Origin of the sequence: Endozoicomonas sp. NE40, assembly GCF_040549045.1 — a bacterium.
Taxonomy (GTDB): domain Bacteria; phylum Pseudomonadota; class Gammaproteobacteria; order Pseudomonadales; family Endozoicomonadaceae; genus Endozoicomonas_A; species Endozoicomonas_A lisbonensis.
Genome location: NZ_JBEWTB010000002.1, coordinates 4,382,521 through 4,497,863 on the forward strand (window position 1 = coordinate 4,382,521; position 115,343 = coordinate 4,497,863).

The 115,343-nt window shown below is 46.8% G+C and carries 90 protein-coding genes and 2 pseudogenes (1 of these 92 running past the window's edge); 68 read left to right on the forward strand and 24 right to left on the reverse strand.

What is annotated here, in order from left to right; genetic code table 11:
• A pseudogene (gene sthA, locus V5J35_RS20865) lies at positions 1–1,327 on the forward strand (Si-specific NAD(P)(+) transhydrogenase) (it extends 69 nt beyond the left edge of the window).
• A 96-nt stretch (positions 1,328–1,423) separates the two neighbouring features.
• Here the strand turns inward: sthA and V5J35_RS20870 are convergent.
• The 3 genes from V5J35_RS20870 to V5J35_RS20880 form a co-directional block, all read right to left on the reverse strand.
• Positions 1,424–2,209 carry a siderophore-interacting protein gene (locus V5J35_RS20870; RefSeq protein WP_354008986.1) on the reverse strand — a complete coding sequence of 262 codons (786 nt, stop codon included), beginning with the start codon at positions 2,207–2,209 and terminating at the stop codon, positions 1,424–1,426.
• A gap of 390 nt (positions 2,210–2,599) precedes the next feature.
• Entirely contained in the window at positions 2,600–4,576 is a 1,977-nt protein-coding gene (locus V5J35_RS20875) for a BCCT family transporter (RefSeq protein WP_354008987.1), read from the reverse strand.
• 3 nt (positions 4,577–4,579) lie between these two features.
• A complete protein-coding gene (locus tag V5J35_RS20880; protein ID WP_354008988.1) occupies positions 4,580–4,840 on the reverse strand; it encodes a hypothetical protein in 261 nt (86 codons plus the stop codon).
• Position 4,841: 1 nt separating this feature from the next.
• Between V5J35_RS20880 and V5J35_RS20885 the strand changes: the two genes are divergently transcribed.
• Genes V5J35_RS20885 through V5J35_RS20895 form a run of 3 tightly spaced genes read left to right on the forward strand, consistent with a single transcriptional unit; the run spans position 4,842 to position 7,983 of the window.
• Positions 4,842–5,855, forward strand: coding sequence for an ABC transporter substrate-binding protein (locus V5J35_RS20885; RefSeq protein WP_354008989.1), 1,014 nt, complete (start codon positions 4,842–4,844; stop codon positions 5,853–5,855).
• A gap of 18 nt (positions 5,856–5,873) precedes the next feature.
• The gene (locus tag V5J35_RS20890; protein WP_354008990.1) at positions 5,874–6,773 is read left to right on the forward strand and encodes an ABC transporter permease; all 900 of its coding nucleotides are present in this window, start codon (positions 5,874–5,876) and stop codon (positions 6,771–6,773) included.
• Positions 6,763–7,983 carry a quaternary amine ABC transporter ATP-binding protein gene (locus tag V5J35_RS20895; protein WP_419095768.1) on the forward strand — a complete coding sequence of 407 codons (1,221 nt, stop codon included), beginning with the start codon at positions 6,763–6,765 and terminating at the stop codon, positions 7,981–7,983. Before V5J35_RS20890 ends, V5J35_RS20895 begins: the two co-directional genes overlap by 11 nt.
• On the opposite strand, the gene V5J35_RS20900 is transcribed toward V5J35_RS20895, so the two are convergent.
• The 6 genes from V5J35_RS20900 to codB form a co-directional block, all read right to left on the reverse strand.
• Positions 7,978–8,253, reverse strand: coding sequence for an ion transporter (locus V5J35_RS20900; RefSeq protein WP_354008992.1), 276 nt, complete (start codon positions 8,251–8,253; stop codon positions 7,978–7,980). The two genes, V5J35_RS20895 and V5J35_RS20900, sit on opposite strands and share 6 nt — an antisense overlap.
• A 4-nt stretch (positions 8,254–8,257) precedes the next feature.
• Positions 8,258–9,655 (reverse strand): homeobox domain-containing protein, encoded by a 1,398-nt coding sequence (locus V5J35_RS20905; RefSeq protein WP_354008993.1) that lies wholly within the window; start codon positions 9,653–9,655, stop codon positions 8,258–8,260.
• Positions 9,656–9,933: 278 nt separating this feature from the next.
• Entirely contained in the window at positions 9,934–10,395 is a 462-nt protein-coding gene (locus tag V5J35_RS20910) for a hypothetical protein (RefSeq protein ID WP_354008994.1), read from the reverse strand.
• An 895-nt stretch (positions 10,396–11,290) separates the two neighbouring features.
• Positions 11,291–12,214: an SGNH/GDSL hydrolase family protein gene (locus V5J35_RS20915; RefSeq protein WP_354008995.1), complete on the reverse strand. Its 924-nt coding sequence runs from the start codon at positions 12,212–12,214 to the stop codon at positions 11,291–11,293.
• A 143-nt stretch (positions 12,215–12,357) separates the two neighbouring features.
• A complete protein-coding gene (gene codA, locus V5J35_RS20920) occupies positions 12,358–13,635 on the reverse strand; it encodes a cytosine deaminase (protein WP_354008996.1) in 1,278 nt (425 codons plus the stop codon).
• Positions 13,625–14,872 carry a cytosine permease gene (gene codB, locus V5J35_RS20925; RefSeq protein WP_354008997.1) on the reverse strand — a complete coding sequence of 416 codons (1,248 nt, stop codon included), beginning with the start codon at positions 14,870–14,872 and terminating at the stop codon, positions 13,625–13,627. Before codB ends, codA begins: the two co-directional genes overlap by 11 nt.
• 193 nt (positions 14,873–15,065) lie before the next feature.
• On the opposite strand from codB, the gene V5J35_RS20930 reads away from it, so the two are divergent.
• Together V5J35_RS20930 and V5J35_RS20935 are read left to right on the forward strand one after the other, a co-directional pair.
• Positions 15,066–15,473: a hypothetical protein gene (locus V5J35_RS20930; protein WP_354008998.1), complete on the forward strand. Its 408-nt coding sequence runs from the start codon at positions 15,066–15,068 to the stop codon at positions 15,471–15,473.
• A gap of 57 nt (positions 15,474–15,530) precedes the next feature.
• On the forward strand, positions 15,531–15,758 hold the full coding sequence (locus tag V5J35_RS20935) for a hypothetical protein (RefSeq protein WP_354008999.1): 228 nt from the start codon (positions 15,531–15,533) through the stop codon (positions 15,756–15,758).
• Between the two features lie 90 nt (positions 15,759–15,848).
• On the opposite strand, the gene V5J35_RS20940 is transcribed toward V5J35_RS20935, so the two are convergent.
• Complete coding sequence (locus tag V5J35_RS20940; protein ID WP_354009000.1) at positions 15,849–17,342, reverse strand: hypothetical protein; 1,494 nt, start codon at positions 17,340–17,342, stop codon at positions 15,849–15,851.
• A gap of 289 nt (positions 17,343–17,631) precedes the next feature.
• On the opposite strand from V5J35_RS20940, the gene V5J35_RS20945 reads away from it, so the two are divergent.
• On the forward strand, positions 17,632–18,543 hold the full coding sequence (locus tag V5J35_RS20945; RefSeq protein WP_354009001.1) for a patatin-like phospholipase family protein: 912 nt from the start codon (positions 17,632–17,634) through the stop codon (positions 18,541–18,543).
• 10 nt (positions 18,544–18,553) lie between these two features.
• Here V5J35_RS20945 and V5J35_RS20950 read toward each other — a convergent pair whose 3' ends face one another.
• Entirely contained in the window at positions 18,554–19,114 is a 561-nt protein-coding gene (locus V5J35_RS20950) for a Smr/MutS family protein (RefSeq protein ID WP_354009002.1), read from the reverse strand.
• A gap of 268 nt (positions 19,115–19,382) precedes the next feature.
• Between V5J35_RS20950 and prmB the strand changes: the two genes are divergently transcribed.
• Both prmB and aroC read left to right on the forward strand, forming a co-directional pair.
• Entirely contained in the window at positions 19,383–20,417 is a 1,035-nt protein-coding gene (gene prmB / locus V5J35_RS20955; RefSeq protein ID WP_354009003.1) for a 50S ribosomal protein L3 N(5)-glutamine methyltransferase, read from the forward strand.
• A 68-nt stretch (positions 20,418–20,485) separates the two neighbouring features.
• Entirely contained in the window at positions 20,486–21,586 is a 1,101-nt protein-coding gene (gene aroC, locus V5J35_RS20960) for a chorismate synthase (protein ID WP_354009004.1), read from the forward strand.
• Between the two features lie 38 nt (positions 21,587–21,624).
• Here the strand turns inward: aroC and V5J35_RS20965 are convergent, their stop codons facing one another.
• Positions 21,625–22,140, reverse strand: a complete 516-nt coding sequence (locus V5J35_RS20965; RefSeq protein ID WP_354009005.1) for a phosphoribosyltransferase — start codon at positions 22,138–22,140, stop codon at positions 21,625–21,627.
• Positions 22,141–22,304: 164 nt separating this feature from the next.
• Complete coding sequence (locus V5J35_RS20970; protein WP_354009006.1) at positions 22,305–24,113, reverse strand: AMP-dependent synthetase/ligase; 1,809 nt, start codon at positions 24,111–24,113, stop codon at positions 22,305–22,307.
• A gap of 239 nt (positions 24,114–24,352) precedes the next feature.
• Between V5J35_RS20970 and V5J35_RS20975 the strand changes: the two genes are divergently transcribed.
• Positions 24,353–25,003 (forward strand): hypothetical protein, encoded by a 651-nt coding sequence (locus V5J35_RS20975; RefSeq protein ID WP_354009007.1) that lies wholly within the window; start codon positions 24,353–24,355, stop codon positions 25,001–25,003.
• Positions 25,004–25,011: 8 nt separating this feature from the next.
• On the opposite strand, the gene V5J35_RS20980 is transcribed toward V5J35_RS20975, so the two are convergent.
• Together V5J35_RS20980 and acuI are read right to left on the reverse strand one after the other, a co-directional pair.
• Positions 25,012–26,454, reverse strand: a complete 1,443-nt coding sequence (locus tag V5J35_RS20980) for a TrkH family potassium uptake protein (protein WP_354009008.1) — start codon at positions 26,452–26,454, stop codon at positions 25,012–25,014.
• A 161-nt stretch (positions 26,455–26,615) separates the two neighbouring features.
• Complete coding sequence (gene acuI, locus V5J35_RS20985) at positions 26,616–27,596, reverse strand: acrylyl-CoA reductase (NADPH) (protein ID WP_354009009.1); 981 nt, start codon at positions 27,594–27,596, stop codon at positions 26,616–26,618.
• A 283-nt stretch (positions 27,597–27,879) separates the two neighbouring features.
• Here acuI and V5J35_RS20990 point away from each other — a divergent pair, with 283 nt between their 5' ends.
• Positions 27,880–29,514: a PP2C family serine/threonine-protein phosphatase gene (locus tag V5J35_RS20990; RefSeq protein ID WP_354009010.1), complete on the forward strand. Its 1,635-nt coding sequence runs from the start codon at positions 27,880–27,882 to the stop codon at positions 29,512–29,514.
• On the opposite strand, the gene V5J35_RS20995 is transcribed toward V5J35_RS20990, so the two are convergent.
• On the reverse strand, positions 29,511–30,404 hold the full coding sequence (locus V5J35_RS20995) for a LysR family transcriptional regulator (protein WP_354009011.1): 894 nt from the start codon (positions 30,402–30,404) through the stop codon (positions 29,511–29,513). The two genes, V5J35_RS20990 and V5J35_RS20995, sit on opposite strands and share 4 nt — an antisense overlap.
• Before the next feature lie 139 nt (positions 30,405–30,543).
• Between V5J35_RS20995 and leuC the strand changes: the two genes are divergently transcribed.
• The 50 genes and pseudogenes from leuC to V5J35_RS21245 all read left to right on the forward strand — a co-directional run bounded on the left by leuC (position 30,544) and on the right by V5J35_RS21245 (position 90,137).
• The gene (leuC, locus tag V5J35_RS21000; protein WP_354009012.1) at positions 30,544–31,953 is read left to right on the forward strand and encodes a 3-isopropylmalate dehydratase large subunit; all 1,410 of its coding nucleotides are present in this window, start codon (positions 30,544–30,546) and stop codon (positions 31,951–31,953) included.
• Positions 31,954–31,984: 31 nt separating this feature from the next.
• Positions 31,985–32,623: a 3-isopropylmalate dehydratase small subunit gene (gene leuD, locus V5J35_RS21005; protein WP_354009013.1), complete on the forward strand. Its 639-nt coding sequence runs from the start codon at positions 31,985–31,987 to the stop codon at positions 32,621–32,623.
• A gap of 54 nt (positions 32,624–32,677) precedes the next feature.
• A complete protein-coding gene (gene leuB / locus V5J35_RS21010; RefSeq protein WP_354009014.1) occupies positions 32,678–33,754 on the forward strand; it encodes a 3-isopropylmalate dehydrogenase in 1,077 nt (358 codons plus the stop codon).
• Between the two features lie 54 nt (positions 33,755–33,808).
• Entirely contained in the window at positions 33,809–34,918 is a 1,110-nt protein-coding gene (gene asd, locus V5J35_RS21015) for an aspartate-semialdehyde dehydrogenase (RefSeq protein WP_354009015.1), read from the forward strand.
• A gap of 198 nt (positions 34,919–35,116) precedes the next feature.
• Positions 35,117–35,977 carry a hypothetical protein gene (locus V5J35_RS21020; protein WP_354009016.1) on the forward strand — a complete coding sequence of 287 codons (861 nt, stop codon included), beginning with the start codon at positions 35,117–35,119 and terminating at the stop codon, positions 35,975–35,977.
• A 113-nt stretch (positions 35,978–36,090) separates the two neighbouring features.
• On the forward strand, positions 36,091–36,534 hold the full coding sequence (locus tag V5J35_RS21025) for a PaaI family thioesterase (protein ID WP_354009017.1): 444 nt from the start codon (positions 36,091–36,093) through the stop codon (positions 36,532–36,534).
• A 2-nt stretch (positions 36,535–36,536) separates the two neighbouring features.
• The gene (locus V5J35_RS21030; RefSeq protein WP_354009018.1) at positions 36,537–36,986 is read left to right on the forward strand and encodes a PaaI family thioesterase; all 450 of its coding nucleotides are present in this window, start codon (positions 36,537–36,539) and stop codon (positions 36,984–36,986) included.
• 101 nt (positions 36,987–37,087) lie between these two features.
• Positions 37,088–38,077 carry an Asd/ArgC dimerization domain-containing protein gene (locus V5J35_RS21035; protein WP_354009019.1) on the forward strand — a complete coding sequence of 330 codons (990 nt, stop codon included), beginning with the start codon at positions 37,088–37,090 and terminating at the stop codon, positions 38,075–38,077.
• A 282-nt stretch (positions 38,078–38,359) separates the two neighbouring features.
• Entirely contained in the window at positions 38,360–40,702 is a 2,343-nt protein-coding gene (locus V5J35_RS21040) for a motility hub landmark protein FimV (protein WP_354009020.1), read from the forward strand.
• A gap of 80 nt (positions 40,703–40,782) precedes the next feature.
• The gene (truA, locus tag V5J35_RS21045) at positions 40,783–41,589 is read left to right on the forward strand and encodes a tRNA pseudouridine(38-40) synthase TruA (RefSeq protein WP_354009021.1); all 807 of its coding nucleotides are present in this window, start codon (positions 40,783–40,785) and stop codon (positions 41,587–41,589) included.
• Between the two features lie 119 nt (positions 41,590–41,708).
• Positions 41,709–42,455 (forward strand): phosphoribosylanthranilate isomerase, encoded by a 747-nt coding sequence (locus tag V5J35_RS21050; protein ID WP_354009022.1) that lies wholly within the window; start codon positions 41,709–41,711, stop codon positions 42,453–42,455.
• Positions 42,456–42,487: 32 nt separating this feature from the next.
• The gene (trpB, locus tag V5J35_RS21055) at positions 42,488–43,735 is read left to right on the forward strand and encodes a tryptophan synthase subunit beta (RefSeq protein WP_354009023.1); all 1,248 of its coding nucleotides are present in this window, start codon (positions 42,488–42,490) and stop codon (positions 43,733–43,735) included.
• Positions 43,736–43,744: 9 nt separating this feature from the next.
• Entirely contained in the window at positions 43,745–44,548 is an 804-nt protein-coding gene (gene trpA, locus V5J35_RS21060; RefSeq protein WP_419095783.1) for a tryptophan synthase subunit alpha, read from the forward strand.
• 96 nt (positions 44,549–44,644) lie between these two features.
• Positions 44,645–45,563, forward strand: a pseudogene (gene accD, locus V5J35_RS21065) (acetyl-CoA carboxylase, carboxyltransferase subunit beta).
• A 257-nt stretch (positions 45,564–45,820) separates the two neighbouring features.
• Complete coding sequence (folC, locus tag V5J35_RS21070; protein WP_354009026.1) at positions 45,821–47,122, forward strand: bifunctional tetrahydrofolate synthase/dihydrofolate synthase; 1,302 nt, start codon at positions 45,821–45,823, stop codon at positions 47,120–47,122.
• Positions 47,123–48,637: a mannose-1-phosphate guanylyltransferase/mannose-6-phosphate isomerase gene (locus tag V5J35_RS21075; protein ID WP_354009027.1), complete on the forward strand. Its 1,515-nt coding sequence runs from the start codon at positions 47,123–47,125 to the stop codon at positions 48,635–48,637.
• Entirely contained in the window at positions 48,634–50,019 is a 1,386-nt protein-coding gene (locus V5J35_RS21080; RefSeq protein ID WP_354009028.1) for a phosphohexomutase domain-containing protein, read from the forward strand. The genes V5J35_RS21075 and V5J35_RS21080 overlap by 4 nt, the downstream gene beginning before the upstream one ends.
• Positions 50,020–50,082: 63 nt before the next feature.
• On the forward strand, positions 50,083–51,252 hold the full coding sequence (locus V5J35_RS21085; RefSeq protein ID WP_354009029.1) for a nucleotide sugar dehydrogenase: 1,170 nt from the start codon (positions 50,083–50,085) through the stop codon (positions 51,250–51,252).
• A gap of 124 nt (positions 51,253–51,376) precedes the next feature.
• Positions 51,377–52,195 carry an ABC transporter permease gene (locus V5J35_RS21090; RefSeq protein WP_354009030.1) on the forward strand — a complete coding sequence of 273 codons (819 nt, stop codon included), beginning with the start codon at positions 51,377–51,379 and terminating at the stop codon, positions 52,193–52,195.
• Positions 52,192–52,971, forward strand: coding sequence for an ABC transporter ATP-binding protein (locus tag V5J35_RS21095; RefSeq protein WP_354009031.1), 780 nt, complete (start codon positions 52,192–52,194; stop codon positions 52,969–52,971). Before V5J35_RS21090 ends, V5J35_RS21095 begins: the two co-directional genes overlap by 4 nt.
• 148 nt (positions 52,972–53,119) lie before the next feature.
• Positions 53,120–53,356, forward strand: a complete 237-nt coding sequence (locus tag V5J35_RS21100) for a hypothetical protein (protein ID WP_354009032.1) — start codon at positions 53,120–53,122, stop codon at positions 53,354–53,356.
• A gap of 161 nt (positions 53,357–53,517) precedes the next feature.
• The gene (locus V5J35_RS21105) at positions 53,518–56,520 is read left to right on the forward strand and encodes a PEP-utilizing enzyme (RefSeq protein ID WP_354009033.1); all 3,003 of its coding nucleotides are present in this window, start codon (positions 53,518–53,520) and stop codon (positions 56,518–56,520) included.
• A complete protein-coding gene (locus V5J35_RS21110; RefSeq protein WP_354009034.1) occupies positions 56,513–57,169 on the forward strand; it encodes a gamma-glutamyl-gamma-aminobutyrate hydrolase family protein in 657 nt (218 codons plus the stop codon). Before V5J35_RS21105 ends, V5J35_RS21110 begins: the two co-directional genes overlap by 8 nt.
• Positions 57,166–57,951 carry a phosphocholine cytidylyltransferase family protein gene (locus tag V5J35_RS21115; protein WP_354009035.1) on the forward strand — a complete coding sequence of 262 codons (786 nt, stop codon included), beginning with the start codon at positions 57,166–57,168 and terminating at the stop codon, positions 57,949–57,951. Before V5J35_RS21110 ends, V5J35_RS21115 begins: the two co-directional genes overlap by 4 nt.
• Positions 57,944–59,089: a CDP-glycerol glycerophosphotransferase family protein gene (locus V5J35_RS21120; RefSeq protein WP_354009036.1), complete on the forward strand. Its 1,146-nt coding sequence runs from the start codon at positions 57,944–57,946 to the stop codon at positions 59,087–59,089. The genes V5J35_RS21115 and V5J35_RS21120 overlap by 8 nt, the downstream gene beginning before the upstream one ends.
• Positions 59,076–61,205, forward strand: a complete 2,130-nt coding sequence (locus V5J35_RS21125) for a DUF7024 domain-containing protein (protein ID WP_354009037.1) — start codon at positions 59,076–59,078, stop codon at positions 61,203–61,205. Before V5J35_RS21120 ends, V5J35_RS21125 begins: the two co-directional genes overlap by 14 nt.
• A gap of 6 nt (positions 61,206–61,211) precedes the next feature.
• Complete coding sequence (locus V5J35_RS21130; protein ID WP_354009038.1) at positions 61,212–62,342, forward strand: YidC/Oxa1 family membrane protein insertase; 1,131 nt, start codon at positions 61,212–61,214, stop codon at positions 62,340–62,342.
• Positions 62,343–62,913: 571 nt separating this feature from the next.
• Positions 62,914–64,353, forward strand: coding sequence for a phenylacetate--CoA ligase family protein (locus tag V5J35_RS21135; protein WP_354009039.1), 1,440 nt, complete (start codon positions 62,914–62,916; stop codon positions 64,351–64,353).
• Entirely contained in the window at positions 64,350–65,912 is a 1,563-nt protein-coding gene (locus V5J35_RS21140; RefSeq protein WP_354009040.1) for a polysaccharide deacetylase family protein, read from the forward strand. The genes V5J35_RS21135 and V5J35_RS21140 overlap by 4 nt, the downstream gene beginning before the upstream one ends.
• Positions 65,913–66,005: 93 nt before the next feature.
• Positions 66,006–67,208 (forward strand): glycosyltransferase, encoded by a 1,203-nt coding sequence (locus V5J35_RS21145; protein WP_354009041.1) that lies wholly within the window; start codon positions 66,006–66,008, stop codon positions 67,206–67,208.
• Positions 67,209–68,396 carry a glycosyltransferase family 4 protein gene (locus V5J35_RS21150; RefSeq protein WP_354009042.1) on the forward strand — a complete coding sequence of 396 codons (1,188 nt, stop codon included), beginning with the start codon at positions 67,209–67,211 and terminating at the stop codon, positions 68,394–68,396.
• A gap of 1 nt (position 68,397) precedes the next feature.
• The gene (locus tag V5J35_RS21155; RefSeq protein WP_354009043.1) at positions 68,398–68,991 is read left to right on the forward strand and encodes a histidine phosphatase family protein; all 594 of its coding nucleotides are present in this window, start codon (positions 68,398–68,400) and stop codon (positions 68,989–68,991) included.
• A 4-nt stretch (positions 68,992–68,995) separates the two neighbouring features.
• The gene (locus V5J35_RS21160) at positions 68,996–69,970 is read left to right on the forward strand and encodes a glycosyltransferase (RefSeq protein WP_354009044.1); all 975 of its coding nucleotides are present in this window, start codon (positions 68,996–68,998) and stop codon (positions 69,968–69,970) included.
• A 152-nt stretch (positions 69,971–70,122) separates the two neighbouring features.
• Positions 70,123–71,100 (forward strand): glycosyltransferase, encoded by a 978-nt coding sequence (locus V5J35_RS21165; RefSeq protein WP_354009045.1) that lies wholly within the window; start codon positions 70,123–70,125, stop codon positions 71,098–71,100.
• A gap of 322 nt (positions 71,101–71,422) precedes the next feature.
• On the forward strand, positions 71,423–72,388 hold the full coding sequence (locus V5J35_RS21170) for a glycosyltransferase (protein ID WP_354009046.1): 966 nt from the start codon (positions 71,423–71,425) through the stop codon (positions 72,386–72,388).
• A 165-nt stretch (positions 72,389–72,553) separates the two neighbouring features.
• On the forward strand, positions 72,554–73,483 hold the full coding sequence (locus V5J35_RS21175; protein WP_354016491.1) for a hypothetical protein: 930 nt from the start codon (positions 72,554–72,556) through the stop codon (positions 73,481–73,483).
• 79 nt (positions 73,484–73,562) lie between these two features.
• Entirely contained in the window at positions 73,563–73,739 is a 177-nt protein-coding gene (locus V5J35_RS21180) for a hypothetical protein (protein WP_354016492.1), read from the forward strand.
• Positions 73,740–73,947: 208 nt separating this feature from the next.
• On the forward strand, positions 73,948–74,646 hold the full coding sequence (locus V5J35_RS21185; protein WP_354009048.1) for a class I SAM-dependent methyltransferase: 699 nt from the start codon (positions 73,948–73,950) through the stop codon (positions 74,644–74,646).
• A gap of 130 nt (positions 74,647–74,776) precedes the next feature.
• Positions 74,777–75,898 (forward strand): glycosyltransferase family 4 protein, encoded by a 1,122-nt coding sequence (locus V5J35_RS21190; protein WP_354009049.1) that lies wholly within the window; start codon positions 74,777–74,779, stop codon positions 75,896–75,898.
• The gene (locus V5J35_RS21195) at positions 75,823–77,016 is read left to right on the forward strand and encodes a glycosyltransferase family 4 protein (protein WP_354016493.1); all 1,194 of its coding nucleotides are present in this window, start codon (positions 75,823–75,825) and stop codon (positions 77,014–77,016) included. Before V5J35_RS21190 ends, V5J35_RS21195 begins: the two co-directional genes overlap by 76 nt.
• Positions 77,009–78,043, forward strand: a complete 1,035-nt coding sequence (gene gmd / locus V5J35_RS21200) for a GDP-mannose 4,6-dehydratase (RefSeq protein ID WP_354011332.1) — start codon at positions 77,009–77,011, stop codon at positions 78,041–78,043. The genes V5J35_RS21195 and gmd overlap by 8 nt, the downstream gene beginning before the upstream one ends.
• 2 nt (positions 78,044–78,045) lie before the next feature.
• Positions 78,046–78,891 (forward strand): GDP-mannose 4,6-dehydratase, encoded by an 846-nt coding sequence (locus V5J35_RS21205; protein WP_354009051.1) that lies wholly within the window; start codon positions 78,046–78,048, stop codon positions 78,889–78,891.
• Between the two features lie 120 nt (positions 78,892–79,011).
• Positions 79,012–80,136, forward strand: coding sequence for a non-hydrolyzing UDP-N-acetylglucosamine 2-epimerase (gene wecB, locus V5J35_RS21210; protein ID WP_354009052.1), 1,125 nt, complete (start codon positions 79,012–79,014; stop codon positions 80,134–80,136).
• A gap of 105 nt (positions 80,137–80,241) precedes the next feature.
• Complete coding sequence (locus V5J35_RS21215) at positions 80,242–81,369, forward strand: glycosyltransferase (RefSeq protein WP_354009053.1); 1,128 nt, start codon at positions 80,242–80,244, stop codon at positions 81,367–81,369.
• Between the two features lie 33 nt (positions 81,370–81,402).
• Positions 81,403–82,779, forward strand: coding sequence for an undecaprenyl-phosphate glucose phosphotransferase (locus V5J35_RS21220; protein WP_354009054.1), 1,377 nt, complete (start codon positions 81,403–81,405; stop codon positions 82,777–82,779).
• A 24-nt stretch (positions 82,780–82,803) separates the two neighbouring features.
• On the forward strand, positions 82,804–84,009 hold the full coding sequence (locus tag V5J35_RS21225; protein ID WP_354009055.1) for an O-antigen ligase family protein: 1,206 nt from the start codon (positions 82,804–82,806) through the stop codon (positions 84,007–84,009).
• Between the two features lie 143 nt (positions 84,010–84,152).
• Positions 84,153–84,665 carry a CvpA family protein gene (locus V5J35_RS21230; protein WP_354009056.1) on the forward strand — a complete coding sequence of 171 codons (513 nt, stop codon included), beginning with the start codon at positions 84,153–84,155 and terminating at the stop codon, positions 84,663–84,665.
• A gap of 281 nt (positions 84,666–84,946) precedes the next feature.
• Positions 84,947–86,458 carry an amidophosphoribosyltransferase gene (gene purF / locus V5J35_RS21235; RefSeq protein ID WP_354009057.1) on the forward strand — a complete coding sequence of 504 codons (1,512 nt, stop codon included), beginning with the start codon at positions 84,947–84,949 and terminating at the stop codon, positions 86,456–86,458.
• A gap of 208 nt (positions 86,459–86,666) precedes the next feature.
• Positions 86,667–88,136 (forward strand): amino acid permease, encoded by a 1,470-nt coding sequence (locus V5J35_RS21240; protein ID WP_354009058.1) that lies wholly within the window; start codon positions 86,667–86,669, stop codon positions 88,134–88,136.
• Positions 88,137–88,253: 117 nt separating this feature from the next.
• Positions 88,254–90,137 carry an extracellular solute-binding protein gene (locus tag V5J35_RS21245; protein WP_354009059.1) on the forward strand — a complete coding sequence of 628 codons (1,884 nt, stop codon included), beginning with the start codon at positions 88,254–88,256 and terminating at the stop codon, positions 90,135–90,137.
• On the opposite strand, the gene V5J35_RS21250 is transcribed toward V5J35_RS21245, so the two are convergent.
• On the reverse strand, positions 90,134–90,895 hold the full coding sequence (locus tag V5J35_RS21250) for a 5'-3' exonuclease H3TH domain-containing protein (protein ID WP_354009060.1): 762 nt from the start codon (positions 90,893–90,895) through the stop codon (positions 90,134–90,136). The genes V5J35_RS21245 and V5J35_RS21250 overlap by 4 nt on opposite strands.
• Before the next feature lie 235 nt (positions 90,896–91,130).
• On the opposite strand from V5J35_RS21250, the gene V5J35_RS21255 reads away from it, so the two are divergent.
• The 4 genes from V5J35_RS21255 (at position 91,131) to V5J35_RS21270 (ending at position 96,336) form a co-directional block, all read left to right on the forward strand.
• The gene (locus tag V5J35_RS21255) at positions 91,131–92,324 is read left to right on the forward strand and encodes an O-succinylhomoserine sulfhydrylase (protein WP_354009061.1); all 1,194 of its coding nucleotides are present in this window, start codon (positions 91,131–91,133) and stop codon (positions 92,322–92,324) included.
• Between the two features lie 88 nt (positions 92,325–92,412).
• A complete protein-coding gene (locus tag V5J35_RS21260) occupies positions 92,413–93,312 on the forward strand; it encodes an AAA family ATPase (RefSeq protein ID WP_354009062.1) in 900 nt (299 codons plus the stop codon).
• Positions 93,313–93,323: 11 nt separating this feature from the next.
• Positions 93,324–94,319, forward strand: coding sequence for a DUF58 domain-containing protein (locus V5J35_RS21265; protein WP_354009063.1), 996 nt, complete (start codon positions 93,324–93,326; stop codon positions 94,317–94,319).
• Positions 94,312–96,336: a transglutaminase TgpA family protein gene (locus tag V5J35_RS21270; protein ID WP_354009064.1), complete on the forward strand. Its 2,025-nt coding sequence runs from the start codon at positions 94,312–94,314 to the stop codon at positions 96,334–96,336. The genes V5J35_RS21265 and V5J35_RS21270 overlap by 8 nt, the downstream gene beginning before the upstream one ends.
• On the opposite strand, the gene V5J35_RS21275 is transcribed toward V5J35_RS21270, so the two are convergent.
• From V5J35_RS21275 to ppnN, 4 genes are all read right to left on the reverse strand, one after another.
• Complete coding sequence (locus V5J35_RS21275; RefSeq protein ID WP_354009065.1) at positions 96,314–97,840, reverse strand: macro domain-containing protein; 1,527 nt, start codon at positions 97,838–97,840, stop codon at positions 96,314–96,316. The two genes, V5J35_RS21270 and V5J35_RS21275, sit on opposite strands and share 23 nt — an antisense overlap.
• Positions 97,841–97,901: 61 nt before the next feature.
• A complete protein-coding gene (locus V5J35_RS21280) occupies positions 97,902–98,366 on the reverse strand; it encodes a YiiD C-terminal domain-containing protein (protein ID WP_354009066.1) in 465 nt (154 codons plus the stop codon).
• Between the two features lie 75 nt (positions 98,367–98,441).
• A complete protein-coding gene (gene acnB, locus V5J35_RS21285; protein WP_354009067.1) occupies positions 98,442–101,033 on the reverse strand; it encodes a bifunctional aconitate hydratase 2/2-methylisocitrate dehydratase in 2,592 nt (863 codons plus the stop codon).
• A 409-nt stretch (positions 101,034–101,442) separates the two neighbouring features.
• Positions 101,443–102,828 (reverse strand): nucleotide 5'-monophosphate nucleosidase PpnN, encoded by a 1,386-nt coding sequence (gene ppnN, locus V5J35_RS21290; protein ID WP_354009068.1) that lies wholly within the window; start codon positions 102,826–102,828, stop codon positions 101,443–101,445.
• A 270-nt stretch (positions 102,829–103,098) separates the two neighbouring features.
• Between ppnN and V5J35_RS21295 the strand changes: the two genes are divergently transcribed.
• The 3 genes from V5J35_RS21295 to V5J35_RS21305 all read left to right on the forward strand — a co-directional run bounded on the left by V5J35_RS21295 (position 103,099) and on the right by V5J35_RS21305 (position 104,896).
• On the forward strand, positions 103,099–103,575 hold the full coding sequence (locus tag V5J35_RS21295) for an aminoacyl-tRNA deacylase (protein ID WP_354009069.1): 477 nt from the start codon (positions 103,099–103,101) through the stop codon (positions 103,573–103,575).
• A 91-nt stretch (positions 103,576–103,666) separates the two neighbouring features.
• The gene (gene yfcD / locus V5J35_RS21300; protein ID WP_354009070.1) at positions 103,667–104,227 is read left to right on the forward strand and encodes an NUDIX hydrolase YfcD; all 561 of its coding nucleotides are present in this window, start codon (positions 103,667–103,669) and stop codon (positions 104,225–104,227) included.
• Positions 104,228–104,284: 57 nt separating this feature from the next.
• A complete protein-coding gene (locus V5J35_RS21305; protein ID WP_354009071.1) occupies positions 104,285–104,896 on the forward strand; it encodes a riboflavin synthase subunit alpha in 612 nt (203 codons plus the stop codon).
• A gap of 38 nt (positions 104,897–104,934) precedes the next feature.
• Here V5J35_RS21305 and V5J35_RS21310 read toward each other — a convergent pair whose 3' ends face one another.
• The 3 genes from V5J35_RS21310 to lon all read right to left on the reverse strand — a co-directional run bounded on the left by V5J35_RS21310 (position 104,935) and on the right by lon (position 115,261).
• Complete coding sequence (locus V5J35_RS21310) at positions 104,935–109,362, reverse strand: hypothetical protein (RefSeq protein ID WP_354009072.1); 4,428 nt, start codon at positions 109,360–109,362, stop codon at positions 104,935–104,937.
• Positions 109,363–109,402: 40 nt separating this feature from the next.
• Positions 109,403–112,564 carry a hypothetical protein gene (locus V5J35_RS21315; RefSeq protein WP_354009073.1) on the reverse strand — a complete coding sequence of 1,054 codons (3,162 nt, stop codon included), beginning with the start codon at positions 112,562–112,564 and terminating at the stop codon, positions 109,403–109,405.
• Positions 112,565–112,816: 252 nt separating this feature from the next.
• On the reverse strand, positions 112,817–115,261 hold the full coding sequence (lon, locus tag V5J35_RS21320) for an endopeptidase La (RefSeq protein ID WP_354009074.1): 2,445 nt from the start codon (positions 115,259–115,261) through the stop codon (positions 112,817–112,819).
• Positions 115,262–115,343: the final 82 nt, after the last annotated feature.

Genomic DNA, 115,343 nt, shown 5'->3' on the forward strand with positions numbered 1-115,343 from the left:
GCGGTCAAGTTGGGAAAGAAGGTTGCAGTTGTGGAGCAGAGTCCGTTTGTCGGTGGCAGCTGTACCCATCTTGGGACCATTCCATCCAAGGCTTTGCGTCACGCGGTCAAGCAGATTATGGACTTTAACACCAATCCATTGTTTCGTGAGATCGGTGATCCCCGCTGGTTCAGTTTTCCCAAGGTGCTGAAAAGTGCTGAAAAAGTTATACAGAAGCAGGTTCAGTCCCGCACCATGTACTATTCCCGCAATCGTATTGACCTGTACTTTGGCCGGGGAACCTTTGTGGATGAACACACCATTGAAGTGATTGAAAAGGGGGGCAATATTGAAAAGCTGCATGCAGCCAACATTATTATTGCCACCGGTTCCCGCCCTTATCGTCCTGCCGATGTTGATTTCAGCCATTCCCGAATCTTTGACAGTGACACCATTCTGGAACTGACAAACACCACCTCGTCGTATGATTATTTACGGTGCCGGAGTCATTGGTTCTGAATACGCGTCTATTTTTTCAGGGCTTGGAGTGCTGGTTGATCTGGTGGATACCCGTGACCGGCTGTTGTCTTTCCTTGATACTGAAATCTCTGATGCCCTGGGTTATCAGCTACGCAAGATGAACGTTATCATCCGCCACAATGAAGAATACCTGAAGGTGGAACCGCTGGACGACGGTGTAGTGATGCATCTGAAGAGTGGCAAGAAGCTTAAGGCCGACCTGCTGCTCTGGGCCAATGGCAGAACCGGTAATACCCAGAATATGGGGCTGGAACTGATAGGCTTGAAGTCTGATAGTCGCGGGCAGCTTGAGGTTGATCAGGAGTACCGAACCAATATATCGCATATTTCTGCTGCCGGTGACGTAATTGGCTGGCCCAGTCTGGCCAGTGCCGCTTATGATCAGGGGCGTTCTGCTGCCGGTAATGCTGGCAGTTCCCGGAAATGGCGTTATGTGAATGAAGTACCCACTGGCATTTATACGATTCCGGAAATCAGTTCGCTGGGTGCAACGGAAGAAGAGCTGACGGCTGCTGCGATTCCCTATGAAGTAGGTAAGGCGCTGTTTTCCCGCCTTGCCCGGGCGCAGATTACCGGAGAAAAAGTAGGTATGCTGAAAATTCTCTTTCACCGGGAAACAGAGGAGGTGTTAGGTATCCACTGTTTTGGTGACCAGGCGTCGGAGATCGTTCATATCGGTCAGGCTGTGATGGCACAGAAAGGTAAAGCCAACTCCATTCGTTACTTCCTGAATACGACCTTTAACTATCCGACTATGGCAGAAGCTTACCGGGTAGCGGCACTGGATGGTATTAACCGGCTGTTTTGATGACAGGATTTCAGTGACGGACTGGAGAAGCAGAGGATTGATTGTTGTGGCAACACGTTTTTCATCACCGGGGTGACGAAAAACGTATGTTTTTGTTTATGCTTGTCTGGTATCTTCGCGTTTTGCCACTTTATGCTGGTCTTCCGTGTTGCCGGATTTCCAGTAGCTGCTGATATACATATTCTGACTTTCAATCTTGCGGTCGTTTTTAAAATACATTCTCAGCGCGCGCATGGCATTAAATTCACAGGCACACCAGATATAAGGTTTGCCAGCCAGCCATTGTGCTTCATAAACAGCCTTCAGCAACCGTTCAGGGTACTTAAGGCCTTGATTGATAATCCAGCTGATGCTGACACCGGCCGGTGCCTTGAGATCCTGGATATCAAGCTCGCTCATGACCTCAATAAATGCATAGCCTTTCGCACTGTCCGGCAGTTGCTCAAGATTGCAGCTCAGGGCGGGCAAGGCAGTCATATCACCCACAATAAAGAACCAGTCTGCCTCATTGTTCACTAGCTTTACCGGCCCGGGGCCGCCGATGACAAGGCTGTCGCCAGACTTAGAGGATTGCGCCCATTTTGAAGCGGGGCCATCACTGTCTTTGTGCAGGACAAAATCCACTGTCATTGCCTGCTGTTCAGGATGGAAGGCTCGAATGCTGTACGTTCGCATCAACGGTCTGGCGGGTGATAATGCTTCAACCTGGGTTTTCTCAGTCAGGGCTTTACCATCGGGAGAAAAAAGAATCTTGATATAACCACTGGCACAATCATGAGGAAAGTCCCCCAGATCATCACCATTAAATACGACTCTTTGCATATTTTCGGTGATTTGTTCAGATGAGATAACGTTAATCTTTCGGTAATTGCTTTTTGCCATATTGCACCTGTTGTCTAATGAGGACGACTTTAGCATGCATTTGCGCTAATGAGAATCATTCTCTCTTGTTTTACTAAAGGGCAGTGTTCAAAATATTCTCGCCAGATTGAAGTGAGATATATAAAATTCTAATATCTTGAATGTCTGAACCGGAAGTGTCTATGGCTATCCCAGCTATTGATTTAAACCGGTTGACGGTTTTTTGTTCTGTTATGGAAGCAGGCAGCATGACGGGGGCAGCAAAGAGGAGTGAAACCCACAGCCCGGGCGAATGCCCTGTATCAGCAGGTTTCGGTTAATCTGCGTGAAATTACCAGTGGTTACGAGACAGAGCCAAGCGAATCTATATGAACTCGCAGGAATGACCCTGTCTCACAACAAGAAGTGGTTTTATCGCACCATATGCAGGAAGTGCAGGTGTTTTTCATACTGGCTGACGATATCAGCAATAACCTGCTCTTTACTCCAGCCCATAATGTCATAATCCTGCCCGCCTTCCCTGAGGAACACTTCTGCACGGAAATACTTGCGTTCTTCCTCGTCTTCTTCATCCAGAACAAAGCTGGGTTGCAGGTAAGCTCTTGGTAATACCTGATAACTGAAATCAGTTTCCTCACCATGCAGGATATTCAGTGTCGGGGCGCTGGTTTCCTGAGCCAGTTCAACGGATGTGTTGATGCCCTGGCTGGTCAGCTCTCCGGCAACGGCTTCCATGGCAGGAATAACAACATTTTCATTGAAGCGGTTAACGTGAGCCCGGCGTGGGAAATGCACCAGGTTGTTAATGCGAGTCTGCCACGATACAGATTTCTGTGACATAACAGGAGCCAGGTTGGTCTGGCTCAGACTCTCTTTTTTCGCTGCATCAATCGCCAGAGCCCTGAGCAGTCCGTAGGTAGCCATCATCAGAATCATGGAGAATGGCAGAGCGCTGGCAATGGTTGCTGCCTGCAGAGCCTGGAGTCCGCCGGCCAGCATCAGTGCCATCGCCACGGCACCGATCAGGACAGACCAGAAAACCCTTTGCCACATGGGGGGATGGTCGTTACCGTTGGACGCCAGAATATCAATCACCATGGCGCTGGAGTCGGACGAAGTGACAAAGAAAATGACCACCATCAGAATACCGATAAACGACAGTACTTCAGAGAATGGGAACATTTCCAGAAAAGTAAACAGTGCCAGGGAGGCATCTTCCTGAACGACGGTGGCCAGCTGTCCGGCGGTATCATTCATAATGGCGTGGATAGCGGTATTACCGAAAACTGTCATCCACAAAAAGGTCAGCCCGGTTGGGACAAACAGGACACCGGTCACAAATTCACGAATGGTCCGGCCTTTGGAAATACGCGCAATAAACATACCGACAAAAGGGGACCAGGACAGCCAGAATGCCCAGTAGAACAGCGTCCAGCCACCAATCCAGTCATTGCCTTCATAAGCGTAGAGGTTAAAGGTTTTATCGACGATACCGGACAGGTAACCACCGGTGTTCTGCACAAACATTTGCAGTAGCAGTACCGTTGGCCCCAGGGTGATAATCAGAACAACCAGAGTCAGTGCCAGCAGCAGGTTAGCCTCTGAAAGGAGACGAATGCCTTTTTCAAGGCCAGTGGCTACAGAGAGAGTGGCGAGCGCAGTAATGGAGATGATGAGGACGACCTGCACTGTCGGGCTGACGGGCAGGTCAAACAGGTAATTCAGACCGGAGTTTACCTGCATAACACCCAGTCCCAGCGAGGTGGCAACGCCGAATACTGTACCCAGAATGGCAAAAATATCGATGGCATCACCGATTGGCCCATAAATTTTGTCGCCAATGATCGGATAAAGCGCGGAACGCATGGTCAGAGGCAGTTCGTGGCGGTAGCCAAAAAATGCCAGTATCAGGGCAACAATGGCATAAATGGCCCAGGCGTGCAGACCCCAGTGAAAGAACGTCAGGTTCATTGCCTGCTTGGCGGTTTCCAGTGAACCCGCATCGCCGACCGGTGGGTTGATGAAATGAATAACGGGTTCGGATACCCCGAAGAACATCAGGCCAATACCCATGCCGGCAGAAAACAGCATGGCAAACCAGGAACCAAAACTGAAATCGGGTTCAGCATGGTCCGGTCCCAGTTTGATTTCGCCATAACGGGAAATACCGAGGAAGGTGACACAAAGCAGGATCAGGGCAACCACCAGAACATAGAACCAGCTGACGTTATTGCTGATACTGGCTTGTATCTGGGAAAACAGTTCGCCGGCATGGGTGGGAAAAGTGACTGCGTAAACAACCAGCACAAATATCAATGCGGCTGAGCCAAAAAAGACGGGCGGATTTAATGTGTGTTGTATGGGTTTTGATGATGAGGCGTTTTGCATAATTCAGGATTTGCCTGATGAAGGGAGTAAGTAGCCAATGGACAGAGTGGTGTAGGTATTATTATCTATCCGCAGTGGAGGGGCCGAAATGTTATAGGTCAAATCATTAAAGGTCAAACTATATATTTCCTTGCGCTCTTTTTTCTGACAAAAAATGTCTGTTGTTTTTACAGTGGGAGTAGCAATTGTTTGAATAAAATCTATTTGATGGGTAAATTGGTAGCCAGATTGTCTAAAAAAATAAAAAAGCACATCTGGTTCCATTATGAAATTTGCCTACCTTGCCGGCCTCTCCCTTTCCCTGTCTGTATTTGCCCAACTCTCAGCTGCTTCCGATAAAGACCGGTGCGGTAAGGTGACGCTGGCGGATATGAACTGGAATTCCGCAACGTTGATTGCCCATATCGATCAGTTTGTGCTGAATCATGCTTTTAACTGCAAAGCGGAGCTGGTTCCCGGCGACACCATGCCCACCGGGGCATCCATGATTGAAAAAGGTGAGCCGGATATTGCGCCTGAATTCTGGAGCAACTCCATGAAAGAGGCGATTGACAAGGGCATCAGGGAGCAGCGCCTGATGGTGGCGGGGAAAACGTTGTCTGAAGGCGGTGAAGAAGGTTTCTGGGTACCTGAATATCTGGTCAGGCAATACCCGGAGTTGAACAGCATTGAGGGAGTCCTTAAACACACGGAACTGTTCAGCCATCCCGAATATTCCGACAAGTCTGCTTTTTATGGTTGCCCGGCAGGTTGGAACTGCCAGATTTCTGCGGGCAACCTGTTTAAAGCCCTGAAGCTGGAACAGGCGGGTTTTGATCTGGTTGACCCCGGTTCCGGTGCTGCACTGTCCGGCTCTATTGCCCGTGCCTATGAACGACAGGAGCCCTGGTTTGGTTACTACTGGGCGCCGACCGCCGTGCTGGGTAAATATAAAATGGTTAAAGTCGATTTTGGGGTGAAGCCTGATGTTGAAGAATTTCTGAACTGTACGACGCAGGCTGACTGCCTGAGCCCGAAAGTGACCATGTACCCACCATCACCGGTCAATACGCTGGTGACTGCCTCGTTTGCAGAACAGTCCCCCGAAGCGATGGCTTACCTTGGCAGGCGCTCCTTTACCAACCAGCAGATGAACCAGCTGCTGGCCTGGATGGAAGACAGTCAGGCTGATGGTGAAATGGCCATGGAATACTTTCTCAGGGAACATCAGGACGTGTGGCAGGCCTGGCTGACGGATGCCCGGGCTGAGCAGGTCGTTCAGGCTCTAAAACGTTTATAAACTGCGGAGAAGCGTACGATGGCTGACTATTCCTGGTGGAGTCGCTTCCCGCAGATGGATCGTGAACAGTTGTTGTCTATTCGTAAGACACTGGACGGGTTGTACCGTGATTTTTCCAGAGAGTACGGAGACTCGATAGAAGCCCTGTTTGACCCATTGCTGGATTTTCTCGTCTGGTTTGAACAGTTACTCACGGGGTCGCCCTGGTGGCTGGTGCTGGGTGTTATTGCCGGAATTGTTTATCTCGCCAGCCGGTCAGTCAAACTCACGACGGCGGTGACTGCTGTTCTGCTGCTGATTGGCTATTTTGGCATGTGGCAGGACACCATGCGCACGTTAAGCATGATAACGGTGTGTACCCTGCTGGCGATTGTGCTGGGAATACCGGTGGGTATTGCCATGGCGCTGTCGGACAGAATGCAGAAAATCGTGACGCCGCTGCTGGATGTTATGCAGACGATGCCAGCCTTTGTTTACCTGATTCCTGTGGTGATGTTGCTGGGTATCGGCAAGATCCCCGGACTGATCGCCGTCATCATTTATGCTATTCCGCCTGTGATTCGACTGACAAACCTTGGCATTCGTCTGGTTGACCGCGAAGTGCTGGAAGCGTCCCGGTCTTTTGGCGCAACCGCCTGGCAGCGTCTGGTGGGGGTGCAGTTACCCCTGTCCATGCCAACCATTATGGCAGGCATAAACCAGACCATTATGATGGCACTGGCCATGGTGGTTATTGCTTCCATGATCGGTGTCAAAGGTCTGGGGCAGCCGGTACTGAAAGCGATTACTAACCAGTACTTTACCCTTGGTTTATTAAACGGGCTGGCGATTGTCGCCCTGGCTATTATTTTTGACCGGGTTTCCCAGTCCTGGGCAAAGCGCTCGCAGCAGTATGGAGGACAGCAGCTTGATCAATAAGGCTGAGCCACTGATTCAAATCAGGGATCTGTACAAGGTGTTTGGCAAGAATCCGGAACAGGCGCTTAAGCAGGTCAAATCGGGTGTTGATAAAGAACACCTGTTGCAGGATTCCGGACATACCCTGGCGCTGCAGGCCATTAATCTGGAGATTTTTGCCGGTGAAGTGTTTGTCATTATGGGGTTGTCCGGCTCTGGCAAGTCGACCCTGATCCGGCATTTCAACCGGTTGATTGAGCCAACCAGTGGTCAGCTGTGTATAGAGGGGAAAGATGTCATACAGCTGTCTGATAAAGAACTGGTTCAGTTTCGCCGTCATCGTTTATCCATGGTGTTTCAGCGCTTTGGCCTGATGCCACATCTTACGACGCTGGAAAACGTTGCCTATGGTCTGAAAGTACAGGGTGTCAGCAGAGGGCAACGGCAGAAACAGGCGCAGCAATGGCTGGAAACCGTTGGCCTGACTGGCTATGAGCAACACTATCCGGCGCAGCTGTCGGGTGGTCAGCAGCAGCGGGTAGGGCTGGCAAGAGCCCTGTGTAACGATGCCGATATTCTGCTGATGGATGAAGCTTTTTCGGCGCTTGACCCTTTGATTCGCAGTGAAATGCAGGACCTGCTGATTGAGCTTCAGGACCGGTTGCATAAAACCATTGTCTTTATCACCCACGATCTCGATGAAGCCCTGAGGCTTGGCGACCGTATCGCCATTCTTAAGGATGGGGCTATCCAGCAGGTTGGTAAGCCGGAAACCATATTGCTTGAGCCTGCAACGGAATATGTGGAAGCCTTTGTTCGGGACGTGAACCGGGCGCGCGCCCTGACGGTTGAAACCGTGATGAACCCACCCATTGCCCGTATTACCGCCCGAACCATTGGTGAAGCCCTTGAGCAGATGAAAAAGCTGCCCGAGGATTATGGGTATTATGTGACGGAAGAAGGCTATCAGGGAGGGCTGTTGCAGGAAACCCTGGAGCAGGCTGCCAGAAAAAATGCAGACGGCAAGCTGATGCCAGACTTGTTTGAGGACTGGCCAACCATTGCGCCTGATATGCTGATTGAAGAAGCGCTGCCAGACACGCTGGAAGCAGACCATCACCTGCCGGTTGTCGACAAACATGGTGATCTGCAGGGGCAGTTAGGCCGGGAGTCTCTGGTTGAGGTGTTCAGTGAAACTAATCAAGAGACAGACCAAAAAACTGATTCATAGCTGACCATCGTTTTTTTGTTTATGCAGCAGCTGTTTGATTTCGACCAGTTGCTTCTGTAACTCCATTAAGGTGGGTTCGCCCCTCTCTTCCCGGGCTTTTTTGCGGTCTTTCTGGCGTTCTTCTTCCAGTACATTGACCACTATGCCTATGATCATATTCAGGAAGGCAAAGGCCGTAAAAAATATGAAACTCAGGAAGTATGCCCAGCTGAGGGGGTAGACTTTCATGGTTTCATACATCACATCGATCTTATTAAAAAGTGATAGCATTGCTCTATTGTTGTTCGGTGTACTCCACAATCTCGTCGACCTTTTGTTGTATCCCGGGTAGTTGATACAGGAGGTACTTTTTTTCTAGCTCACTCGCTAACTTGTTACGTTCCATAAACCAGAGTTTAATCTTTTCCTGGTCCAAACCTGTTGCCAGACTTAATAATTGAATAGTGTCTTCAGAGGGCTCAGCATTTGCCAGAAACTCTCTTTCGAGTATGTCGTGCTGGACGGGAGTAACGCCTGTTAAAGTCATCAATCCCTGTAATGCCACGTCCACACGGCGATCCTGATTATCTCTCACATCACTTGACGTCAGCCTGTTTCTCCTTCGTCCCATCAGTTCTTGCTGGCTATTTGATATCCTCAGTAGTTCCCCGAACCCATCCTCCCCCAGCGCAACAGCCCCTACTGCAAGAGACAGCACACCCGGTGGAATGTTATCAGGAGAGAATGGTTCTGGATTCGCAGAAGGAACGTTTTGTGGATCAACCTCGGTATAAACAGCGAATGGATTTCCGGGATTCGCCTGATCTTGACCAGAGTCTCTATTGTGACCAGAACCACTATCGTGACGAAACATCCATACTTGGACTATTCTCACCGGTTGAATCCGGTAAAAAGAGCATAAGTGATACATGTCCATCGGCAGTTGACCCATTCCGTATAAATCGTAATAAGGGGCGCTACTCTTAATGCTACTTTTGCGACTACCGGAAAAAATAAAGTTAATTCGGTCAGGTTTATCAGACAGGGAACATTGAAATTTACCGACCTGTTTCAGAGAGAAAAACGTAATAGCCCTACTTTTGTGTAGATTCTCGTCTGGCGCACCTTCAACCAGTTCAGATTCAGGCTCGTTCTCTGAAGGCACTTCAATCGAAGGCTGGCAGTTTTTGTACCCACAGGGTTTGCTGGAATGGAGCCACCACGAATTCAAGAATACTTCCTTTTCTTTCTGAACCATTTTCAAAGAAGAGTTTTCCCAGAGTGGGCTGTCATTTAATCGGATAGTACCAATACCAACCCCCTGGGGTTTGGTAAACGGTTTGTAGATCAGGATCAATAAATCCAAAAAACTGAAGGTATACATACCACCCATGGTGACAGGGTATTCTGTTTGCCCCCAGCACCTGAGCGTTAACAGAAGAAATAACGTCAGGGCAAATATTCGAGCCATAGCCAACTCCTGAATTGTGACTGCACCGCACACATGTACATCAAAAGGACGCTTAGCCGTTTCATATGGTTGAGTACTTAATGGTCGATTCTCCTTTTTCGGACTACTGACGGGCTTAAATGCTTTAAACCTTTTGGTGAGGAATACATCTGCCTGAAAGGAGTCCTTATCATCGGCTGCGAAGACAGTTCCCGTTCGTAACCAGCCTGTAAGAAATAACAAAAATAGTATAGATCGACTCTTTTTGAGTTTTTATCTGGTACAAAAGAAATAATCTGACCGACCATATAATTTCTACTCACGCAGACAAAGGCATTATCCATATTCAGGCACCTTGATATTGCAGATTTCAAGGTGGGGTAAGATGTTTGTCGCATTGATTTTGCCAAAGGCAAGAAATTATGGTTCGTCCATCATTGTCAATAATCCTGCTTTGGCTATAGCCACAAAAATATGACAGCATTTTTAAACGACAGTATTTTGGGCAGGCCGGGGTGCCTTTACTGAATAAGTCCTGAGCGTTCATCAGGAGTGGTGAGAGGATTTCTAAGATGTTTCAGCAGTACTCCCGGAAAAGAACAACCGCAGCATGAAGGCTCTTTCCTGCTATCGTTATCGTCATCGTCATCGTCGCGTGAAGGGGGGGCTTTGTAGTGAGGTCTGCAGGTTGCGGAGTTCATTGGGTATTTTTTTTTGCTTGCATGCGGAGGTGCGTAGGTTGCCAGTTTCACGAAATAGTTTTTTCCAAATTTTTTCCCCCCTTTTTTAGCATTATAAACAGCCACTGAAGCCGCGTTTCTGCCACTGCCGAGTTGAATGTCAACCTGAAAATCAAAGGACAAGGCTCTTGATGTGAAGTTAAACATTGCTCCGGTGTCGACTAAGCCGGATCGTATGGCGAAGGTATTTGGCTCGACGCGGAAAAATCGGGCGTAATAAACCAGCAGTAGCAAGGCAGCCATTCTGTAACTGTTTTCAGAATCACCGTAATAGTTTCTATAACTGTCAGGCAAGTTGGGAAATGAATCTGCGAGCGACTCGGGCAAGTCAAAACTCTCTTGCCCTCTTTGATTGTATGCCGTGACACGCTGAGGCCCACCGGGAATATAGTTATCCAGTATAAAGGTTAACCTCCGGTCCAGTTCATGAACCCTGGCATCGCCCCTGGGTTGAGTGTAAAAATTAAATTGATCAACCGTTGTACCCAAAATGGAATCCACAGCAAAAAGGCCGGGAAACGGGACGAAGCAACACATAAAAATAAACGCACTGCATATTTTATTACGCACCATGTTTTCATACCCCATGAATCTGTGGCAATAGCGTCTGACAGCATAGGTCATCACCTGTTGTCTCGTTTTAACCAATAGGGTCGAAACGGGGATTTTTCAGTGTTCTGAGACCCAAAAGTCGTGAGGATATGGACCGATGATGTCAGCCCTAAGACACGAGACATCCTCCTGAATCTCGTAGGTTTTTGCACCGGTCACCAGAGCGGAAAAGATGATGATGGAAATGACCAGAAGCTCAAACACCTTGTTGGAGCGTATGGTATAGAAGCGGGATTGCCAGCTGTTTTGTTGCATGAGTAAACGATTGTTGTTGTGGTTGGTCATCGTATTTTTAAAATAGCCATTTTAGTGACTATTACACAGCTGACTAATACCAATCAAAATAATTAGCTTCGTTATGAGCATGACTTTCTGGGCGGTTAGGCAAGGCGGTGTGAGGAGTCATAGCCGTAGCTATGGCGACGATCACCAACGCAGAATAACCGCCCAGAAAATCAGCGCAATAGAATAGCTAATTATTGCGATTGGTATAAGGTATGTTACAGATAGACTTTCCCTGTAGTTTTTAATGTTCATCATGCTGCGTGTGTAGAAACTTTTTTGCTATGTTTTTCGTTATAGCCAATATGTCTTTCAGGTCGAGCTGTGAAGGTTTACTTTGGGATGGCTCCTCTGGCAAGTCGAGAAGTTTCGTGCTATTGAAATGGGAGGCTATCAAGTTGAATTGTGAAAGTTTACTTTGGGATAGCTCTTCCAGCAGCCTTCCAGTAAGGCATAGATGCCCGAATTTCGTTGGGTGTATCTGACCTTCAGGCATAACCTCTTTTCTGGTTTTTTTGCCCAGTGTTCTGCCACAGTTAACACCTGGCTCCTTTCCAAAGTAGCTGGTCAGGTCCAATAGCAGAACCTGCCCCTGGTTTGGGTGTTTTTTATTTTGATCCTGGCTCCACTCTTTCAGCCGTTTGTTTACATCATTAATCGTCTTTGAGGAGACGCTGTAGTATTTGCCAAATAGTGGTACAGAAACAACAGGTAAAAGGGAAATAACAAAGTTTTGCTTTGCTTGGGTCATATGTGTCAGAGCTTTTTCCAGCCTTTGCAGTGCATCCTTTTCAGACTTATACACGACCCAGAACAGTCCATCGATTGTTATGATCATTTTTGGAGCGCGCTGAACAGCTTTTTTTATTTGCTCAGCCAACTTATCGACTGGGGATTTTATGATGTTGAGTAGCCCAAGCGAGTTACCAACAGGGCTTTGATTACTTACACTAAAAGAGTTGTCATAGCGAATTAGCTCAAAATAGTGACTTGAGGGCTCGTTAAAATTAAGTAGTTCCCCCGCCCCGGCTGTTATACTGGCACCCACAAAAGCAATTTCATCCTTTTTTCCAGTTGCATAAAGTATGGATGGTGAGAGTAAACAAAAAAACATAAAGCTTTTGAACAGCTTTCTGAGAGAGGTGTTGCCTGATACCTGCCTGTGCATTGGGATAAACTCTTGCTTCTTGATTATTTTATGCGCAGGGAGTTTAGTTCAAAATCAGCGAAGTGCTTTCGATACTGGTGAGCAGGCTTTCAGAGGGGCGGAAAGAGGGCTGACCAGTAATAACCACTGGTCAGTCTGTTACATCAGCTCTGGTTGTAATAAAAGTCAACCGACTGCTGGCCATTATGATGAATAACGGTGGTGGCTGGCCGGGTCGAAGCGATCAGTTTGCCATTGCGGAAGGAGTGAGTGACAACGGCCTGACGGCGTACTGCATCAAAAACAGACTCAGCATCAAGCAGAATCAGATTTGCCGGTTTGCCGGCTTCAATGCCGTAGCGGTCCTGAATGTTCAGGGCTCTGGCGCTGTTGCTGGTGATCAGTTCGATACCCTGGTTGATCTGGTCAAGCCCGGTCATCTGACAGCCAACCAGTCCTGTAAACAACACTTGTAGCATATTGCCACCCTGCATCGGGAACCACTGGTCAACGATATCGTCCTGGCCGAAGCAGGCATTGACCCCGGCACCGAGCAGTTCTTCAATACGGGTAATGCCCCGGCGCTTCGGGTAAGTGTCCATACGCCCCTGAAGGTTCAGATTGGTCACCGGGTTGGCGATAAAGTGAATGCCTGACTTTTGCAACAGACGCATCAGCTTGACCACGTAGGCATTGTTGTAAGAGTGCATTGCCGTCGTATGGCTGGCGCTGACTCTCTGCCCCATGTTTCTTTCCAGTGCCAGACAGGCGACGGTTTCGACAAAACGGGACTGCTCGTCGTCGATTTCATCGCAGTGAATATCGATCAGTGCATCGTATTTTTCAGCCAGTTCAAATACCGTATGCATAGATTCAATGCCGTATTCCCGGGTGTATTCAAAATGAGGAATACCACCTACCGCATCACAACCCAGTTGCATCGCCTGTTCCAGCAGCTGTTTGCCATTCGGGAACGAGGGAATGCCTTCCTGCGGGAACGCAACCAGCTGGATGTCGATCAGCTCGCGCATCTCCTCACGCAGTTCCAGCAATGCATGCAGGGCTGTCAGGCGCGGGTCCGTAGTGTCGACATGACTACGGACGTGCTGAACGCCTTGTCCGATGTACCATTGCAGCGCCCGGCTGGCCCGGGATTTAACATCGTCATGGGTCAGAGTTTTTTTACGTTCTGACCAGTTCTGAATACCTTCAAACAAAGTACCGGAACGGTTCCATACCGGCTCACCTGCCGTCAGGCAGGTGTCCAGATGAACATGAGGGTCAACGAACGGTGGCAGAGCCAGACGACCACTGACATCTATGGAATCTACAGGTGCAGTGCGGTCAGAGCCTGCCGGAGTAATGGACTGAATGAGTCCATTCTCCATAACAATGTCGTACAAGCCTGCCTGCTGGTGCAGGCGAACGTTTTCAAGACGCATCAGAAAGAGTCCAGTTTCGGGTCAGGGGTAACTTGTGCATCAGGATATGACAGGCGGCAGCTGCAAGTACACCGTTAATCGGTGCAATGCCAGGAATATAACCTGCAGCCAGTACGCCAGCGGCCCAGGCCAGAAGAGCGCTCATGTTAAGGGCATCAAACCGGTTATTTTCAAATGCAGGATAATGGCCTTTACGAATGAACAGGTAATCCGCCAGCAGAATAGCGCCAATGGGTGGCAGGGTCAGGTTCAGCAGGCTCAGCCAGCCAACGAAATTGTTGTTCAGCCAGATAGCGAACGCAGTACCCAGGGCGCCGTTGATAATAACAATCAGGTTTTTGTTTTTACCCGTAATGGATGCCAGACCAAGGCCGGATACGTACAGGGCATTGTCGTTTGTGGTCCAGATATTCAGGCCCAGGGTGATCACCGCAGGCAGAATAAGTCCCTGGATAAACATTACTTCAGCAATATCAGCCTGTCCAACCACCATGGAGCCAATGGCACCAAAGCTGAACATCAGGGTGTTCCCCAGAAAGAAAGCGAGCAGTGTCGCGGATACGGCAATTTTCGGGGTGCGTGCAAAGCGGGTGAAGTCGGCGGTCAGTGTGCCACCACTGATAAATGAGCCGATACAGATACTGATGGCGGCCGCGTAACCAATGCCGTGTTCCGGAGTGATAGCGAACAGCCCCTGCAGGCCACCTGCGTCTGCTACGGCCTGACTGACGGAAAAACCACCCAGCGCAACGATGGCAGGTACGGCCACAAAGCTGAGAATGGTCAGTGCCTTAAAGCCAAAGAAAGCAGTCGCCGTCATCAATGCGCCGGACACCACAACCAGTGTGCTGACATCAATGCCGGTTGCTCTGTTGACTGGCAGGGCAAACATGGCAACCCCTACGCCGAACCAGCCTACCTGAGTAAATGCCAGTAAAAGGGAGGTGAACTTCGCTCCCAGACGGCCAAAGGCGTATTGAGTCAGAAGGTGGGTGGAAAGACCGGTCTTGCTGCCAACATAGGCGAGAGCAGAAGTATAAATACCCAGCAGCAGGTTACCTGCCATCACTGTCAGAAGAAACTCACTGAATGTCAGGCCCTGGCCCAGAGTTCCGCCCGCCCACATACTGGCAGAGAAGAACGTGAAGCCCACCATAACCACAAGAATGGGAAAAAATCCTTTGCGAGACGACTCCGGTACGGTTGAGTGTGCAAAGTCCTGAGCAATTTCCGACATTTAAACTCCGTTCACGCTTATTGATAGCTGAAATTTTGAACAACTGTGCCGGAGGTGCATTGTGTCAGAACGATTGTTCAAAATCATTGAGCTTTAGTGAATTTAAGGAGATTTCCCTAACAGATTACGTGAAATGTTCGCTTTATTTGAAGTCTATATTTTTGGCTCAGCCATTAATATCTGGATAATCCTTATGAAAACACTATTCAGGCAATGTTTGCTGTTTTTGTTTTTCTCTTTTTTTCATTTGATGGTGCCAGCCCGCTCTCTTCCTCAAGAAAAAATTAATGTTCTGAAGATTTTTAACGGTACTATCGTTCGACCAGTAGTGGAAGCTGACGTTAGTCTTCATCATCGCGTGGAGCGGTTACAGAAGAAAATAAATGCCCTTGAAGCTCAGGGTTTTAGTATGAACTCTGTGGTCAACGGATCGGTGGTCATTGATGAAGAAAAATATCAGGCTCTGAAAAGCGTTATGGATGACAGCGAATCACTCTTTGCCACTCTGGAGAGCAGGCTTGATATCCCGGTTTATGGAAGCACTACTTATGGGAGAGCTACGCAGCCAGTTCACAGCCAGTTTACGACGGAGTCAGCTTAGCTTCCTTCGCGCTGGAGTCATATATACTTTGATTTTGCATCGGTGATGGCCTGAGTCATGTCCTCTCTGGCTCCGATTGTTCATCTGATAAAAGGCTGGAGAAGCTATCGTAAAACAGGGCAGATCCTTGATCTCAAGCATTCCAGCTGGCTTATCATCGACTTTATTGGTAAGTCATTTTTTCTTTCGTTTCTACTGGTTCAGAAATTTATTCAGCATGTAGAGATTACCGCCTATAACTTTATAAGAACGTCCGAACCGGAAACTATCAGCCCGATACTGTAATCGGGCAGAGACTACCATATTCATGCCACAGGAGAAATGCGTCAGTAAAATTATGAGCGCAATTTCAGAGGCTGTTCAGGAATCATTCGCTTACTTGAGTATCTCTTCTACATTAATTCCAAACGTATCCCAAATATAAGACCGGTTTTCTGTTAGCACTTCCTCCAGAAGGGCGTGATACAGATCGAAACTAGCGCTGAAGTAATAGCCAGCATCCGCACATTGATTCGTCAGAAGGTCTAGAAAAATATGGCGCCAGTTAACGACAGATGGGGACCAGGCTTCCAACCCCAACACGCTGAGCTGTGGGTACAAGGGCCTTGAACGAGAGAAAGCACTATCAGCGAATGAACCAGGGAATAGCGTTCTGTGATTGCCCGGTTTTGCCCAGTAGTGCTTTAAAGGAAGCAGGGTACGCAAATGACTGTGCGCCCGCTGTTCTGAATGACACAAACTCCCCAACATTCCTGTTCCCGAAACTCTGGTCTCGTTGTAAACGACTTCCTTATCGTGCCAACCTTGCTTGTTAAAATCCACCAAAGCACTATCCATTTTTTTCAGGATGACTTCTTCCTGCTGATGCATCCATGCCATAAACCGCCTGTGACTTTCAGAAAAAATCCCAAGTATTAGATGATGTTTCAGGTCATGTCTAACAAAAGCCGATGCTCCACCGTATAAATGATGGGGGTAAAAATAATTATTAGTAACATTCGGGTGGTAGATGGTACCGGGATTCGCACCAGCAACGCGCATTTCGATCAGGTTATTCCAGTCAAGCTGACCGTAGAGCGGTGTAAAGTCGAGAAAATGCTCGCTGGTTTTCTTGATATAAGCGAGATACAAAGGAATGCTACCCATTACAATCTCCGCCCCTCCCTCATCTGAAGTACTCCTCACACTCATAAGCTCTGGCATGTTTGCTTCAAGGAATTCATACCAGTACAACAGCTGCTGGCGTTTATCTCCTAGCTTGCGGTTGAGTAATTTCAGTATGTCTCCCCACCGATCGCGCTTATCCGGCAAAAAGGTGTTTTTTGACATTTTATATTTTGAGAAAAAACCCGAATCGACGCGGATAACGGTCAGCCAGCCAAACTGCTCTCCGGCAAGAGCCCCCTCCGATATGAGGATAGGGGGCTGTTTCTCGTCGGCTACAGCCGTATAAAAAACACGCTTCACACTGACTGCCGGCACCCTGACAGGAAGCTGACCTTTATCAACCAGGATTTGAAAAGCTTCTGTCTCCGGAGCGGCAAAATCTGCCTGAATCTGAAGATAATCCTGTGCATCCAGAAATTCATTTTTATCGACCAACTGATGTTCATAAGCGTACCGAAGCGCTTCAAATCCCTCCGGGCTTCTCAACAAAGGGGCATCCCACTGGGCGTTATGAATGTTATGCGCAATTGTTTCGCCGTTTGTTCCAATGCTCTCAGAAGCCGGCAACTTAACGGGGTCTGTAGCTTTGAGAAAATGGGTCAAGTTATAAGTTGGCTCCGCAGGAAAGGCAAGTCCAGCCCACGCGGATATCACAACCACCAAAATTGAACAGATAACATTATTTCCGACTCGATATTTCATTTTTTTACTCCCTTATGAATCCAGCACCAGACAGATAATTTCCTATATCTTTCGACCAAAAGATCAAGAAATAGTTCCGCTACAAACCCCATTCAGCGATCCCGGGAACAGTAAAAAACCCTATTACACTGGGTGCCACGCTGATCATAGAGACGTTTGTGATTGCGAATACTGCCTTTTTTCGGTACCGGGCTTCCCGCCTTCCCGCCTTCCGTCGCAGGGGTACTTAATGATTGAATGATATATGATGACCGCTGTATAAATTCAACAAAACACTATTGAGGGCGTTATGACCAAGCGAGTTGCCCTGGTTCTGGGTAGTGGTGGTGCCAGAGGTATTGCCCATGTCGGTGTTATTCGTGAGTTGCTCAGTCGTGGTTATGAGATTACGGCGGTTTCCGGCGCTTCAATGGGGGCGCTGATTGGCGGTGTCTGGGCCGCTGGCAAACTGGACGAATACTGCGAATGGGCAGAGAAGCTGGATTATCTCGATATGGTCCGGCTGCTGGATGTTTCCCTGCTGGATCCTGGGGTTATAAAAGGCGACAAGCTGTTTGACCGCATCCGGCAAATTGTTGGCGATTGTCGTATAGAGCAGCTGCCGGTCCCTTATACGGCAGTAGCCGCCAGTCTGACGGCCCGGAAGGAAGTCTGGTTTCAGCGTGGCGACCTGATCACTGCAATTCGGGCTTCCTGCGCCATTCCCTCATTGTTTAAACCGGTAAAAATGCATGGTCAGTTGCTGGTGGATGGTGCAGTGTTAAACCCTCTGCCTCTTGCACCAGCGGGCGCAGCCCTGGCCGATCTGGTCATTGCAGTGAATGTCCTGGGTGAGCCTGAACCTGACTTTGATCAACAGGAAAGCCCTGAAGAGGAAGGTTCCCTGTTTACCGGCTTACTGAATCGCTGGGTTCCCAAACAGAAAAATGAAAAGAAACGACTGGAAAAATCCATGGGGCTGCTGGATGTCAGTAACCAGTCCATGGAGCTTATGCAGCAGTCACTGACCCGCTATAAAATGGCTGGTTATGTACCGGATATTCTGGTGACAGTCCCTAAAAATATCTGTCAGTTCTATGAGTTTCATCGCTTTACCGAAGTCGCTGCCACGGGACGGGAAAGGGCCATCAGGGCTCTGGATGAGTGGGAAGCAAACAAAGGTATCCAGCTTCTGCTTGAAGCGGAAGCAGAAGCTGAATAGAGACAAATGACTATTTTTTTCTGATAAGCACCAGAACGGATCCTGTCCCACCTTCAGAAGGTGGGGCTGAACAGAATGCCAGTACATCGGGAATCTGTCTGAGCCAGTGGTTTACATGGCTCTTCAGTGTGTTCTGTCGATCTGTGCTGCGATGAGACTTGCCGTGAATGATACGGACGCAGGCGTAGCCCTGGGTTTTACTGAAGTACAGGAACTCTGAGATCAGCTCCCTGGCTTCTTCAATTTTATAGCCATGAAGATCCAGCTGATAGCGAACGGGGATCATTCCCTGCCGTAACTGACGCAGGCGGGTGTGTTGCAGTCCGGGGCGGGAAAAGTCGATTCGCTGTTCCGGGTCAACCGGTTCGACCCAGGCTTCTGACAGGGCCGCACCACCTCCGCTTTCAGTCCGCTGTGCTGCCGTACGGCGGGTATTCAATGTGCTTTCCGGAATGTCAGCAGAAGGTCTGCGCTGCTGGTCGTGGCGCTTTTTACTCTTGATTGGCTGTACGCCCTGCATCGCCTGTTCGAACAGGCGCTGTGGGTCTTCATCGTTGTCGTGATCGGACATGGGAACAAATAGGCCGTTAGCAGTTTGATCTGGATCAGGGAATTGTACCTTGATCTGTGCCGTTTTTTACAGACAGGAACACTTTTATCCGTCAGGTATGGGTCGTGTTTCTCATGCCTTTAATCGCGCCTTGCCTCTCTGGATGCAGTGAAAACACTGCCGTCAAATGTTGCTTTATGCTATCTTGGCGCATCTTGCCTTGAGATGGGAGGTTTGGCTTTGCAATGCTATGCAGAGCCCTGGTGTTTTACCTCCCGTAGGAGACTTTGTGACTCAATCCATAGCGCCCCATAGTGGACACACAGACAGTGGACACACTAGCGGGAAAAATAGCGGAAACAACAGCGAAAACAGTGGCGGACAGGTTGATAGCCTGTCTTACGATGGCCTGGCCAGTATCCGGGATTTTATTCGCTGGGCTGCCAGCCGTTTTAATGAAGCAGAACTGTTTTTCGGGCATGGTAGCGACAACGCCCTGGATGAAGCCATGCACCTGGTGATGCAAGTGCTGCAGCTGCCCTGGGACCTGCCTGAATCTTATATGGATTGTCGTTTGACGCCGGAAGAACAGCTGTCTGTGGCAGAACTGGTCAGACGTCGTATCCGGGAACGAAGGCCGCTGGCCTATCTGCTGAACCGGGCATGGTTCTGTGGTCAGCCTTATTATGTGGATGAGCGGGTTCTGGTTCCCCGTTCTCCGATCGCAGAATTGATTAACCAGTATTTTCAGCCCTGGCTGGGCGACGTTTCAGTGAATCGTGTCCTCGATCTGTGTTCAGGCTCTGGCTGCATAGGTATTGCCATGGCGCACCAGTGGCCGGAGGCATCGGTGGATTTGCTGGATATTTCCGATGATGCACTGGATGTGGCGCATATCAATATTGACCAGCATGAACTCTGGGGGCGGGTACAGGCCGTTAAGTCTGATCTGTTCGAGACCATTGATGCCAGCCCTGAACGTCCACGCTATGAGCTGATTGTCAGCAACCCACCCTATGTGGATGCGGAGGATATGGCGGACTTCCCTGAAGAGTTTGGTCACGAACCGGAGCTGGGACTGGCAGCCGGTAATGATGGCCTGGATATGGCCCGTATTATTCTGGCCAGGGCGGCAGACTTTCTGGCTGAGGATGGTTTGCTGGTGCTGGAAGTGGGCAACAGTCAGTGGGCGTTGCAGGAAGTCTATCCTGAGGTGTCATTTGTATGGCCGGAATTTGCCGAAGGTGGTCATGGTGTTCTGGTGCTGACGGCTGAACAATGTCGTGAACATCAGGATATTTTTAAAAGCCGTATGACGGCTTGAGCCTAAAACAAGTTTATTAAAAACAAGATAAGGGTTGCCCTCTCTGTGGCAGCCTGACGGGAGTTACGATGGCGGGGAACAGCATAGGTCAACTGTTCAGAGTGACCACTTTTGGTGAGTCTCATGGTATTGCGCTGGGCTGCATTGTGGATGGTTGTCCTCCCGGGCTGCCATTGACGGAAGAAGATATTCAGAAAGATCTGGATCTGCGTAAACCCGGTACCTCTAAATACACGACGCAACGCCGTGAACCGGATCAGGTAAAAATTCTTTCCGGTGTCTTTGAAGGTAAAACAACAGGAACACCGATTGGCTTGCTGATCGAAAATGTTGATCAGCGCTCCAAAGATTATTCCAACATTATGGATCGCTTCCGGCCTGGTCACGCTGACTACACCTATGCCCACAAATACGGTTTCCGTGACTACCGTGGTGGTGGTCGTTCATCGGCTCGTGAAACCGCTATGCGTGTGGCGGCCGGGGCGATTGCCCGCAAGTTTCTGGCGACACAGGGCATAGAAATTAAAGGCTACCTGTCACAACTGGGGCCGATTAAAATCGAACAGTTTGACTGGGAACAGGTGCGACAGAACCCGTTCTTCTGTCCGGACGCCGGTAAGGTGGCAGAGATGGAACAGCTGATTGATGACCTCCGTCGTGAAGGGAACTCCATTGGTGCGCGTGTGTCTGTGATGGCCAGCGGTATTCAGCCGGGTCTGGGCGAGCCGGTGTTTGATCGTCTGGATGCCGACCTTGCACACTCGTTGCTGAGCATTAATGCGGTGAAAGGGGTTGAGATGGGTGATGGCTTTGCCTGTGTCGAGCAGAAAGGTACAGAACACCGCGATGAAATTACCCCCGAAGGTTTTCTGTCAAACCATGCTGGTGGTGTGCTTGGGGGAATCAGCTCCGGTCAGGACCTGATTGCACACATTGCCTTAAAACCCACTTCCAGCATGACCACGCCGGGACGTTCTGTAAACCTTGACGGTGAGCCTGTGGAGGTGGTCACCAAGGGTCGTCACGACCCGTGTGTGGGGATTCGGGCTGTACCCATTGCCGAGGCAATGATGGCGATCACGGTCATGGATCACTTTATGCGACACAGGGCGCAGAATGCAGAGGTTGTCAGTCATGCGCCGTTGATTGCACCTTCTGTCAGCGGTTAAAAAATAAAGCCCGCATTACGCGGGCTTTATTTTGAAAATCACTGACCAAACGTCGAGATGTCTTCAGCATCCCAGGCGTAATTGATCCAGTAATCCTTGATATCCCTGCCAATGAAGAAGTGTTTCAGTTTTTCCGGCAGCTGGCCTTTCTTTTCCTTCAGCTTGTTATGAACGACGAACGCAGAGAACTCTGTCTCCGGGTAGTGCTCAATCAGTTCGTTCAGGGTGAAGTCCAGCGTTGTACGCTGATCGTCAACTTCATCAATCACCAGCACTTTCTTACCGTCCAGGTTCACCTCACCTTCCAGCCATTGCAGCTTGATCGGTGTATCCGCTGGCGCAGTGCCAATTTCGTCGCTGTAACGGGACAGAGCGATGGTCAGGATCGGGCGGGTGATAAAAGTGCGCATGATGCGGGCAGGAATCAGACCGCCACCGCCAATGGCCAGCAGGTAGTCTGGCTGGTAACCGGCTTCGTTGATGGCGTGGGATGCGTCCTTGATGGTGCTGTGGATATCTTCGTAAGTGAAGTTGTACTTCTTCACAGTGGTCATATTGTTTGCCTGTTGCCTAACAAAAATATAAAGGCGCGGAGAATAGGGGACGATGCATTTGTGTTCAAGTAGCGATTACCGCTATTTCACAAATCATAGGGACGAGAACGCAAAAAAGGCTCTGCACACGTGTGCAGAGCCTTAAAAGCTGGTTGATAACACAATCAGTGACTGGTTGCAGGTTTCCCGTACATGGCATCAATTTCCTTCTGGAAACGTTCCATAATAATCTTTCTGCGCAGCTTCAGGGTTGGGGTGATCTCGCCCAGTTCAATGGAGAACTCACGGGGTAGCAGGGTAAACTTTTTGACCTGCTCGAAACGGGCCAGTTCGTCCTGGATGCTGTCGAGACGTTCCTGAAACAGTTTCTGGATGTCGGTGTTACGAATCAGATCCATCTTGTTTTCGTATTTCAGGTTCATCTCTCTGGCGTATTCTTCCAGAGCTTCAAACGCCGGAACAATCAGGGCAGAGACATAGTTCTTGGCGTCTGCAATGATTGCAATCTGTTCAATGAAACGATCCTTGCCCAAAGTGCCTTCAATATACTGAGGCGCAATGTACTTGCCGTTGGACGTTTTCATCAGTTCCTTGATGCGGTCGGTGATTCGCAGCTGCCCCTGTTCGTCAATCAGGCCGGCATCGCCGGTTTTCAGCCAGCCATCGGCATCGAAGGTTTTTGCGGTTTCTTCCGGTTTCTTGTAGTAACCGCGCATAACGGTTCCGCCTTTCACCAGAATTTCACCGCCATCGCCAATTTTTACCTGTACGCCCGGCAGTGGGTTGCCACAGCTGCCAAACTGGAAACCGGTGTCCCGGTAACAGGTGATGGTGGCGACAGTTTCTGTCATGCCGTAACCGATTTTGACGTTGATGCCCATGGCATGGAAGAACTTGCAGATTTCGTCGTCCAGTCGTGCGCCGCCACAGGGCATAAAGCGGATACGGCCGCCCAGCCCCTGTTTGATCTTACTGAAGACCAGTTTGTCTGCCAGCTTCTCCAGATTTTTCAGATAACCCGGAACCGGTTTGCCCTGTCGACGGTATTCCATCGCTTTGTAACCGATGCTGCCGGCCAGTTTGAAGATCTGCTTCTTGACGGCTGAACCCTGACTGACTTTAGTATGAACGCCGGTATAGATTTTTTCGAACAGACGTGGAACAGAACACATAACGGTGGGTTTTACCGCCTGCAGCATGCTGGCTACTTCTGCCTGATCACGCATGTAGTTGTTGACCACACCACGACACAGCGCATAGTTAGACCAGCCGCGTTCAAAGATATGGCTCAGTGGCAGGAAGGCCAGAGAGGAGTCGGTGTGGTCAACGTGGATCAGTTTGTCGTGGGCATCGAAAGATGCTGCCATGTTGGAGTAGTCCAGCATGACACCCTTGGGTTTGCCGGTCGTGCCGGAGGTGTAGATCAGGGTGAACAGGTCGTCCATGCAGCGATTGTCGATACGGGCTTTCAGGTCGGTACGTTCTGTTCGGGCAGATGCCAGGAAATCCTTGAAGTACTGCGCGCTGTCACAGCCTTTCAGGTCGACGCCTTCATCAAAAACAATGATGGTTTTCAGATGGCTGGCTTTGCCCAGCAGTTCCAGAGCGCCGTCGAACTGTGGTTGTTCGCCTACAAACAGGATCTCCACTTCGGATTCATCAATGATGTATAACACCTGGTCAGGGGTGCTGGTCGGGTACAGTGGGACACTGACACCGCGTACCTGCATGCAGGCAAAGTCAGTAATGGTCCATTCCGGCATATTACGTGACCAAAGACCAATATTGCCCTGTACTGGCAGTCCTGCACTCAACAGTGCCAGACTGGTCTGGTCAACGGATTCAAGGAACTGACCCCACTGGGTTTCATGCCAGCGACCATCACGGGCGTAGCGCAGGGCTGTGTTATCAGGATGTTGCTCCGCACGTTGACGAAACTGGCTGACCAGGTGGGTAGGGTGAATATTGTTCATCGGTTCGCTTGAGGGACTCAGTCTGCAGCGTATTTTCACGGCGATTCAAAGCGAATGAAAATACAACATCAATAGTAAGAATTCGGCAAGGATACTACAGGACAGCATCAGAATCCCGCATGATTTAGGTCATTTTTTGAGGTAAGGCCCTGTAACATTTGTAACAGGATGTTCTTTGCTATAAAAATGCGCTTTCATCACCGGGGGGTGATGAAAGTTGCAGAGAGGACGATGCATTTATGAATGAGATGACAAATGCACAACTGATGCTGACTTATGCCCGCAATTTTTTTAAAGGGTCTTTAAAGACAGATAATAAAGTCTTCTCCATGAATTATGGGCTGGCCTCTCCAGAGAGAAAACAAAAACGTCTTGATGATGCCAAAAAAGCCTCTGCGGCATTAAGAAGGTCAAGGCTATATAACAATATTGACGCGTTATCGCTTTTATGCTCCGCCCCTCTGGAGGAGAAGGCGGGTAACTGTAATGAGTACACCTGCGTTTCTCTCCAGTTAGGTATGGCTATGGAGTTTCCAAATATATGGTTGGCAGTTCATGACTGTCATGTGTTTCTGGTGCTGGCCAATGAGTCCGAACTGAAAAGTGAGTTGGCATTGAAAGAGTTCAATCAGTACAGGAACGATGATTTATGGGTGTGCGACCCATGGTTTAATATTCATTGCAGGCTGGATATGTACGGGCCAATGGCAATAGTGCAGTCAAGTCGCTGGTCGATCGCGGGTAAGGAGATATGCAGTGACTATTTTCAGGAACCTGCGAACCAATGGTACCTGAGGCTGTTCGCGGGCAAAATAAGGTTCCTGAGAATGACGGACAGCGCTGGGGTAGCGACCCGGGATTGTAACGACTTTTTGACTGTGTGGGATTGACCTGAACGTCACCCTTTCCAGAACTGGGGCGTGAACAATACCAGCACCGTGATAACTTCCAGTCTGCCCATCAGCATACCCAGACTGAGCAACCACTTGGCAGAGTCGGGGAGAGAGGCGAAATTTCCCGCCGGTCCGATGATATCTCCGAGTCCGGGACCAACATTAGCAACAGCCGTGGCGGCACCACTGATGCTGGTCATCAGGTCCAGCCCCAGCAGACTTAGCAGCAGGGTTAGCAGGCTCACCAGCAGACCGAAGAAAAAGCTGAATGCGATCAGGGAACGCAAAATATCACTGCCGATCTGCTGCCCGTTGTAATTTTGCACGAAGCAGGCTCTCGGGTGTGCCAGCTGTTTAAGCTGGATCATCAGTAATTTTGCCCCTATTTCAAAGCGGAAAATCTTTATCCCCCCGGCGGTGGAGCCGGAACAGCCACCGACAAAGGTCAGGAAAAAGAAAGCGGTAGCGGCAAAACCTCCCCACAGGGTGTAATCGGTCAGGGCATAGCCGGTGGTTGTTACGACAGATGTTGTATTAAAGGCGACCAGTGTCAGAGCTTCCCAGAAGCTGTAACTGGAGTGCGTAAAGAGCCAGATGCTGAGTCCGCCCCAGACGATCAGAAGAAACTGGACATAGGTAATGACCTGAGTGTCACGGGTCAGGGCTTTGTGATCGCCTTTTAAGAACTTCACAAACTGCACAAAGGGTAATCCACCCAGTAACATAAAGAGAGTGGCAGTCCAGTGAATAAAGGGATTAGAAAACTGTGCCATGGAATTGTCTGAGGTTGAGTAACCACCGGTGGACAGGGTGGTCATGGCATGATTAATGGCTTCGAAACCGGTCATGCCTCCTAGAAAAAACAGGTAAGCACAGCACACCGTTAAACCCAGATAGATGCAGACAATGCGTTTGGCAATACTGCCGGAGCGGGGCATGACTTTTTCTGACCAGTCAGACGACTCGCTCTGGAACAGACGCATGCCCCCGACTTTCAGAAAGGGCAGTACGGCTACGGCGATGACGATAAAACCTATCCCGCCCAGCCATTGCAGCAGTGAGCGCCACAACAGTACGCCTTTGTTCATGGAGTCGAGCCCCGACAGAACGGTGGAGCCGGTTGTGGTAATGGCTGACATGGTTTCAAAGTAGGCATCGGTGTAACTGATATCCAGCTGTATCCAGAGTGGCAGAGCCGCAAAGCCACTGAGCGTCACCCAGGTAAGGTTGGTCAGCAGAAATATTTGCCGGGATTTAAGGCTGAATTCTTTTGTTCGACAGCAGACGAATAAGATCAGCCCCGAGAGCAGGGTGATGGCTGCAGACCATGTAAAGGCAAGCTTGCCCGGGTCATGAATAAGGAAGTCGTACAGTGCAGGCACCAGCATAAGCAGCGACAGCACTGCCAGAAACAGACCAATTACATAGAGAACGGGGCGAATGTTCATTATCGGGCATCAGGTAAGGGAAGTCTGTGCATAAAGATAGTGCGCAGACTTTGGGGATTTTAGAGGGTAAACGTCTGTGGGTAATCTTAGAGGAAAAAACAGGATGTGGCTTATGGATTGAATGCATTGGGTAATGCATTCAATCCATGTTGGCAGGCGATTTACTTCAGACGAATGAGGGTACGGCCAGTCACCTGCCCACGGGTGATGGCTTCAGCCTGTTCAGCGACCTGCTCCAGGGCAATCTCAGAGCAGGCAGCTTCGTAGTAAGATTCAGGCAGCAGTTCAGCCAGACGCTTCCAGGCTTCGGTTCGTCTGGCCAGTGGACACATCACCGAATCGACGCCCAGCAGTTTTACGCCACGCAGAATGAACGGCATGACCGTGGTTGGCAGGTCAAAACCGCCAGCCAGACCGCAGGCTGCAACCGCGCCTTCGTAATTAACCTGAGACAGTACCTTAGCCAGCACCGAACTGCCTACCGTATCGACGGCACCTGCCCAGTACTGACGATCCAGTGGGCGAACCTTGTCAGTAAATTCGGAGCGGGCTATAACGCGCTTGGCCCCCAGTGCTTCCAGCATTGGTGTGTTTTCCGGACGACCGGAAACAGCAGCCACGTCATAACCCAGTTTTGCCAGCAGGTTAACGGCAACACTGCCAACGCCACCGCTGGCGCCTGTCACCAGAACCTCACCTTTTTCCGGGGTGATGCCTGCCGCTTCCAGATCCATTACACACAGCATGGCGGTTAAACCTGCTGTACCAATCATCATGGCTTTACGCTCATCCAGACCTTCAGGCAGCTTAACCAGCTGGCTGGCTTTGACACGAGCCTTTTCTGCCATGCCGCCCCAGTGGTTTTCACCAACGCCCCAGCCGGTTAATACGACTTTGTCACCTTCGCTGAAGTCGCTGCTGGACGATTCAATTACTGTACCGGCAAAGTCAATCCCCGGCACCATTGGGAAGTCACGGATAATCTTGCCCTTGCCGGTAATAGCGAGTCCGTCTTTGTAGTTCAGGGATGAGTAATCGACTGCTACCAGAACGTTACCTTCTGGTAAGGCGGATTCATCCAGTTGCTGGATGGAAGACAATGTTTGCTTGTCCTGTTGTTCAAGAACGAGTGCTTTGAACATGCGACAGACTCCATGTGTATAAATTGCGCAATGACTATAATCTGGTCGCTGCGCTAATGGTAGAGGGATCTGTAAAAATTTGAAAAAAAATGTTGAATGTGCTGATAAAAATATTCATTTATGTTGCGCTACCTGATAGTACGCCCCAGCTCAGGATTCCTGGACCTTATCAAGAGAGAAATGCCGTGACAGAGGTTCGGATAAGGTAAAGGCTCATAAGTTTACCGGGCTCTGAGAATGAGGCTAGATTCAATAAGAAGAGTATTTGATTTATAAGGAGATAATGATGATCCAGCCCGGTACCGGCTCTCCTGCTGTTCGGCAGGAGTTTGCAGAAGATGTCGCAGAGCTTCAGGAACTGTCGAAATGGGTTTCAGAGAGCCCGGAAGCCAGTCTGAGACTTGAAGACGGCCATTTCAAGACGGGTGAGGTGGGTAAATGGCGGGGGCGCGCGCTCAGCGTAGCAGCGTTTTTTATGCCGTTTTTAAGAAACTATGTGGATGAAGCACTGCACAGATATAGCCATGAGACCGAAGCTCAGCAACAGGCGGCGGTGAGGCATCTGAACAATATGGTGCTGAACTCCGACAATAAACCCACAGCACTGACGGAGCGCACCGTCAGCGTTGCAAGAGCCGTGCAGTTTATTAAAGATAATCAGTCAAATCGTTCCACCGCGCCCAAAAGCAGCTGGGTTGTACCACCAACAATAGCGGGCGACTGGCGTGCAAGCCCTGAAGATAATCCGGATCTGGTGACGCTTCAGGATAATCTGGAGCTTGAGTATCGGGTTTATACCAGTGACTCGGATACACAGAAAAAGCTGGAAACTGAACAGCTGGCTGCTGAGCAGCAGCAGAAAAAGTCGGCTGAGGACTTTGACAAGCTTCTGAAGAAACAGAGTTCAGGTGAGACAATAAAGAAATTTGAGGACAGGCGATTGCTGGATTTTAAAGCCATGTCAGACAGTCTTATCAGTGATCAGACGTCCATCAACGAGTTGTATCAACAGCAGGAAGGCAGTGTTTCTCTGGATCAATATCGGCATGTCGAACTCAGGGAGGATGACGCCGATCCGGTCACACTTTATGACCGTTCTTCTGATTTCCATACTGAGGCTGAAACTGACTCTGGCGTAGGCCATTGTACGGGTAGGCGTAAAAGCATGGACGATGCAGTGCTTTGCACCCGGTTCACTGTGGAGACTCAGTCAGGAGAGGTTGAAATCAAACTGACCGGCGTATTTGATGGTCATGGTGATGGAGGAGATATTGCATCCGAGTTTGCCAAAAACAATATAATACACCACCTGAAAAAACGACTTGAAGCCGGAAACCCTGAATCTCTGGATGATGTGCAGATAATGAATGCGCTGAAGCTGGCATTTGTGGACACAGGCAACAGCTTTACTCCACCTGAAGGTAAACCTAAATGCGGTACAACGGGAAATGTTGTTTTACAGATAGGTGATGATCTCTGGATAGCCAATCTTGGAGATTCCAGGGCGTTTTTGCTTGATCCTGACGGTAAAGTAGTACAGCTGAGTGAAGACGCTAAACCAACGGATGAGCGCTATAAAAAAGCCATAGAGAAACGTGGTGGAGAGATTGACTATAAAGGGCGGGTGAGTGGCGCAGCGGTTGCCCGTGATATGGGGGGGCATTTTGCCTACGGTGCCATGAGCGGAAGACCTAAGGTCATTAAACGCACCTTGCCTGCAGAGAGCAGGGAAGGGTTCAGGCTGGTGCAGGGCTGTGACGGGCTTTTTGATGTAGCCAACAGTGATGTGGTTGGTGGGTTTGTGCATCAGTCTGCCAAACGGCAAGCCAGTAATGCCGGGATAGCTGGTCAGCTCGCGGAACTGGCTTATAAAGCGGAGTCTATGGATAATGTGTCGGTAGTGGTGACTTCCCTCTAAGTGTTATCCAGCAGCTCAAGAAAAGCTCTGGCTGCATTCGACAGGGTTCTGTGTTCGTGTCGGATGTAGCCTAACTCCCGGACCGGTGGCTGAAAGTCGGTGTGCAGTTCTGCCAGGTCGTCTCCCAGCATGGATTTTGGCAATATACTCCAGGCAATGCCAATAGCGGTCAGCATGCGAATGGTTTCCAGATAATTCGATGACATGGCAGTTTGCAGAGCCAGCCCCTGCTGATCGAACAGGCTCTGTACCAGTCGGTAGGTAAACGTGCTGGTACCCGGCAATACAGCCTGATACTGGCAGAGTGCCCCGGGCGATACCTGTTCTTTTATCTGTGCCAGCGGGTGTTCCCGGCAGGCCATAAACACCAGCGGGTCATTCCAGAGCTTGCGGGAAAGGACGTTTTCCGGATTTCCCGGTGCCAGAGTAATAATTCCCAGCTCCACCTCTCCCCTGTGCAACAGTTCATAAGCGGCTTCTGAATCCACAAACTTAATATCCAGTGTCACATCCGGGTAGGTTCTGGCAAAGGTCTTCAGGATATCCGGCAAACGCCGTAAGCCGATGTGATGGCTGGTGGCTAAACTGAGAGGTCCTTTGATCTGGGTCTTCAGGTTATTTATCTGTTGTCGTGTATCCTTCATCAGTTCAAGCATCTGACGGGCTTTGGGTAATAAGGTTCGACCCGCTTCATTCAGATGGGTGCGGCGACTGGCAGTATTTTTTCTGTCGAACTTCTTTCTGTCAAACAGGGGCGTACCCAGCTGTTGTTCGAGGCTGGCTATGCGTTTGCTGACCGCTGGCTGGGTCAGGTGCAACTGTTCTGCGGCAAGGGAAAAGGACCCGCATTCCGCAACAGTCAGGAAAGCAGTAAGGCTGGGGATGTCCATAAAGGTTATGGTGTCTCGCTGAACTCTGATTATTCCTGATTGTTATTAATAACATAAAAAAGATGAATTTGAGTAATTAACGTTCTGGCTCTAGGATGAGCCCATAGAATGATAAGCAGTATTTACGAGGGGAACAACAATGTCAGGCAAAACCCTGTACGACAAACTGTGGGACAGCCATCTCGTCAAACAGCGGGAAGACGGTTCCGCCCTGATTTACATCGACCGCCATCTGCTCCATGAGGTGACTTCGCCACAGGCCTTTGAAGGACTGCGTCTGGCAGAGCGTCAGCCATGGCGAACCGGTGCCAACCTTGCAACGCCTGATCATAACGTTCCCACCACAGTGGTGGAGCGTCAAAGTGGTATTGATGGCATAGCTGACCCGATTTCCAGAATTCAGGTGAAAACACTCGATGAGAACTGTGTTGATTTTGGTATCACACAGTTCGATATGCAGGATCGCCGTCAGGGTATCGTCCATGTGATTGGCCCGGAGCAGGGGGCTACGTTGCCGGGCATGACAGTTGTCTGTGGTGACTCCCATACCTCGACCCATGGCGCTTTTGGTGCGCTGGCACACGGTATAGGTACGTCTGAGGTTGAACATGTGCTGGCGACCCAGTGCCTGGTGACCAAGAAAATGAAAAACATGCTGGTGCGGGTTGATGGTGAGCTGGGTGTTGGTGTTACCGCTAAAGATGTGGTGCTGGCAATTATTGGTAAAATTGGCACCGCCGGTGGCACAGGGTATGCCATTGAATTTGGCGGTGCAGCGATTCAGGCCTTGAGCATGGAAGGCCGTATGACCGTCTGCAATATGGCAATTGAAGCGGGTGCCCGGGCCGGTATGGTGGCCGTGGATGATATCACTCTTGAATACGTCAAAGGTCGTCCGTTTGCACCAGCGGGTGAGCAGTGGGAGCAGGCCGTTTCGGTATGGTCTGACCTGCACTCCGATGCGGACGCGGTGTTTGATCAGGTCGTGGTTCTGAACGGTGAGGCGATTAAACCTCAGGTCACCTGGGGAACGTCTCCGGAGATGGTTCTGCCCGTTGATGCCTGTGTACCCGAAGCTGACGAGGCTGAAGGCTATGCCCGCGCACTGAAGTATATGGGGCTGGCCAGTGGTATGAAAATTAGTGATATTCCGGTTGATCGTGTATTTATTGGTTCCTGCACTAACTCCCGGATTGAAGACCTGCGTGAGGCGGCTGCTGTCGTAAAAGGTCGTAAAGTGGCAGACACGGTGAAAGAGGCGCTGGTGGTACCCGGCTCAGGTCTGGTTAAAGAACAGGCTGAACAGGAAGGTTTGCATACCGTCTTTACAGAAGCCGGGCTTCAGTGGCGTGAACCGGGCTGCTCCATGTGTCTGGCTATGAATGCCGACAAGCTGGGTGCCGGTGAGCACTGTGCCTCGACCTCAAACCGCAACTTTGAAGGTCGTCAGGGGTTTGGTGGCAGAACGCATCTGGTCAGTCCGGCTATGGCTGCTGCCGCTGCGGTGACGGGGCATTTCACTGATGTCCGTGAATTGATGGAACAATAATCGAACAATAATGGAGCAAGGTGTTTAAACGATGAAAGCATTTACTGTTCATCAGGGTATTGCAGCACCGCTGGATCGTGCCAATGTCGATACCGATATGATTATTCCCAAACAGTTCCTCAAGTCCATCAAGCGTACCGGCTTTGGCCCCAACCTGTTTGATGAGTTGCGTTATCTGGATGAAGGTCAGCCCGGTCAGGATTGCAGTCGGCGCCCTTTAAATGAAACCTTTATGCTGAATCAGTCGCGTTATCAGGAAACCTCTGTATTACTGGCTCGCCAGAATTTTGGCTGTGGCTCCAGTCGTGAACATGCGCCCTGGGCATTGGATGATTTTGGTATTCGCAGCGTGATTGCCCCCAGCTTTGCCGAGATTTTTTATAACAACTGTTTCAAGAATGGCCTGCTGCCCATCACTCTGTCAGAAGAGCAGGTAGATCAGTTGTTCAGCCTGGTGGAAAACAACGAAGGTTACCAGCTGACCATTGACCTTGAACGAAAGGTGGTTGTACTGGCAGATGGGCAGGAAATGCCGTTTACTGTGGATGATTTCCGTCGCGACTGTCTGTTGCGGGGGCTGGACGACATTGGTTTGACGTTACAGGAAAGCGATGCCATTAAGGCATTTGAACAAAAGCATAATGATGCGCAGCCCTGGTTGTTTAATTAAGGACTGTTTGATTAAGAACTGTTTAGTTAAAGAAGTTGCCTGGAGAGAAGAATAATGAGTCGCCAGATTTTGTGTCTGCCCGGAGATGGTATTGGCCCGGAGATTGTGACGGAAGCACTGAAGGTACTGGACACCGTCAAAGAACGTTTCAGTCTGGATATTGAGGTTAGTCACGCTCTGGTGGGGGGAGCTGCCATTGATGCGGAAGGTACGCCTCTGCCCGCTGAAACCCTGAAACTGGCAAAGCAGTCCGATGCCATTCTGTTTGGTGCCGTGGGTGGCCCGAAGTGGGATGACCAGCCTATGACCAACCGCCCGGAGAAGGGTTTGCTGGGTCTGCGTTCAGAGCTGGACCTGTTCGCCAACCTGCGTCCCGCCATTCTGTTTCCACAACTGGCAGAAGCTTCCAGCCTGAAAGCCGGGCTGGTGGCGGGGCTGGACATTCTGATTGTCCGCGAACTGACCGGCGGTATTTATTTTGGCGAGCCCCGTGGTGTCCGCACTCTGGAAAACGGTGAGCGGGAAGGATATAACACCTACGTTTATCGTGAGTCCGAGATCAAACGTATTGCCAAGGTAGCGTTTGAAGCGGCGCAGAAGCGTAATGGACAACTCTGTTCGGTTGATAAGTCTAATGTTCTGGAAGTGACTGCACTCTGGCGTGAGCTGGTGTCTGGCATGGCCGATGATTACAGAGATGTTGAACTGAGCCATATGTATGTGGATAACGCCACCATGCAGCTGGTGCGCAAGCCAAAACAGTTTGACGTGATCGTAACGGGCAATATGTTTGGCGATATCCTCAGCGACTGCGCTGCCATGTTAACAGGTTCTATTGGTATGCTGCCGTCAGCGTCCCTGAATGAAAAGACTCAGGGCATGTATGAACCGGTACACGGCTCCGCGCCCGATATAGCCGGGCAGGGCAAGGCGAATCCGCTGGCGCAGATACTGTCTCTGGCGATGCTGTTGCGTTATTCTCTGGGCGAAATGGCGGCTGCAGATGCCATTGAACAGGCCGTTGGTGATGTGCTGGATCAGGGATTGCGTACAGGGGATATTGCGTCTGAAGGCTGTCGTCTGGTCAGTACTGCACAAATGGGTGATGCGGTCGTAAACTGTTTGCAGTGAAATTAAGTATTAGTGATTCATGACAGTGGTTCATGATGATTCATGGAGGGTAGTATGAAAAAGGTAGGACTTGTCGGCTGGCGAGGCATGGTAGGCTCTGTTCTGATGGAGCGTATGCGGGAAGAGAATGATTTTGCCAGCATTGACCCGGTGTTTTTCACCACCTCACAACACGGACAACCCGGCCCGGATATTGGTAAGCCGGTTCAGCCTTTGCAGGACGCCTTTTCCATCGACGCATTGCGGGAGATGGATATTATTATTTCCTGTCAGGGTGGTGACTACACCAGTAAAGTGTTTCAACCTTTGCGTGACAGTGGCTGGGACGGCTACTGGATTGATGCCGCGTCTTCACTGCGGATGAATGACGACAGTGTTATTGTTCTGGACCCGGTTAACCGTCATGTGGTTGATCAGGCTCTGGAGTCTGGCGTGAAAAACTATATTGGTGGCAACTGCACCGTCAGTCTGATGTTAATGGCTGTGGGTGGACTGTTCCGTGAAGGGCTGGTGCGCTGGGTCAGTGCCATGACGTATCAGGCCGCCAGTGGAGCCGGGGCGCGTAATATGCGTGAGCTGATCAACCAGATGGGCTGCATCCGCGACAATGTTGCCGGTGAACTGGCTGATCCTTCCAGTGCCATTCTGGATATTGACCGAAAAACCTCGGATCTGCTGCGCAGCAGTGATCTGCCTCAGAGTGAGTTTGGTGTACCGCTGGCGGGAAGCCTGATTCCTTATATTGATAAGCAGCTGGACAATGGTCAGAGTCGGGAAGAGTGGAAGGCGCAGTCGGAAACCAACAAAATTCTGGGTTTATACAACGGTGGCATTATTCCCATTGATGGCGTGTGTGTCCGTATCGGTGCCATGCGCTGTCACAGTCAGGCGCTGACCCTGAAACTGAACCGGGATATTCCGATGTCGGATATTGAAAGCATTATTGCTGAATCAAACGACTGGGTATCGGTTGTACCCAATGACCGTGAAGCAACCCTACAACAGCTGACACCTGCAGCGGTGACAGGCAAGCTGGACATTCCGGCAGGGCGTTTGCGCAAGCTGAATATGGGTAATGAGTACCTGTCAGCCTTTACGGTGGGTGACCAGCTGTTGTGGGGGGCTGCCGAGCCTCTGCGGCGGATGCTGAATATTCTTGTGTGAGTACCCCCCCCCATTCAGAGGGCAGTATCTGAACTGCTCTCTGTCACAAGGTTTTACAAATCGTACTTTGAAAGTTGCCCCTGTTTTTCCTTTTCAAGCATTTCTGCCGATGACTCTCATAAGCACAACTAATCACACAAAGAGGAGCCGTTGAACAATCAGTCTCCTCCGTTATTGAAGCAGCGACAAGGATGGATTATGAAAATATCTCAGGCAACCCCGTCAAAACCTGTTTCTGAGACAAGTAGCCAGTTGTCATCTGATCAAAGTGCGGATGGATCGGTAAAACGGGTATCTGGCACCAGGCATATACCAGAAGGAATACGCTTTGACAGGGCAGGTAAATCATTGAGGCAGAGAAAAGTCGCCAAAAACCCTGTTAAGAAACTTTTTCTCAGGGTTAAAGCCCGGTTGTTAAAATTGGACAAGCCCTCGAAAACGCAATCAGGGCCTGTTATCCCGGAAAGAAAAAGCGTGATGTTTGCAGAAAAAATGAACCGGGAACAACTCACGGAGGCATTGCTGTTTGAATGGACTGGAAAAAAACTGAGCAGTTTTCCCAAAGATCAGCGCAAAGCCGTTGATAACCTGAACAGTTTTTCCATGACGGCTTTTAAGAAATTATTGGAACAGGGGGACACCCTGTCTACAACAGAGATTCCAAATTGTGTGGTTTGTTCAAAACCCGGTAGTCAGTTTCCAGAACGCGCTCAGGAGCTGCTTTCGGAAGTGCTGACAAAATACCCGGATCTGAAGACCAAAATTGAGCGGAGTGACGGGCTTTTCAAAACACCTGTCATGATTGCTGAGGAGCCAGAGGAAGCGTTACTAAACCCGGAAGAGCTGCAGAGGCAAAAGGCGGGAGTCTCATATTACCCGAGGATTGAGACCGGTGATGTCTCGCTCAGTTCAGCAACCACCCTGTTTATTCCTAACGAAGTGAAAAACCACAAGCAAGCGGTTAAAAGTTTGGCAAAGGCGTTGGAACGTGCGATTGACAGAGCTGAACAAATTGTGCCAGAAGAGTCCAGGGCGACAGCCAGACAGCTACGCAGTTGACGGAATTCGTAGTATTTGTTCAGAAACAGGGATTGTCAGCCTGAAGTTCGGTACCATGTTGTTATGAAACAAGGTTTTTATGAACCAAGCGTTTGAATAATAACAAAAGTACTATGACAGAATCACCATTTGCTGAGATGGCCCGGCGCTTTCTCACGATCATTCCCCATTGTCAGGAACTGAATATCAGTCTGGTATCCGCCAGCCCTGAAGGCGTGGAGTTTATAATGCCTTTTCAGGCTGGCCTCGAAGCCAACCCTGGTAGCGGTATCATTCACTCTGGCGCTATCACCACTTTGCTGGATACAGTGTCTGGCATGTCTGCATTAACAGGGCTACCGGAAGTTGAACCCTGTCCGACCCTGGATTTACGGCTGGATCATCTGGCGTTGCCTGAGCCAGGCAGGGCTATTCATGCTTTTGCCGAAGCTTATCGGGTTACCCGTTCCGTTGTATTTACCCGGGGGTATGCCTTTAACACCGATCATACACAGCCTTTCGTGCATGCTGTCGGTACCTTTATGCGGGTCAGCAGCAAAACCTCCGGAGGGCAGTAATCATGGCAGATATGGAAAAACTGCTGCAGTCGGTGGAAGAGGCCCGAAACAGTCGGGATTACGCCCCGTTATGCCAGCACATCCCATACGCCCGCAAGATTGGTATGAGCTGTCAGTCAGACAGTGAGGGCGCGCTGTTTCTGTTACCGGGCAGCGAAAAGAATATTGGCAATCCCATGTTGCCTGCGATTCATGGTGGCGTTGTGGGAGGTTTTATGGAAATGGCGGCGGCTGCCCATTTGATGTTGTTTATGGACGAACCCCGAACCCCGAAGATGATTGATTTTTCCCTGGATTATCTGCGTTCTTCCCGGGTGGTGGATACTTTTGCCCGTTGCGAGGTAGTCCGGCAGGGTAACCGGGTAGCCAATGTGATGATAAAAGCCTGGCAGGCTGACCCGTCGGCACCGGTAGCCATTGGCAGGGCGCACTTCAAACTCAGCCATCGTTGAGTTTGAAGTGTTGAGTTTGAAGAGCATAACGCATGGCACGACTTTTCTGTTAGCTTCTGATAAATTGCGCGACGACAAGCAAGACGTAATAGAGAGAAAGCATGAACAAACTGTTCGATGTAGTGGTATACGATGCGGGCAGCCTGAATGGTGAAGCCCTGCTGGCACTGCTGGATGAACGTGTGTTTCCGGTCGGAAGCCTGTATGCCATTGCCGAAAATCCTGAGCCTGATGCCGTCGTGAGCTTTCAGGAGCAGGATGTCGATGTGCTCAAAGCGGAAGGCTTTGAATTTGTCGATGCCGATCTGCTGATTCTGCCAGCGGGCTGTAAAGCGTCTGATGAACTGGTCAGCAGGGCAACTGAGTCTGGTTGCCTGGTTATTGACGGACGCCCGGGCAGTCAGGCAGGGCCGATGATGATGCCGGGGATCAATGAGGATCAGCTGGACAGTGCCAGAGATAATAAAGTCGTGGTTGTGCCATCCAGCCCTGCGGCGCTGATGCTACCCGTCCTTAAACCACTGGAAGAAGCGCTGGGCATTGACTCGGTGAGTGTGACGGTGTGCCAGTCGGTATCGGACCTGGGCAATGACGGTATTAATGAACTGCGCAAACAGACCATTGAGCTGTTAAACGGCAAGCCGGTGTCAGGCGGTCGTATGGCGTTTAACCTGTTGCCACAGGTGGGAGAGCTGGACAGCAACGGTGTGTCTTCTCAGGAACAGGGCATTATTAATGAACTGGTTGAAGGGCTTGGCAGTGGCGATGTGCGAATAAACCCAACCTGCGTCAGGGTTCCGGTGTTTTTCGGTGACAGCCTGTCGATTCAGCTGGAGCTGGACAGGCAGGCCGATGCCTCCGCTGTCAGAGAGCTGCTTTCTGGTATTCAGGGTGTAGAGTTAACGACAGAGGATGATCACCCAACCGTTGAAACCGTTGCGGGAAATGACAGCATTGTGGTGGGCCGAATCCGGCATCAGACGGCATTTGCCGGACAACTGGCACTGTGGCTGGTGGCAGACCCGGTAAGACGTACAGCCATTAACACCATTGACATGGCAGAAATATTGCTAAAAGACTTTTTAAAATGATAACTTAGCTTTTATCAGTGAAGCTCCCTTATTGTCCTTGTTTGAAAGGGGTACAATAAAGTCAGACTGTGGTTTTTGTCCTGATTGCCGACGAAAACTACATCTGCAGTAAACAGCCGTGATTATGAAATGCCGTTTTCGTTACCTTGAGTGATGAAAATGGCATTGGCATGGTAAAAGGGGCAGGTGGAGTTCCGGGAAAGAGATTGAGGTTCGTCTGCTGGCTTTCCCGGCAAAAAACAACAAGGATTCATGATGAGACTACAGAAGCTTGTAGTAGCTATGGCTATGACAGGAGCTTTGGGCTCGGGTTTGGCTAATGCACTGGGTTTAGGAGAAGTGACCATGCATTCGTCGCTGAACCAGCCTCTGGATGCTGAAATAGAGCTACTGCAACTCAGGGATCTCACCCGCAACGAAATTCTGCCAAACCTTGCCAGTCGCAGTGATTTTCAAAGGGCTGGTATTGGTCGGCCTTTCTCTCTGTCCAGCCTCAGTTTTAAAACCAGGATTCGTGAAGACGGTACCGGGTATATTCATGTGACCAGTGCAGACGCCGTCCGGGAACCGTTTCTTAATTTTCTGATGGAAGTACACTGGCCCAGCGGCAGACTGCTCAGGGAGTATACCCTGTTGCTTGACCCTCCTTCATTCAGTGAACAACCGGCACAGCCTGTTCGCCCTCCGACAACCCGGCCCTACGCAGCCCGTCCGCCGATTCAGCAGCCTGATCCTTATGTTGAGCCTCATAACAGGCGCACCGATGACTACCTGCCTGCGCCGGAACGGGCTCTGCAACCCGAAATCCGTCCAATCACCGAGCGACCATTTGGCAGCGCCCGGCAGACGACACAGGATGATACGACAACCGGTTCCACAGTAAGAAGTTATAAGGTTCAGCCAAACGATAATCTGTGGAGTATTGCCCGGGCTGTCAGGCCATCGGGAGAGTTGTCGGTTCAGCAGACCATGGTGGCTATTCAGCGCAATAACCCGAATGCCTTTATGCGGGAAAACATCAATGAGCTGAAGAAGGGGCAGGTGCTGCGTATTCCGACTCAGGACGACATCCTGTCCATGAGTTACCAGGAATCTGTCGCCGAAGTGGCAAAACAGAATCGTGAGTGGCAGGCCCGTCTGGAACAACTGGATGCCAGTCGTCGTTCAAAGGCCGATACGGCGGGCGATGGTACAGTGGCAGATGGTCGTTTAACCATTGTCGGCTCAGACAATGCAGCCGGGACGGGCCAGGATCAGGGTGGTGGCAGTGGTAGCGCTGACACAGGTGCTTTGAAGAACGATCTCAGCATAACTCAGGAAAAAATGGATGAACTGAGCCGTGAAAACGATGAGCTGAGAAGTCGTCTGAAAGACCTGGATGAACAAATTGCCACTCTGAAACGGCTGATTACTCTGAAAGACGATCAGATGGCGGCACTGCAGTCTTCGGGAAATGAACCTGAAGCTAAACCCAAACCCAAACCCAAGCCTGCTCAGGAATCAAAACCAATGGTTCCTCCGAAGGAAGAGGGTGGACTGCTGTTCTGGATTCTGGGCGCTCTGGTCCCCGTTGGTCTGGCCGGTGCATTCCTGGTGTATCGCCGTCGCAAGAAGGCTCAGGATGAGGACGATTTTGATATTGATGGTGATGGTTCGGAAGCGATGCCGCTCATGGGCGAGGATCTTTTAGCCGACGACGAAGAACTGCAGCTGGATGAGACTCTGGAGATTGATGAAGAGGCCCTGAGTGATAGAGAGTTTGAAGGCGAGCCTGAAGAAACTGTTCAGCAGACTCAGGATGCGCTCAGTGAAGCGGATATTTATATTGCTTATGGTCGTTTCCCGCAGGCAGCTGAGTTGTTGGGTAAGTCGATAACGGCTGGGCCAGAGCGTACAGATTTACGTTTGAAACTGTTAGAAGTTCACGCTGAAGCCAATGACCTGGATAGTTTTAAAGCCGCGTTAGCTGAGTTGGAGGCTCTGGGTAATGAAGACGCTAACCGGCAGGCCGACGTATTTAAAGCTCGATTCCCGACTGATGCCTTCATGCAGGAAGGAGGCGAACCGGTTGTTAATGACCTGAGTGATGTTGATCTGAGTGAAGAGGCTGACAGTGAGCAGGAGTTTGACCTTGGCGAGCTGGATGACGAGGATGGCCTGGAAGCTGAAGAACCGGGGGATGATCTGGAATTCGACTTCAGTGAAGACGATGAAGGGGATGAAGAGTTGCCTGATCTTGATCTTGAGGATCTGGATCTGATCGATGAGCCTGATGCTGAAGGAAGCAATGATCAGGGTGATGCCGATCTGGATGATCTGGATCTTGGCTTTGATCCTGACTCAGACTCTGACTCTGATTTTGACTCTGACCACGAAGAGGAAAGTGCTGGCGACAGTGCGATTTCGGACAGTATGTCCGATTTCGAGGCAGCGCTGGATGACGACGATGACCTGGACTTCCTTTCCGACGAAGACGAAGTGTCCACAAAGCTGGACCTGGCCAGGGCTTATATGGATATGGGTGATCAGGAAGGCGCCCGTGAGATTCTGCAGGAAGTGCTGGATAGTGGCAACGATGAACAAAAAGAGGAAGCTCAGACTCTGATTCAGGGGCTGGACGGTTGACCTGACTGTCGGTAAATCCCGTTTGCAAATTGCGGCGTCTGTTATTACATTCGCTGCTTTTGTATTCAAGTAGAGTGTTCATGCCCCGTTTCGCAGCCAGTGTTCAATACGACGGTTCCCACTACCATGGCTGGCAGAGCCTGAAAAGCGGCCTGCCAACTGTTCAGGCGGCTGTTGAAGCTGCCCTCTCCAAAGTGGCTAACCATCCTGTTTCTGTGGTGTGTGCTGGCCGTACCGATGCCGGTGTTCACGGTTCCAACCAGATTATTCATTTTGATTCTGATTCTGTTCGCAGCGAACGTGGTTGGGCTTATGGCTCAAATACCAACCTGCCGGATGATGTAGCCATTAACTGGGTCATACCTGTTTGTGATGAGTTTCATGCACGCTTTTCAGCACAGTGGCGTCGCTATCGTTACGTGATTTACAACCATCCGATTCGTCCTGCCCACCTGCCTAAAGGCGTAACCTGGAATTATCGGCCTCTGGACGTAGAACGTATGCAGACTGCCGCCCGGCATCTGGTTGGCGAGCATGATTTTACCTCCTATCGCGCGGTTCAGTGTCAGGCAAAGAATCCGGTTCGTACCATTTCCCGATTAACGGTGACACGGCATGGGCATCTGATTGTGCTGGACATTCAGGCTAACGCCTTTTTGCATCACATGGTTCGGAATATTGCGGGCGTACTGATGACCATTGGTTCAGGTAAGCATGAGCCTGACTGGGCAAAGACCGTTCTGGAAGCAAGAGACAGAACCGAGGGTGGTGTGACTGCACCGCCATTTGGTTTGTATTTTGTGGATGTGGGCTATCCGGAAACATTCGGCTTGCCAGCCAGTGAGCCTAATCCACACTTTGTTGCGCCTCTGTTACCCTGGCCGTAGAGAGTCCTTTTACGCCATTGAAGGCGCGTTATTGAACTCTTTATTGAAGAGTTCTTATTGAAGACAAGGAACTTCGGTTTCTGCTACTATCGGTTTTCTTTACCATCTGCAGTAAGGCAATGTCTCTGGATACTACTTCCTTAAATAAGCAGACCTCTTTAACCAGGCAGCCATCTTTAACCAGGCAGGGCTCCCTGGCAAAAAAGGTTAGTAAAACCCGAATAAAGGTGTGTGGTATTACCTCAGTTGAGGATGCCGTGGCTGCTGTTGATGCGGGCGCTGATGCAATTGGGCTGGTGTTTTACGAAAAAAGCCCAAGGTCTGTCAGCATAGATCAGGCTCGTGAGATCGCTGTCTGTGTGCCACCGTTTATATCGGTTGTGGGACTGTTTGTTGATGCAGAGGATGAGTATATACAGGCTGTGCTGGAGCAGGTGCCTCTGACATTGTTGCAGTTTCATGGTAATGAGCCGGATGACTGGTGTCAGCGCTGGAACCGGCAGTATATCAAGGCGTTGCGGGTACGCCCGGAAATGTCTGTAAAACAGGCAGTAGCGCAATACCCCGGTGCCAGCGGGGTATTGCTGGATGCCTATCGTAAAGGGGTTCCGGGAGGGACAGGGGAGTCGTTTGACTGGACTTTAATCCCTGACTCTCTGGAAAAACCGGTCGTTCTGGCTGGTGGGCTGAATGCAACCAATGTTGCCGAAGCCATCAAAAGGGTTTCACCGTTCGCGGTTGATGTCAGCAGTGGCGTCGAACTGAAGCCCGGAGAGAAAAATCACGATGCTGTCAGGGCCTTTGCCTGGGCGGTCGTGAGAGAGAATGATCAGGCTTCTGGTCAGCGTAAAACAGATGAACGCTGAAAGCAGTAGCCGGTAGAAATAGTAGGTAGAAAATGTCGGATCAGAGCAAGTCTCAAAAGACTCTTGATAATGAAGCGTACCAGCAGCCGGATAACAGTGGCCATTTTGGTCAGTTCGGTGGTCGCTATGTTGCAGAAACCCTGACCAGTGCTTTGCAGGAACTGGAGGCAACGTATCGGGAGCTTTGGCGGGATCCGGCATTTCAGGCAGATTTTGATTATGACCTTGCCCATTTTGTTGGTCGCCCGTCGCCTTTGTACCATGCTGAGCGGTGGTCAGAGAAACTGGGTGGCGCACAGATTTATCTGAAACGTGAAGATCTGAACCATACCGGTGCGCACAAGATAAACCACGCTGTAGGTCAGGCGTTGTTGGCAAAACATATGGGTAAGACCCGTATTATCGCGGAGACCGGTGCTGGTCAGCATGGTGTGGCAACAGCGACTGTAGCAGCCCGACTCGGGCTGGAGTGTGTTGTCTACATGGGTGCCAAGGATGTTGAACGTCAGGCATTGAACGTTTATCGCATGAAACTACTCGGAGCCACAGTTATTCCGGTAACCAGTGGTTCACAGACGTTGAAAGATGCGATTAATGAGGCGTTGAGAGACTGGGTCGCCAGACCGGAAGAAACTTTCTATATTCTTGGCACCGTATGTGGTCCTCATCCATATCCTGAAATGGTGCGTGACTTCCAGAGCATTATTGGCCGGGAAGCCAAACAACAATGTCAGGCAATGACTGGCAAATTACCTGATGCGCTGGTTGCGTGTGTTGGTGGTGGTTCTAATGCCATGGGGCTGTTTTATGAGTTCATCGACGATCAGGACGTTAAAATTTTTGGTGTCGAAGCCGCTGGTCTTGGCGTAGAGTCAGGTGAACATGCTGCCCGGATGGCAGGTGATCGCAAGGGGGTATTTCAGGGACAGCGTAGTTTCCTGATGTGCGATGACGATGGTCAGATTACTGAAAGTTACTCGGTTTCTGCTGGTCTGGACTATCCGGGTGTTGGTCCGGAACACAGCTACCTGCGCGAGATCGGACGCGCAGAATATGTGTATGCCACCGACGATGAAGCGTTGGCAGCATTCCGCAACCTGACCCGGATGGAAGGCATTATGCCTGCGCTGGAAAGCTCGCACGCCCTGGCTTATGTTGAGAAGCTGGCACCGACCATGAAAAAAGATCAGGTGATTGTGGTCAATCTGTCTGGTCGTGGCGATAAAGACATTCACACTGTGGCAACAATTGATGGTTTGGACATCGGTCTTCAGGGATAAGGAACAGTAATAGTGAGAATTAAACAGCGTTTTGCACGACTGCAGGCTGAAAACCGTAAAGCTCTGGTGCCTTATATTACTGCCGGTGACCCGGCGGATAAAACCGTTGAAATGATGCATGAGCTGGTGAGAAACGGAGCCGACGTGATTGAACTGGGCTTCCCGTTTTCGGATCCGGTAGCCGACGGGCCGGTTATTGCGAAGGCACATCTGCGGGCATTATCACACGGTGTTACATTGAATGACGTTTTTTCAATGGTAAGTCACTTCCGGGAGACCGATAATGAGACCCCGGTGGTGCTGATGGGCTACCTTAACCCTATTGAAATAATGGGTTACGAGGTGTTTGCTGAGAAGGCATCGAAAGCCGGTGTGGATGGAGTACTGGTCGTTGACCTGCCACCAGAATTTGCAGATAGTCTGGTGGCGCAGATCAGGCCAAAAGGCATTGATATGATCAACCTGATTACACCGACCACATCGGATGAACGAATTAAGAAAATCTGTTCAGTGGCTTCAGGCTTTATCTACTACGTTTCTCTGAAAGGTGTGACGGGCTCTGCAAAACTGGATATTACCAGTGTGCAGCAGCGTGTGACGCACATTAAGCAGTTTACTGATATGCCTGTGGGTGTTGGCTTTGGTATCCGGGATGGAGAGTCGGCTGCTGCCATCAGTCAGGCGGCAGATGCTGTGGTTGTGGGGACTGTGCTGGTTTCCGAACTGGCGAAGTTTGACCAGGAAGGTGAAGCCTGTTTGCAACGTGTAGGTACTCAGGTGTCTGAGATGCGTATTGCCATGGATAACCGCTGACAGAGTGGACATTAAGCAGCAGGTGTTCCCTGCTGTCGAGAGGTTGGCTGCCAGGACCGGCAGCCACCCTCTCAGAAAAACAGACAGGAAGCATTAATGAGTAATTGGTTGGTCGACAAGCTGATTCCTTCACTGTCGCGTTCTTCCAGTGAGAAACGCAGCAGTAACGTGCCTGAAGGGTTGTGGCGAAAATGTGTAAAGTGCGACTCCGTACTTTATCGCCCTGAGTTGGAGCGTAACCTGGATGTTTGCCCCAAGTGTTCGCACCATATGCGCATATCTGCCCGCAAACGTCTGGATTACTTTCTGGATAAGGAAAACCGTGAAGAGCTGTTTGCAGATATTGAACCTGTCGACAAGCTGAAATTCCGCGACTCTAAAAAATACAAAGATCGTTTGTCTTCCCGCGCAGAAGGCAACCGGTGAAAAAGATGCGCTGGTTGTGTTCAAGGGCGAACTGGAGAGTTTGCCGATTGTAGCCTGTGCTTTTGAGTTTGCCTTTATGGGTGGCTCCATGGGATCTGTTGTGGGTGAAAAGTTTGCCCGGGCTGCAGAACTTGCACTGGAACTGCGTATTCCCCTGGTGTGTTTTTCTGCCAGTGGCGGAGCCCGTATGCAGGAGGCTTTGTTCTCCCTGATGCAGATGGCAAAAACCAGTGCGGCGCTTGAGCGTATGCGCCAGAAAGGGGTTCCTTACTTTTCGGTAATGACTGACCCGGTGTACGGTGGGGTGTCAGCTTCACTGGCAATGCTGGGCGATTTAAATATTGCTGAGCCGGCTGCACTGATTGGCTTTGCCGGCCCCCGTGTTATTGAACAGACCGTTCGTGAAAAGTTGCCTGAGGGTTTTCAGCGCAGTGAGTTCCTTATGGAGCATGGTGCTATTGATATGATCGTTGATCGTTGTGAAATGCGTGCGACCATCGCCCGACTCTATCGAAAGATGGGGGGAATAGCCTTTGAACCAGAGGTGGATAGCGCTTTTGACGATGAAGTTATTGTGGCCGAATCCTGATCGATCCCCTGCATCACCATCTTTTGTCTGAAGATGGTGATGCGCTTATGTTAAAAGCATCAAATGATACCCAGTGACTATCCTTCCCAATATTCCATAAAATCCAGTACCCATTTCGTACTAACACTTCTATCAACAGTAGCCAGTTAGCCATTATTTAAGCGTATTGCATTGCTTCAGGGCTGCTGGTTATCCGTTCAGATAAAATAAATTGAATTAACTACTAACGATTTGTTCCTGCTTAAGGTTGTAAAACGATGTCAAGAGTTAACGATTATCACCCTAAATTTGAACTGCTTTCTGAATGGCTGGATTGGCTTGAAACGACCAGACCCGAAACGGACATGGAACTGGGCCTTAGTCGTATAAGAAAAGTAGCCACTGCCGCAGAGCTGCTGAAACCTGCCCCTTATGTCATAACGGTGGCAGGAACTAATGGCAAAGGTTCTACTGTGGCCTTGCTTGAGTCGGTGTTGCTGGCGGCTGGTTACAAGGTCGGTACTTACACGTCGCCTCACATCCATCGATTTAATGAGCGAGTGAAAATTAATGGCACTGAAGTAGCCGACAAAGCCCTGAGTGACTCGTTTGCAAAGGTTGATCAATACCGTGGTGACACCTGGTTAACTTATTTTGAGTTTGCTGTTCTGGTTGCAGCGGATTGCTTCAAAAAGCAGCAGGTCGAGATTGCACTGATGGAAGTGGGCCTCGGAGGAAGGTTGGATGCCACCAATGTTATTGATCCCAATTTATCCATTATTACCACCGTTGACCTGGATCATCAGGACTGGCTGGGTGAGACCATTGAGGAGATAGCCAGGGAAAAAGCAGGCATTATGCGACCCGGTGTGCCTGCTATTTATGGCGACCCGTCGATTCCCGAGTCAATTATTGAGCAGTCTATCGCAGTTGAAGCGCCACTTTACCGACGAGGTGTTGAATTTGATATTGCTGTCGAAAAAACAACCTGGAGCTGGCAGGGCAAGAACTGGCGAGGGCTGGAAGAAAGTATCCAAAAATTACCAGCACCTCAACTGGTTATAGATAATGCAGCAACAGTTGTTCAGGCGGTCAAACTATTGCCATATACAGTGTCGTATGATCAACTATGTAAAGGGATAGCCAGAGCGCGTCTCTCAGGAAGATATACGAAGGTTGTAGTAGAAAATAAAAATAACGACCCCGTACAGGTAGTTTTTGATGTGGCCCACAACCCGCAAGCTGCCCGTAAACTGAGAGAACGACTAAAACAAGACCCCGTGCCTGGCAAAACCCGTGCGCTGATCGCGATGTACAGAGACAAAGATTATAAGTCTGTAGTCGACATTTTAGCGCCTGTAATCGATGAGTGGTATGTCAGCGAGTTCGACTCGCCACGGGCTCTGCCTGCGTCTGAATTGAAGGATGCTGTGGTGGCTTGTGGCGGTAGCGTGATCTCATGTAATACTCACCCACCTTCCCCCTTATGCTCTATCACTGATGAAATGGTAAGCAATGCGGATCGTCTTCTGGTGGTTGGTTCGTTTATGACGGTAGCGGCTTTAATGACTGATCACTAGTTGCCAGATGTACGTCATTATTGTTGGGCATTATCAGCCATCATTCCTCTCTTTGCTGTTAATAATAAAAAAATAATTAACAAAAAATATATGGCCATGAGAATAACACCAATAATATTATCAGGCGGCAATGGAAGCCGCCTGTGGCCGCAGTCCAGAGCACTGTACCCAAAACAGTTTTTAGCACTAGTTAATGAAAAAACCATGCTACAGAATACGCTGGAGCGAGTAAGTGACTCTAGCCTTTATTCTGCCCCAGTTGTGGTTGCCAATGAAGAACATCGGTTTATTGTTGCTGAGCAAAGCCGTGATGCAGGAGTCGAACTGAACAATATTATTCTTGAACCTGTTGCACGTAATACAGCCCCCGCAGTTGCTGTAGCAGCCCTTGATGCATTAGAAACAATGGGTGCTGAAGAAGATGCGCTGTTATTAGTATTGGCAGCAGATCATGTGATAGAAAATTTAAGAGCGTTTGAGAACGCAGTACTCCTTGCAAAACAGTCAGCTCTGGAAAGTAAATTGGTTACGTTTGGCATTATACCCGACCAGCCTGAAACCGGTTATGGGTATATAAAAGCCAAAGGGAAAAGTGGCGTTCAACTGGTTGAAAAGTTTGTAGAAAAGCCAGACAAAATAACAGCAGAAGGCTATGTGGCATCTGGTGATTACTACTGGAATTCTGGAATGTTTTTGTTCAGTGCCAGACAGTACCTGAATGAGTTGCAAGCCCTTCAGCCTGTGATGCACAAATCCTGTGTCAATGCCTATCAATCTGCTGTAAAAGACCGAGATTTTATTCGACTTGATAAGGGCAGCTTCGATGAATGCCCCGATAACTCCATTGATTATGCTGTGATGGAAAAAACCAGTAGTGCAGTAGTTGTTCCTATGGATGCAGGCTGGTGTGATGTTGGTTCCTGGTCAGCACTTTGGATGCTTGGTAAGAAAGACGAGAACAACAATACAATCCAGGGGGATGTGATCTTAAACGATGTAAAAAATTGTTATATCCATTCAGAAAAAAGCCTTATTGCTGTAGTTGGTGTCCAGGATCTCGTTATTACTGAAAGCGACGATGCCCTGTTGATAGCCCATAAGGATTGCGTACAAGATGTTAAAAAGGTCGTTGAAAGACTAAAAGAAAGCAACCGGCCTGAAACTCAGATGCATAGAAAAGTCTATCGTCCCTGGGGGTTTTATGACTCGGTTGATACCGGACAACGCTTTCAGGTAAAGCGTATTACGGTAAATGCGGGTGAAAAATTGTCGGTTCAGAAACATCACCACAGGGCTGAACATTGGGTTGTTGTCAGTGGCACGGCAAAAGTAACACTTGGCAATAAGGAGCTATTGGTGACTGAAAATCAGTCAACCTATATTCCTGTTGGCGAAGTTCATGCCCTTGAGAACCCAGGGAAAATTCCTCTACAGCTCATTGAAGTACAGACAGGCAGTTACCTTGGAGAAGACGATATTGTTCGCTTTGATGATCTTTACGGGAGAACTCAATGACAGAGCTTACTTGTTTCAAGGCGTATGATGTCCGCGGTAGGCTGGGAGCGGAGTTAAACGAAGATATTGCCTATCAGATTGGTCGTGCATTTGCTCAATATTTAAACGCTAAAAAAGTGGTCGTGGGTAGTGATGTTCGTCTGACTAGCGAACCGTTGAAATTAGCTCTGGCAAAAGGGCTAATGGATGCAGGAGCTGATGTCATTGATATCGGTACGACAGGAACTGAGGAAATTTATTTTGCAGCTTTTCACCTGGATGTGGATGGTGGCATTGAAGTCACTGCCAGCCATAACCCGATCGACTTTAACGGTATGAAATTTGTAGGGAGAGGTGCTCAGCCAGTTAGCGGCGACAGTGGGTTAAATGAAATAAAAAGAATTGCTGAAAATAAGGACTTTATAACACCTACTTCCCGGGGTTCTTTAACGAGACTTTCCATCCTTGATGCTTATGTAAAGCATGTCTTGGGATTTATTGATTATAAAAACATTAAACCCATAAAACTGGTTGTTAATGCAGGTAATGGTGCTGCTGGTCATGTGATTGATGCGATAGAGTCTCGTTTTAAAAAACAAAATATACCAGTGGTCTTTATCAAGATTCACCATGAACCAGATGGAAATTTTCCTAATGGTATCCCTAACCCGTTAATCCCGGAAAAACGCGAGGCAACGTCGTTAGCTGTAATAGAGTACGGGGCTGATATGGGCATTGCATGGGATGGAGACTTTGATCGCTGTTTCTTTTTTGATGAAAATGGGGAGTTTATTGAAGGGTATTATATTGTAGGACTTTTGGCAGAGGCATTTTTGAAAAAATCATCTGGTGAGAAAATTATTCATGATCCACGACTGACCTGGAATACTATAGATATAGTTAGAAAGAATGGTGGCGTCCCCATTCAATCGAAAACTGGACATGCCTTTATTAAAGAACGAATGCGTAAGGAAAATGCTATTTATGGTGGTGAGATGAGCGCACACCATTATTTCAGGGATTTTGCATATTGTGATAGTGGGATGATTCCGTGGTTGTTGATTTCTGAATTAATCAGTGTAACAGGGTCTAGCTTGTCGAGATTAGTTGGAGAGTACACAAAATTATATCCATGTAGTGGTGAAATTAACTTTCGTGTAAAAGACCCTCATGCCTGTGTTTCATTGATTAAAAAGCATTATGAGTATGTAGATTCCGTAGTCAGTATGGAGAATGTGGATGGTTTAAGTGTGTCGTTCGATAAATGGCGATTTAATTTAAGGACTTCTAATACTGAGCCCCTTCTTCGCTTAAATGTAGAAGTAAAGAAAAATAACAGAATGATTAAGAAAATTGTTCATGAAATTGAAACTATTTTTAATGATCATGAAATTTTAATTTAAACTTGAGTGTTTACTTTCTGTTTTTCTTGAAAAATATCTGAAAAGTTTTTGCGTGATTCAACAATGAAAATAGCTGTAGCTGGTATGGGATACGTTGGCCTGTCTAATGCAATGTTACTGGCACAATATAATGAAGTTGTAGCTTTGGATATTGTTCCAGAAAAAGTCAATATGTTGAATGACGGGCGGATACCCATTGCTGATGTAGATATGTCAGTTTTTTTCAGGAATAAAAAGCTTAATTTACATGCTACCCTGGTGAAGGAGGTTGCTTATAAAGATGCTGCATTTGTCATTATCGCAACTCCAACTGATTACGACACGGACCGGCACTACTTTAATACACAGAGTGTCGAGTCTGTTATAGACGATGTTATTTCAATCAATCCTGATGCGGTGATAGTGATAAAGTCTACGGTTCCTGTTGGCTATACAACAAAAATAAAGGAAGTTTCGAAAAGCGATAATATTATCTTTTCTCCAGAATTTTTGCGCGAGGGATTTGCTCTTTATGACAGCCTCTACCCGTCACGCATTGTTATTGGAGAGCATTCGGATCGGGCCGAGGTATTAGCCAATCTGTTCAGGGAGGGAGCGATTAAACAGAATATTCCAATATTGTTTACTCGTAGCACAGAGGCCGAAGCTATCAAGCTGTTTGCAAACACTTATCTTGCCATGCGGGTTGCTTTTTTTAATGAACTTGATACTTATGCCGTAACTCACGGTCTGGACACCCAACAGATTATAGATGGTGTTAGCCATGAACCTCGTATTGGGAATTTCTATAACAATCCTAGTTTTGGATATGGTGGTTATTGCCTGCCCAAAGATACAAAGCAGCTCCTTGCTAATTTTGAGGATGTCCCACAAAATTTGATACGTGCCATTGTTGAATCTAATACTACCCGTAAAGATTTTATTGCAGATGAGATTATGCGCCGTAAACCTAATGTTGTGGGTATCTATCGCTTAGTAATGAAAGTTGGTTCAGATAACTTCCGGGCTTCCAGCATTCAAGGCATTATGAAACGGCTTAAAGCTAACGGTGTCGAGGTTATTGTTTACGAACCTGTACTGAATGAACCTGTGTTCTTTAATTCTCAAGTTGTTAATGATATTTCAGTGTTTAAACAGCAATCTGATTTGATTATTGCCAATAGACGTTCATCAATATTGTTAGATGTAGATCATAAGGTATTTACACGTGACGTTTCAGGATCAGATGACTGAATCTTTATGAGTAAATCCACACTGATTAATTATTAAGTTAAAATTAAAGAGCCAAAATTGAACCAGCTGAGTAACAGAGCTTTTCTATTATCATTTTTTAAGATACTTATGGACTGAATAAATTATGAGTCTGACTTTTTTTCTGTACTCAGAATCAAACAATGACCATAATCCGGGTAGTGATATTCGGATTGGCATTTCCAAGTGGCGTATATGGGGTACCTTAGGTTGGCATGATATTCGTCAACGTTATCGGCGGTCTGTTTTGGGACCTTTCTGGTTTACCCTGAGCACTGCAATAATGGTAGCGGTTCTGGGGGCTTTGTATTCTGTACTGCTTAAACAGAAAATTACAGATTACTTGCCATTTCTTGCTGTAGGCCTGGTGATTTGGCAATACATTGCATGCGTTGCCAATGAGGGCTGCAATGCATACACCACATCATCCCATCTTATTAAACAAATCCGTCTACCATTGACTGTTCATGTATGTCGGACTGTATGGCGTAATTTTGTTATTCTTCTCCATAGCTTTCCTGTTGTGGTTCTCATGCTAATGGCTTTTGGCAAATGGCCAGGTATTGAAATTTTTCTCGTTCCCGTTGGAATGTTCTTACTTTTTCTAAATGGAATATGGGCTGGAGTCGTATTGGGAATATTGTGTGCACGTTACAGGGATATTCCACCAATAATTACAAACTTCATACAGGTCGCTTTTTTCTTTACCCCTGTTATGTGGATGCCTGAAATACTTGAAGACAGAGGGTGGGTGGCAAATTACAATCCGCTGTACCATCTGATTGAGATAGTCCGGGCTCCTCTTCTGAATCGACCATTGCAAGCAGAGTCCTGGGTGTGGACACTTGGTCTGTTGATCACAGGGTTTGCATTGGCTCAATATCTTATGTGTCGTACACGTAATCGGGTACCTTATTGGTTATGAGTATTTCCATATCAGCCCGGGATTTGATCGTAGAATTTCCGATCTTTGAAAATTCCCATCGCTCATTAAAGAAAGCAGTTATAAACCTGACGACAGGGGGCAAGATTGCCCAAGATGCTGGCAAGCACCCGGTTATTACTGCGCTTGATGGTTTGAATTTTGCATTCAATGAGGGAGACAGGATTGGTTTGGTTGGTCATAACGGATCAGGTAAAACGACACTGTTGCGTGTGCTTTCCGGGGTTTATGCGCCAACATACGGCGAGCTGCTGATTAAAGGTAAAACGGCCTCACTGCTGGATGTTTCTATGGGGCTTGATCCTGATGCTACTGGGTTTGAAAACATATACCTTCGCGGAATTCTGGATGGACTTCACCCCAGGGCAATCCGAGATAAGGTTGATGATATAGCAGATTTCAGTGAGCTGGGTGAATACCTTAATTTACCAGTCAGGACTTACTCAAGCGGGATGCTGCTTCGCCTTGCATTTGCAATATCGACAAGTGTTGATGCTGATATTCTGATCATGGATGAGTGGCTTAGTGTTGGCGATGAAGATTTTAGCGCCAAGGCAGCTGAGCGCATGGGTTCTCTCGTCAACAAAGCCTCCATCCTTGTCCTCGCTTCCCATTCGCCCGACTTAATAACCAGAATATGTAACCGTCAAATGCGTCTGGAGCATGGAAAGGTTATTGAGACGATTGACCTGATTAAGCCGGTGGCAGCACAATTTGAGGAAGGGGTAGCAGATCAGGAGCATATAACTGCACTATGACCAGAGTTGTAAGGCAGTCATAGGATATCTGACAATGCAGGAGTAGTTACCGCAGCAGAGATGCAGTTTATACTGAAGCTCTGCTCTGAAAGTTTTAGATCATATCAATAAAAAACAAGCAAAAAATAGGTGAAAAGGACAACTTTAGATGAAAATTATTATTTCTAGTTTTATAGTTTTAGTTTTTTGGGTTAGCCATTCAAACGCATATATTGATCCTGGTACTGGCAGTGCGCTAATGAGTGCAATTATAGGATTATTTGTAGCAGCTGGTGTTGTAGCTAAAACATTCTGGTATAAAATAACTTCAGTATTTAATTTCAAAAGAGCTGAAGCTGAAGCTGAAGTTGAAGATGATGAATATATCAAACCAGATGATCGCTAAGTAGCCTTCGAATAAGTTACCATATTCAGAAACTTGCTTTACTGTAAATAATAAAAAATATCAATTTATATCGTTTGTAGCTAAAAAAAAGTGACAATAAGTTACTCAAAAATACTGGTCAAATCTGTAGAAGTGTTTTGCTATTTAATGAGATTGAATAGATGGATCAAGATAATAAAGTTCAATGTTGTATTCTATCTGCAGGAAAACACCAGAATTTGGATTCTGCATGTTGCCTTCTAGACTTTTCAAACGGTAAAAGTATTTTAGATTGGCAAATATATTCTCTGAAAGCAGTATTTCCAAACCCAGAGGTACGAATAGCAGTTGGATATAAATATAATGAGATTGTTGAAGCTTATCCATGTTTGAATTTTACACACATTGTAAACTGGAAAAATGGAAGTCCATTAAGATCATTTTTAGAAATTCCTGTCAATACTAGTTCACCTGTTTTAGTAATGTACGGTGATACTGTATTCAGAAATGAATCTATTCGTAGCATTTCTAAAATTGATTCTGATGTAGTAATAGGCATTGATAGTAAATGGCTTTCCAGATATAGCAACAGAAATAGTGATGATATTCTCAGAGCTGAAAAAATATTTGTTGATGATTTAGGGGAAATAGAATATACCGGACTATTGTATTTATCATCAAAAACAGTGAAGTTCATCAAAAATAGTATTCATGTAAATAATTTGGACACATTTATTTCACTTGTTGATTTTCTAAAAAATAACAATTTCACTTGCACCTATTTTGATGTTAATGGTGATTGGGCTGAAATGAATCAGGAAGATGATCTTGTTCAATTTTTATTTGGTACTAAAGCTCAAACATTAAATAGAATTAGACCTAGATTGAAAAAGAGTACTATCTGTGATCAATATGTCTGCAGATGGGATAAATGGATAAACAACAAGATAGCAGAGGTTGACGCTATCCAATCCAGTTTTTTAAACCAAAAACTGATCGTTAGGTCTAGTTCATATCATGAAGACGGCTGGCATACAGCGAATGCTGGTGCTTTTGAAAGTGTCTTAGATATAGATAGCAGTGTTAATGGAGAAGTATTTAAAGCAATAGAACTTGTATTTAACTCTTATCCGAGAGTTTCAGAAAAAGATCAGGTGTTAGTACAGCCTTTTATTGATAATACAGTTCTATCGGGAGTTATATTCACATGCGACTTAGCGACTGGTTCTCCATATTATACCATAAACTATGATGATAAATCTGGAAGTACAGAATCTGTTACATCAGGATTGAAGAGTAACCTTAGAACAATAACGCTAAGTCGAAAAAATCCATGGATTATTAAAAACATAGATGATCGTCTAACTAAGCTGATTGATGCGGTTCAGGAAATAGAAGATGTAGTAGGATTTAACAAACTTGATATTGAGTTTGCATTAGATGAGGCTGGAGAATTATTCACTTTTCAGGTTAGGCCAATTGTAGTAGAGCATTGTAAGTCAGTAAGTGACGAAAAAATATATAAGCAAATATTATTTGCGCAAAATAGATTTTCTAGCTGGCAAAATGCTTCTCTTGATATTAAGGGTGAGTTTACAGTGTTTTCTAACATGGCAGATTGGAATCCCGCTGAAATTATTGGGCAACGACCAAGTGTGTTAGCCGTCAGTCTTTATCGTCATCTCATAACAGATGAAATATGGGCTAGACAGAGACATGAGTTCGGTTATCGGAATATACATCCGGCACCATTAGTACATACTTTTTGTATGCAGCCCTATGTAGATTGTCGTGCTAGTTTGAATTCTTTTATTCCTGACTCTGTTCCAGATGATACTGCTGAAAGATTAGTCATAGCCTATTTAAATATTTTAAAAAACAACCCTGAGTTACACGATAAAGTTGAGTTAGAAATAGCATTTACTATATGGACGCCAACATTTAGAGAAGAGGCTAATGGTCGATTGTTAAAGTATGGCGTTACAAGAGAAGATATAGATTTACTTGAGGATGGGCTTAAAGATCTTACTAAGATGGCCTTTACACGTCTAGGAAAAGATTTAGAACCACTTGATGAGTTAGATAAGCGTTTTAATTATTTGAAATCGTCAAAATTAGGGTTGATGGAAACGGCTTATCAATCGATTGAGTTGTGTAAAGAGTTTGGAACATTAGCTTTTTCACACGCTGCACGTGCTGGCTTTGTAGCTATTAGCTTTTTACATAGTTTAGTTAGGTGTGGAGTCATAACAAAAAGTAGAATGCTGGATTTCCAGTCAAGCATATCAACTGTTACAAGAGATTTCCAGGCTGACTGTTTAAGTAATTCAATGACTTTGGATGAGTTAGTGATAAAGTATGGGCACTTAAGGCCAGGTACATATGACGTCAACCAAAAAGCTTACTGGGAAATGCCTGAATTTTATTTTTATGATAGTAAACCAAGTGATGACTGTAGCAGTATAAACAAGAAGGAAATGTGTGAAACTTTTATATTTTCTAGAGATGAGATGAACAGGATACAAGAAGTTTTAGAGAATGTTTCTAATTCAATGAATTCAACTGAACTGATTGAATATTTTTCAAATGCGATACAAGCCAGAGAAAAAGCAAAATTTATTTTCACTCGTAATTTAAGCTTAGCATTGGATTGCTTATCAGAATACGGAAGAAAGGAACTAAATATAGATAGAACAAAAATAGGCTACCTTAGTTGGTCTGATATTAGTGATTTCTCTGTAGGACAAGCATCTCCAGAACTTTTAAAGTGTCAAATAAATAGTAGAGAATCTTATTTAACTTGTAAGCAATTAGTTAAGCTTCCTGCATTTATCAGCTCAGTGGATGATTTTTTAGGGTTCGAGCATGAAACCAGTTCTCCTAATTTCATAACACACAATAACACCGTGGCAGAGTTATCATTTATTGACTCATGTAAAAATGAAAATCTTGAGGGGAAAATAGCAGTCATCCCCGGAGCTGATCCGGGCTACGACTGGCTCTTTTCTCATGGAATATCTGGTCTTATAACTAAGTATGGTGGGGCAAATTCTCACATGGCTATTCGGTGTGCTGAACTCAATTTGCCAGCAGTTATTGGTGTTGGGGATAAACTATACAGTCAACTCAGCAGTAATCGTATCTATATGCTTGATTGCATGCGAGAGAAAATTGAGCATGTCTAAGATACGAATAGGTATTACTCAAAAGCTAATGAAACATCCAAAATACAATGAAATACTTAATTGTTTGGATATTCGTTGGTATGACTATATAAATTCATTAAATTTTATTCCTGTTCCGTTGCCTAATGTCAAGTCTGAATATATAGCAAAGCAGGTAGATAGCATTGCACTTGATGGTCTAATTCTAAGTGGAGGCAATAACCTTTCGGAAGTTTCACAAGAAAAATCAGAGCAAGCGGATATTAATAAACTACGGGATGCTTACGAGTTATCACTAATTAGCCAATGTCTTAAAGAAAATATACCCATCTTAGGTGTATGCAGGGGACTCCAGGTATTAAATCATTTTTATGGCGGTTCCTTAACAAGAATAAAAGGGCATGCCGGTAAAGGACGTCATAGTATATTTATGGCTTCTAGTAATAAATTTCTATGTTGTCCTGATAATGTAAACAGTTTTCATAATTACGGTATAAATGATAACCAGCTTGGTAATGGGTTGTCTCCATTGGCTTATGACAAAGATGGTCACGTCGAAGCGTTTTGTCATACCAGTGATCCTGTTTTAGCCATAATGTGGCACCCTGAACGCGAGCGTATATTTGTTGAAGAAGATATAGAGCTATTTAAAAGGTTTTTTGAAAAATGACATTATGTCTTATTTTGGCTGCAGGTACTGGTTCCAGACTTAAACCACTAACTGATAACACACCTAAGTGCTTAGTTGAATTTTTAGGGAAGCCAATATTACAGTACCAACTTGACGTGATAGAAGCAGTTGATATTGATTCTGTTGCAATCGTTACAGGTTATCGTTCAAGTCAAATTCAAATGCTTGGTTACAAAACTTTCCATAATAATTTATTTGACAGAACTAATATGGTAGAAAGTTTGTTCACTGCACGTGATTACATTAAAGATTCAATAGGGGATGTAGTAATATCTTACGGTGATATTGTATACGAGAAAGAAAATTTAAATGCAGTGTTAAGTTGTGACGCTGATATATGTGTAATGGTAGATTGTGGATGGTATGACCTGTGGTCAATTAGAAATGAAAATCCTTTAGACGATGCTGAAACTCTAAAGCTTGATCATGATGGAAATATTTTAGAGTTAGGAAAAAAGCCCAAGGATCTTAGTGAGATTGAAGGGCAGTATACAGGATTGATAAAACTTTCAAAAAATAAAGTTAAAGAGTTTATTAGTTTTTATGATTCAATAAATCGTGACCAGAAGTATGATCAATGTTCATTTAATAATATGTATATGACTACATTTTTGCAATTGCTAATAGATTCAGGTTGGCTTGTCAAGGCAGTGAAAGTTAAGAATGGCTGGCTAGAAATCGATACTGTAAATGATTTAAAACTTTATGAAGCGATGGACGAAAAAGGCGTTTTAAATAATTTGTGGTGTCCTTATGGGTAATGTCAAAAGAGTACTAAGAGCAATAATTGATTTGATACAGATTACAAACGTTCCAAAAGCTCAGAAAAACATCTGTTTTTATAGTGAGGGTGAAAGCTACTGGCCTCATTTGAAAGGGCTTGTAAGTGCGGTATTAGAGTATTGTCCATTTGATATCTGTTATATAAGCTCTTCAGTAAGCGATCCAGGCTTAAAGTTAAAGCATAAAAAGTTTAAAAGTTTCTATATTGGTGATCATTTTATAAGAGATTATTTTTTTCAAAATATTGAATGCGAAGTAATGATTATGACGATGCCTGATTTACATAAATATCAGGTTAAGAGATCGCGATATAGTGTTCATTACGTTTACGTTCAGCATTCACTCGTTAGTCTACATATGGTATATCGTAATGGTGCATTTGATCATTACGATACGATATGCTGTGCAGGAGAACATCACGTTAAAGAAATAAGATCATTAGAAAAAACGTATAACTTAACAGAAAAGAGAATTTTAAAGCACGGCTATTCAAGATTTGATGAGTTAAGAAGCAGATTTAAGTTAAATAGTCATGAGGGATTATCTCAAAGTAGTCAAAAATCCATCTTAGTAGCACCGTCTTGGGGTGCTGAGGCGATAGTTGAATCTGGAATTGGATACGAAATTATATCAAATCTAATAGGTTCCGGCTATCGGACAATTTTTCGGCCACATCCACAAACTATAAAGTTATCGCACGAAAGTATTAAGGTAATATTGGATGAATTTAGTAATCACCCTTATTTTACTTTTGATTCCGGTGTAGGAGATGATAGCTTATATTATTCTGATATCATGATAAGTGACTGGTCTGGGGTTGCACTTGAATATGCATTAGCATTAAATAAACCAGTCCTGTTTTGCGACATAAAAAGAAAGATAAATAATGAAAATTACATTGATATAGATATTGAACCACTTGAAGTTAAAATTAGAGAGAAGATCGGTATTATATGGGATCCTAGCGATTGTTTTTTTTCTGCACTAAAAAATTGTGAGGAATTTTCAATTCAAAATAGGGAAGGTTTAATTTCAAATATATTATTCAATCCTTCTAGCTCTAATTGTATTTTTGCAAAGCATTTAACTAAGATGGTAACTAATGAAAGCATTTGATTCATTAAGCATGAAAACTATAAATAAAATAGGTTTACTTAATGTTTGTTTTTTTACAGGCTTGTGGCTTATATTTATATTTCTTCCATTAGATCTAATTTATTCAAATCCTGATGAGTTTGTGTCTGTCAATGTTTGGGAGCTTTTAAGTTATGGTTTTGAATATGTTTTATTAGGTTTGTTGTGTTTTAATATAATTAGTATTTTTATTTTTGTTTTAGGAAGTGCTATTTCAAATAACATTTTTTTATGCTTATCATTTCTAGTTCCTATATGTATTTGGGTTAACTCAATGTTCTTAGTTGGCTCATATGGAGAGTTTGATGGCAGAAATAACATTCGTATTGATACATCTAGTTTAACATCAATCTTTCAGCTTGTTTTTATTTGTTTGGTCGGTGCTTTCTTTATTTTTTTTAGGAAGAATATCAAATTCTTAATGAAGGCTATGCTTGCTCTTTTGTTTGTGTTGTTAACAACAAATGCTATACAATTGTACGGTGTGTCAGGAAATAAAATTGAACCTAAAGACGATGATGTTTTTTTTACTTACTCTAAGGAAAACCCTAATGTATTGATGATATTGCTTGATGAATATCAGTCTGACTACTTTAAAAATATTTTGACAGATGAGCTTAAAGAAAGCCTTGAAGGGTTTATTTGGTATCAAGATGCGGCATCTAATTTTCCGACAACTATTGTGTCTCTAGCTGCTATGTTTTCAGGTCAGGTGTATGATAATAAACTTCCGATTAAAGAATTTTATAGTAATTTAAGTAGTAAAAGTATACCAAACATAATTCATGCTAATAATGGAATGGTCAGTGGTTTTGGAAAAAATTTCCAACAATATTTATTCCCTAGAGAATCCATTGTTGAATTCGAATTGATAGATAATAAATATAAGTCAAATTATATTGCCTTGGTGAACTATTCGTTATTTAAGTCAGCTCCTGATATACTTAAGCCGAATGTATATAATGATGAAAAGTGGTTTTTTAAAGCTGATGAAGACAATGACCCTTATGCGTCACTTAGTTCTGGACAAGGTCATTACTTTAAAGAATTAGACTACATGTCAAAAAGGAAGATAAATGTCATTAATGATTATCCAATGACATTTAAATTCTACCACTCCATGCTTACGCACTCACCGACGGTATTTGATAGTAACTGTTACCCTGTTGGTGTAATTGAATCATCATTAAAAAATAAGTCAGCTGAAGGATTATGTGCATTTAATAAAATTTTAGGTGTTATCGAACATCTTAAACGTTCTGGCATTTACGATAATACTATGGTTATTATTACGTCAGATCACGGGTCCGTTTATACACCGAATACTTTTAATGATCCTTACCCATATTCTAAATCTGCAAGCACACTTTTAATAAAGCCTTTTAGTAGTGATGAAGATTTTGTCATTGACAAATTTCCAGCGCAGCTTTCAGACTTACCCAAGACAATTGCAACCGCACTATCTATTGATAATTATTACCCTGGTGAAGATTTGCTGGAAAGCAAGAAAGCAGTAAGAGATTTTAGATATTTTAATCATTATATTTGGTCTAAGGAATTTTTCGATTGGTCAAAAAAATATGTTCCACCAATAAGGCAATATACGATTAAAGGTCGTTTAAGTGATGCAAATAATTGGATTTCTAAAAATAGTGATATTAAACAAATGCCCTGTGATTTAAAAGTTATGTTTAACCAATCGGAAAGCTCTTACTATTATCATGATATTGGATTAAGTAGTATTGAGAAATGGGGCAGGTGGAGTAATGGAAGTAAAGTTGAGCTCGTTGTTTTAAAAAACAGCAATTGCAATCCTTCTTACATAGAGCTGAATCTGTCTGCATTTGTTCCTAATCCAAATATACCTCAAAAAGCTAAGGTCTACATAAATGACATTCATATGGGTAAAATAAATTTCAAACATGGAGAGAAATTGCCTAGGACTTATCGTTTTGACTTACTGTCAAACTTAAATAATGAACTAGTTATTCAGTTTGAGATAGAAAATCCTGTTTCACCTGAGGGTGTAGGATTAAATGCTGATACCAGAATGTTAGGTTTGGGCTTTATAGATATGATGCTTGTATCAAAGAAATAAATAATTATGTTTAGATTTTTGCTCTTATTTTTTGTTTTTGTACCTTCGATACTGTCGGCCAATCCCAAACATATCCATTTTAGCGCTGCGAACATTAATCAGTTCGTAGATGAAAGTATCAGGGATGCTTACAAGTATACAGGCCTTGCTGCTTTTTATAATAAAATTAGTCTGTATGAAGTGGACGGTTCTGATGTAGTTGAAATTCCAGAAAACCAGTTGTACCAGCTTAATATAAACGCATCTTTGGCTATAGTTGGTCGTTATGATATATTGCTGGTTTCAGACTATATCAATCAAGTCCATTTTAATGAAGATTTAATCAATATAAAGACAGATGGTGATGATTTATTAAATGCAATGATTTTAAAGAAATCAGAATTAGATGGAAATCTATCTGAGCTAAGTGCTTTTCGATATTCTCATTTATGGATGCCTTTAAAATATATATGTTTGTTTACTTATAAATTTTTTTACTTTTTAAATACTATTCATGGTTTTGGTTGGGGTATTACTATTATTATATTTTCACTCTGCTTTAAATTACTTATGCTTCCTTTAACTTTTTACCAGACAGTGATTCAGCGAAAAGTTCAAGCCGTAACAAACTCTCTTGAACTTGAACTTATTCATATAAAGTCAACTTATATGGGCCAGGAAGCCCATGAAAGATATATGGCTGCTCATAAAAAATTAGGAGTTACCCCTTTCTTCTCACTTAAACCTATTTTATTCACAATTCTTCAAGTTCCATTTTTGATTGCAATATTCAATGTTCTTGGAGAGCTAGATCAGTTGAATAATGTTTCATTTTTATGGATCGAAGATCTTTCACGGCCTGACTCTATATATGAATTTTCTCGAGGAGTACCGCTTCTAGGTAATACTTTCAATCTTTTACCTATCATAATGACCATTGTTTGCCTTCTAGGTGCTTTTTTTTCAAATGACCCTACTCGTAATGAAGCTACTAATAAAAAAAGAAGATTAAAGGTAGCTGCTATGGCATTTTTGTTTTTTGTTTTATTTTACCCTTTTCCTTCTGCACTGGTTTTATATTGGACCTGTGTAAATGCATTATATTTAGTTCAACTTAAACTTCTTGACCTTGAAGCACTTGCGAAGAATGAAGTATAATTTTTGTGTTTATTTGTTAATAAAAAAATAAGAAATTCGGATAACCTCTGTCTATGTTTGAGTGCTTAAGAAATCAATGAAGTTATAGGTTAATAACTTAATGGCCTTTATCGATTTCCAAACTGCTGAACAACACTGTATCAAACTCACCTGACTGACGATTTCACAAATAATGACGGTAGTTATGAAGTTCACGTAAATAGTGTCTAACCCAAAACCCTTGATTCCCTCGGCAGAGTAGGTTTTAAAGGCTCTTTATAACCCTGAAGATTTTTTCTTATTATGGGTTATAAGTAGAGCTGCCAAGTGCTTGACGCATTTTCAGTTTTGAGATTTTTCAATTTATGGAAATCTTCGGAGCGTCAATCCTCTGAAAGCCTTGTCTACCAAGAGCTAGTTCCCGGACAGGCACTAAAAAATATAGAGGTTTTTTGATCACTGCTTCGGTTATGGTTGAGGTAACACAGCGGAATTACTCAAGAGAATACCCCTATTTCTGTGTTTTCCGAATTTGTATATAAGTCAGAGCGCCGATGCAATGGGTTACTTTAATCATTAAGTAATTTACTATTTGTGTAATAGTCTTGAGCCTGAAAAGAGCCTTGATTTTCTAATTATAAAGGCAGGATTTGAACCGATGATTCGAGCCAATCATCCTGTATTACTGATAGGCGAACGAGCCTTTGCCTGTCAGCCATTGCGGCTTGTCAAAGGATTGCTTAGTGCTTATGTGGCGTATCCATTAGCCGAACGTCGCGAAGAACGATGCATCAGACCGAAGCTTACGGAACTGCGGCGTTACTATCGATTACCCTATGAACAGCGTCAAGCTATTGCCCGTAACCGGTTGGTCAATATATTGCATCATGCAAAACAAAAGGTCCCTTATTACCGAGATCTTTTTACTAAGTGTTCCTTTGATCCTGAAAAAATCCATAACGACATCGGTTACCTCAATGAATTGCCCTACCTGACAAAAGAGATTATTCAGGAACAGGGTGTACGCATGCTTTCTTGTTCGCTGAATGAAATTCGACATTATCCTTGCAAGACTGGCGGTTCGACCGGGCTCTCTACGGTCATTTATTATGATCAGGAGGCTATAGATTACTCAGCGGCTGTTACTTTGTATGCTCGTGAACGTATAGGCAAGCGGAAGTATAAGAGTGAACTGCATTTTGCCTGTAGGTTTCCTGACGCAGTAGCCCCCGGATGGCCAACACGCGAAGACTGGAAATGCTTCGCTATGAATCGCAGCAATATTTTTTTTGATCGTATTGACGATGCAGGCCTGGAGGAAATCCTGAATAAGCTCAAGCGTCGGCGTCCTTATCTTATTCATGAGCATCCCTCCACAATTTACGCGCTTGCCTGTTATGTTGAGCGTAAATATGGAAGCTGCAAAACATTTGAAATCTTTGAGTCGAGCGGTGAGCTGCTTCAGCCATACATGCGTGAAAAAATTGCGAAGACTCTGTGTTGTCAGATAATAGATCGCTATGGTCTTGCTGAGCTGGGTGTTATGGCTTATGAGCTGGAAGGCGAAGAGCGTGGGCTTCAGGTTTTGGAATCCGAGGGCTGGCCAGAGCATCGCAGTATTGATGATGGCTATGAACTGATCTTTACAGGTTATCGAAATTTCCTGATGCCCCTTATTCGCTATGCAACCGGGGATCATGCCCGGGTTGTTGAAAAGCCTGATGGCGTTGCACTGACTGATATAGTTGGTCGTATTCATGATGTCGTACCAATTAACGGAGTGGCGCACCCAACCCATCATATTATGGACATGCTGGACCATCGGGTTGGAGGCATTCAGGAATTTCAGATTGATCTTCGTTCAGATTTGCCACGATTAAGGATTGTGACTGAACCCGCAGTTAATCAGGTTGACATTCTTAAAAAAGTTGAAAGCTACTGGCCTGATGCCTTTCAGGTCGAATTCGTAGGTTACGAAGATTTGGTTCGTGTAGGTTGGCGTTCAAAATTTCGCCATGTGGTGACAGCATGATAGGTGTATTTGCAACTCACCAAAATAGTGAAGCAGCGAAGCTGGTTGTGGCAGCTCTTCGTCGCTCTGTCTGTCATGATCTTGTGATGAATGCTGTGCCAGCCAGCTTAGCGGATAGTTCAGTTTCCGTCAGTATCAAACCGGATGAGGTTCTGGGTGAGCAGCTGTGGCTCTGGCTGAATAAGCAGCCACGTAAGCTGATAGTGTTTGGTAAACTGCCTTCGTTTTTCTGCTCTCGCTTAGGGCTCCAGACGGTAGAATGGCCCGGTTACCCTGAAGACTGGGCTTACAGCAAACCTGCACCAGCTGGTGGTTTTTCTGAAAGTGCAGGTAGCATCCGGTATCGACAGAAAGCCTCTGTTTTTGGGGCCGATAGATGGGAGCGTGCGCTGGAGCGGTTTGATTTCTCAGACGAGTGGAACAATTTGGGTTATGGTGCAATCCGCGCTGATGGCAGTATCTGGTCATTGGAGCAGCCTGTCCAGGTGCCTGATGAGTGTGTACTGGCAGATCTCATTATCGAGGATGAGATCCAGTTTACTTACTGCGGCCAATTTGAAGTGGGGCCTTCGACGGTACTGTGGTTCAATCGTCCTGTTGGTCCAGTTGATTCCTTTGAATGGCGTTTGGTTGAGAGATTTCTTACTGACTGGAAAAGTGAAAGCCAACCATGTTGCCCTGTAGTCAGTGAAGTTCCGTGGGGACATGATTCGGCAATTACAATGCGGCTTGATTGTGATGAAGATATCACCTCTGCCGGCCTCTTATGGTCAACCTATCGCGAGATGGGCGTACCATTCTCACTTGCTATTCATACTGACAACCTGAATGACATGACTCACCATGCCTTTCTTCAGGAATTTGTCTCTTCTGGTGGATCTCTGTTGTCACACACGGCGACCCATGCGCCCAATTGGGGGGGAAGCTATGAAGCGGCTCTTGTTGAAGGTCAAAAGTCGTATGATTCCATTCGGGACGTTACTGGGGTAGCTGTTCGTTATGGGGTGTCACCATTTCATCAGTCACCACCCTATGCACTCAAAGCGCTGTGTGATGTAGGTTATCGTGGTTGTATTGGTGGAATTATTCGAAACGATCCGGAGTTTCTACTTGCGCGTGGTGGGGAGTTAGCTGGTTTACCACGGGGTTTCATTGGTCACAGCCAGCAAACGATGCTCCATGGCGACTGCATGCTATCTGATGAAGATCCTTTACGTATCTTTAAAGCGGCTTATGATCGGGCCTTTGAAGTCCGAACTTTATTTGGCTATCTGGATCATCCATTTTCTACACGCTATCAGTATGGTTGGACGGACGAAGCTCAGCGTATTAAAGCTCACAGACATTTTGTAGAGCATATTCGTACTCGTTCAGCGAATCCATTGTTTCTGGATGAAGTTCAGGCTATGGAGTTCCTTCGTGCAAAATCAGCAATTCAGATAGTCAGCGATGGTACTGGTTACACCTGTTGCAACGTGAAGGCCCCTGACGGACTGGCCTTTGGCATTGAATTTAAAGGTAATTGCCAGCGCCTGACAAATGGGACAAAGCTGATATGAAAGTGTTGCTGGCTCTTGGAATAATTTTCGGCCTCTACCCTAACAAGCGTGACATTCTTATGGCTCAGTTTGGCAAGTTACGGGAGGGTCTATATGGCTGAGCATGATGATGTTGTTCCTGAAAACTGTATTTTGTTTGCCACAGCGGATTGGGATGAACCCTATTGGACCAACAAGCAGCACTGTGCCAAATCCCTTGCCGAGCTTGGTGTAAAGGTGCTCTATGTTGAAAGTGTTGGTATTCGAAAGCCAAAAGCTGGCAGTGGCAGAGACTGGAAGCGACTATTAAGACGCCTGCGAAAAGGGCTCGCGTCAATAGTCTTCGGCGCTAAAGAATGTTCGCCAGGTATCTTTGTGTTATCTCCTTTGCTAGTTCCGGTTGGCTATCGTTTTTGGTTGGCGCGAATACTGAACCGTTGGCTGCTTAAGATAACAATTGCTCGTACAATAAATCAGAGAAGGTTTGATAAACCGCTTATCTGGACATATCACCCTTTTATGCTTGACGTGATTGACGGATTAAGCTTCAACCGTTTGATATATCACTGTGTAGATGATCTAGCTGCAGTACCGGGTGTGGATGCAATTGCATTTCGTGAAGCCGAGACTCAATTGTTGCGGCGGGCTGATGTGGTATTTGCTACGGCAAAGCCCCTTGCTGAGTCTTGTCGTGTATTGAATTCTAACACGCACTTTTATCCTAATGTTGTAGATGCTGCCCATTTTGGTAAAGCGATACAACCAGGCTTGCTTCCTCCTGAACTTGAAAGAATTCCAGAACCACGTCTTGTATACCATGGTGTGCTGTCGGACTATAAAGTTAACTTTCAATTATTATTGGAGTGTGCTCAGAGAAGAAGTAACTGGAGCTGGGTTTTTATTGGTGAGGAGCGTGAAGGGCAGAAAAGCTCTATTGTGGCTGAGCTTGCCAGATTGCCGAATGTGCATTTTCTTGGTTATCGCCCGTACGATGTTCTTCCGGACTATCTTCGGGGCATGCAAATAGGACTTCTTCCATCTCATTTGAATGATTACACAGAGGGTATGTTTCCAATGAAGTATTTTGAGTACATTGCCGCAGGTTTGCCGGTTGTTTCAACTTCATTGGCTTTTACAGAGGTTTGCAGGCAAGGCATCAGGGTGGCTGAAAACAACTCTGACTTTATTGTTCAGATTGAACGGCAGTTAGCGACCGGACGCCTTAAAGTCGATGAGATCAGGGGTTTTATTGGTGAAAATACCTGGGCTGGCAGAACTGGTAAAATGTTAGCAGCAGTTATTGGGGGTGCTAAGTGAATGGCTGTAGAAAAGGGGGTTAATTTTTTTGGCTCTTGGGAAACATCTGATGGAATTGGTCGTGCTGCCGGATTAAATATCCGGAGTCTGGAAGCAGCTGGTGTAAAGCTTGATCGCTATGTGCTATCTAGGCCAGTAGCTCTTCAAAGTGGTCGTGACACGATAATTGATGACCGCTTGCTTTCTTCTCTTCACTATAAAGTCAACCTGTTTCAATTTAGTGCTCGCTGGGTTCCTCATTACTTCTCTCGTTTAAGTGAAGGCGCTCTTGATGGGTTTTATAATATTGGTTACTGGTTTTGTGAGGTTCCTAGAATTCCGGATTACTGGGCGAGACAGATGGAATTTTTTGATGAAATCTGGACGGCCTCAACATTTTGTGAAACTGCGTTTGCCCGATCAGCGAATATCCCAGTTGTACGAATTCCACTATTGATCGAATTAAGAAAACCGACTGCACGTATTTTATTAAATCAATCAGGCCAATACCAAACACCGTTTACATTTTTAACGATCTTTAATACCTACAGTGATGCTGAGAGGAAAAATATACTTTTTTCGATTCGGGCATTTATTTCAGCTTTTGATGACAATCCAGAAGTAAAACTTATTATCAAGGTAAGCAATCTGGAGCATGACGCAATACTCAGGGAAAAGCTTCATGCCATTCAGCAGCATCATGCAAACATAGAGGTTATTGAAGGTTATATAGAAAACAACGCTGTTCAGGCTCTTTATGATGAGGCCGACGTTTATGTCTCTCTGCACCGTGCTGAAGGCTTTGGTCTGACCATATCCGATGCAATGAGTCGTGGAGTGCCTGTTATCACCACAGGCTACTCCGGAAACATGGAGTTTTGCGAAGGCAGCGACTCTCGTCTTGTTACATACAAGCTTCGTTCTGTCGGTCATGAGCGTCTTCGTTATCAAAAAGATGATATTTGGGCAGAACCCGATATGGAAGATGCTGTTTCAGCTTTTCGCGAACTATATACCAGCTATCCAACCTGGTTACTTAAGGCGGACAGGGCGCGTAGTCGGATCTTGCAAGCATTTTCTATAGAACAGGTTGGAGGCCTGATGCGTGAGCGTCTGGCATTGATTAACAGCAACTTCACCTTCTCGAGTGACATGGGGCAAAGACAAGTCGACCGGACAGTTGGTGTACTTGAAACGTATGGATTTTAGAATGGATATTTTCTTGCTAAGGCACGGCCTGAGTACTTCTAACGAAATGAGACTTGTATGCGGCGCGGCGGATTACCCTTTATCCGAAACCGGTAAAATCCAGTCTGAGCATGTATGCTCTCATCTGAACCAGTACCGGTTTTCAAAGATCTATGCATCACCACTGAAGCGAGCATTGCAAACTATCGAAAATCTGGAGCGGCAGGTCGAAATCAGTATTGAGCCAGAGCTTATTGAGCTGGATACTGGTGAAGTAAGCCATATAGGTGTAGATGAGCTCTGGTCAAGTGAACCGCGTTACCGATATCAGGGACTGAACCCGGATTTGCATTACCCTGGCGGAGAAAGCCTCAACGATATGTTAGGGCGAATAGGGCTTTGGTATGATCGCTGTTCGAACGAATGGAAGCAGGATGAAGTTGTATTGATCGCAGGTCATGAAGGAACCGTTTGTGGAATTCTTCACAAATTACTTGCCCTGTGTATTACGCATTACCCTACATTCAATGTTGGGAACTGCGACTATGTTCATATAAATATTAATTCAGATGGACAGGTTCGTTATCGATTTGTCCCCTTTAAGGACTTTACGTGAGAAGATGATGAAACGAGTCTTGCTGACTACTTATCCACACGCATTTCTTCATCGAGGTGGTGGTGAGCGTGAAATTCACCTGCTTCGGGAAGCATTAAATCTGGATAGTGTTCAGGCTGACATATATGGCCCCTCTTCACACCCGCTCCATACCTATCAGGATATTATTCATTTTTCTATGATGGGGGGATCAGAGCTTCTTTTAAATGAAATCAACAAAACAGGAGGCCAGAGAATGATTCTGTGGCCTAATCTCTGGTTTGTAGAGGAGCCTGATACCCGTCATCTGGAAAGCCTTACCAGTTTTCTCAATAATTTTGATGCTGTTGTGTTTAAGTCAAAAGCAGAAGAAGTGCATTTTCGAAGCTATTTTGATCTGGCTGGTAAGGATGTTATCCGAATTAGTCCTTTAGTATCTCCTCGCTTTTCACAAAAAGATATTTCAACGGTGTTCAGGGAGTCTTATGGGCTGAGGCGCTATGCCCTTTGGACGGGTATTATTGAGCCACAAAAAAACCAGCTGCAGGCGGTAAAGGCATTTAGTGGTCTTGATATTGATATGGTATTTTCCGGTGACGTGAGGGATGAAGCTTATGTCAGGGAATGCAAAAAGCATGCTGCACCTAACATTCATTTTATTCATTCAATGCCATTTGGCTCGGAGCTGCATTTATCTGCACTGGCCTATTGCAGTTTATATGTAGAGTTGCCAATGGATTTTCCCGGAACATCCGCTATTGAAGCACAGGCATTGGGGTGCAGGCTTTTGCTGACCCGATCAAGCTGGACTGAGGAAATGCTGTCTGAATTTGCGCTTTTGGCAGACCCGGAAAACATAGAAGGAATACGCGCTAAAGCTATTAACCTGCTTACACAGCCTGAGGTTCAGTTACCCTGTCCAAAGGTTGTGGAGATGACGGATGTTATTTTACCGTTGGTGGAGTACTTGCAACATTCTAACGCTTTCACTCAGTCATAAATCATGTGGGCAGAAAACACTCACCATAAGGTTGCAGTTGCTTAGTGGGCTGACAAACATAGTATTCCTCTCTTTGGCAAGCGAGCATTTAGCTCGTACTTCACCTGAATTTTCAGAAACCAAGACCAATTTATTTAAAAACAGAGAATTCAATGCAGCATAATATTCTGTTTGGTGCCTACCCCTGGGCTTTTGACTGCCCCGGTGGAGGTGAGCGACAGCTTATGGCCTGGAAGTCTCACCTTGAAGCACAGAACCATCAGGTAACTTTGTATAATCCATGGGAGCCTGTCCCGGAAAATGTAAAAATTTTTCATTATTTTTCTGTGATGCCAGGATCCTATCAGCTATGTGAGTACATCAAAAGCAAGGAAATCAGGTTGGTGATCAGTCCTAATCTGTGGGTGACTCCAAAAACTAAATGGCATTATCCACATGACGAAATTCAGCGGTTAATCTCTATTGCTGATTTGTTAATTGTTAATTCACAGCAGGAAGCAGCGACATTAAGTGAAGTTTATAGCTTACCTGCAGAACGCTTTCATGTAGCTTATAACGGCGTAGAAGAGAGTTTTTTGAAACCGGGAAATCCTGAGCTTTTTCGTGAGCAATTTTTACTTGGTGAAAAGAAATTTTTCATCAATGTTGCAAATATTGAACCGCGTAAAAACCAGCTTACTTTTCTGAAAGCTTTAAAGCACTTTCCGGAACTTTCACTCATAGTTATTGGACATGCGCGTGATGAATCGTATTTTCGCAGCTGTCGCGAAGTGGGTGGAGATCAGTTTGTCTATATCGGTCCGTTGCCATACGGATCGGACATTCTGAAATCAGCCCTGGCCGGAGCAGAAGGATTTGTAATGCCCAGCACAGTGGAAACACCGAGTATTGCAGCCCTCGAAGCCGCTGCTTCAGGATGCAGAGTATTGATAACACGTGTGGGTTCCACTACAGAATACTTTGGTGATGAAGTGGTCTATATCAATCCAGATGACTCCAGAACGATCGTTGAGGGTATAGTGACGTTGCTGCAGGGGGTGCAGGGTAAGCTACAGAAAAGCATCAGGGATAAATTTACCTGGGTACACTCGGCACGACAACTCTCACTGGCCTATCAGAAGGTACTTTAAAGGCATGATGGAACGAGATCCTATTCTTTATATAGACTGTACCTCTACCGTCCGTAGTAACCTTAACACAGGGGTTCAGAGGGTTGTACGGACCTTGTGCAATCAATTGTCGGTGTTTTCAGAGCAGCTGGGTGTTGAATGCATTCCAGTGTGCAATCAGTTTGAGGCGTTCTATCGAGTAGAAGATGCGAGGCTGATCACAAAGAGTACACAAGCTGACTTTGTACCAGTGGACTTCAGGCATAGTGATATTTACTTCTGTCCGGATGCGTACTGGACTATGGATATCTATCGCTGGTACCCTTTTTTTCAGGATAGAGGAATGTCTGTTGCCACTCTGATCTATGATTTAATCCCTCTAACGCACCCTCAATTTTTTTCAGAGGAAATAACACGAGCTTTTGAAAAGGCTCTTCTTGAAATAATTCAGTACTCAAAGTTGCTTCCCTGTATTTCGTGCGAAACACAGCGAACATTGATTGAATTCTGTCGTTCAAAAAGCATCCTGTTGGAAAAAGAAGATTGTCCTGTTGTTCCGCTTGCTCCTGCTATTTTAGCAACACCTTGCCAGGATTATGAAGTGGACAATGGTTTACCTGAAAACTATTTTCTTATTGTTGGAACGCTTGAGCCACGCCGTGGTTATGTTGAAGCTCTGCGTGAATTTTCGATATATCGTGATGGAGGAGGAGAAGCGAAACTTGTTATTGCAGGCAAGTCCGGTAGCAATTCTGATGAAATTATTCACTGCATCTCTTCATTTGAACAGTCAGTCCTTTGGATTAGCGATGCCAATGATAGTCAACTCGCCAACCTTTATCAGCGTGCAATAGCGATTATCAGCCCTTCCCTTGCAGAGGGCTATGGTATGCCGGTGGCTGAAGGCTTGGTGTACAACGGTCTTGTTTTTGCGAATCGGCTCTCGGTATTTGGAGAGTTTGCAGGCGCACACCCTTATTACTTTGATATAGAGCGCGAAGGAGAGCTCTCTCGGTTAATGGCAGGGGTAGATCAACTTAGTCGACCTGATTACAAGCTGAATTTGGGCTCCTGGCGTCACTCTGCTGATGCTATTGCGACTCAATTGAGGAAAATTGCACCATTCCATGGGGTACATACAGCCATTGAACTTACAAAAGTATCACCGGAAGCCGTTCGCTGGGCGCACTGGTTGGTTTTTAAGCGGCAATGCAACCCGGAAGATGTGAAAATCTGGATGCACTATTCAACAATACCGGCTATGTATGATGCCATGCTGTATGAAGTTAATACGCATAATGCAATTTAATAATTAAATAACTGGATGCACGATAAAAAGCCAATGATGTTTAATAAATGAAGAAAGATATGTTGTTTATGAGAAGATTTTTTAAAAAACGTACTTTGAGCATGTAGTTTACAGTTGGCAAGTGTGTATTAGCTTAATAAAATCAAAGTAGTCTTCGGGGGTGGAATGAAAATTTTACAAATGACCACCTATGATTTGGAACAGCCAAATCATGGCGGAAAGTTAAGAAGTTACCATATACGTCAAAAACTGCGTGAGAGTTTTGATGTGGAAACTCTTTCTTTTGAATGGGATAACAGGAATAATTATGAGACTTTTCAAGTTACTTTAGATCAGGGGAAATGGGAAGAGCTTGACCTGAACGGCTTACTTATTGACTGGGGGATTTGCACATATCTGGAATACTATAATGAACTTTACACTCATGTGATGGCTAATGTGAAATCTTACGATCCTGATGTTATTTTCCTGGAGCAGCCTTTTTTGTGGCCATTGGTTAAACGCCTTATGGTTGATAAGGTAGTTTCTCCCAATACAAAGATTATTTATAGTTCACATAACATAGAAGTTGGAATGAAACAGAAAATATATTTTGATGCTTTTCCAACAAAAGTAGCCCAAGCCTATACCGATCGTGTTGATACTATGGAAAGGGAAGTCATTACCTCTGCTCATGCTGCATTGGCTGTTTCAAAAAATGATTCTGATTATATTTCAGAGCTGGCACCAAATATTTCAGTACGTGTTTTTCCCAATGGAAATTCAAAGCCGGTGAATAATGAACAGACACAAAAGTGGCAAAAAATATTTTCGTATAGTGAATGTAACTGGGTTTTTATTGGTAGTTGGCATCCTCCCAATATTAATGGATTGAGAAGTCTTCTGGAAGCAATGCCAGATGATGTTGATAGTACTCGCTTGTCATTATTCGTATTAGGTGGAGCAGGAGACGGGCTTTTATCCATGAAAGGTTTTTGTCAGGAAAAATACCCATATCTGAATATTCTGGGTCCTGTATCAGGGGATGATATCGATGCTGCTATTATGAACTCTTCTGGTATTGTTCCTACCGGTTTGGGAGGGGGGAGGAAGTAACCTCAAAACAGCTCAAGCATTACTCTCTGGGAAATGTGTTGTTGGTTCAAGGTTTTCATTTCGGGGCTTTGAGTCATATGTGAAAGAAGAGGGAGTTTTTCTTGGTGAGACTGCAAGACAAGTATCACAACAATTGATTGAAAAAAGACCAGAGCAATTTTATAAGCGGAGCAATAAAGTTTCAGGTTTAGACTGGGAAGAAATAACCAAAGGAATGAATTCTTATATTGCAAAAGCTATTGGTATTTCCATCTAGTCCTGCAGTGGTACAAAAAATGGTAAGTTACCAGTTTTGAATAAAGGTTAAGTCATCAGATATTCTTTAGCTTCACCAAAGAAAGAGCTAACTGCTAGTTCAGTAACGACTTTAGGAAAATAAGTTAAACACTAACATAACAAATGGTTCGAGATACCGCCTGCGGCGACACCCATGAGCCAAACGTTAAATAAAATAGGAACGATAGTTGAAAACAATTGAAAATTTCATGAAAAATGATTTCGAAATGATTGAAGGTTGGTGTAGTGGATATATGCAGCAATATTCTCAACTAATTGATGCTTATCATAAAGATGAAAATGTGAATGGGGGAATAGCTGAAATAGGAGTTCATCACGGAAAATTTTTCATCTTACTAAATTGGTTAACTGAAAAAAACGAAGAGTCATATGCAATTGACTTGTTTGATGATCAACATTTAAATATTGATCAATCTGGGTGCGGTTCACTTGAAATATTTAAAAAAAACCTTTTAGAGTTCGATAAGCATCAAGGGAATAATGTAAACATTGTTATTGCTGATTCCACCACCTACCCGTTAGAAAAGGATATTTTAAAGCCTGTAAGAATATTCTCTGTGGATGGCGGGCATACTGTAGAACACACGCTGTCAGATCTAAAGTTAGCGCATAAATTAATACATAAACAGGGGGTGGTTATTCTAGATGATATCACCAACATGCACTGGCTTGGAGTAATTGAGGGCTGCATTAGATTTTTAGAGCAAAAGCCCACGTTGGTTCCATTTGCAATTGGCCAAAATAAAATGTTTTTATGCAACCTTTCTTATGCGGATAGCTATAAAAATATTTTCAAAAACTCAGGCTATTCTTCAAAAGATGATGTAATGCTTTGTGGTCATAAAATTATCGCATTGCACCACTAGGGAAGGTATGAACAAGGCTGTTTTTCATTGAACTGTCTGTTCAGTTCGCAAATCAAATTTGGTGACTTATTCACATCTTCCCTAGCTGATAAAAAAAATGGTTTTAATGCCTCTTTTAATTGGAATTTAAATGAAAGTTATATTTGATTGTACTGCATTATCAAATTGGCATGGACATGCAACAGGGATTCAGCGCGTTGTATCAGAGATTGGAAAAGAGCTTAAGATTTTTATGCCTAAGGCTTATTTAGGTTTGTTCAGAGAAGATGGTTTTTGTTACAATTATTCTTTGGAAAGTCGCACCACGAGTGAAATTTTAACATTAAATACAGGTGATATTGTCATTACAGCAGGGTCTAACTGGGATTACCCTTCTCATCATAAGCGGCTTCTTTCACTGGATGAACAGGGTGTGTCACTTTGTACGCTCTTTTACGACATAATTCCGGTATTGTTACCGTTTTCATATGGGCCTGGGTTTGCTTCTGTGTATGAAGAATGGTTAAAGGAAACTCTTAAAAAATCAGCAGTTGGTTTCTCTATTTCGGAAAACACCAGAGTTGACTTGGAATACTATTCGGAAACTAATAATATTCAATGCCCACCTGTTTACGTGGTGCGCCTTGGTGATGATATTCCTGATTCCACTACCAGTCCTTCCGATGTAATTCTTGAGAAAACAGTTTCACCATTTATTTTGTCGGTTGGGACGATAGAATATAGGAAAAATCATGTTTTATTGCTCAACACATACCGCTATTTGATCGAGCGCATGAATTTCCAACCACCGAAGCTTTATCTTGTTGGTAAGAAAGGATGGCTTGATCATGATATTGAATATCAGATTACAAATGATATCCTCCTGAATGAGTACATAGAAATCCTGCATGATATTTCTGATGCTGATTTAAAGCATTTGTATCAGGAAAGTCTTTTTACTGTTTATCCCTCTTACTATGAAGGCTGGGGTTTGCCAGTTGCGGAGAGTTTGTGCTTCGGTAAACCATGCATTGCTTCACGCTCATCCAGTATGTTGGAAATCGCACCTGGTTTAGTTCGCCATGCAGACCCATTTCTGGTTCAGGAATGGGCTGAACAGATTCGAACATTAGTTGAGGATTCGTCGTTAAGACAGAATGAGTCCAAACATATTAGTAATAACTACCAGCGAAATAGTTGGACCGAGAGTGCAAAAAAAATAAAAATGGTATTGCTCCAGCATTATCCTCAATTGGCGGCGACTTCAGGATGACTCTCTACTTTGATTACTCGACCATGTTGAAATGGAGTGGGACGCCAACCGGAGTTCCCCGAACTGTTTATTGTTTGTCTTATGCTTTCAGAGAGATATATCCTGAAGTAAAACTAGTTGGTATAGATGACCAGCTGGGTGCCTTTCACCATGTAAATCTAACATCAATGGGAGCAAGAGTAGGCAAAAAGGTAGAATTTTCTAAAGGTGATGTACTTCTCTCAGTGGGTGCTAACTGGGCGTTTGCTTGTTATAACGCACAGGTAAAACTTTTTCGGGAAACAGGGGGGCAATTTTATCAACTCTTTTATGATGTTATTCCCTATATGTTTCCTTATTTTTATGAACAGGGTTTAGGATTTGGTGATCATTTTGGTTCCTGGATTCAGGAAACTTTATCATTATGTGATGGAGGCTTTGCTATTTCCAACTGCACAAAAAATGATGTTGAACAACATGTGAAGCCAACCCTATCCAGGCATTGTGAGTTAAATGTTGTGCGATTGGGAGAGGATTTTAATGAAACTGGTGATTCGATAGTAAAGTCTGAAAAAATTCTAAATTTTGGGAATTATATTTTGGCGGTTGGTACGCTGGAAGTACGTAAAAATCAAACTTGTTTGTTAAATGCTTACCGAATTTTAAGTCGAAAGTATCCTGGTAAATTACCCAAACTGATTCTGGTTGGTCGGGAGGGATGGATTGATGGCAATCTTTTGTTTCAGGTGCAAAACGACCGAAACCTGGAACCTTTGGTTGAGATCCTCACAGATACTTCAGATCAGGTACTGCAGCAGCTTTACAATAACTGCCTGTTTACACTATTTCCGGCCCTTTATGAAGGATGGGGATTGCCTGTAGCTGAAAGCCTCAAGTATGGTAAACCCTGTATAAGCTCAAACACATCCAGTATGCCAGAAATTGCCCCGGATTTGACACGCTTTGCATCTCCATATTCCGTCGAAGAATGGGTAAAGCAAATTGAAGATTTATTATTTTCACAAGGCAAACTAAAGGCGGAAACAGATCGAATTTGCAGTGAATACAGCCCCACTAAATGGACTGAAACTGCAACAAAAATGCTGACTCAAATTAGGAAGGAGCTTAATGATGGATAATGTTGTTATCACTGGTATTACGGGACAGGATGGTGCTTATCTTGCTCAATTTCTTTTAAATAAGGGCTATAGCGTTTATGGAACTTATCGTCGGGCAGCTTCTACGAACTTTTGGCGTATTAAAGAGTTAGGTATTGAGAAACATCCGAATTTACATCTGGTCGAATACGACCTGATGGACTTGAGTTCATCAATTCGCCTGTTGCAACAGACCGAAGCAACAGAAGTTTATAATCTGGCCGCACAGAGTTTTGTCGGTGTGTCGTTTGATCAGCCAATGAGTACTGCTCAGATAACTGGTCTGGGACCACTGAACCTGCTTGAAGCGATTCGAATTGTGAATCCTAAAATTCGCTTTTACCAGGCCAGTACTTCTGAGATGTTTGGCAAAGTACAAGAAGTTCCGCAGACGGAACTAACACCTCTCTATCCACGTAGCCCTTATGGTGTGGCTAAGCTCTATGCACACTGGATGACGATTAACTACCGGGAAAGTTATGACATCTTTGGAGCTAGCGGTATATTGTTCAATCATGAATCGCCTTTGCGGGGGATGGAATTTGTAACGCGAAAGGTTACTGATGCTGTTGCACGAATTACGCTTGGTCAGCAGGATGTTCTGGAACTTGGTAATCTTGATGCCAAACGCGACTGGGGCTTTGCAAAAGATTATGTTGAGGGTATGTGGCGCATGCTCCAGGTCGATGTGCCGGATACCTATGTTTTGTCAACAGGCAGGACTGAGTCGGTCCGGGATTTTGTCCGTATGGCGTTCAAGGCCGTTGGTACAGAATTAGATTTTGATGGCTCTGGTGAGGATGAGATAGGTATAGATGCTAAATCTGGCAAAATAGTGGCAAAAGTTAACAAGAATTTTTATCGTCCTGCGGAGGTCGATCTTCTAATAGGAGATCCTGGCAAAGCAAAGAGCGAGCTCGACTGGACACCAAAGACTAAGCTAGAAGAACTTTGCCAAATGATGGTAGAAGCTGATTTGCGCAGGGTGGAACAAGGAGTTTCATTTTAACCATGAGAACCTTGATTACCGGCATCAGTGGTTTTACCGGACGTTATCTGCAAGCTGAGCTGACAGGAAATGGGCATGAGGTGGTTGGTCTCACGAGTGATTTAGCAGATCCAATCATGCTCAATGATGAAATTAAACGTGTACAACCTGACTGGGTGGTACACCTTGCCGGGATTGCGTTCGTAGGTCATGGAGAGCCAAACGATTTCTACCGGATCAACTTGATAGGGACACGTAATTTACTTGCTGCATTAGCCGAATGTGGTAAGCAACCAGATTGCGTGTTAGTGGCCAGCAGTGCCAATGTCTATGGCAATAGTTCTGGGGGGGTGCTGGATGAGGATACACCTCTGAATCCAGCAAACGACTATGCGGTTAGTAAGCTGGCTATGGAATACATGGCTAGGGTTTGGTTGGACAAACTGCCATTAGTGATAGCCCGACCGTTTAACTACACCGGTGTTGGGCAAAGGGAGGAGTTTCTTTTACCTAAAATTGTCGACCATTTCCGTAGAAGGGCTGAGCTGATCGAGCTAGGAAATCTTGATGTCAGGCGGGATTTTTCAGATGTTCGGGCAGTTGTTCGGGCTTATCGCCGATTGCTTGAGGAACGCCCTGTCGGAAAGACATTTAATATTTGTTCTGGACGAACACATTCGCTACATGAAGTTCTGAGTTTGATGCAGGATATCACTGACGTTGAGATGGATGCACGTGTCAACCCTGCATTTGTTCGTCCTAATGAGATCAAAACTCTTTGTGGTGATCCATCGAGGCTGTGTAAATTGATTGGAGGCTGGGAAACAGTCCCTTTAGAAGAAACATTACGATGGATGTTTTCACACTAAGGAATAGCCTGATTGATATGGAAAAAATCACTGCTATCAGTTTGCGCTGTTACTTTCATTAACTTAAGTTTTTCTGACTATAAATAATAATTTGTTATCTGAGCAAAATTTTTTATTACAGTGAATATACTAACTGTGTTTGGCACACGGCCAGAAGCAATTAAAATGGCACCATTAGTACGCTATATGTACGATCAGCCAAATATAAATGTGTTAGTTTGTGTTACTGCTCAGCACAGGGAAATGCTGGATCAGGTTTTGAGTCTTTTTGAAATAGAGCCTGATTATGATCTGGATATTATGCAGCCCGGGCAAACATTAACGGAAATAACAAGCACTATTCTTACAAGAATGGAGGCTGTTCTCCTTGACTGTAAACCGGATGCTGTACTGGTTCATGGTGATACTACCACGACTTTTACGGCAACATTAGCTGCATTCTATCAGCAAATTCCTGTTGGACATGTTGAGGCTGGATTACGTACAGGAAACATCTACTCTCCATGGCCTGAGGAAGCTAACCGTAAACTAACCGGATCTTTGGCAAAATGGCATTTTGCCCCAACAGAAAAATCTAAAAATAATCTACTAGTTGAAGGCATTGACCACAAAAAAATAATAGTAACTGGAAATACAGTTATTGATGCTCTGATTGAGGCAAAGGAAAAACTGGGCAAAGATTTTGCTTTGAATAAAGAGTTGGAAGCGAAATTTTCATTTCTTTCCGAAGATGGCGTTTCTAGCATAATATTGGTCACAGGGCATCGCAGAGAAAACTTTGGTAAACCATTTGAGAAAATTTGTGAAGCTCTGGCTATTACAGCAAGAAGGTTTTCTAATGTACGCATTGTGTATCCAGTTCACTTAAATCCTAATGTACGAGACCCTGTAGATTCTTTACTACAGGATATAGATAATATTCATTTAATTGAACCTCTGGAGTATCTGCAGTTTGTCTGGTTGATGAATAAGGCAGATATCATTCTTACTGATTCAGGTGGAGTTCAGGAAGAAGCTCCATCGCTTGGAAGACCTGTATTAGTTATGCGTGATACCACTGAGAGACCAGAAGCAGTGAAAGCTGGAACAGTAAAACTAGTAGGAACAGAAGTAACTAACATAGCAGATGGGTTAACAACTCTTTTATTAAATAAACAGGAATACAAACGCATGAGCATAGCTCATAATCCTTATGGAGATGGGCTAGCCAGTAAAAGGATTGTTGATGTTTTGTTGAAAGCCTGAATGATAAGTAGCGAAAAAGCATATACCTAATCTGTGCTTATTTTTAGATGGTTTAGAGTAAAAAAATCAGGTTGTTCAATATTTAACTTTAAATTGGAGCTTCTTTTGAAAGTTGCTATAGTTCACGATTGGCTTGTAACTTACTCTGGAGCCGAAAAAGTTCTAGAGCAAATGCTTACAATTTTTCCGGAAGCAGATTTATTTTCATTGATTGATTTTATTGAGGAAGGGAAAAGGGATTTCATTAAAAATAAGATTACTAAAACAACATTTGTTCAACGTCTTCCTTTAGCAAATTTAAAATATCGTAGCTACTTACCACTTTTTCCGATTGCAATAAAACAGCATAACTTACGCAAGTATGACATTGTTGTATCAAGCAGCCATTGTATTGCTAAAAGTGTATCGACTGAGCCTGACCAACTTCATATATGTTACTGTTATACACCTGCTCGTTATGCATGGGATTTACAAACTCAATACCTGCTAGAATTTGGGTTACATGGCATTAAAAAACACTTGGCGAAGTGTTTTTTAAACAGATTTAGGGTATGGGATAGGAAAAAATCTAAGAGTGTTGACCACTTTGTTGCTTGTTCAGATTATATTTCTGAACGAATAAAAAATGCTTACGATAGGAAATCTTATACGATATATCCTAATGTCTCTGTTGAAGATTTTGAATTGTGTGAAAAAAAGAAAAATTACTTTGTTACATGTTCAAGAATTGTTCCGTATAAAAAGGTTGATTTGATTGTTAGCGCATTTTCCAAAATGCCAGATAAACACCTTGTTGTTATTGGTGATGGTCCAGATTTTGAAAAACTCAATGCTATTAAGACACCCAATATAACCTTGATGGGACAACAATCGTTCAAAAATTTAAAAGAAACTGTTCAAAAAGCGAAAGCATTTGTTTTTGCCGCAGAAGAAGATTTTGGCATCGCTCCAGTTGAGGCAATGGCCTGTGGGATCCCTGTTATTGCATACGGTAAAGGAGGTTTACTTGAAACCGTTGTCAATCAAAAAACTGGCATTTTTTTTCATGAGCAAACGGCAGACGCTATATCAAGGGCTGTTATAGAGTTTGAACAAACCAAACTACTACCTCCTGCAGCAATAAGAGAGCATGCACTTAAATTTTCTTCTGAAAGATTCAGAAAAGAGTTTTCTCAATTTGTTGATCAGTGTTGGATTCAACATTGCACTTCTAACGCTCAGTCGGACGTTTAATCAATAACGTTTTACCTGGTCCAAAAATAAAAAATGCCTCAAGGATTTTCCCTAAGTCGTTCAAATCTTCCAGCAACCTTGTTTATATTGTTGGATATTTTGACATCTTACCTGACAGCTCATACTGCGTTCTGGCTGAGGTTTAGCTATGTAGAAACTAGTTTTAACTATCAGTCCCTGAGTGTTATACATGCATTTCTAGTGGTCGGAACTTCAGGGATGTTTGGAGTCTATCAATCATGGAGAGGTCGTTCCTTATCATACTTTCTTGGCATTGTAATATTTAGCTGGGTTATTTCCTTCACTCTGCTGGTTGCTTTTCTGGTGATGACTAAGTCAACTGAACAATATTCTCGTTTATGGCTTGGATCCTGGATTGTTCTATCCATTTTGTTGAGCATTGTATTCAGAATATTGATCACTGTATTTTTACGGTCAATCCGTATTCGCGGAAGAAACTCGAAACGTGTTTTGGTGATTGGGCGTGGTCGCAATTTTTATTCAATTATTCACGAAATGGGTCATCGTAATGAATGGGGTTATCGGCTGGATGCCTGTCTTGAATATGATCAGTTATCTAGGGTAAGGGAACTTGTTGAGAGTCAGCTTAAAAAAGACAGTGATTTTGATGAGTGCTGGTTATGTCTGCCACTGAAAGATAGCACTATTATAGAAGAAATTTTGTTTACGTTACGCTATCAGACAATGGATATCCGTTATATGCCCGGGCTCAGGGATATGGCTTTGTTAAATCATCGGGTAACCCCTATTGGTGGGTTCTATTCTCTTGATTTGAGTTGCTCTCCTTTGAATGAATGGAATTCTATGATTAAGCGCATAGAAGATGTCATGCTATCTTTAGTTGCTATTTTCATTGCTTCGCCTGTTATGCTCGCTATTGCCTTTCTGGTTAAAATAACGTCTGAAGGTCCTGTGCTTTTTAAACAGAGACGATTAGGTGCAAATGGTGAGCAAATAGAAGTGTATAAATTCCGAACTATGTATGTACATAATGAAGCTGACGGAAAGGTGACTCAAGCTGTAAAGAATGATCAGCGTTTAACATCAATTGGCGGTTTTTTGCGAAGAAACAGTCTGGACGAATTGCCCCAGTTTCTAAATGTTTTAAAGGGAAATATGTCAGTGGTTGGCCCTAGACCTCATGCGCTCGCCCATAATGAACAATATAAAGAGCTTGTCGATTCATACATGAAACGTCATAAAGTAAAACCTGGCATTACAGGTCTGGCACAGGTTAATGGTTTCCGTGGAGAAACGGATACACTAGCAAAAATGCAAAAACGCGTTGAAATGGATTTGAAATATATTAATTCATGGTCACTATCTTTGGATTTTAAAATTATTTGTCTTACTGTTTATAAAAGCTTCTCTGATACTAATGCTTATTAAAAGACTAGCTTTTTTGGAGGGTAGATGTTAGGCAGTATTCATTTGATTAGAAGCAAGGTGTCTGAAGTTTTTTGCTGGTATTTTTTTCTTTTCCTATTGTTTATATCTGTATTTATCGATAACGGAAAAGCAGTTGTTAATTTTTATAGAGTTTGGGTTTGTATCCCTGTATTACTCTGTGTTCGCTGGAGTGATATAAAAGGAATTGTTAATGTTCGATTTGTTCAGTATTTCCTGGCGCTAACCGTCTGGCTATCCCTTAGTTTGTTGTGGTCTGATAGTGATAAACTACACAATATGGCAGCGAAAATACTGGCGACGACTGCCTTGTTGTTCATGATTGGTAATTTAGTTGCGCATCAAAATATTCGTTTGATACAGGCTGAGTTTTATTATATTGGCTCTGCACTTGTTTTAATTGTCATGATATATTTGAAGTGGGGCTATTTGGGCAATGACTATTCTGGTAACCCATTAGGAAGTTTTGGCTATTATAATCTGGTAGCATGGTTTTTATCTGCAGCTGCTATTGTTGCGCTCTCCCTGATTTGTAATAAACCCCGGAAGAGTACTCTCTGGCTTCTCGTTGCAGCCTTTATAGTTCTCCTTACTTCTGTTGTTATGTTTAAATCGAGAGGTGCATTGCTCGGTCTGTTAACGGGCTGTACTCTTCTAATAACCAGATTGTACTGGACGGTTTTTGTATCACTGAAGGGCATTCTGTATGTGTTGGTAGTGAGCACGTCTATATTTTTGTTGTTCACCCTTTTTATTGATACGAATTCAATGACCGTTTATGTTTCTGATTTGCTAAGTAGAGCAGATGCCGGCAGGTTTCTCATCTATGAAAACGCGTATAAAACGATTACAGAATCAATTTCAACATTATTGTTTGGTCATGGGATAGCAGCAGATCCAGGTAATATTGTATGGAGAGGAATGAAAGTTGCCCACTGGCATTCTATTTATGTCAGCACACTGTTTTTTGGTGGACTTGTGGGGTTGTTATTGTTTCTTCTGTGTGTTTTTAAACGTCCTTACGAAATCTACATTAAAAAGGCAAAACCCAATTCCTGGGATTTCGTAGTGATGGGGATGATGGTCACCCTGATGTTCGATGGTAATCGAATCTATGAGTATCCCGGAGGCATGCTTCTGGCGTTTACCCTTCCTTTATTCCTTGCCAACTTTATTGGTAGTCGTGAAACTCAGTCACAATCAGAAGCCTGACTCTGTGGCATCTGTATGATGAAGTTGTATAGAATATCTGCCAGTACGGCACTTGCTGTATGGTTTTACCGACAAAACTCTTTACCAGGTAAATTAATAGAGTAAGGAGTTTCCAACTTGTTGTTTGTAAGGGAGCCTGACTCTTGACCTTCACCTGGATCGACTGGATCATAGCCGCCATTATTATCGTCTCAGCCCTGATCAGCCTGAAACGAGGTTTTTTTAAAGAGGTTCTATCTTTATTAACATGGATTGCCGCCCTGTTTATCGCCTGGTCTTTTGGCGGAAGTCTGTCACTTCATCTCAATGACTTTATAGAAACACCATCGCTGCGCTTAATCACTGCCAGCATCTTATTGTTTATCGCTACTTTACTGGTTGGCGGTCTGGTTAATAAGATCTTTGCTACCCTGGTTCAGGCAACAGGTCTAACGGGAACCGACCGTTTATTGGGCATGGTTTTTGGTGCTTTGAGGGGCTGTTTGCTGGTCATTCTTCTGGTTGGTTTGATGAGCTTTGCGCCGTTGGAAGATGACCTGGCGTGGAAAAATTCAACGCTCCTGCCACATTTTATTATGCTGGCTGACTGGTCGAAGCAGACCGTAATGCAGATTGTAGACCCTGCTTTACAGGTCGTACCCTCAACTCCCATCTGATACTTCTTCTCTCTATTGGCAACAGGGTGTAGATGCACAATCTTCACCCCTTGCTTCCCCTCGCAGCTGTCCTAATCCTTCCAGTCGTGATATTTTACCCGCTGTCTCCAGAGATAACCCAACAGGTCCCAGGGAACAGGCAAATTCTTCCGGGATCTATGTGGCTATCTTTATCAACTTCCGCAGTATCCGGAACTAATGAGACTATTAATGTTCTAAGCCTCATGGTGATTTAACCTGAATTGGCTCAGAATGACTGATCAAGCCTGAGGATGTTTTAAATGTGTGGAATTGTCGGTATCTCGGCAACGGTTAATGTTAACCAGCTGTTGTTCGACGCACTGACCGTGCTTCAGCACAGGGGGCAGGATGCAGCGGGAATGGTGACTCTGGGCGATGGTCACTTTTTCCTGAGAAAAGATAATGGTCTCGTACGTGATGTATTCCGTACCCGCCATATGAAAAAATTAAGTGGTAATGTGGGTATAGCCCATGTTCGTTATCCCACAGCAGGCACTTCCAGTTCTGCTGAAGCCCAGCCTTTTTACGTGAACTCACCATACGGTATCGCCCTTGCGCACAATGGCAACCTGACCAATGCAGATGCCATCAAGGAAGAGCTGTTCAAGACCGATCTTCGTCATATCAACACCCGCTCTGACTCTGAGGTGCTTTTAAATGTTCTGGCTCACGAGCTGTCCAAAGTCGCCAAACTTGAATTAAGACCAGAGGATATCTTTACAGCGGTCGGGCAAGTTTATCAGCGCTGTGAAGGTGGTTATGCCGTTATCAGTATGATTAACGGTCATGGAATACTGGCATTTCGTGACCCTTATGGCATTCGGCCGTTGATTTACGGCAAACGAGAGACTGAAAAGGGCGCTGAGTACATGTTTGCGTCTGAATCTGTTGCCATTACCGCTTCAGGTTTTGAACTGGTTCGGGACGTTGCGCCGGGAGAATGTATTTACGTTGATGAGACTAACGAACTGCATAGTTTTCAGTGTATAGAAGGGGTCAGTCGACCCTGTATGTTTGAATATGTCTACCTGGCTCGTCCGGATTCCATTATTGATGGTATTTCTGTTTATCAGGCACACCTGCGCATGGGGCAGACGCTGGCAAACAAAATCCTGCGGGAATGGTCAGACCACGATATTGACGTCGTTATGCCTATTCCGGACACCAGCCGTAATTCTGCTCTTGAGATTGCTTCCCGTCTGGGGCTCCCATATCGTGAAGGCTTTGTGAAAAACCGCTACATTGGTCGCACCTTTATTATGCCCGGGCAGGAAGTACGGGAGAAAAGCGTTCGGCAGAAGCTCAATGCCATCGGGCAGGAGTTTGAAGGCAAGAACGTTCTGCTTGTTGATGATTCCATTGTACGGGGTACGACCTGTCAGCAGATTATTGAAATGGCTCGTGAGAGCGGAGCTAAAAAGGTCTATTTTTGTTCTGCTGCCCCCGCTATTCGTTTTCCAAATGTCTATGGCATCGACATGCCGACTTCTGAAGAACTTATCGCTCACGGGCGTACTGAGAAGGAAGTGGAGCGGGATATTGGTGCAGACCGGTTAATTTATCAGGATCTTGCGGACTTGAAGAAAACAGTCTCATCTTTGCATCCTCAAATTGATGATTTTGACTGTTCGGTCTTTGATGGTGAATATGTGGCGGGTGGTATCAATAAGGAATACCTTAGTCGTCTTGCTGCGAGCCGAAATGAACAAACCCGCGCTTCAGAACAAAGTGACTCGGTTATGGATATTCATAACGAAGAAGAGGTTGCCTGAGTAACCCCGGCAATCAAAAAACGAAACAACAAGCCCTGCCAGTGTGCAGGGTTTTTTTTGCCTTGTCGTCAGTAAATCAGTCATCGAAGAAAGGGTTGGCAGGTAGCCAGTGGTAATTTCTACACAGAAGCTTAAGGATTACCTCTTATGAATAATTATTCTATAAAGCAACATAATTACAACTCTTTAAGGACAATGCAGAACTGATATGTCAGAGAGCCGGAAAGTCATTGGATTCAACACCCTGGTAATGATGACCATTACCTGTGTGTTTGGATTCCGCAACGTCATTAACCAATATGCAGAACTGGGTCCTGCAAGCATCTCCCTGTGGCTGATTGGCACTGTCGTATACTTTTTGCCCATGGTTTTAATGATGGGTGAAATGGCCAGTGCCAATGCCGGTAAAAAATCAGGTATTTACAGCTGGATCGAATCCACCCTGGGTTCTAAATGGGCCTTCTATGGCTCATGGACTTACTTCTTTGCCAACATGTTCTATTTTACCGTTCTGACCAGCACTCTGGTGGTGTATTTCAGCTGGGGGGTGACGGGTAGAAACTTCTTTGGACAGGACTCCGCTCTGGCTCTGGCAATAACCTGTATTGGCGTGTTCTGGCTGGTTACCTTCTCTGTGACAAAAGGCGTTGGATTCCTGTCTAAACTGGCTCAGGTGGCCGGAGCCGCGTCCATGGGGCTTTCTCTGCTGTTTATCATTGCTGCCATTATCTCGGTTTTTGTTATGGATAATGCGCCGGCTCAGGCGATTACCGTCGCTGACACACTGCCGAGCTTTTCCGACTGGAACACACTGGTCATGATTGGCTGGTTGCTGTTTGCCTTCGCCGGTGGTGAAAGCATTGGCGTTTATATTGGAGACACTAAAGGTGGCAGTAAAACCTTTGTGAAAGCAATCACCGTCGCAGCCCTGCTGATTGGTGTACTGTATTGTCTGGGTGGCTATGCGGTATCGCTGGTGGTTGAACAAAACAGTCTGGATCTCACAAACGGCATTTTCACCCTGTTCCTGTTACTGGGCGAACAGCTGGGTCTTGGTCACTGGGTTGTGAATATTGTGGGTGTGACTCTGGCCATTGCCTCTCTGGGAGGACTTGCGGTATGGGTGAACTCATCCATTCAGGTGATGTTCTCTGAACTGCCGGAAGGCATTTTGCCGGAAAAACTGACCGAGCGTGATGAGAATGACATTCCTGCCAATGCGCTGTGGATTCAGGCGGCTGTTGTCAGTGTCCTGTTTATTGTTCCTGCTCTCGGAATCGATTCAGTGGAAACCCTGATGAAAACCATCATTTCCATGTCGGCCCTGAATCTGCTGGTTCCAACCATCTTTCTGATACTGGGTTATATGGGCTTGCGGATTGGCAAGAGTGATATGCCTCGTGAATTCAAAATGGTTCGGTCGGATAAACTGGCGCTGTTGATTTCAAGCTTCCTGCTGACTGTTTTCCTGCTGGCGGCGGTGGTCACAAGTATCCCTGCTCCAGAGCTGGTTGCTGACTGGCTCAACGGTAAAGACCTGGGTGACAATGCCCACCCGATGTTCACTCTGCTGATTAACATTGGTGGACTGGTGTTTTATCTCGGAATGGCAAAATTGCTGTGGTCCCGCTACGAATCCCGGCAGGCACAGGCAGGTTTCGAACCAGCCATGGCATAATTGAGTCATCTGGTTGAATAGTATAAGAGCCGCTTCTCGGGAGAGGGTGGCTCTTTTCTATTTAGCCGGTTCCAGAGCTGCTATAGTGATGCTTCGTTAAAAATAATATGAGCTGGAATGCAGTTATCTGTTTATCAAAGGCTGACGCTGGGTTTCTTTCTCTCAGCTTCTATTGCCTTTTTTTCCTCAATAGCAGTAGCCAAACCCCTTCCCCCCTTGAGCCATTGCTCCCATGGGTTGTCCCGGTTTGACGAGCTGAAGTATCCGTCCAGCTTCAAACATTTTGATTACGTCAACCCCAATGCACCCAAGGGCGGTGAGATCAGCCTGTTTGTTCATGGAACCTTTGACTCCCTGAATCCCTATTCAGCCAAAGGAATGACTCCGGCCCTTGCTCCATCCTATAACTACATGCGCTACGGCTTTTCCGAGTCGAATGAGCCCCTGATGATAGGAACAGGGCAGTACAGCCCGTCAGGGGATGAGATTCAGTCAGCCTATGGGTTAATTGCCAGTTCTGTTGAATACGCTGACGATAACCGCTGGATCATCTTCCATCTTCGCCCTGAAGCCCGCTTTCATGATGGCATACCGGTCACAGCAGACGATGTGGTGTTTTCTTATCAGGAACTTAGAGAGAAGGGACACCCCCGTTACAGAGTGCAGTTAGAGCCCGTTAAGAAGGTAGAAAAACTCGACGATCACAAAGTCCGTTTCACCTTTGCACAGGCGGGAACACGATCACAGCTGCTCAGGGTGGCAGAGCTTCCGGTACTGCCTCGTCACTACTGGAGCAAACATGATATCAGCAAGTCCACGCTGGAACCTGTATTGAACAGTGGGCCTTATAAAATTACAGCGGTTAAGCCGGGCGTGTCCGTGACATTCAGCCGGGTTAAGGATTACTGGGGCAGGGACTTGCCCGTTAATAAAGGGCGTTACAATTTTGATAAAATTACCCTCTATTTCCATCGCGATTATCACATGGCTTTCGAATCGTTCAAGGCAGGCGGACATGACCTGCACCTTGAAGTGATTGCCAAACACTGGAATACCGGTTACAACTTTCCAGCGGTTCGGGAAGGCAAAGTCAGGAAGAGATTGATTCCTCACCAGATGGCTTACGGCAGCTCGTTTATGTTTTTCAATACCCGCCGCAAGCCCTTCAACGACCGGCGGGTGCGACAGGCCATCAGCCTGATGTTTGATTTTGAATGGGTCAACAGGTCTATTTTCTACAGTGCCTATAAACGTTCACACAGTTATTTCCCTAATTCCCCCATGGCGTCAAAAGGCTTGCCGGACAAAGCTGAAATGCAATGGCTTGACCCCTGGAAAGAGAAGCTACCGCCTGAACTATTGACCCAGCCCTTTAAGCCCGCCCAGACTTCCGGAAACGGCTCCATCCGGCCTCAGCAGATACAGGCATTAGCATTGCTGAAAGAAGCAGGCTGGGAACTTAGGGGCAATACCCTCAGAAATCGGAAAACCGGAAAGCCCATGCGCTTTTCCTTTCTGGAACAGGGCGCGGGCTCAGAAACCTATCTGCTACCGCTGAAAAGAAATCTGGAAACCATTGGTATTGAAATGAATCTGGTCCGGGCGGACGCTGCACAGTATATTCGCCAGGTCAGGGCGCATGATTACGATATGGTACTGCGTATACTACCCCAGTCTCTGGCTCCGGATGCTGAGCTGTTTGATTATTTCCACTCAGAACGGGCTGATGCAGAAGGCAGCCATAATTTAGCGGGCATAAAACATCCGGCCATTGATGCGTTACTGGAAAAAATACCCGAAGCCAGGAGCAGTGCTGAATTAAAATCGTTGACCAGAAGCCTTGACCGTATCCTGCTCTGGCAACATTACGGTATTCCCAAGTGGTATTCTGACTCTATGCGAGTGGCGCACCGGGATGTGTTTGCCTGGCCAGAAAAGGCACCCATTTACACAACGCCTTTCAGTACCTGGTGGCGGAAGGATTTGCCAGTTAAGAATTAACCAAAACGCAGATCTTTCAAGCGCACGCCCAGTTCCAGCCCGGTGGCCAGAGTGGCAAGCCGTTGTGACAGCAAAGCCTGCTCTTTTTGCACACAGACTTTTCCCGCAGCACCTTTTGATTCGCCCTGCTGAAAGACCTGTTCCAGCCCACCGAACTCCAGCATCAGCCTGGCTGCGCCCTGCTTGCCGACACCGCTGACACCGGGAATATCGCCATTCCCAGCCATTGCCCAGTAATCAACCAGTTGCTCCGGCCTGAACCCCAGCTGCCGGAAAACGGTTTCAGCATTATGATCCTGCTTCTGGAAATGGTCCCTCAGTCGTATTGACGGATCAGTGAGCAGCTGCTGGAAGCTTCGGTCCGTTGAGAGAATGGTGACGGCAACACCCGCCCCCATCGCCTTGCTGGCCATCGAGGCAATCACATCATCGGCTTCCAGACCTGAACGGCGAAAGGTCTTCACGCCCAGCTGTAAAAAGGCGTTATTAAAATCACCCAGACGGTTATTCAGGATGTCAGGCATGGGTTTGCGCTGACTTTTATAGTCAGGATACAGCTCATGTCGCCAGGTGGGCGGGTTACCATCAAATACGACCAGCGCATGGGTTGGCTGGCTGTCGTGCAGCGCTCTTGACAGTGAGGAGATGGTTGAGGAAATGGCACCATCAACCTGACTGTTCTCATCGGGCGCTCTCACCGCCGCATGTATCCGGCGAATCAGGTTCAGGGCATCAATTAATAACAGGTGAGGGCGCATGGCTCTGGTTCCAAACTATAGGTTTAGTCAGTGTTCAGAAATCAGAAAAGTTTAACACATTACAGGTTGTTACAAGTTGATAGTGGGTTGTCGGAATCTACGTAATTCAGGCTGTTAATATCGCAGCAATTTGGTTATGTTAACCATCCTTCGCTTTTGCGAACGGGCTGGTGCGACGGGTCTTTTCTCAAGTATCTCACAGCACGAGCTGTCAGCTCAGACGTCAGGAAATTTCATGAAAGATAACGACAATATGACATCGGATTGGGCCTTTGAAACTCAGGCTATTCGTACAGGATCTATTCGCAGTGGGGAAAGGGAACACAGTGAGGCGATTTATCTGACCTCCAGTTTTGCCTATGAAAGTGCTGAACAGGCGCAGGCCGTTTTTGCCGGTGATCAGGAAGGGAATGTTTATTCCCGCTATACCAACCCGTCCGTCAAAATGTTTGAAGACCGTATGGCTGCCCTGGAAGGGGGAGAGATGGCCTGCGCTTCCTCTTCGGGCATGGCAGCGATTCTGGGCATGTGTATGGGGCTGTTGAAAGCTGGCGACCATGTCATCTGTTCCCGCAGTGTATTTGGAACCACCTTTACGGTTTTTGCTAAATACCTCGATAAGTTCGGTGTCAAAACCACTTTTGTTGATTTCACGGACTATAAGCAGTGGCGAGATGCCGTACAGCCAGAGACTAAGCTGCTGTTTCTGGAAACACCCTCCAATCCCCGGGGTGAAGTGGTGGATTTGGAAGTGATAGCAGGCATCGCCCATGACAATGGTGCTTTATTGATGGTCGACAACTGTTTCTGCACACCGGCTCTGCAGCAGCCATTAAAACTGGGAGCTGATATTGTTGTGCATTCCGCCACCAAATACATTGATGGGCAGGGTCGCTGTATGGGAGGCGTTGCTGTAGGTAAGGCGGAACTGATTGAGGAAATGCATCTGTGGCAACGGGCGGCGGGTGCCTGCCTCAGCCCGTTCAATGCCTGGAATTTTTACAAAGGGCTGGAAACCCTCAGCCTGCGTATGGACGCACACTGTTGCAATGCTATGGCACTGGCAGAATGGCTTGATAAGCATCCTGCTGTTGAAGTGGTTCATTATTCAGGTTTGCCATCCCATCCCGGACATGAGCTGGCTAAACGACAACAGAAAGCTTTTGGTGGCGTACTGGCCTTTGAAGTCAAGGGCGGACGCAAAGAAGCCTGGACGGTTATTGATCAGGTTCAGATCATGTCCCGCACTGCCAACCTGGGCGATACCCGAACCACCATTACCCACCCGGATACGACTACTCACTGTCGCCTGTCTGATGAAGACAAGGCTCGCTCCGGCATTACCGAAAACCTGGTGCGAATTGCCGTTGGCCTGGAAAATATTGAAGATCTGAAACGTGATCTTGAAAGGGGGTTAAGCCAGCTTTAATCTGAAAAAATTTTCACGCTGAATAGCACCTGCCGATATAAACAGGCAGGTCTGCCCCCTAACCTCCAATAACAACAGGTTCACTTGAATGAATGAGTTGCACCAGTGCGTTCATGGTCTTAATGATCTGATTAAGGGTAAGGGGCATGAAGTGCGACTGGCAGTCTGTTGTCTTCTGTCCGGAGGACACCTGCTGGTGGAAGACCTGCCCGGTATGGGCAAAACCACTCTGGCTCATGGGCTGGCAAGGGTGATGGGGCTGGATTACCAGCGCATTCAGTTCACCAGTGACCTGCTGCCTGCGGATATCATTGGCGTGTCCGTCTATGAAAAACAGACCGGTTCCTTTCGTTTTCATAAAGGACCGGTATTTTCCCAGCTGATCCTTGCTGACGAGATCAACCGCGCGTCCCCCCGGACCCAGAGTGCCTTGCTGGAAGCCATGGAGGAGCGGCAGGTGACGGTTGAGGGGCAAACTCTGACACTGCCATCGCCTTTTTTTGTTATAGCGACTCAGAACCCCACTGCACAGGAAGGCACCTTTGCCTTGCCGGAGTCACAACTGGATCGTTTTTTAATGCGCATACAGTTGGGCTACCCGGATAAAGAGTCAGAACTGTCCCTGCTGAAGGGTGAAGCAGGCCGCAGCCGGCTGCATGAATGCCAGCAGGTACTCTCGCCGTCGACCCTGAAGAGTGGACAGCTTCAGGTTGAAGCGGTTCATGCCAGTGACCATTTTCTGAAGTACCTGCTCAGAGTGGTCACCGCTACCCGTCTTTCCAGTGATTTTGTCACCGGTTTATCGCCTCGTGCCAGTCTGTCGCTGTTACAGGCCAGCAAAGCCTGGGCGTTATTGCACGACAGAGATTATGTGATACCGGAAGACCTGCAAGCTGTTTTCACCGCCGTGGCTGAGCATCGACTGCTAAGTCGTGGTGCCGGGCTGTCAGCAAAAGAGCTGTTAGCCACTGTTGATGTCACGGACTGAGGTGATCTGCCATGGCAGGCTTGCAATCATTGAAGCAGAAAGCACGACAGCTGGTTCTGGGCAACATCGCCCCGGCTCGACAGGTGACGTTAAACCAGCGACGTATTTACATCCTGCCCGGCATTGCCGGAATACTCTGGTTGCTGGTGGCTTTCCTGCTGTTCCTGATGGCGGTGAATTATGCCAACAGCCTTGCTTTTGCCATGTCGTTTTTTATGGTCAGCCTGTTTATGCTGGCGATATTACATACCTGGCGAAACCTGGCGGGACTGACCATCCGAAGCCTTGGTGGTGACCCTGCCCACGTTGGACAGCCTGTGCGGGTAAAGCTTGAGATAGACGGCCATAATCGTGAACGCATTGCCATCAAAGTGGGCTGGCCGGACCATGAAAACCTGAATGTCGATACTCTGGACTCAACGCAGATCGACTTACGTATTACGGGACAGAAGCGCGGGTGGCTATCCCCGGGCCTGTTACGAATTGAAAGCCTGTATCCTCTCGGACTGTGCAAAACCTGGAGCTGGCTCTCCCTGGAAACAGGGGTGCTTGTTTATCCGGCGATTGATGATCGCCTGCCTCTGCCATTAAGTCAGAATGCTAATGGCACTCAGACGGGGGCCATAATGCTCGGGCAGGAGGAGTTTGCCGGTGTTCGTCGCTATCAGGCCGGTGATTCCAGCGGCCATGTTGACTGGAAAGGCTTTGCCCGCCGGCACGAATTAAACACGAAAATTTTCGACCAGCCGGTTGGGCTGGATTGCATGTTGTCACTGAATGATACGCCGGGTCATGAACTGGAAGATAAACTCCCGGTACTCACTGCCTGGTGCCTGCGATGTGAACGACAGAAGCGGCCTTATGGCCTGTCTCTTCCGGGAGTCAGCATCAGTCCTGGCATGGGGCAGCGGCATTTGAGTGAGTGTCTCCAGTCTTTAGCCCTGTTTCAGGTTAAGAGCTTTCAGGTTGAGAGCTTTCAGATTCAAACGGATGCTGAACATGCCTGACACTCACCAACTGGAAGAAGGCATCAGTCGTACGTCAGTGATCTGGTTGCTGGTGGCTCAGGTGATGGTGTTACTGCCATTGCGATCGGTTCTGCCTGTGCCGCTGCTCGCCATTGCTTTACTCAGTGTGATATGGCGTCTGACATTGTGGTATGGGCGATCTTTCTGGCCACCGCTCTGGCTGCGCGCTGTGCTGATAGTCATGGCACTGGGGACGGTTGTAATCAGCTTTCAGCCATTATTGACACTGGAGTCGATGGTATCGGTCCTGGCTGTTGCCTATTCATTAAAACTGCTGGAAATGCGCTACCGGCGGGATGCCCTTGTGGTCGTCTATATTGGTTTTTTTGTTGTCACCACCAGTGTCCTGTTTTCCCAGAGCTTGCTGCAGGCTGCCTGGCTGGTTCTGTGCCTGGTGGTACTAATTGCGGCTCAACAGGGGCTATACCGACGAACGGATTTTTTACCGGTTGCCAGCAGCCTGCGTTATGGTCTTGTACTGGTGTTGCAGGCGGTGCCATTAACCGTCGTTCTGTTTATTCTTGTGCCTCGCCTGGATCCATTATGGTCTGTTCCTCAGCCTGATTACAGCGCAACAACAGGTGTTAGTGATCGTATGGCTCCGGGAGATATAGCCCGTTTGAGCCAGTCCGACGAACTGGCTTTCAGGGCTGTTTTCGATGGCAGCCTTCCCCCGGCCACTGAACGTTACTGGCGAATGGTGGTGATGGACCAGTTTGACGGGAAAAGCTGGTATCAGTCGTCAACCACCGATCTGGCCAGCAAGGGCATCGCAGTGACTGAATGGCAGCAGGATCAACGCCAGCCTGCTGACTGGTGGTTACAGCAGCCCAACGGCTATCGTTACGAAATTCTGCTGGAGGCAACCGGCTTTCCCTGGCTGGTGACCATGGGACCGGCAGCAGAGAGTCAGGGACGATTTCTGCTGTTGCGAACCATGCGACTGGAAGCGGGAAGCCGGCTCTATGAACGTCAGGTGTATTCTGTTTCCGGCAGTAGCCCGGTGTTTACGGACGACTTGCCAGACTGGCTGCGGAAGCTGAATTTGCAACTGCCCAGGGGAAACCCTCAGGCTCGGCGAACGGCGCGACGATGGATGCTGCAGGCAAAAGGGCAGCCGGAACAGCTGGCTATGCGCATTATGCGTTTTTTTCAGGAGCAGGGGTTTGTTTATACCCTGTCACCTCCGTTAATGGCGGGGGAGAGTATCGACCGTTTTTTGTTTTCTGAACAGCAGGGGTTTTGTGCGCATTATGCGGGTGCATTTGTCTTTATGATGCGGTCGGCGGGTGTGCCTGCCAGAGTGGTGTCCGGTTATCAGGGCGGGGAACTTAAGCCTGAACAAAACATGATTCAGGTTCGTCAGTTTGATGCCCACGCCTGGGCGGAAATATGGGTCAGAGGCAAAGGCTGGGTGCGTTATGACCCTACGACGGCTATTGCACCGGAACGCATTTCAGCGGATTTGCAGACTGCACTGGGACTTGAAGGCGGCTTCCTTAATGAGAAACCACTGTCATTACTTCGTTACCGTCAGGTGCCTCTGCTGAACCAGTTCAGATTGTTTTATGAGAACCTTGAATATCGCTGGCAGCGTACGGTCATTGATTATCAGCGAGAACAGCAGCAGGCTTTACTGAAGCAATGGCTTGGGGCGGATCAGCTGCAATGGAGACAAACCACTTTACTGGTGGTGGTTGTATTAATGGTACTTGGGGGGAGTAGCCTGCTGCTGTTATACCGGCGTGATAAGAAAGATGAACTGAGTCGTTTATATAGCCGTTTTCTTGGCAAGCTTCGGCGGTCAGGGGTTCAGTTACAGGATGGCGAAGGGGAGTTGAGCCTGGCAAGGCGTATAGAAACAGAACATCCTGAACTGTCAGACGCAGTATGGGCATTTATAAGGGAATATATTCAATGTCGGTATGCCAGTCATAAAACGGTTGAGGCCAGGCAGATAAAAAGCCTGAAGATCAGGCTGAACTCGGTTCGCTAGCTAACGGTTGATTGTAATAAGGTCTAAGTTTGTCATTCAGGTCGTTGATAAATTTGCGTGCCAGCGCCAGTTCGTCCGAACTTAAATGAAGAGAGTTCGCATCCAAATTATCTTCAGCCGTATCCAGATAATCGATAAGCCGGTCACTGTCTTTTCCGGGGTCCTGCCCATCTTTGATCAATTCAATAAGGCGATCCACTTCTTCCGTCAGCCACTGCATCCGGGCAGCAATCGGCATGCCGTCTTTGACAGGCAGTATCCCGTCAAGAGCCTGTTCCAACTGTCGTTTGATAATAAGGGGGGAATGAGTGGTAGGGCGGAGGCGGGCCTGGCTTGCCGGTGTGTCCATATTGAGCTGCTGGTGCTCTACACGAAGCTGTTCCCCAATAGCGTTTTCAGGGAATACCAGATATATCCTGGGAGGCTCAGGTTTTGTGTCGGGGTGATTCAGGTAGTACTGAATGGCCATGTGGGCGATCTGAGCTTCGCTGTTTACCGGCAGGTTCATATAACGGCTGAGAATGGGTATGGCGATACTCACTGACCCCTGATTATGAGCCTCCCTGATAGCACTGACATAAGCATTAAACAGTCGGGCTGTTGGCTGGCTGTCCCATTGCTCAGGCAGAATGGTGTGGACAATCTGTTTAAAGCCCAGCTCCGATACTTTACCGGCAGCGGTTATCATGGAATGACCGGATTCCAGTGTCTGTAGCTGATCAAGAAGCCCGCGCTGGTTAAGGGCTGGTTCTCTGTCGGCCAGTGTTTCAAGAGTCGGGGTGGTTCGGCGCTGTTCAGAACGATGGGGGCAGACAATAGTATCAATGCCTGGATGGACCTTATGGTTGATTCTGGTAATGTCGCCGCTGAACAGATTGACCTGACCATTTCTGAAGCTCAGTACCGATAAGGCCGCAGAGGGCTTGGCAACAGGCGTGGGCGAGGCATTGCGATGCTTCAGCTTTGTACCAGTGGGAAGAGTACTGGACCCGGGCTGTGGCATATAGGGCGTTGTATTGGCGATAGCCCGGTATCGACGTCGGTAGATAGAAAAATTTTGAATCCCCTGAGTCTCCAGGCTTTGTTCAATGAAGGTTTCTACCGACAGCCAGTCCCTGCTGTCGACGAGGGTTTTAAGCTGGTTCATCTGTTTCATCAACGGAAGGTTCTGGTCACTGTAACCCTTCATTTTGACTTTAAAAGCTTCACTGGCTATTTCCGATGCCAGCTGTTGCAGTGATGCAGTGTTTTTAGCTGATGGTCTGGTTTTTTGCCGTTTAAGAGCAGGGGGGGAAGAGGCTATCAAGGGATCGTGGTGGCTGGTATCGCGCTCTCTGATATCAGGAGGGCTGCTCCAGTCTGGCGTACTTTTGAGGGAACGTCCGACATGGCTGGAGAGAACCCGAACAGGCTTGTCTTTAAACCACCCCTTAAATGATTTTTTCAACCACTCTTTGATGGTCTGTAACCTTGGGCGGGTTTTGGTACCAGACAGGGGGTTCATAGTGTTTTCAGGTGATCGTTCAGTCCTTGATATACCTAAAGTATAAGCCGCTGTATAACCGTCACCGTTCTGGGCGGGCGACATAAAGGCCGGAAAAAGTGGCTATCAATTGACCGTCGCTGAAGACTTCCACATCCAGTTCCAGTCGGGCGCTGCGATTTTCCTGCAGGCGACGGTAAAACGCTTCTGGTACCGGGGAACGACATACCGCCCGCAACCCCGAGCGCCCGGGTTTCAGGTACTTCATCGTTTGTTCAGCAATAACAACATCGGTTTTTGGGGATTGTTCGGGTAATAGTAGCGTCCGGGCGTGCAGCATGGTAAAAGCCCAGCCACACAGGGTGGCAATGGTGGCAATGCTGCCACCAAAGGCGGTGCCTTTGTCGTTGATATTGGGTGCCAGTGGACAACTCAGGCTGAGCTGTCCGTCCCTGAACTCATCCAGAGACAGCTCCATGGCGGTTAACAGGGGAATTTCGGCCATTACCCAGTCTTTAAAATCCTGCGTCAGTTGTGGTGTCTGCATGCTCAGTACCTGACCTGATAAGAAAAACCCCTGACGGGCAGGGGTTTAGAAGAGTTGAACTATTAAACTATTCAATCAGCGTGCTCTGGCAATGATATCATCAGCGGCTTTCTGGTATAACTCAACCTGGTCAAAGTTCAGGTAGCGATAGACTTCAGCAGCCATGGAATCAAGGTTTTTGGCAAATTCCATGTACTCTTCTGCGGTCGGGATTTTGCCAAGAATGGCACCTATCGATGCCAGTTCCGCAGAGCAGAGGTAGACATTGGCCCCGTCGCCCAGCCGGTTCGGGAAGTTACGGGTTGAGGTGGACAGAACAGTAGCGCCGGGTTCTACCCGGGCCTGGTTGCCCATGCACAGGGAGCAACCGGGGATTTCAGTACGGACATTGCTGGCCTTGTAGATGTCGTAAAAGCCTTCCTGTTCCAGCTGCGCCTTGTCCATCTTGGTTGGTGGAGACATCCAGAAACGGGTCTGCAGTGGATCACTGTTCTGTTCCAGCAGGCGACCGGCAGCCCGGAAGTGACCAATATTGGTCATGCAGGAACCCAGAAATACTTCATCGACCTTGTCACCGGCCACGTCAGAGAGAGTACGGGCATCGTCCGGATCATTCGGCGCGCACAGGATAGGTTCTTTGATGTCGGCCAGATCGATATCAATCACTTCGGCGTATTCGGCATCCTTGTCGGCACGCATCATGGCCGGGTTGGCCAGCCACTCTTCCATCTTCCGGGCGCGACGTTCCAGAGTGCGCTGGTCGCCATACCCTTCGCTGATCATCCAGCGCAGCATGGTGACATTGGATTTCAGGTATTCCGTGATGGAGGTTTCTGACAATGTGATGGTACAGCCCGCAGCCGAACGTTCTGCAGAGGCATCAGACAGTTCAAAGGCCTGTTCAACGGTGAGGTCTTCCAGACCTTCAATCTCCAGAATCCGACCGGAGAAAGCGTTCTTCTTACCCTTCTTCTCAACCGTCAGCAAGCCCTGTTTGATGGCATACAGGGGAATGGCATGAACCAGGTCACGCAGGGTAATGCCAGGCTGCATTTCACCCTTGAAGCGCACCAGTATGGATTCCGGCATATCCAGAGGCATGACACCGGTTGCGGCGGCAAAGGCTACCAGCCCGGAACCGGCCGGGAAAGAGATACCCAATGGGAAACGGGTGTGTGAATCACCGCCGGTTCCCACGGTGTCTGGCAGCAACATACGGTTCAGCCAGCTGTGTATGATGCCATCGCCGGGACGCAGTGAAACACCGCCACGGTTCATAATGAAATCAGGCAGGGTGTGGTGAGTTTCCACGTCAACAGGTTTGGGGTAAGCGGCTGTGTGACAGAAAGACTGCATCACCAGGTCGGAAGAGAAGCCGAGGCAGGCCAGGTCTTTCAGTTCGTCGCGGGTCATGGGGCCGGTGGTGTCCTGGGAACCTACGGTGGTCATTTTCGGTTCACAGTAGGTGCCGGGGCGAATACCTGTCACACCACAGGCTTTGCCGACCATTTTCTGGGCGAGGGTAAAGCCTTTGCCGGAATCTTCCGGGGCGGCAGGACGACGGAACGTTTCAGAATGTCCGAGGTCCAGGGCTTCCCTGGCTTTTTCCGTCAGGCCGCGGCCAATGATCAGGTTGATACGACCGCCTGCCTGTACTTCATCCAGGATAACGTCGGACTTTAAGGTAAACTCGGACAGTACCTCTCCGGATTCGGACAGGATTTTGCCCTCGTAGGGGCGAATCTCAATGACATCGCCCATATTGAGTTTATCGACAGGTGCTTCAAAGACCAGCGCGCCGGCATCTTCCATGGTGTTAAAGAAGATAGGTGCTACTTTGCCTCCTATACAGATACCTCCGGCCCGTTTGTTAGGTACGCCGGGAATATCATCACCAAAGTACCACAGAACGGAGTTGGTGGCTGATTTACGGGAAGAGCCGGTACCGACAACGTCGCCAACAAAAGCAACGGGCAGACCTTTAGCCTTAACCGCGTCGACCTGCGCCAGAGGCCCGGTAACACCGTGCTCTTCCGGTTCCAGCCCGTCCCGTGTCATTTTGTACATGGCACGGGCATGCAGTGGGATGTCCGGGCGTGACCAGGCGTCCGGAGCGGGTGAGAGGTCATCGGTATTGGTTTCACCGGAGACTTTAAAGACCGCCACTTCGATGCTTTCAGGCACGACTTCGCGTCGGGTAAACCATTCAGCATCAGCCCAGGATTTAAGAACCTCCACGGCATTGGTGTTGCCCTCTCTGGCTTTTTCTTCAACGTCGTGGAAGGCGTCAAATACCAGCAGGGTTTTCTTCAGCTGCTCTGCTGCCAGTTCACCCAGTTCTGTGCTGTCGAGCAGGCTGATCAGTGTCTCGATGTTGTAGCCACCGAGCATCATTCCCAGCAGCTTTACCGCTTTCTGGTTGTCAATGAGTGGTGACTCTGTCTCTCCCCTGATAATGGCTGACAGGAATCCGGCTTTAACATAAGCGGCTTCATCAACTCCGGGAGGAATACGGTTTTCCAGCAGGTCCAGCAGGAATGCTTCTTCACCTGCGGGGGGGCTTTTCAGCAGCTCAATAAGGCCGGTTACTTGTTCGGCACTCAGCGGCTTTGGTGGGACACCTTCTTCAGCACGCTCTTCGACGTGTTGTCTGTAGGCTTCTAGCACGTATATACCCTCTCATCTGTGCTGCCTGATCGTAGGATTTCATCAGTGATGAAGCGGTGGGCGATCAGATGCAGATGTTCCTGATGAAAATTATGTTCTGCACAGTTACTGCAGGTCCTTGTGCAGGTGTAAAAAGCAGGGCTGAACGATTTATTCCGGAGTTATCCCGGAGTTACCTCAGAGTTAACCCGGATTTAGCCCATTGCCGGTAGTCCCTGTTGTCATTAGTCCTTGTTGTCCGTGGCCATAATTGATGGATTTCTGCACTGTTTATTTTAGGGTCAGAAGCCTGACCATCGGCACCGGCGGCGCGGGCAGTATATCGGATAGTGCGGTATAAGTTAAGTGAAAGCCGAATTGTAAGGTGGCGAGCTGCGCCACCTTAATCGTGTTTTATATCGCCGGACTGCTACTGAACGATTTCGTAGCAGGGCTCATAATGGCTGCCGGGCAGTTTCATACGGTACTGGTCAACAAATGACTGGAGCAGGGCGTCAACTTCATTCATTAGCTCTGCATCGCCACTGAGTTGAAAAGGTCCGTGCTGGCGTATGGCAGCCACGCCGTCTTCCTTGATGTTTCCTGCCACCACCCCCGACATGGCCTTACGCAGGTTGGCGGCCAGTTCGTGTGTGGGCAGGGACAGGCTAAGTTCCAGGGCGGACATGCTGGCATGGTTGGGCTCAAAGGTTTTCCGGAACTGTTCGTCAATGGTCAGTAGCCAGTTAAAGTAATAGGCATCGCCCTGTTTGCGGCGGAAACGGGTGACCTGTTCAAGGCCGGCACGCAAGGTTCGTGACACTTCCACAGGGTCATCAATAATGATCTGGTAAAGCGACTGAGCTTCCGGCCCCAGGGTTTTACCAATAAAACGGTCGATCTGTTCAAAATAAGGTCTGGCCGATGCCGGGCCGGTAAATACCAGAGGGAAGGGTATCTCCCTGTTGGCAGGGTTAAGCAGTATGCCAATGATATAGAGGATTTCCTCGCAGGTGCCGGGGCCACCGGGAAACACAATAATACCATGCCCCAGTCGTACGAAAGCTTCCAGACGTTTTTCTATATCTGGAAGGATGATCAGCTCGTTAACAATCGGGTTGGGTGACTCGGCTGCAATGATGCCGGGCTCGGTTAGACCAATAAAACGCCCCCGGCTGACCCGCTGTTTGGCATGACCAATATAAGCCCCTTTCATCGGGCCTTTCATGGCGCCCGGCCCACAGCCAGTGCAGATGTTCATATAACGCAGGCCCAGCTGATAGCCGACTACTTTCGTATACTCGTACTCTTCCCGGCTGATGGAGTGACCGCCCCAGCACACTACGGTATTAGGCAGCTGTTTGGTAATAAAGGCATCGGCATTACGCAGGATTTCAAACACCATGTGGGTAGTGTCTGTGGTGCTGTGCTGGTCAAAGCGGGGGTCTTCTGTGATATGGGCAGAGACATAAAGAATGTCTCGCAGCACAGAAAAGAGATTTTCCCGTACGCCCCGGATCAGCTTGCCCGCGACAAAAGCGTCCGCAGGCGCGTTATAAAGCTTCAGCTTCAGTCCGCGCTGCTCCTGGATAATGCGAATATCAAAATTCTGGTAAAGAGCCATCAGCTCTTCGGCGCTGTCACCTTCATGCTCTCCGTTCAATACTGCCAGAGCGCACTGTCGGAACAGGCGGTGTAAACCTCGTTTGCTGGTGTCCTGTAGTTTCTGTACTTCCCGGTTGGATAATACGCGCATGCTCCCCACGGGGTTGACCGTGGTGGTGATGGTGTATACAGAGGTGTGGTTTGTTGTCATGTTCGAACACCCTGACTATTTCGGAGACAGGGTTATTATATGGCGATAGTCTGAAATTTATCAGTCTTGACGAATGGCGATTCCTCTGACAAATTCAGAGTGTTTGGGTTGATTATTCAATACCTTGTGTCACTATTTTTGTATCACTAGCTTTTTTATCACTAGCCTTATTCCACGATTTTATTCACAACCGGACATCCTTGTTTCTCGCCTTGTTCTTGTCTTAACCCTTTTGTCTTCGATGTCCGGAATGTTTATGAGGTGCCTATCATGCCGGTTCAGAAAGTGGCTGATTTTTTAGCTGCTCACCGTGTACCTTACAGGACTCAGCGGCATACACCCGCCTTTACAGCCCAGGAAGTTGCAGAGCAGGCTCATATCAGTGGTCACAGGGTGGCAAAAACCGTCGTCGTCAAACTGGATGGTAAAATGGCGCTCTGTGTTTTACCCGCCACAGAACGAGTAAATTTCAGTATGCTGCGCCATGTCGCAGGCAGTCATACGGCAGAACTGGCCACGGAGGAGGAGTTTGCCAGCCATTTCCCGACCTGTGAACCGGGGGCGATGCCGCCTTTTGGCAATCTGTATGGTTTGCCGGTTTATGCCATGGAGACCCTTAAGTCAGGTCGAACCCTGGCTTTTAACAGTGGTGACGCTTCTGAACTGCTGGTGATTGACTGGGAGGACTTTGATGAGCTGGTACATCCCGTGGTATTGACTGACCGGCAGAAGGCAGCGATCGCTTGATGGTATTGCCTGACGAGGTTTTGCTCTCTAATATGTGGGCTGTGGAACTCAGCACAATAATAATAACAGTTGTCCAGAGGATGCAGTGTCGATGTCTGATAATCATGCAAATACTTCCCAGTCCACCGAAATCCGCAACCAGTCATCCGTAGAAGAAAGTGTGATCGTGGTTGATGAACATAATCATATTACAGGCGCAGTCAGTCGCCAGCAGATGCGCAGGGAAAAACTTTGCCACCGGGCAACTTATGTGTTCGTTTTTGACTCTGAAGGACGTGTGTGCGTACAGGAACGTACGATGACCAAGGACCTTTACCCCGGTTTTTTTGATCCTGCTACTGGCGGTGTCGTCGCTGAAGGTGAAGAGTATGACGAAGCCGCTTATCGAGAGCTGGAAGAAGAACTGGGGATCTCCGGTGTGCCATTGACCGCGCACTGTCATTTTTACTTTCACAACGACGACTGTCGGGTATGGGGGAAGGTCTACAGCTGCCAGTACGATGGTGAGCTGACCCTGCAGGAAGATGAGGTGGCTGCGGTTGTCAGGGAAAAGCCGGAACATATTTTGTCCAATCGCTTTCACAGGAACTACACGCCAGACAGTTTAACGGCTCTGGAGCGGCTTATGAGCCTGCAGTCAGTGGAAGGCTGAAGAAAGCTGATGTTAATATAACATTCTTGTTTTTCAGGCAGTAATGAGAACATCAATATGTTTACCGGTATCGTCAAAGGTGTGTTTCCTGTCAGCGCTATTACGAAGAAAGAGCAGTTTGCAACCCTGTCGGTGGCTTTGCCACCAGAGCTTCTGAGTGGTGTTGAAACCGGGGCCAGTATTGCGATTAATGGCACCTGTCTGACAGTAACGGGGTTCAGTGAATCCGAAGTTACCTTTGATGCCATGCAGGAGACACTGCGGGTCACAAACCTGGGAGAACTTGAGCCGGGAACGCTGGTGAATATCGAAAGGGCTGCCCGCTTTGGTGATGAAATCGGCGGCCACCTGTTATCCGGGCATATTCACGATACCGTGGTGGTTGACAAGGTGATTAACACCCCTGACAACACGACCGTGTTTTTCCGGTTTGATGCCCGCTGGTCCGATTATATTCTACCCAAGGGTTATATTGCCCTTAACGGTTCCAGCCTGACCATTGGCGAGAAAGTAAAAGACAATCGTTTTTGTGTCCATCTGATTCCGGAAACCCTGAAACTCACCACGTTTGGTAACTGTCAGGTTGGGGACAGGGTGAACCTTGAAATCGACAGCCAGACGCAGGCTGTCGTCAATACCGTTAAAAGCTATTTGAAAAAGGCTATCTGAACGCCAACCACTGTTACATAAAATTCATGACGGAGTTTTCAGGCAGCCGCAGCAGCGGCTGCTGCTCTCAGTTTGTCGTAAGATTTCTGCTGTTTCGGTTTCAGGGCTGTTTCGGCTAATCTGAGATGGAAGCGGGCTTCGTGATCTCCCTGGCTGCCCGCAATGATCAGTAACTGCACCGCCATATCGAGATTCTGTACAACACCGTGACTGCCATACAGGCATTTCATGCCCAGTTCTCTGGCAACAGGCTGCAATGCTTTGATGTCCAGTTCCCTGAGGTGTTTGCTGGCAGTTTCCAGTTGTTGCTGACTGGTCTTATAAACGTCAGGATCTCTGGTGTGGAATATCAGGTCTCCGGTTGATCGTCGGTGTTCAATCAGCTTGATGGCCTGTTGTTGTGTCAACGGGTCGCTCTGCTGAAGCGCCAGTTCGACCAGTCGTGTCATTCCTTTGGTAAAGTCGTGGTGATCCTGTTCTTCTTCCAGACAGATCATTGCCAGCCTGAGTCTGGCAGCCCGGGTTATAACGGCATTGTGAGCGGCATCAAGTTCCTGACTGTGAAAGCTCTCCAGTTGCTCCAGCTCGTAGCGTATCGTTCGGTCTCCTGCCTGCCATGCCGTAATCAGGTGTTCGAAGGCTGCATGGACGTCATTGAAGCTGAATGTCCTGCTTTGCTCTCTGAGCAGCAGTTTGCCAAGACAGCGATTAGCCAGCGGGTCGGATGGGTTTCGTGCAAGAGCCTTTTCATAACACGATTTAGCCAGAAGCGTGTTGTTGAACCTGGTCTCCAGTAGCAGCGCCAGTCCTGTCAGGTTGATGAGTGGATCTGTTTCTGCCTGTTCTATCACCTGCTCTATCCGGTTGATGTCCAGTGGCTGGCCTGCCAGCTGACAGAGCTGAGTTGCCTCAATGCAAAGTTCCGGATGTGACAACAGTTTGTCAGCACATTTCAATAGCTCTGGTGCCAGTGACTCTTTGACGTCGGGACGTTCGTTAAATAGTTGTTCAACCGCTTTAATCGGGAACTGTTTTGCCACAAGGTGAACTAATCCCTGCCAGGATGGGTTGTCATGATGTTGCTCAATGATTCCCAGCAGGTGGGTGATGGCAGCCGGGTTCCCTGCATCAACCTGTTCCAGTGCTTTCTCCAGTTCTTCCACGTCAGGCCCGCAAACCACCAGGGCTCCGGTGTTTTGTCTGAGCAGAGAGGACAGGGAAAGGGTTTTTGCATCGGGCTGGATGCAGTCAGCAGGCAGCGGCAGGGGAACTTCAATATCAATGGGAACGGGCAGCTTTAATACAGCTGTTCGTTTAAAGGCTGTCCGTATAGATTCCATATCCACAAATTCAGGCGGTTCCAGACCATCGCCTTCTGCTTCTTCCGGTGCCGGATAAGCGGCTTTAGGGGCTGGCTCACTGACGTCTTCTGTCGCTTTAAATGATTGATAATTGTCGTCTTTCTCCTGAACGGGGCGGTCTTCAATGGCGAGTGAAAACTGCAGCAGTTGTTTTTTGTAACGTTGCACCACTTTGTTCAATGCCCAGCTGAAAAAGCGGTCAATGCGGGATCGTGAAGTAGGAACCAGTTTGAGATCAACCCTGTCGAGCTGTTTCAAATCAACCGCACCACCCACAATTTTTAACTGGGCATCACAAATAAGGCGCTGATGACGGGCGGCTCGCTTGATAAACCATTTGATGATGGGATTTTTCATGGATTTGGGCAGCTTAACACCACTGGTTGCCCCGGCGCTTCTGTCCTGCGACGGTGGGTAAAGCAGTTTTGTGACTGCTTTGAGATTGACTTCGGCTTCGGTAACATGAACCGATCCGAAGTTCTCGCCATCCAGAACCACTTTAACCTGCCCCATGGTGACAGGACCGGCTTTTAAACGGTCAAAATTCAGCTCACCTCTGGATATAACGGGCGTTATGGTTTTGGCACCGGTTTCCGGATCTTCGCGAACAAACAGTTTGGGAGAAGTTCTTTCGATTGAAATAGTGGTGCTGAGATCAAGTGGAATGTGTTGACCATCGACCAGCACTTCCAGCACGCCTTCACTGTTTAGAGCCAGGTCGGGCCTGATCGTTGTAACGTGTTTATTGGTTGTTACTGCTACCTTGCCCTTCAGTTTTACATGGCCTTCGGGCAAATGAATACCATTACCACTACGGGAGAGTTCAAAGGGCTGTGATACATAGGTATTGAGATCCGGTATCTCTCCCGTGACGGTCAGGTTCTCGCCCAGCTTCATGCAGTGAATGCTGGCGGGTTTGGTTGCTGTTAGTTTCAGCTTACCCCTGATAAGGGTGTCCTCTCCGAGAACCTTCTCTATCCCTTTCCCTTCGGGCGCACTGATGTCGATTTTTACATTGCCAATACTAACATCAGCATCCAGCCCGGCAGGACGCATGCTTAAGCCTTGTGGCGATGGCCGGGGTTTGCCATCCGTCAGGGTGACATGGCTGTTTATTCCTGTGACGGTCACCGTGGCATCCAGGTCGCCCTGATTCTTTACGGACAACCTTTCTACATTGGCTGCTATATGTTCACAGCCAGAGAGACGAGCTTCCCCGGTACCCGCACCCTCAACATTACGAGTCAGGTCAATATTAATGCTGCTGGCTGAAAATTGTGTTCTGCCCGTCAGCGTCATCAGATCACTGGTTTGCGAGGGCTTCTTTTGAGGAAAAGGGCGTACTTCATCGTCAGGAATTATCGGAGTGTCTGACGGCTGTTCGGAATAAGGAGGTGGGGGGTTATCTGAATAGGGTGGAGGCTGGTTCAGAGGCAAGGCTATATTTTGCCACCGGGCAAACGGGCTGGACGGTGTAAGAACCTCTTTCAGCTCGTTGACCACTTCCAGTGCGTTATCAATATTCCCTTCCGCACGACCACACTGAACATTCAGGCGTCTTGGAGTCTCTCCCTTTCTGGCAGCTGGCGCGGCTTCTGTATCAGGAATTTTGGGACGGTAATCCAGGTGGATGTCTGAAAATGCACCGTCAGCCTGCAGCTCCCCTTTAGTAGCAACCGTTACTTTCCCCAGTTTTGCAGACAGCCGGAAATTCAGCTGTCTGAACAGGGCGTCAATGAGTGGATCTGGCGAAGCTTTTACACTCTTGAACAATGAGGCAGCGCCGGCGGTGGCGAATTCAGGGAGTTCAACATTGATCTCCTGAGCATTCAGGGAAACAAAATTGGGTGCCTGAGTCACCTGACCGATTTCTTTCAACAGGCCATAACCGGCAGACAGGGCGTTCGGAGCCGTAATGTAGTTAAACAGCATTTGTCCTGCACTGCCTGAAAGTCCAGCCTTTATACCGCTGGCGGTTACGTTGGCTTTAACCACCTGACCGTCTGGCATATCAACGGCTGTTGTTGCCTTCAGTTCTGATATTTTGAAAACAGGACACATCTTGCCACCCGGGCCTTTGACAAAGTCTATGCCTGCAATGCAGACATTAACGTTGTCGAGTACGATTTGTCCTTCCGGGGTATTGAGTACCAGATGGTCCAGAGGAATATCAATACGCACGCTTCTGGGTTTCCCCTGTCCGGAGTGGCTCGCGGCGTAAAAATCTCTCACGGAGGCCAGAAACTTTGAGAGAGGCTCAATCACCTTTTTTCCGTTGGAGGCAAGGCTTTCATAGGATTGAGCAGCTTTCTCACATTCACGACAGAGAGCGGCAGCCTGTTCGCGTTGTTTAGGGAGTGCCTGTTGCTCTTCTTCCAACTCTTTTTTCAGCGCTGCTTTTTTTTCCTGAAGCTCTCTGGTTCTGGATGCTTTGAAGAGCTTTAGTTGACCCGACCCGTTTTCCAGTTTTTTGATTTTATCTTCAAGTGTCTTAATTTTTTTCTCGGTGTCTACACAGAGATTTCTGGCTTTCTCATACTGTTTCTTAGCCGCTTTCTTGATTTTTTTGCTCTCTTCAAGCTCTTTTTTGTCCATTAAATAGCCAGTTGATGCGACGATTTTTTTGGCTATTTTTGAGATCAGTGAAGAAAATGCAGAGCTTTTCGATTGGTAGGCCAACGGTTGTGACGCTTCGGTACTGGTCTTGTGCAATGGTTGGCTATGATCAGCAGCGACGTCGACCTCACTGTGACGGGCGGGTGCGTGACTGCTTTGCGTTGCTCTTGTGTCTGGTTGCAGTTCGTGGACGCCGGGTTTTTCCAGGCTTTTTCTGGACGGAGAGGGTCTGGTGTCAGGGGCTTCTACCACGGACCTGAGCAGATTTATTTCCTGTTCAAGCTTGTCAATCTGGCGCTGTTCAAGGTCTGGCATCCGGTTTAATGCACAGGCTTTGTCGTGTACCTTTGACTGAGAGGCAGGCACTTCTGTATATGAGACCTCCTGCCCGTTATGTAGACCTTTTTCCGTCGTCTGTTCGCCTCTCTTTGCTTTGTTAGAGGTTTGCAGAACGTCGGAATGTCCTCCTTTAGGCCCAATCCTGTTCATGTAACATCCTGTTTCTGACAGTTGTTTTAATTAGGTTGTGTTAATTAGGTTGCCTGCGGTCTGTCGCTTCCTGCATCCAGTCCGGAGTCGCCTCTGGTACATTGGTACTTCTATGGCCACGGTTCAGGTTAGCCCTTACTGGTGTAATGGCAGCCGGAAGCAGACTCTGAACCGTTTGCTGTCCAGTCTGCATCTGTTGTATCAGCAGGGTTGATAGCCGGGCCTGGTCATTCAGGGCCTGAAGGTTGTTCAGCAGTGTCGCGAAATGGTTGATCATCTCCAGCTGAGCGGGTGCAATGTCATCTGTTTCTTTTGCCTGTAACAGCAATGGGCGCATTTCGTGTATTTTGTTGACAAATTCATCAGGGGTAAGGGTCAGCTCACGGGGTATCGAAAACAGCTGTTGTACGAAACGGTTATAAGGATGATCATCAGAAGTGTTAAATGAATGACAAAATGCTGTTGCCACTTCCGGCTTCTCATGGGTATGTTGCCAGAGTTCATGAAAGGCTTCTTTTCCAGCCTCTTTCATTTCGGCAGGTAATTCCGGGTTGGAAAGTGTTTCAAGCAGCAGCCTGGCAGCATCAATATATCTTGGATAACCGATACTACCGTCCTTGATCTCCCAGCGAATCCTTGCTTTCAGGGCATCCGGGTTGTGGTTTTGAATACCCGTTTCCAGAATCTGTTCAGCGGCAAACTCTCCCTGGATGTGAAGATGTAATTCAGCAGAAGGTACTGGTAATTTATATCTCTGCATCAGGTTGCTGATCCGGTTGATAAGTTCCGGGGCTTCAGGATCAATCGCTGACAGGTCGGCCAGTGGTCTGGTGGGATATTCCCGCAGGATTTGAACCACGGACTCTCCAACCACACTTTCGATGGCGTCCACTGTTTGTGCAAGTGCTTTTGGTGACCCCTCAAAGCGACCGCTTTTGACATGGTCGCAGATCAGCTGAGTGACCACTTCTCCGGGGCAGCGTCCCTCTTTGACCAGACGAAGTAACTGACACATGGCCTCTGAGCCAGCGAACGGGCCAGACTTGTAAGCAAACGACAGCGTATCAATGACCAGCTCGATATTGTCTGGCTCTTCACGCTCAAAATCCAAAGCCTTTTCTGTCAGCCAGTCCGGGTCTGCAGTTTCAGGTACTTCAGCATAATGTTTTCTTTGTAACAGTGCGGCGAAAATAGCGACGGATTTTGGTGGGTCTACTTCTGTCAGTTCGTGGGCAATTTTATAATATTCAGCCCGCTCAACCGGGTCATCGCATTCGAGGATTAACTTTTTGTAAACCGGTGCGGTGATGGCCAGACAGGCTCTGAGTGCTTCGCGGTGATGCTGGCGCTGCTTTAACTCCTTATACATCATGACCAGTTGCCTTGACTGTTCGGGACTGGTGGGGTCTGTCGCCTTTTCGCGGCTGGCAAGAATACACTGTTGTTCCAGTCGTTTCGGGCAGATCAGGAGTCTTGAGTTAATCAAAGACCAGTACTGAAGCAGGTCGCCACCGATCTGGTCGAACAGCTCGGTCATGACAATGGTTCCATGATCGTCTTCTTTTCCACTACCGGGTATCAGTCCGGGAAGTTGGACTTCAATCTGTGCGCCTACCTGAATGGACGAACCGTTTGCAGTTTGGGTAATTCTGGTGAACCGGGAACGAAGCAGCGGACCGAGTATCAGCTTAATCAGCGGGTTGCTGCTTTCAACCTCAATATAACCTTTGTCCTGCCTTTCACGGTCGGATAGCTTTTCCAGTTGCTTTCTGGAATGTTTCAGGTCTTTAAGAGCAATGTCGCCTTTGCGCACCGGGGCGTGCAGGGATAGTTTTGTTTTTCCGCCCAGTAAAGTACCCAACAGACGTAACAGTAAGGATGAAGACAGTTTTAGATGCTTTGGTTCAAGTGTCAGCTCACAGCTCAGTGAGCCGTTGTGATCCTTATCCATATCAGACAGGGCGATCTTATTCAGAGCGACGACGGAAGGTCTGTCGTCATCGGCGTCAAAATCTATTTCCATCCCCCCCATGGTGGTGACAGCTGACTGGTCAGCCTCCTGATGGATGAGATTAATCTTTTTGGAGATTTTCAGATCTTTGAAGATCGCTGTACCTTTGTCAAATTCGGCCAGCCCCGGGAGTTTGCTGGCCGGGTCTGCGTACTCTCCGTCAAGCGCATAAGCGGTATTAGTGTTACTGTACTTAACCTCCAGCTCTGTCAGTGAAACCTGAACAGCGGTGTTGTCACGGGGCAGGTTTGGGCTGTTTTTACCTTCTCGTAACCAGGTGTAGGCTGACGTGAAGTTAAGAAATTTACCAATATCAGTTCCCAGATGTACCTCCCCTAAGTTGGTTGCAACTTTCAGGCTGACAGGTTCTTCCTGGTACTCCACAGGAATATCTACATCACAGCGTACCTGATGTATGCTGATGGTTGTCTGGCGTTGCTGGTCCTGAATTTCAGTGCTTTCGCTACCGGGGGGCTGCAGACAGGCTGACAGGGACAGGTTGGATACAACAAGAGGCCCGTTCTGGGTCTCTATGGTCAGTTTGGGGATTTTAAGGTGCTGATAAATACCAGCTTTTTGGGGGTCGAGGTCTTTAAATGCCGTCAGGAGTATATCGGTGAATATTTGCTGCCAGGTTTCATCCGTCATATCAAAAGTTACCCCGGCCCATTTTTCCAATAGCTGGTATCTGGCCAGGTTAGCCGCCCGCTTCTGAGCCTGAGGCACAATAAAATGTTTAAAGGGCTTGGCGATGACCTGATTGGCAACGGGTTTAACAACGCGTTCTGCCAGTGGCTTGATCAGAAAGTCCCTGACAGGGCTGATGATATAATTTTTAAGCCCCTGTACGATCCAGTTGCCTGACCCACTGGTTTCTGGTGTGGCTGCTTTGCTGGTTCCTTCAGCCTGTTCAGGGGACGTTCCCCAAAACCAGCCAAAGGCGCGTTGCAGACGGCCGGGCTGTGGCTGCTGGATATCAACCTGCATTTTTTGTATTGGTTTGAAGGAATCAGTGGTTCCGTCATCTTTCCGGCTGGGTATTTGCCTGAACACCTGGTTAAGGTCGACCGTGTCTACTTTTCGATGCTCATGGGATGGGTCTGATGAAGAAGTATCAGGACGAGGCAGGCTCTCCAGTGCATCATAAAACGGTAACGAGTCTGTGGGAGATGACGGTCTGCTGGGTTCCATGCTTGCCGGGCTTTAAACAGCCGTGTCCTGTGGTAATGAGCACTGTTTAAAGTCTAGCAGTCGGAGTCCTGACTTATCGTTTAGATAAAAGGCTGATTTTATATGCGTTAACAGTATCAGGTATTTTTGGACAGAACCGTGTGCAGGCATTATAAATATACATGCTCACTCATGTGTCCAAACGGGGGTTGCCCTCGTTCATAGAGCGTAAGAAAAAATCTGTGCCGCCTTATACTGGCGGCACAGTGCGTTTTAGCTTCTGTTTTTCTTTTTCGTTGTTTTGCGTGCAGCTTTTCTCGCAAACATCAGCTGATAGACATCGTTGTAAACGCTTGCGAAATGCACGTTCATTCCTGAGCGAATGTAGTCAGGCAGTTCGTCGTAATCTCGACGGTTTTCCTCTGGCAGAATCAGTTCTGAAATGCCCTGTCTGCGGGCTGCAATCACTTTCTCGCGAATACCTCCGACAGCCAGTACCCGACCTGTCAGGGTCAGCTCTCCGGTCATGGCGACCGATCTGGGCTTTTTTCCCTGCGCCAGTGAGATCAGGGCGGTCGCCATTGTCACGCCTGCGCTGGGACCGTCTTTAGGGGTAGCGCCCTCAGGTACATGCAGGTGGATAAAGGCTTTTTCAAAAAACTTTTCATCGGCACCGAACTGGCTGGTCTGGCTGGAAACATAGCTGTAGGCAATTTCAGCCGATTCTTTCATCACATCGCCCAGCTTGCCCGTCAGTTTGAATCCGGCCCGTTGACGATGCACCAGCCCCGCTTCCACGGGAAGGGTGGCACCGCCCATGGAGGTCCAGGCCAGCCCGGTTACCACGCCAATACCGTCAATGGCTTTCTCTTTACGGAAGTAGGGTGCGCCCAGATATTCCTCAAGGCTTTTGATGGTAACGCTCAGGCTCTTCTGTTTGCCTTTCAGCAGTACTACCACGGCTTTGCGAATGATTTTCTGCAGCAGTTTTTCCAGATGACGAACACCCGCTTCACGGGCATAGCCTTCTATCAGCACTTTCAGAGTGGCGTCAGAAATTTTCAGTTGAGCCTTTTTCAGTCCGGCATTCTTCAGCAGCTTGGGCCACAGGTGGTTTCTGGCAATTGCCAGCTTCTCTTCGGTGATGTAGCCGGACAGCCTGATGGTGTCCATACGGTCGAGCAGTGGCCCGGGAATGGTGTCGAGCTGGTTGGCAGTGCTGACAAACAGTACTTTGGACAGATCAATGCGCATATCCAGGTAATGATCCAGGAATTCACTGTTCTGTTCCGGGTCCAGAACCTCCAACAGTGCGGAGGCTGGGTCACCCCGGTAGGAGGCACCGATTTTGTCAATTTCATCCAGCATAATGACCGGGTTGGCAACATCAACCTCTTTTAGCGCCTGAACCAGTTTGCCCGGCAGGGCACCAACGTAGGTACGACGGTGGCCTTTTATTTCTGCTTCGTCCTGCATGCCCCCAAGGCTGAAACGGTAGAACTTGCGGCCCAGAGATTTTGCGACCGAGCGACCAATGGATGTTTTGCCCACTCCGGGTGGGCCAACCAGCAACATGATGGAGCCGGAAATTTCTTTCTTGAATGCTCCGACAGCCAGGAATTCAATAATTCGATCCTTGACGTCTTCCAGCCCGTCATGGTCTTCGTCGAGCACCTTGCGGGCAAAGTCCAGGTCAAGGTTGTCCTCAGAATAACGTCCCCAGGGAACAGAAGTCGCCCAGTCCAGATAGTTGCGACAGATAGCGTACTCCGGTGAACCGACTTCCAGAATGGATAGCTTCTTCAGCTCGTCGTCAATTTTTTTACGGGCGGTTTCAGGCACTTCAAGCGTTTTAAGACGGGACTCGAACTCTTCTATCTCAGCGGTACGGTCATCCTTGGAGATGCCCAGCTCTTTCTGAATAACTTTGAGCTGCTCACGGAGGAAGAACTCTCGCTGGTGTTTGCTGATCTTACGATTGACTTCAGCATTAATCTCACCCTGCAGTCTTGCCACTTCCTGCTCTTTACGGATCAGAACCAGCACTTTTTCCATGCGCCGCTGGACTTTCAGGGTTTCCAGAACATCCTGCAGTTCCTGACCGGGGGCGGTGGTGATAGCTGCGGCGAAGTCGGCCAGCGGGGAGGGGTCTTTGGGGCTAAAGCGGTTCAGATAATTTTTCAGTTCTTCGCTGTAGAGCGGGTTCAGCGGAATCAATTCCTTAATAGCCTGAATCAAGGCCAGGGCATAGGCTTTGATTTCGTCGCTGTCGTCCTGAATGTTTTCTGGATATTCCACCTGAACCAGATAAGGAGGGCGTCTGCGTAACCATTGCTTGATACGGAAACGCTGCATGCCCAGGGCAATAAACTGGATCTGGTCACCTTCACCCACTACATTATGAATTTTGACGGTACAGCCAACCTCTGGAAAGTCTTCCGGATCAACCTTCGTGCTGTCGCCCGGCATACCTGCTACATAGCTCAGGCCAACCACTTTATGGGGGCTCTGGCTGACCCGTTGCAGAGTTTCTTCCCAGTCTTCGGAACTGAATACCAGTGGCTGAACCTGTGCCGGGAAGAATGGACGGTTGGATACAGGTATCAGGTAAAGTTTGTCTGGAAGTGCGTGTTCAGGAAGAACCAGTGTGGTGCCTGTTTCTATATCCTGCTCATCAGCAGAAATAACTTCTGGATCGATAGATTCCTGGTCTGTCATGATGTTTGATAGCCGGTTTGATTTGTTGAAGTGGATAATGACTATTTGGAGTCATTCCGGGTAATTTCAATAGAGACTGTGT

Bases quoted from the DNA above. Each gene is read 5' to 3' on its own strand.
- V5J35_RS21175 (WP_354016491.1), top strand. From the start codon at position 72,554: ATGAAAATTTTACAAATGACCACCTATGATTTGGAACAGCCAAATCAT.
- V5J35_RS21190 (WP_354009049.1), top strand. From the start codon at position 74,777: ATGAAAGTTATATTTGATTGTACTGCATTATCAAATTGGCATGGACAT.
- V5J35_RS21040 (WP_354009020.1), top strand. From the start codon at position 38,360: ATGGCTATGACAGGAGCTTTGGGCTCGGGTTTGGCTAATGCACTGGGT.
- V5J35_RS21110 (WP_354009034.1), top strand. From the start codon at position 56,513: ATGTCTAAGATACGAATAGGTATTACTCAAAAGCTAATGAAACATCCA.
- ppnN (WP_354009068.1), bottom strand. From the start codon at position 102,828: ATGACAACAAACCACACCTCTGTATACACCATCACCACCACGGTCAAC.
- V5J35_RS20945 (WP_354009001.1), top strand. From the start codon at position 17,632: ATGACCAAGCGAGTTGCCCTGGTTCTGGGTAGTGGTGGTGCCAGAGGT.
- V5J35_RS21305 (WP_354009071.1), top strand. From the start codon at position 104,285: ATGTTTACCGGTATCGTCAAAGGTGTGTTTCCTGTCAGCGCTATTACG.
- V5J35_RS20910 (WP_354008994.1), bottom strand. From the start codon at position 10,395: ATGGCTGCCTTGCTACTGCTGGTTTATTACGCCCGATTTTTCCGCGTC.
- V5J35_RS21250 (WP_354009060.1), bottom strand. From the start codon at position 90,895: ATGCGCCCTCACCTGTTATTAATTGATGCCCTGAACCTGATTCGCCGG.
- V5J35_RS20870 (WP_354008986.1), bottom strand. From the start codon at position 2,209: ATGGCAAAAAGCAATTACCGAAAGATTAACGTTATCTCATCTGAACAA.
- V5J35_RS21170 (WP_354009046.1), top strand. From the start codon at position 71,423: ATGTCTGTTGCCACTCTGATCTATGATTTAATCCCTCTAACGCACCCT.
- purF (WP_354009057.1), top strand. From the start codon at position 84,947: ATGTGTGGAATTGTCGGTATCTCGGCAACGGTTAATGTTAACCAGCTG.
- codB (WP_354008997.1), bottom strand. From the start codon at position 14,872: ATGTCGGAAATTGCTCAGGACTTTGCACACTCAACCGTACCGGAGTCG.
- V5J35_RS21080 (WP_354009028.1), top strand. From the start codon at position 48,634: ATGACAGAGCTTACTTGTTTCAAGGCGTATGATGTCCGCGGTAGGCTG.
- V5J35_RS21150 (WP_354009042.1), top strand. From the start codon at position 67,209: ATGGCTGTAGAAAAGGGGGTTAATTTTTTTGGCTCTTGGGAAACATCT.
- V5J35_RS21090 (WP_354009030.1), top strand. From the start codon at position 51,377: ATGAGTCTGACTTTTTTTCTGTACTCAGAATCAAACAATGACCATAAT.
- truA (WP_354009021.1), top strand. From the start codon at position 40,783: ATGCCCCGTTTCGCAGCCAGTGTTCAATACGACGGTTCCCACTACCAT.
- folC (WP_354009026.1), top strand. From the start codon at position 45,821: ATGTCAAGAGTTAACGATTATCACCCTAAATTTGAACTGCTTTCTGAA.
- V5J35_RS21245 (WP_354009059.1), top strand. From the start codon at position 88,254: ATGCAGTTATCTGTTTATCAAAGGCTGACGCTGGGTTTCTTTCTCTCA.
- trpB (WP_354009023.1), top strand. From the start codon at position 42,488: ATGTCGGATCAGAGCAAGTCTCAAAAGACTCTTGATAATGAAGCGTAC.
- V5J35_RS20980 (WP_354009008.1), bottom strand. From the start codon at position 26,454: ATGAACATTCGCCCCGTTCTCTATGTAATTGGTCTGTTTCTGGCAGTG.
- yfcD (WP_354009070.1), top strand. From the start codon at position 103,667: ATGTCTGATAATCATGCAAATACTTCCCAGTCCACCGAAATCCGCAAC.
- V5J35_RS21105 (WP_354009033.1), top strand. From the start codon at position 53,518: ATGGATCAAGATAATAAAGTTCAATGTTGTATTCTATCTGCAGGAAAA.
- V5J35_RS21265 (WP_354009063.1), top strand. From the start codon at position 93,324: ATGGCAGGCTTGCAATCATTGAAGCAGAAAGCACGACAGCTGGTTCTG.
- V5J35_RS21035 (WP_354009019.1), top strand. From the start codon at position 37,088: ATGAACAAACTGTTCGATGTAGTGGTATACGATGCGGGCAGCCTGAAT.
- V5J35_RS20995 (WP_354009011.1), bottom strand. From the start codon at position 30,404: ATGGACATCCCCAGCCTTACTGCTTTCCTGACTGTTGCGGAATGCGGG.
- V5J35_RS20875 (WP_354008987.1), bottom strand. From the start codon at position 4,576: ATGCAAAACGCCTCATCATCAAAACCCATACAACACACATTAAATCCG.
- V5J35_RS21225 (WP_354009055.1), top strand. From the start codon at position 82,804: ATGTTAGGCAGTATTCATTTGATTAGAAGCAAGGTGTCTGAAGTTTTT.
- aroC (WP_354009004.1), top strand. From the start codon at position 20,486: ATGGCGGGGAACAGCATAGGTCAACTGTTCAGAGTGACCACTTTTGGT.
- V5J35_RS21295 (WP_354009069.1), top strand. From the start codon at position 103,099: ATGCCGGTTCAGAAAGTGGCTGATTTTTTAGCTGCTCACCGTGTACCT.
- V5J35_RS21115 (WP_354009035.1), top strand. From the start codon at position 57,166: ATGACATTATGTCTTATTTTGGCTGCAGGTACTGGTTCCAGACTTAAA.
- V5J35_RS20930 (WP_354008998.1), top strand. From the start codon at position 15,066: ATGAAAACACTATTCAGGCAATGTTTGCTGTTTTTGTTTTTCTCTTTT.
- V5J35_RS21255 (WP_354009061.1), top strand. From the start codon at position 91,131: ATGAAAGATAACGACAATATGACATCGGATTGGGCCTTTGAAACTCAG.
- gmd (WP_354011332.1), top strand. From the start codon at position 77,009: ATGGATAATGTTGTTATCACTGGTATTACGGGACAGGATGGTGCTTAT.
- V5J35_RS21095 (WP_354009031.1), top strand. From the start codon at position 52,192: ATGAGTATTTCCATATCAGCCCGGGATTTGATCGTAGAATTTCCGATC.
- V5J35_RS21275 (WP_354009065.1), bottom strand. From the start codon at position 97,840: ATGAACCCCCTGTCTGGTACCAAAACCCGCCCAAGGTTACAGACCATC.
- V5J35_RS20965 (WP_354009005.1), bottom strand. From the start codon at position 22,140: ATGACCACTGTGAAGAAGTACAACTTCACTTACGAAGATATCCACAGC.
- V5J35_RS21130 (WP_354009038.1), top strand. From the start codon at position 61,212: ATGTTTAGATTTTTGCTCTTATTTTTTGTTTTTGTACCTTCGATACTG.
- V5J35_RS21050 (WP_354009022.1), top strand. From the start codon at position 41,709: ATGTCTCTGGATACTACTTCCTTAAATAAGCAGACCTCTTTAACCAGG.
- V5J35_RS21165 (WP_354009045.1), top strand. From the start codon at position 70,123: ATGCAGCATAATATTCTGTTTGGTGCCTACCCCTGGGCTTTTGACTGC.
- V5J35_RS21025 (WP_354009017.1), top strand. From the start codon at position 36,091: ATGACAGAATCACCATTTGCTGAGATGGCCCGGCGCTTTCTCACGATC.
- V5J35_RS21270 (WP_354009064.1), top strand. From the start codon at position 94,312: ATGCCTGACACTCACCAACTGGAAGAAGGCATCAGTCGTACGTCAGTG.
- leuC (WP_354009012.1), top strand. From the start codon at position 30,544: ATGTCAGGCAAAACCCTGTACGACAAACTGTGGGACAGCCATCTCGTC.
- V5J35_RS21280 (WP_354009066.1), bottom strand. From the start codon at position 98,366: ATGCAGACACCACAACTGACGCAGGATTTTAAAGACTGGGTAATGGCC.
- V5J35_RS21160 (WP_354009044.1), top strand. From the start codon at position 68,996: ATGATGAAACGAGTCTTGCTGACTACTTATCCACACGCATTTCTTCAT.
- V5J35_RS20885 (WP_354008989.1), top strand. From the start codon at position 4,842: ATGAAATTTGCCTACCTTGCCGGCCTCTCCCTTTCCCTGTCTGTATTT.
- V5J35_RS21030 (WP_354009018.1), top strand. From the start codon at position 36,537: ATGGCAGATATGGAAAAACTGCTGCAGTCGGTGGAAGAGGCCCGAAAC.
- V5J35_RS21100 (WP_354009032.1), top strand. From the start codon at position 53,120: ATGAAAATTATTATTTCTAGTTTTATAGTTTTAGTTTTTTGGGTTAGC.
- V5J35_RS21220 (WP_354009054.1), top strand. From the start codon at position 81,403: ATGCCTCAAGGATTTTCCCTAAGTCGTTCAAATCTTCCAGCAACCTTG.
- V5J35_RS21145 (WP_354009041.1), top strand. From the start codon at position 66,006: ATGGCTGAGCATGATGATGTTGTTCCTGAAAACTGTATTTTGTTTGCC.
- V5J35_RS20940 (WP_354009000.1), bottom strand. From the start codon at position 17,342: ATGAAATATCGAGTCGGAAATAATGTTATCTGTTCAATTTTGGTGGTT.
- V5J35_RS21315 (WP_354009073.1), bottom strand. From the start codon at position 112,564: ATGGAACCCAGCAGACCGTCATCTCCCACAGACTCGTTACCGTTTTAT.
- V5J35_RS20915 (WP_354008995.1), bottom strand. From the start codon at position 12,214: ATGCACAGGCAGGTATCAGGCAACACCTCTCTCAGAAAGCTGTTCAAA.
- V5J35_RS20950 (WP_354009002.1), bottom strand. From the start codon at position 19,114: ATGTCCGATCACGACAACGATGAAGACCCACAGCGCCTGTTCGAACAG.
- leuB (WP_354009014.1), top strand. From the start codon at position 32,678: ATGAGTCGCCAGATTTTGTGTCTGCCCGGAGATGGTATTGGCCCGGAG.
- V5J35_RS21260 (WP_354009062.1), top strand. From the start codon at position 92,413: ATGAATGAGTTGCACCAGTGCGTTCATGGTCTTAATGATCTGATTAAG.
- V5J35_RS20970 (WP_354009006.1), bottom strand. From the start codon at position 24,113: ATGAACAATATTCACCCTACCCACCTGGTCAGCCAGTTTCGTCAACGT.
- V5J35_RS20890 (WP_354008990.1), top strand. From the start codon at position 5,874: ATGGCTGACTATTCCTGGTGGAGTCGCTTCCCGCAGATGGATCGTGAA.
- V5J35_RS20880 (WP_354008988.1), bottom strand. From the start codon at position 4,840: ATGGAACCAGATGTGCTTTTTTATTTTTTTAGACAATCTGGCTACCAA.
- lon (WP_354009074.1), bottom strand. From the start codon at position 115,261: ATGACAGACCAGGAATCTATCGATCCAGAAGTTATTTCTGCTGATGAG.
- V5J35_RS20990 (WP_354009010.1), top strand. From the start codon at position 27,880: ATGATGATCCAGCCCGGTACCGGCTCTCCTGCTGTTCGGCAGGAGTTT.
- V5J35_RS21155 (WP_354009043.1), top strand. From the start codon at position 68,398: ATGGATATTTTCTTGCTAAGGCACGGCCTGAGTACTTCTAACGAAATG.
- V5J35_RS20900 (WP_354008992.1), bottom strand. From the start codon at position 8,253: ATGCTATCACTTTTTAATAAGATCGATGTGATGTATGAAACCATGAAA.
- V5J35_RS21120 (WP_354009036.1), top strand. From the start codon at position 57,944: ATGGGTAATGTCAAAAGAGTACTAAGAGCAATAATTGATTTGATACAG.
- V5J35_RS20975 (WP_354009007.1), top strand. From the start codon at position 24,353: ATGAATGAGATGACAAATGCACAACTGATGCTGACTTATGCCCGCAAT.
- V5J35_RS20935 (WP_354008999.1), top strand. From the start codon at position 15,531: ATGTCCTCTCTGGCTCCGATTGTTCATCTGATAAAAGGCTGGAGAAGC.
- V5J35_RS21240 (WP_354009058.1), top strand. From the start codon at position 86,667: ATGTCAGAGAGCCGGAAAGTCATTGGATTCAACACCCTGGTAATGATG.
- V5J35_RS21205 (WP_354009051.1), top strand. From the start codon at position 78,046: ATGAGAACCTTGATTACCGGCATCAGTGGTTTTACCGGACGTTATCTG.
- V5J35_RS21020 (WP_354009016.1), top strand. From the start codon at position 35,117: ATGAAAATATCTCAGGCAACCCCGTCAAAACCTGTTTCTGAGACAAGT.
- codA (WP_354008996.1), bottom strand. From the start codon at position 13,635: ATGCGTCTTGAAAACGTTCGCCTGCACCAGCAGGCAGGCTTGTACGAC.
- V5J35_RS21140 (WP_354009040.1), top strand. From the start codon at position 64,350: ATGATAGGTGTATTTGCAACTCACCAAAATAGTGAAGCAGCGAAGCTG.
- asd (WP_354009015.1), top strand. From the start codon at position 33,809: ATGAAAAAGGTAGGACTTGTCGGCTGGCGAGGCATGGTAGGCTCTGTT.
- V5J35_RS21085 (WP_354009029.1), top strand. From the start codon at position 50,083: ATGAAAATAGCTGTAGCTGGTATGGGATACGTTGGCCTGTCTAATGCA.
- acuI (WP_354009009.1), bottom strand. From the start codon at position 27,596: ATGTTCAAAGCACTCGTTCTTGAACAACAGGACAAGCAAACATTGTCT.
- V5J35_RS21310 (WP_354009072.1), bottom strand. From the start codon at position 109,362: ATGAACAGGATTGGGCCTAAAGGAGGACATTCCGACGTTCTGCAAACC.
- leuD (WP_354009013.1), top strand. From the start codon at position 31,985: ATGAAAGCATTTACTGTTCATCAGGGTATTGCAGCACCGCTGGATCGT.
- V5J35_RS21125 (WP_354009037.1), top strand. From the start codon at position 59,076: ATGAAAGCATTTGATTCATTAAGCATGAAAACTATAAATAAAATAGGT.